At 62.6% G+C, this 112600-nt stretch carries 112 protein-coding genes, 1 tRNA gene, 1 other RNA gene, 2 pseudogenes and 1 riboswitch (2 of these 117 only partly in view); of the genes and pseudogenes, 65 read left to right on the top strand and 51 right to left on the bottom strand.

All coding sequences use genetic code 11. The annotated features are described in order from the left end of the window. Positions 1 to 488, top strand: the 3' portion of a protein-coding gene (locus M9924_09695; GenBank protein MCO5064679.1) for a phosphoglycerate kinase. Its footprint begins 709 nt before the window's first position; only the last 488 of its 1197 coding nucleotides appear in the window; its start codon lies beyond the left edge, outside the window; its stop codon occupies positions 486 to 488. 266 nt (positions 489 to 754) lie between these two features. Here the strand turns inward: M9924_09695 and M9924_09690 are convergent, their stop codons facing one another. After that, positions 755 to 916, bottom strand: coding sequence for a hypothetical protein (locus M9924_09690; GenBank protein MCO5064678.1), 162 nt, complete (start codon positions 914 to 916; stop codon positions 755 to 757). A gap of 122 nt (positions 917 to 1038) precedes the next feature. Here M9924_09690 and M9924_09685 point away from each other — a divergent pair, with 122 nt between their 5' ends. Further along, a complete protein-coding gene (locus tag M9924_09685) occupies positions 1039 to 2946 on the top strand; it encodes a propionyl-CoA synthetase (protein MCO5064677.1) in 1908 nt (635 codons plus the stop codon). Here M9924_09685 and M9924_09680 read toward each other — a convergent pair whose 3' ends face one another. Continuing rightward, positions 2947 to 3768, bottom strand: a complete 822-nt coding sequence (locus tag M9924_09680; GenBank protein ID MCO5064676.1) for an alpha/beta hydrolase — start codon at positions 3766 to 3768, stop codon at positions 2947 to 2949. 131 nt (positions 3769 to 3899) lie between these two features. On the opposite strand from M9924_09680, the gene M9924_09675 reads away from it, so the two are divergent. From M9924_09675 to M9924_09665, 3 genes are all read left to right on the top strand, one after another. Next, positions 3900 to 4361: a MarR family transcriptional regulator gene (locus M9924_09675; protein MCO5064675.1), complete on the top strand. Its 462-nt coding sequence runs from the start codon at positions 3900 to 3902 to the stop codon at positions 4359 to 4361. A gap of 84 nt (positions 4362 to 4445) precedes the next feature. Continuing rightward, positions 4446 to 4682: a hypothetical protein gene (locus M9924_09670; GenBank protein ID MCO5064674.1), complete on the top strand. Its 237-nt coding sequence runs from the start codon at positions 4446 to 4448 to the stop codon at positions 4680 to 4682. Positions 4683 to 4796: 114 nt separating this feature from the next. Then, the gene (locus M9924_09665; GenBank protein ID MCO5064673.1) at positions 4797 to 5516 is read left to right on the top strand and encodes a YafY family transcriptional regulator; all 720 of its coding nucleotides are present in this window, start codon (positions 4797 to 4799) and stop codon (positions 5514 to 5516) included. A gap of 4 nt (positions 5517 to 5520) precedes the next feature. Here the strand turns inward: M9924_09665 and M9924_09660 are convergent, their stop codons facing one another. From M9924_09660 to M9924_09650, 3 genes are all read right to left on the bottom strand, one after another. Continuing rightward, positions 5521 to 6219, bottom strand: coding sequence for a DUF1013 domain-containing protein (locus M9924_09660; GenBank protein ID MCO5064672.1), 699 nt, complete (start codon positions 6217 to 6219; stop codon positions 5521 to 5523). A gap of 121 nt (positions 6220 to 6340) precedes the next feature. Beyond that, entirely contained in the window at positions 6341 to 7540 is a 1200-nt protein-coding gene (locus M9924_09655; GenBank protein ID MCO5064671.1) for an MFS transporter, read from the bottom strand. Between the two features lie 101 nt (positions 7541 to 7641). Further along, a complete protein-coding gene (locus M9924_09650) occupies positions 7642 to 8652 on the bottom strand; it encodes an NAD(P)H-quinone oxidoreductase (GenBank protein ID MCO5064670.1) in 1011 nt (336 codons plus the stop codon). Between the two features lie 76 nt (positions 8653 to 8728). Between M9924_09650 and M9924_09645 the strand changes: the two genes are divergently transcribed. The 3 genes from M9924_09645 to M9924_09635 all read left to right on the top strand — a co-directional run bounded on the left by M9924_09645 (position 8729) and on the right by M9924_09635 (position 10552). After that, positions 8729 to 8920 (top strand): DUF1192 domain-containing protein, encoded by a 192-nt coding sequence (locus M9924_09645; GenBank protein MCO5064669.1) that lies wholly within the window; start codon positions 8729 to 8731, stop codon positions 8918 to 8920. An 88-nt stretch (positions 8921 to 9008) separates the two neighbouring features. Further along, positions 9009 to 10244, top strand: a complete 1236-nt coding sequence (locus tag M9924_09640; protein ID MCO5064668.1) for an MFS transporter — start codon at positions 9009 to 9011, stop codon at positions 10242 to 10244. A 38-nt stretch (positions 10245 to 10282) separates the two neighbouring features. Next, positions 10283 to 10552 carry a metalloregulator ArsR/SmtB family transcription factor gene (locus M9924_09635; protein MCO5064667.1) on the top strand — a complete coding sequence of 90 codons (270 nt, stop codon included), beginning with the start codon at positions 10283 to 10285 and terminating at the stop codon, positions 10550 to 10552. A gap of 91 nt (positions 10553 to 10643) precedes the next feature. On the opposite strand, the gene M9924_09630 is transcribed toward M9924_09635, so the two are convergent. Continuing rightward, a complete protein-coding gene (locus M9924_09630) occupies positions 10644 to 10820 on the bottom strand; it encodes a DUF465 domain-containing protein (GenBank protein ID MCO5064666.1) in 177 nt (58 codons plus the stop codon). Positions 10821 to 11061: 241 nt separating this feature from the next. Between M9924_09630 and M9924_09625 the strand changes: the two genes are divergently transcribed. The 5 genes from M9924_09625 to M9924_09605 all read left to right on the top strand — a co-directional run bounded on the left by M9924_09625 (position 11062) and on the right by M9924_09605 (position 13819). Then, a complete protein-coding gene (locus M9924_09625) occupies positions 11062 to 11265 on the top strand; it encodes a DUF465 domain-containing protein (GenBank protein MCO5064665.1) in 204 nt (67 codons plus the stop codon). Between the two features lie 112 nt (positions 11266 to 11377). After that, positions 11378 to 11842 carry a 5-(carboxyamino)imidazole ribonucleotide mutase gene (gene purE / locus M9924_09620; GenBank protein ID MCO5064664.1) on the top strand — a complete coding sequence of 155 codons (465 nt, stop codon included), beginning with the start codon at positions 11378 to 11380 and terminating at the stop codon, positions 11840 to 11842. Next, positions 11842 to 12924: a 5-(carboxyamino)imidazole ribonucleotide synthase gene (locus tag M9924_09615; protein MCO5064663.1), complete on the top strand. Its 1083-nt coding sequence runs from the start codon at positions 11842 to 11844 to the stop codon at positions 12922 to 12924. Before purE ends, M9924_09615 begins: the two co-directional genes overlap by 1 nt. A gap of 115 nt (positions 12925 to 13039) precedes the next feature. Then, positions 13040 to 13165 (top strand): type B 50S ribosomal protein L36, encoded by a 126-nt coding sequence (ykgO, locus tag M9924_09610; GenBank protein MCO5064662.1) that lies wholly within the window; start codon positions 13040 to 13042, stop codon positions 13163 to 13165. Positions 13166 to 13234: 69 nt separating this feature from the next. Next, a complete protein-coding gene (locus M9924_09605) occupies positions 13235 to 13819 on the top strand; it encodes a hypothetical protein (protein ID MCO5064661.1) in 585 nt (194 codons plus the stop codon). Position 13820: 1 nt separating this feature from the next. Here M9924_09605 and pyk read toward each other — a convergent pair whose 3' ends face one another. Continuing rightward, a complete protein-coding gene (gene pyk / locus M9924_09600; GenBank protein MCO5064660.1) occupies positions 13821 to 15239 on the bottom strand; it encodes a pyruvate kinase in 1419 nt (472 codons plus the stop codon). Further along, a pseudogene (locus M9924_09595) lies at positions 15236 to 15664 on the bottom strand (DUF1036 domain-containing protein). Before M9924_09595 ends, pyk begins: the two are co-directional and overlap by 4 nt. Positions 15665 to 16188: 524 nt before the next feature. Here M9924_09595 and M9924_09590 point away from each other — a divergent pair. From M9924_09590 to M9924_09580, 3 genes are all read left to right on the top strand, one after another. Next, positions 16189 to 16986, top strand: coding sequence for an N-formylglutamate amidohydrolase (locus tag M9924_09590; protein ID MCO5064659.1), 798 nt, complete (start codon positions 16189 to 16191; stop codon positions 16984 to 16986). 11 nt (positions 16987 to 16997) lie between these two features. Continuing rightward, positions 16998 to 17303 carry a DUF1244 domain-containing protein gene (locus tag M9924_09585; protein ID MCO5064658.1) on the top strand — a complete coding sequence of 102 codons (306 nt, stop codon included), beginning with the start codon at positions 16998 to 17000 and terminating at the stop codon, positions 17301 to 17303. Between the two features lie 94 nt (positions 17304 to 17397). Continuing rightward, positions 17398 to 17658: a DUF2312 domain-containing protein gene (locus M9924_09580; GenBank protein ID MCO5064657.1), complete on the top strand. Its 261-nt coding sequence runs from the start codon at positions 17398 to 17400 to the stop codon at positions 17656 to 17658. A 42-nt stretch (positions 17659 to 17700) separates the two neighbouring features. Here the strand turns inward: M9924_09580 and M9924_09575 are convergent, their stop codons facing one another. The 3 genes from M9924_09575 to msrB all read right to left on the bottom strand — a co-directional run bounded on the left by M9924_09575 (position 17701) and on the right by msrB (position 20076). Further along, positions 17701 to 19095: a PepSY domain-containing protein gene (locus M9924_09575; protein ID MCO5064656.1), complete on the bottom strand. Its 1395-nt coding sequence runs from the start codon at positions 19093 to 19095 to the stop codon at positions 17701 to 17703. Between the two features lie 105 nt (positions 19096 to 19200). Then, complete coding sequence (locus tag M9924_09570; GenBank protein MCO5064655.1) at positions 19201 to 19572, bottom strand: hypothetical protein; 372 nt, start codon at positions 19570 to 19572, stop codon at positions 19201 to 19203. Positions 19573 to 19674: 102 nt separating this feature from the next. Further along, positions 19675 to 20076 carry a peptide-methionine (R)-S-oxide reductase MsrB gene (msrB, locus tag M9924_09565; protein MCO5064654.1) on the bottom strand — a complete coding sequence of 134 codons (402 nt, stop codon included), beginning with the start codon at positions 20074 to 20076 and terminating at the stop codon, positions 19675 to 19677. A 141-nt stretch (positions 20077 to 20217) separates the two neighbouring features. Between msrB and ssrS the strand changes: the two genes are divergently transcribed. From ssrS to M9924_09545, 4 genes are all read left to right on the top strand, one after another. Next, a non-coding RNA gene (ssrS, locus tag M9924_09560) (6S RNA) lies at positions 20218 to 20373 on the top strand. 56 nt (positions 20374 to 20429) lie between these two features. Next, positions 20430 to 21005: a 5-formyltetrahydrofolate cyclo-ligase gene (locus M9924_09555; protein ID MCO5064653.1), complete on the top strand. Its 576-nt coding sequence runs from the start codon at positions 20430 to 20432 to the stop codon at positions 21003 to 21005. A gap of 42 nt (positions 21006 to 21047) precedes the next feature. Further along, the gene (locus M9924_09550) at positions 21048 to 21872 is read left to right on the top strand and encodes a TIGR00282 family metallophosphoesterase (protein MCO5064652.1); all 825 of its coding nucleotides are present in this window, start codon (positions 21048 to 21050) and stop codon (positions 21870 to 21872) included. A 68-nt stretch (positions 21873 to 21940) separates the two neighbouring features. Continuing rightward, positions 21941 to 22699 carry a TerC family protein gene (locus M9924_09545; GenBank protein MCO5064651.1) on the top strand — a complete coding sequence of 253 codons (759 nt, stop codon included), beginning with the start codon at positions 21941 to 21943 and terminating at the stop codon, positions 22697 to 22699. A 30-nt stretch (positions 22700 to 22729) separates the two neighbouring features. Here the strand turns inward: M9924_09545 and M9924_09540 are convergent, their stop codons facing one another. Next, on the bottom strand, positions 22730 to 23536 hold the full coding sequence (locus M9924_09540; protein ID MCO5064650.1) for an MBL fold metallo-hydrolase: 807 nt from the start codon (positions 23534 to 23536) through the stop codon (positions 22730 to 22732). A gap of 169 nt (positions 23537 to 23705) precedes the next feature. Here M9924_09540 and M9924_09535 point away from each other — a divergent pair, with 169 nt between their 5' ends. Together M9924_09535 and M9924_09530 are read left to right on the top strand one after the other, a co-directional pair. Next, entirely contained in the window at positions 23706 to 24455 is a 750-nt protein-coding gene (locus M9924_09535) for a YebC/PmpR family DNA-binding transcriptional regulator (protein ID MCO5064649.1), read from the top strand. Beyond that, positions 24452 to 24739 carry a SelT/SelW/SelH family protein gene (locus tag M9924_09530; protein ID MCO5064648.1) on the top strand — a complete coding sequence of 96 codons (288 nt, stop codon included), beginning with the start codon at positions 24452 to 24454 and terminating at the stop codon, positions 24737 to 24739. Before M9924_09535 ends, M9924_09530 begins: the two co-directional genes overlap by 4 nt. Before the next feature lie 57 nt (positions 24740 to 24796). Here M9924_09530 and rpmE read toward each other — a convergent pair whose 3' ends face one another. Beyond that, entirely contained in the window at positions 24797 to 25018 is a 222-nt protein-coding gene (gene rpmE / locus M9924_09525; protein ID MCO5064647.1) for a 50S ribosomal protein L31, read from the bottom strand. A gap of 191 nt (positions 25019 to 25209) precedes the next feature. Between rpmE and M9924_09520 the strand changes: the two genes are divergently transcribed. Then, entirely contained in the window at positions 25210 to 27015 is a 1806-nt protein-coding gene (locus M9924_09520; protein ID MCO5064646.1) for an ABC transporter transmembrane domain-containing protein, read from the top strand. 3 nt (positions 27016 to 27018) lie between these two features. On the opposite strand, the gene M9924_09515 is transcribed toward M9924_09520, so the two are convergent. Further along, positions 27019 to 28821 carry an ABC-F family ATP-binding cassette domain-containing protein gene (locus tag M9924_09515; protein MCO5064645.1) on the bottom strand — a complete coding sequence of 601 codons (1803 nt, stop codon included), beginning with the start codon at positions 28819 to 28821 and terminating at the stop codon, positions 27019 to 27021. Then, the gene (locus M9924_09510; GenBank protein ID MCO5064644.1) at positions 28821 to 29465 is read right to left on the bottom strand and encodes a thiamine diphosphokinase; all 645 of its coding nucleotides are present in this window, start codon (positions 29463 to 29465) and stop codon (positions 28821 to 28823) included. Before M9924_09510 ends, M9924_09515 begins: the two co-directional genes overlap by 1 nt. 89 nt (positions 29466 to 29554) lie before the next feature. Next, positions 29555 to 29657: riboswitch (TPP riboswitch) on the top strand. A gap of 38 nt (positions 29658 to 29695) precedes the next feature. On the opposite strand from M9924_09510, the gene thiB reads away from it, so the two are divergent. From thiB to M9924_09470, 8 genes and pseudogenes are all read left to right on the top strand, one after another. After that, entirely contained in the window at positions 29696 to 30691 is a 996-nt protein-coding gene (gene thiB / locus M9924_09505) for a thiamine ABC transporter substrate binding subunit (GenBank protein ID MCO5064643.1), read from the top strand. Between the two features lie 13 nt (positions 30692 to 30704). Then, positions 30705 to 32297, top strand: coding sequence for a thiamine/thiamine pyrophosphate ABC transporter permease (thiP, locus tag M9924_09500; GenBank protein ID MCO5064642.1), 1593 nt, complete (start codon positions 30705 to 30707; stop codon positions 32295 to 32297). Further along, positions 32294 to 33037, top strand: a complete 744-nt coding sequence (gene thiQ, locus M9924_09495; GenBank protein ID MCO5064641.1) for a thiamine ABC transporter ATP-binding protein — start codon at positions 32294 to 32296, stop codon at positions 33035 to 33037. Before thiP ends, thiQ begins: the two co-directional genes overlap by 4 nt. 162 nt (positions 33038 to 33199) lie before the next feature. Continuing rightward, positions 33200 to 34627, top strand: coding sequence for a M48 family metalloprotease (locus M9924_09490; protein ID MCO5064640.1), 1428 nt, complete (start codon positions 33200 to 33202; stop codon positions 34625 to 34627). Between the two features lie 690 nt (positions 34628 to 35317). After that, entirely contained in the window at positions 35318 to 38356 is a 3039-nt protein-coding gene (locus M9924_09485) for a helicase (GenBank protein MCO5064639.1), read from the top strand. A 9-nt stretch (positions 38357 to 38365) separates the two neighbouring features. Then, positions 38366 to 38632 (top strand): annotated as a pseudogene (locus M9924_09480) (RNA-binding S4 domain-containing protein). A 157-nt stretch (positions 38633 to 38789) separates the two neighbouring features. After that, positions 38790 to 39125 (top strand): ferredoxin family protein, encoded by a 336-nt coding sequence (locus M9924_09475; protein ID MCO5064638.1) that lies wholly within the window; start codon positions 38790 to 38792, stop codon positions 39123 to 39125. Between the two features lie 327 nt (positions 39126 to 39452). Beyond that, on the top strand, positions 39453 to 40034 hold the full coding sequence (locus tag M9924_09470; protein ID MCO5064637.1) for a CarD family transcriptional regulator: 582 nt from the start codon (positions 39453 to 39455) through the stop codon (positions 40032 to 40034). Between the two features lie 75 nt (positions 40035 to 40109). On the opposite strand, the gene phbB is transcribed toward M9924_09470, so the two are convergent. Then, the gene (gene phbB, locus M9924_09465) at positions 40110 to 40835 is read right to left on the bottom strand and encodes an acetoacetyl-CoA reductase (GenBank protein ID MCO5064636.1); all 726 of its coding nucleotides are present in this window, start codon (positions 40833 to 40835) and stop codon (positions 40110 to 40112) included. A gap of 47 nt (positions 40836 to 40882) precedes the next feature. Beyond that, positions 40883 to 42067, bottom strand: a complete 1185-nt coding sequence (locus M9924_09460) for an acetyl-CoA C-acetyltransferase (protein MCO5064635.1) — start codon at positions 42065 to 42067, stop codon at positions 40883 to 40885. 278 nt (positions 42068 to 42345) lie between these two features. Here M9924_09460 and phaR point away from each other — a divergent pair, with 278 nt between their 5' ends. The 6 genes from phaR (at position 42346) to M9924_09430 (ending at position 46511) form a co-directional block, all read left to right on the top strand. Next, a complete protein-coding gene (gene phaR / locus M9924_09455) occupies positions 42346 to 42954 on the top strand; it encodes a polyhydroxyalkanoate synthesis repressor PhaR (GenBank protein ID MCO5064634.1) in 609 nt (202 codons plus the stop codon). 64 nt (positions 42955 to 43018) lie between these two features. After that, positions 43019 to 43585, top strand: a complete 567-nt coding sequence (locus tag M9924_09450) for a TetR/AcrR family transcriptional regulator (protein ID MCO5064633.1) — start codon at positions 43019 to 43021, stop codon at positions 43583 to 43585. 97 nt (positions 43586 to 43682) lie between these two features. Next, positions 43683 to 43925: an AbrB/MazE/SpoVT family DNA-binding domain-containing protein gene (locus tag M9924_09445; GenBank protein ID MCO5064632.1), complete on the top strand. Its 243-nt coding sequence runs from the start codon at positions 43683 to 43685 to the stop codon at positions 43923 to 43925. A gap of 64 nt (positions 43926 to 43989) precedes the next feature. Continuing rightward, the gene (locus M9924_09440) at positions 43990 to 44256 is read left to right on the top strand and encodes a type II toxin-antitoxin system PemK/MazF family toxin (protein MCO5064631.1); all 267 of its coding nucleotides are present in this window, start codon (positions 43990 to 43992) and stop codon (positions 44254 to 44256) included. 96 nt (positions 44257 to 44352) lie between these two features. Beyond that, positions 44353 to 45603 carry a flavodoxin-dependent (E)-4-hydroxy-3-methylbut-2-enyl-diphosphate synthase gene (gene ispG, locus M9924_09435; GenBank protein MCO5064630.1) on the top strand — a complete coding sequence of 417 codons (1251 nt, stop codon included), beginning with the start codon at positions 44353 to 44355 and terminating at the stop codon, positions 45601 to 45603. A 14-nt stretch (positions 45604 to 45617) separates the two neighbouring features. After that, the gene (locus M9924_09430; GenBank protein MCO5064629.1) at positions 45618 to 46511 is read left to right on the top strand and encodes a lytic transglycosylase domain-containing protein; all 894 of its coding nucleotides are present in this window, start codon (positions 45618 to 45620) and stop codon (positions 46509 to 46511) included. Between the two features lie 4 nt (positions 46512 to 46515). Here M9924_09430 and M9924_09425 read toward each other — a convergent pair whose 3' ends face one another. Beyond that, positions 46516 to 47433, bottom strand: a complete 918-nt coding sequence (locus M9924_09425; protein ID MCO5064628.1) for a polyprenyl synthetase family protein — start codon at positions 47431 to 47433, stop codon at positions 46516 to 46518. 145 nt (positions 47434 to 47578) lie between these two features. On the opposite strand from M9924_09425, the gene mtgA reads away from it, so the two are divergent. After that, positions 47579 to 48286 (top strand): monofunctional biosynthetic peptidoglycan transglycosylase, encoded by a 708-nt coding sequence (gene mtgA, locus M9924_09420; protein MCO5064627.1) that lies wholly within the window; start codon positions 47579 to 47581, stop codon positions 48284 to 48286. Positions 48287 to 48429: 143 nt separating this feature from the next. After that, the gene (gene rpmF / locus M9924_09415; protein MCO5064626.1) at positions 48430 to 48612 is read left to right on the top strand and encodes a 50S ribosomal protein L32; all 183 of its coding nucleotides are present in this window, start codon (positions 48430 to 48432) and stop codon (positions 48610 to 48612) included. A 135-nt stretch (positions 48613 to 48747) separates the two neighbouring features. Here the strand turns inward: rpmF and M9924_09410 are convergent, their stop codons facing one another. After that, a complete protein-coding gene (locus M9924_09410; protein MCO5064625.1) occupies positions 48748 to 50388 on the bottom strand; it encodes an MFS transporter in 1641 nt (546 codons plus the stop codon). 94 nt (positions 50389 to 50482) lie between these two features. Continuing rightward, positions 50483 to 51091, bottom strand: coding sequence for a TetR/AcrR family transcriptional regulator (locus M9924_09405; GenBank protein MCO5064624.1), 609 nt, complete (start codon positions 51089 to 51091; stop codon positions 50483 to 50485). A 103-nt stretch (positions 51092 to 51194) separates the two neighbouring features. Here M9924_09405 and M9924_09400 point away from each other — a divergent pair, with 103 nt between their 5' ends. The 5 genes from M9924_09400 to M9924_09380 all read left to right on the top strand — a co-directional run bounded on the left by M9924_09400 (position 51195) and on the right by M9924_09380 (position 58644). Then, entirely contained in the window at positions 51195 to 51656 is a 462-nt protein-coding gene (locus tag M9924_09400; GenBank protein MCO5064623.1) for a (2Fe-2S)-binding protein, read from the top strand. Between the two features lie 2 nt (positions 51657 to 51658). Next, on the top strand, positions 51659 to 53935 hold the full coding sequence (locus M9924_09395; GenBank protein MCO5064622.1) for a molybdopterin-dependent oxidoreductase: 2277 nt from the start codon (positions 51659 to 51661) through the stop codon (positions 53933 to 53935). A 193-nt stretch (positions 53936 to 54128) separates the two neighbouring features. Next, a complete protein-coding gene (locus tag M9924_09390) occupies positions 54129 to 55277 on the top strand; it encodes an efflux RND transporter periplasmic adaptor subunit (protein ID MCO5064621.1) in 1149 nt (382 codons plus the stop codon). Then, positions 55277 to 58423, top strand: coding sequence for an efflux RND transporter permease subunit (locus M9924_09385; GenBank protein MCO5064620.1), 3147 nt, complete (start codon positions 55277 to 55279; stop codon positions 58421 to 58423). Before M9924_09390 ends, M9924_09385 begins: the two co-directional genes overlap by 1 nt. Before the next feature lie 62 nt (positions 58424 to 58485). Continuing rightward, positions 58486 to 58644 carry a DUF3309 domain-containing protein gene (locus tag M9924_09380; protein ID MCO5064619.1) on the top strand — a complete coding sequence of 53 codons (159 nt, stop codon included), beginning with the start codon at positions 58486 to 58488 and terminating at the stop codon, positions 58642 to 58644. A gap of 1 nt (position 58645) precedes the next feature. On the opposite strand, the gene M9924_09375 is transcribed toward M9924_09380, so the two are convergent. After that, positions 58646 to 59842: an MFS transporter gene (locus M9924_09375; protein ID MCO5064618.1), complete on the bottom strand. Its 1197-nt coding sequence runs from the start codon at positions 59840 to 59842 to the stop codon at positions 58646 to 58648. Between the two features lie 238 nt (positions 59843 to 60080). Here M9924_09375 and hemP point away from each other — a divergent pair, with 238 nt between their 5' ends. The 3 genes from hemP (at position 60081) to M9924_09360 (ending at position 64121) form a co-directional block, all read left to right on the top strand. Next, entirely contained in the window at positions 60081 to 60290 is a 210-nt protein-coding gene (gene hemP, locus M9924_09370; GenBank protein MCO5064617.1) for a hemin uptake protein HemP, read from the top strand. A 173-nt stretch (positions 60291 to 60463) separates the two neighbouring features. Beyond that, positions 60464 to 63931 (top strand): pyruvate carboxylase, encoded by a 3468-nt coding sequence (gene pyc, locus M9924_09365; GenBank protein MCO5064616.1) that lies wholly within the window; start codon positions 60464 to 60466, stop codon positions 63929 to 63931. A gap of 113 nt (positions 63932 to 64044) precedes the next feature. After that, positions 64045 to 64121, top strand: a tRNA-Met gene (locus M9924_09360). A gap of 216 nt (positions 64122 to 64337) precedes the next feature. Here M9924_09360 and M9924_09355 read toward each other — a convergent pair. From M9924_09355 to M9924_09345, 3 genes are all read right to left on the bottom strand, one after another. Then, the gene (locus M9924_09355; protein ID MCO5064615.1) at positions 64338 to 64517 is read right to left on the bottom strand and encodes a hypothetical protein; all 180 of its coding nucleotides are present in this window, start codon (positions 64515 to 64517) and stop codon (positions 64338 to 64340) included. A 179-nt stretch (positions 64518 to 64696) separates the two neighbouring features. Further along, a complete protein-coding gene (locus M9924_09350) occupies positions 64697 to 64906 on the bottom strand; it encodes a cold-shock protein (protein MCO5064614.1) in 210 nt (69 codons plus the stop codon). Positions 64907 to 65246: 340 nt separating this feature from the next. Continuing rightward, the gene (locus M9924_09345; GenBank protein MCO5064613.1) at positions 65247 to 65846 is read right to left on the bottom strand and encodes a glutathione S-transferase family protein; all 600 of its coding nucleotides are present in this window, start codon (positions 65844 to 65846) and stop codon (positions 65247 to 65249) included. Between the two features lie 207 nt (positions 65847 to 66053). Between M9924_09345 and M9924_09340 the strand changes: the two genes are divergently transcribed. Next, positions 66054 to 66842, top strand: a complete 789-nt coding sequence (locus tag M9924_09340) for an SDR family oxidoreductase (protein ID MCO5064612.1) — start codon at positions 66054 to 66056, stop codon at positions 66840 to 66842. 35 nt (positions 66843 to 66877) lie between these two features. Here M9924_09340 and M9924_09335 read toward each other — a convergent pair whose 3' ends face one another. Continuing rightward, positions 66878 to 67543 (bottom strand): glutathione S-transferase family protein, encoded by a 666-nt coding sequence (locus M9924_09335; GenBank protein ID MCO5064611.1) that lies wholly within the window; start codon positions 67541 to 67543, stop codon positions 66878 to 66880. 275 nt (positions 67544 to 67818) lie between these two features. Here M9924_09335 and M9924_09330 point away from each other — a divergent pair, with 275 nt between their 5' ends. From M9924_09330 to M9924_09295, 8 genes are all read left to right on the top strand, one after another. Then, on the top strand, positions 67819 to 68112 hold the full coding sequence (locus tag M9924_09330; protein MCO5064610.1) for a DUF1330 domain-containing protein: 294 nt from the start codon (positions 67819 to 67821) through the stop codon (positions 68110 to 68112). Further along, on the top strand, positions 68105 to 68968 hold the full coding sequence (locus M9924_09325) for a hypothetical protein (protein ID MCO5064609.1): 864 nt from the start codon (positions 68105 to 68107) through the stop codon (positions 68966 to 68968). Before M9924_09330 ends, M9924_09325 begins: the two co-directional genes overlap by 8 nt. After that, positions 68965 to 69834 carry an NAD(P)-dependent oxidoreductase gene (locus tag M9924_09320; GenBank protein MCO5064608.1) on the top strand — a complete coding sequence of 290 codons (870 nt, stop codon included), beginning with the start codon at positions 68965 to 68967 and terminating at the stop codon, positions 69832 to 69834. The genes M9924_09325 and M9924_09320 overlap by 4 nt, the downstream gene beginning before the upstream one ends. A gap of 119 nt (positions 69835 to 69953) precedes the next feature. Next, positions 69954 to 71579, top strand: coding sequence for an NAD(P)/FAD-dependent oxidoreductase (locus tag M9924_09315; protein MCO5064607.1), 1626 nt, complete (start codon positions 69954 to 69956; stop codon positions 71577 to 71579). 180 nt (positions 71580 to 71759) lie between these two features. Further along, entirely contained in the window at positions 71760 to 72851 is a 1092-nt protein-coding gene (locus M9924_09310; GenBank protein MCO5064606.1) for an ABC transporter ATP-binding protein, read from the top strand. Beyond that, entirely contained in the window at positions 72851 to 73723 is an 873-nt protein-coding gene (locus tag M9924_09305) for an ABC transporter permease (GenBank protein ID MCO5064605.1), read from the top strand. The genes M9924_09310 and M9924_09305 overlap by 1 nt, the downstream gene beginning before the upstream one ends. Next, the gene (locus tag M9924_09300) at positions 73723 to 74523 is read left to right on the top strand and encodes an ABC transporter permease (GenBank protein ID MCO5064604.1); all 801 of its coding nucleotides are present in this window, start codon (positions 73723 to 73725) and stop codon (positions 74521 to 74523) included. The genes M9924_09305 and M9924_09300 overlap by 1 nt, the downstream gene beginning before the upstream one ends. 230 nt (positions 74524 to 74753) lie before the next feature. Beyond that, positions 74754 to 75560, top strand: a complete 807-nt coding sequence (locus M9924_09295; GenBank protein MCO5064603.1) for a GntR family transcriptional regulator — start codon at positions 74754 to 74756, stop codon at positions 75558 to 75560. A gap of 8 nt (positions 75561 to 75568) precedes the next feature. Here M9924_09295 and M9924_09290 read toward each other — a convergent pair whose 3' ends face one another. Both M9924_09290 and M9924_09285 read right to left on the bottom strand, forming a co-directional pair. Beyond that, positions 75569 to 76294 (bottom strand): ribonuclease activity regulator RraA, encoded by a 726-nt coding sequence (locus M9924_09290; GenBank protein ID MCO5064602.1) that lies wholly within the window; start codon positions 76292 to 76294, stop codon positions 75569 to 75571. Between the two features lie 55 nt (positions 76295 to 76349). Beyond that, positions 76350 to 76826 carry a cupin domain-containing protein gene (locus tag M9924_09285; protein ID MCO5064601.1) on the bottom strand — a complete coding sequence of 159 codons (477 nt, stop codon included), beginning with the start codon at positions 76824 to 76826 and terminating at the stop codon, positions 76350 to 76352. Between the two features lie 120 nt (positions 76827 to 76946). On the opposite strand from M9924_09285, the gene M9924_09280 reads away from it, so the two are divergent. From M9924_09280 to M9924_09260, 5 genes are all read left to right on the top strand, one after another. Beyond that, on the top strand, positions 76947 to 77729 hold the full coding sequence (locus tag M9924_09280; protein ID MCO5064600.1) for a fumarylacetoacetate hydrolase family protein: 783 nt from the start codon (positions 76947 to 76949) through the stop codon (positions 77727 to 77729). Positions 77730 to 77816: 87 nt separating this feature from the next. Further along, complete coding sequence (locus M9924_09275) at positions 77817 to 78620, top strand: 2-keto-4-pentenoate hydratase (protein MCO5064599.1); 804 nt, start codon at positions 77817 to 77819, stop codon at positions 78618 to 78620. Positions 78621 to 78622: 2 nt separating this feature from the next. Then, entirely contained in the window at positions 78623 to 79567 is a 945-nt protein-coding gene (locus M9924_09270) for an acetaldehyde dehydrogenase (acetylating) (GenBank protein MCO5064598.1), read from the top strand. Then, complete coding sequence (gene dmpG / locus M9924_09265; GenBank protein MCO5064597.1) at positions 79564 to 80601, top strand: 4-hydroxy-2-oxovalerate aldolase; 1038 nt, start codon at positions 79564 to 79566, stop codon at positions 80599 to 80601. The genes M9924_09270 and dmpG overlap by 4 nt, the downstream gene beginning before the upstream one ends. Next, a complete protein-coding gene (locus M9924_09260; protein ID MCO5064596.1) occupies positions 80598 to 81365 on the top strand; it encodes a fumarylacetoacetate hydrolase family protein in 768 nt (255 codons plus the stop codon). The genes dmpG and M9924_09260 overlap by 4 nt, the downstream gene beginning before the upstream one ends. 15 nt (positions 81366 to 81380) lie before the next feature. Here M9924_09260 and M9924_09255 read toward each other — a convergent pair whose 3' ends face one another. Further along, positions 81381 to 82112 carry an SDR family oxidoreductase gene (locus M9924_09255; protein MCO5064595.1) on the bottom strand — a complete coding sequence of 244 codons (732 nt, stop codon included), beginning with the start codon at positions 82110 to 82112 and terminating at the stop codon, positions 81381 to 81383. An 85-nt stretch (positions 82113 to 82197) separates the two neighbouring features. After that, complete coding sequence (locus tag M9924_09250) at positions 82198 to 83241, bottom strand: ABC transporter substrate-binding protein (GenBank protein ID MCO5064594.1); 1044 nt, start codon at positions 83239 to 83241, stop codon at positions 82198 to 82200. A 447-nt stretch (positions 83242 to 83688) separates the two neighbouring features. On the opposite strand from M9924_09250, the gene M9924_09245 reads away from it, so the two are divergent. Beyond that, positions 83689 to 84729, top strand: coding sequence for an ABC transporter substrate-binding protein (locus M9924_09245; protein MCO5064593.1), 1041 nt, complete (start codon positions 83689 to 83691; stop codon positions 84727 to 84729). Between the two features lie 88 nt (positions 84730 to 84817). Here the strand turns inward: M9924_09245 and M9924_09240 are convergent, their stop codons facing one another. Continuing rightward, positions 84818 to 86809, bottom strand: a complete 1992-nt coding sequence (locus tag M9924_09240; GenBank protein MCO5064592.1) for a GGDEF and EAL domain-containing protein — start codon at positions 86807 to 86809, stop codon at positions 84818 to 84820. 579 nt (positions 86810 to 87388) lie between these two features. Here M9924_09240 and M9924_09235 point away from each other — a divergent pair. Continuing rightward, positions 87389 to 88423: a class I SAM-dependent methyltransferase gene (locus tag M9924_09235; protein MCO5064591.1), complete on the top strand. Its 1035-nt coding sequence runs from the start codon at positions 87389 to 87391 to the stop codon at positions 88421 to 88423. A gap of 75 nt (positions 88424 to 88498) precedes the next feature. On the opposite strand, the gene M9924_09230 is transcribed toward M9924_09235, so the two are convergent. From M9924_09230 to M9924_09190, 9 genes are all read right to left on the bottom strand, one after another. After that, positions 88499 to 89617, bottom strand: coding sequence for a branched-chain amino acid ABC transporter substrate-binding protein (locus M9924_09230; GenBank protein MCO5064590.1), 1119 nt, complete (start codon positions 89615 to 89617; stop codon positions 88499 to 88501). A gap of 135 nt (positions 89618 to 89752) precedes the next feature. Further along, complete coding sequence (locus tag M9924_09225; GenBank protein ID MCO5064589.1) at positions 89753 to 90100, bottom strand: hypothetical protein; 348 nt, start codon at positions 90098 to 90100, stop codon at positions 89753 to 89755. A 43-nt stretch (positions 90101 to 90143) separates the two neighbouring features. Continuing rightward, entirely contained in the window at positions 90144 to 90872 is a 729-nt protein-coding gene (locus M9924_09220) for an ABC transporter ATP-binding protein (GenBank protein ID MCO5064588.1), read from the bottom strand. Further along, positions 90872 to 92413, bottom strand: coding sequence for an ATP-binding cassette domain-containing protein (locus M9924_09215; GenBank protein MCO5064587.1), 1542 nt, complete (start codon positions 92411 to 92413; stop codon positions 90872 to 90874). Before M9924_09215 ends, M9924_09220 begins: the two co-directional genes overlap by 1 nt. Continuing rightward, a complete protein-coding gene (livM, locus tag M9924_09210) occupies positions 92413 to 93792 on the bottom strand; it encodes a high-affinity branched-chain amino acid ABC transporter permease LivM (GenBank protein MCO5064586.1) in 1380 nt (459 codons plus the stop codon). The genes M9924_09215 and livM overlap by 1 nt, the downstream gene beginning before the upstream one ends. A gap of 3 nt (positions 93793 to 93795) precedes the next feature. Beyond that, the gene (locus M9924_09205; protein ID MCO5064585.1) at positions 93796 to 94698 is read right to left on the bottom strand and encodes a branched-chain amino acid ABC transporter permease LivH; all 903 of its coding nucleotides are present in this window, start codon (positions 94696 to 94698) and stop codon (positions 93796 to 93798) included. Positions 94699 to 94974: 276 nt separating this feature from the next. Beyond that, the gene (locus tag M9924_09200) at positions 94975 to 95976 is read right to left on the bottom strand and encodes a 4-hydroxyproline epimerase (GenBank protein MCO5064584.1); all 1002 of its coding nucleotides are present in this window, start codon (positions 95974 to 95976) and stop codon (positions 94975 to 94977) included. A 10-nt stretch (positions 95977 to 95986) separates the two neighbouring features. Then, positions 95987 to 97234, bottom strand: coding sequence for an FAD-binding oxidoreductase (locus M9924_09195; GenBank protein ID MCO5064583.1), 1248 nt, complete (start codon positions 97232 to 97234; stop codon positions 95987 to 95989). A gap of 25 nt (positions 97235 to 97259) precedes the next feature. After that, on the bottom strand, positions 97260 to 98153 hold the full coding sequence (locus M9924_09190; GenBank protein ID MCO5064582.1) for a dihydrodipicolinate synthase family protein: 894 nt from the start codon (positions 98151 to 98153) through the stop codon (positions 97260 to 97262). Positions 98154 to 98238: 85 nt separating this feature from the next. On the opposite strand from M9924_09190, the gene M9924_09185 reads away from it, so the two are divergent. Beyond that, positions 98239 to 98895, top strand: coding sequence for a GntR family transcriptional regulator (locus M9924_09185; GenBank protein ID MCO5064581.1), 657 nt, complete (start codon positions 98239 to 98241; stop codon positions 98893 to 98895). Between the two features lie 62 nt (positions 98896 to 98957). Here the strand turns inward: M9924_09185 and M9924_09180 are convergent, their stop codons facing one another. After that, the gene (locus tag M9924_09180; protein MCO5064580.1) at positions 98958 to 100454 is read right to left on the bottom strand and encodes a CoA-acylating methylmalonate-semialdehyde dehydrogenase; all 1497 of its coding nucleotides are present in this window, start codon (positions 100452 to 100454) and stop codon (positions 98958 to 98960) included. Positions 100455 to 100594: 140 nt separating this feature from the next. Between M9924_09180 and M9924_09175 the strand changes: the two genes are divergently transcribed. Continuing rightward, positions 100595 to 101476: a LysR family transcriptional regulator gene (locus M9924_09175; GenBank protein MCO5064579.1), complete on the top strand. Its 882-nt coding sequence runs from the start codon at positions 100595 to 100597 to the stop codon at positions 101474 to 101476. Here the strand turns inward: M9924_09175 and M9924_09170 are convergent. From M9924_09170 to proB, 11 genes are all read right to left on the bottom strand, one after another. Continuing rightward, positions 101473 to 102726, bottom strand: a complete 1254-nt coding sequence (locus M9924_09170; GenBank protein ID MCO5064578.1) for a D-amino acid dehydrogenase — start codon at positions 102724 to 102726, stop codon at positions 101473 to 101475. The two genes, M9924_09175 and M9924_09170, sit on opposite strands and share 4 nt — an antisense overlap. 10 nt (positions 102727 to 102736) lie before the next feature. After that, a complete protein-coding gene (gene alr / locus M9924_09165; protein MCO5064577.1) occupies positions 102737 to 103882 on the bottom strand; it encodes an alanine racemase in 1146 nt (381 codons plus the stop codon). A gap of 79 nt (positions 103883 to 103961) precedes the next feature. Further along, positions 103962 to 104474, bottom strand: coding sequence for an RNA pyrophosphohydrolase (locus tag M9924_09160; GenBank protein ID MCO5064576.1), 513 nt, complete (start codon positions 104472 to 104474; stop codon positions 103962 to 103964). Positions 104475 to 104477: 3 nt separating this feature from the next. After that, complete coding sequence (locus tag M9924_09155; GenBank protein MCO5064575.1) at positions 104478 to 105641, bottom strand: divergent polysaccharide deacetylase family protein; 1164 nt, start codon at positions 105639 to 105641, stop codon at positions 104478 to 104480. A gap of 135 nt (positions 105642 to 105776) precedes the next feature. Continuing rightward, positions 105777 to 107102 carry a S41 family peptidase gene (locus M9924_09150; protein MCO5064574.1) on the bottom strand — a complete coding sequence of 442 codons (1326 nt, stop codon included), beginning with the start codon at positions 107100 to 107102 and terminating at the stop codon, positions 105777 to 105779. Position 107103: 1 nt separating this feature from the next. Next, positions 107104 to 108357: a murein hydrolase activator EnvC gene (locus M9924_09145; protein MCO5064573.1), complete on the bottom strand. Its 1254-nt coding sequence runs from the start codon at positions 108355 to 108357 to the stop codon at positions 107104 to 107106. 223 nt (positions 108358 to 108580) lie between these two features. After that, positions 108581 to 109063 (bottom strand): 23S rRNA (pseudouridine(1915)-N(3))-methyltransferase RlmH, encoded by a 483-nt coding sequence (gene rlmH / locus M9924_09140; protein ID MCO5064572.1) that lies wholly within the window; start codon positions 109061 to 109063, stop codon positions 108581 to 108583. Between the two features lie 39 nt (positions 109064 to 109102). Continuing rightward, positions 109103 to 109501: a ribosome silencing factor gene (gene rsfS / locus M9924_09135; protein ID MCO5064571.1), complete on the bottom strand. Its 399-nt coding sequence runs from the start codon at positions 109499 to 109501 to the stop codon at positions 109103 to 109105. Positions 109502 to 109626: 125 nt separating this feature from the next. Continuing rightward, positions 109627 to 110220 carry a nicotinate-nucleotide adenylyltransferase gene (locus tag M9924_09130; GenBank protein ID MCO5064570.1) on the bottom strand — a complete coding sequence of 198 codons (594 nt, stop codon included), beginning with the start codon at positions 110218 to 110220 and terminating at the stop codon, positions 109627 to 109629. A gap of 54 nt (positions 110221 to 110274) precedes the next feature. Continuing rightward, a complete protein-coding gene (locus M9924_09125; GenBank protein MCO5064569.1) occupies positions 110275 to 111555 on the bottom strand; it encodes a glutamate-5-semialdehyde dehydrogenase in 1281 nt (426 codons plus the stop codon). Positions 111556 to 111558: 3 nt separating this feature from the next. Next, positions 111559 to 112600 carry the 3' portion of a glutamate 5-kinase gene (gene proB / locus M9924_09120; protein MCO5064568.1) on the bottom strand. The gene runs 95 nt beyond the window's last position, so only the last 1042 of its 1137 coding nucleotides appear in the window; its start codon lies beyond the right edge, outside the window — the gene reads right to left on this strand; it ends in the stop codon at positions 111559 to 111561.

The raw sequence follows: 112600 nt of genomic DNA, 5'->3' as shown, positions 1-112600 counted from the left end.
AGTCGCTGTGCGAGCACGACCTTGCGGATACGGCCAGGCAGATCATGATCGAAGCGGCGAGTTCGGGCTGCGCGATCATACTTCCATCCGATGCGGTGGTGGCGCGCGAGTTCAAGGCCGGCGCAGCGAGTGACGTCGTTCCGGTCGGCGAAGTCCCCGCCGATGCGATGATCCTCGACGTTGGACCCAAGACAGTGAAGGCAGTCAATGACTGGATCGATCGCGCGAATACGCTCGTCTGGAACGGACCGCTCGGCGCGTTCGAAATAGAGCCTTTCGACAAGGCGACGGTTTCGGCGGCCAAACATGCGGCCGGGCGCACGAAGGCGGGGAAACTCGTTTCGGTGGCGGGCGGCGGCGACACCGTCGCGGCGCTCAACCATGCAGGCGTCGCCGACGATTTCACCTATGTTTCGACGGCCGGCGGCGCATTCCTCGAATGGATGGAAGGCAAGGCGCTTCCCGGCGTGGAAGTGCTGAAGGTTTAGAGCGTTTCGCAGTTAGTTTGAAGCATTCTGCCGGCGACGGTTTGCGGCAAGGCCAAGGGGTTTGTCGAAGGTCGGGCTGGTGGCCCGGACAAGACAAAGACCGAAGGATTTGGCGCAAACCGGCCCGGCCCTTCGGGTTTGCGTTTGGCGGGCACCCACTTCGTCATGCCGCTCGACCGGGCAACCAGCCCGTTCTTCGCGCCCTTCCTTGTGGACCGCCGCGCCAAAACGACAAACAGAATGATTCAAACTAACTGTGAACCGCTCTAAGACCAATGGCCGAGCGCGGCGGTCAGCGAGATCGCCGCCATCGCCAGAAGCGCCAGTTTCCAGAAATCGCCGCGCCGCTTCAGTCCCGGCAAGCCAAGCGGCTTGATGATCTGGACGGCCATCAGGGCGAGCATCAAAAGGGCGAAGGCTTTGGACATGCCGCCTTTGAGCAGCAACGAGGGCGGCTGTCAAAGCCTGACGCCATGTGACGAATGGCTGATAGACGGCTCGCTCAGGCGGGTCTAATTACCGCCTCACAAATTTGAGGGAGGATCGAGCCATGGCTTCTCGCTACCATGATGTCTACTCCGAGTGGACCAAGGACCCGGAAGCGTTCTGGGCAAAGGCTGCCGCCGACATCGACTGGTTCAAGCCGTGGGACAAGGTTTTCGATCCCGACGCCGGCATCTATGGCCGCTGGTTTGCCGGCGCGGATTGCAACACCTGCTACAACGCCGTGGACCGCCATGTGGCAGGTGGCCGCGCCGACCAGCCCGCCCTCGTCTACGACAGCGCGATGACGGGCACGCAGCAGACATTCACCTATGCCGAGCTCAAGCAACAGGTCGTCGCCTTGGCCTCGGTGCTCAAGAACCAGGGCGTGCGCAAGGGCGACCGTGTCATCATCTACATGCCCATGGTGCCCGAAGCCGTGTTCGCCATGCTCGCATGCGCGCGGCTGGGAGCAATCCATTCGGTCGTGTTCGGCGGTTTCGCTGCCCGCGAACTGGCCACCCGCATCGACGACGCAAAGCCGGACCTGATCGTCTCGGCTTCCTGCGGCCTCGAACCCGGTCGCGTCGTGGCCTACAAGCCGCTGCTGGACGGCGCAATCGAGATGGCCAAACACAAGGTCAAGCGCTGCCTCATCGTGCAGCGTCCGCAACTTGCCTGCGAGCTTATCGAGGGGCGCGATCTCGACTATGCCGATCAGGTCGCACGCGAGCGCGCCGCCGGAGCCAATGTCGATTGCGTCCCGGTAGCAGCAACCGATCCGCTCTATGTCCTCTACACATCCGGCACGACCGGCCAGCCCAAGGGCGTGGTGCGCGACAATGGCGGCCACATGGTCATGCTGAAATGGACGATGCAGAACGAGTTCGGCATTTCGCCGGGTGAAGTTTTCTGGGCCGCTTCCGACGTCGGCTGGGTCGTCGGCCATTCCTATATCGTTTATGCCCCGCTCCTGCACGGCTGCACGACAATCCTGTTCGAAGGAAAGCCCGTAGGCACGCCCGATGCCGGAACCTTCTGGCGGGTCATCGAGCAGCACGAGGTGGTGGCGCTGTTCACTGCACCGACGGCCTTTCGCGCCATCCGCAAGGATGACCCGGATGGGGAGTTCATTCCCCGATACGATCTATCGAAGTTTCGCACGCTGTTTCTCGCGGGCGAGCGCGCCGACCCCGATACGATCAAATGGGCGGAACAGCATCTCAAACGGCCCGTCATCGACCATTGGTGGCAGACAGAGACCGGGGCGCCGATCAGCCAGAACCCGGTGGGTCTCGGGCAGTTGCCTGTGAAATACGGTTCACCCTGCGTGCCCATGCCCGGCTTCGACGTGCAGGTTCTGGACGATGCAGGCCATCCGGTTCCGCATGGCACACTCGGCAATGTCGTCATCAAGCTGCCGCTTCCGCCGGGCTGCCTGCCCACGCTCTGGAATGCGGACGAGCGCTTCTACAACGCATATCTCGCCGAGTTCCCGGGCTACTACAAGACCGCCGACGCGGGGATCGTCGACGATGACGGCTACCTGTTCATCATGGCGCGCACCGACGACATCATCAATGTGGCCGGCCACCGACTGTCGACCGGCGGCATGGAGGAAGTGCTGGCCGAGCATCCCGATGTCGCCGAATGCGCGGTGATCGGCGTGGCCGACGCCATGAAGGGCCAGCTTCCGCTCGGCTTTGTGGTGTTGAACGGCAAGGTCACGCGGGAATTCGCGGAAATCGAAAAGGAGATCGTTCAGTTGGTACGCGAGCGCATCGGACCCGTCGCCGCCCTGAAGACCGTGGTTTCGATCAAGCGGCTGCCAAAGACCCGCTCCGGCAAGATCCTGCGCGCGACCATGCAGAAGATCGCCGACAGCGAGGAATGGAAGATGCCCGCGACAATCGATGATCCCGTCATTCTGGACGAGATCACCGTGGCGTTGAAGGATCGCGGCATCGGCGGATAGCTATCCTTTGATGAAGTCGAGGACGTCCTTGTTGAAGCGATCGGACTCGACCTGCGCAAGCCCGTGCGAGCTTCCCGGATAGACCTTGAGCGTGCCGTTCTTCACAAGCTTCACCGCCTTCTTGGCGGCGGCGGCGAACGGCACGATCTGGTCGTCGTCGCCATGAATGAATAGCGTGGGAACGTCGATCTTCTTCAGGTCGTCGGTGTAGTCGACCTCGGAAAATTCGTGGATGCAGTCGTACTGGCCCTTGATGCCGCCCTGCATGCCTTGGAGCCAGAAAGCTTCCCGCACACCCTCGTTCACCTTGGCGCCCTTCCGGTTGAAGCCGTAGAACGGCATCGTCAGGTCGCGGAAGAATTGCGAGCGGTCGCCCGCCGTCCCCTTGCGAATGTTGTCGAATGCGTCGATGGGCGTACCTTCCGGATTGTCTTTCGTCTTGAGCATCAGCGGTGGAACCGCGCCGACAAGAACCACCTTGCTCAACCGCTTCGTACCATGCCGCCCGATATAGTGCGCGACCTCGCCACCGCCGGTCGAATGACCGATCGTCAAGAGATCCTTGAGGTCGAGCGCCTCGATCAGTTCGTCAAGGTCGTCGGCATACTGGTCCATATTGTTGCCGTCCCAGGTCTGCGAAGAGTGGCCATGGCTGCGCCTGTCATGCGCGATCACACGGAAACCCTGCTGCCCGAAGAACAGCATCTGGTTGTCCCACGCATCCGATGAGAGCGGCCAGCCATGCGAGAACAGTATGGGCCTGCCCTTGCCCCAATCCTTGTAGAAAAGCTTTGCGCCGTCTTTCAGTTTGATCTTGCTCATTGCCTTGCTCCATTAGATCGCTTACGATTTAACCGCACGCAATATAAATGCCTGCGATCTTCGTGTATGTCAATCGCTTGAGATTTGATCGCGCACGAATTATTATGCGCCTGCATACCGGGAGATTCCACATGACTGACCAACAGGCCCCCGAAAATCCGGACTTTCCGAGGCTCGATGATTTCCTATGCTTCTCGATCTATTCAACTGGTCTTGCCCTCAACCAGCTCTATCGGCCATTGCTGGACGAGATCGGCCTGACCTATCCGCAATATCTGGTGATGGTATCTCTCTGGAACGGCGATGGACAGACGGTCAAAGAGCTGGGGTCGAAGATTTCGCTCGATTCCAGCACATTGACCCCGCTCCTCAAGCGGCTTGAAACAAGGGGCTATATAAGGCGCAGGCGGGATACCGAGGACGAACGACAGGTGCGGCTTGACCTGACCGAGACGGGCCGCGCATTGAAGGAAAAGGCGCGGAGCATCCCGGCCTGCGTTGCCCGCGAAATAGGGCTTTCACAGGCAGAATATCGGACCCTGCATGGACTTCTCGCGGGCATTCGCACGCGGCTTTCCAAAAGCTCGGCCTGATCGGTTCTATTTCTGTTCACCCTCCTGACTCAGGGCTGTCAGGAGGTGTGTGCGATAGTGTTTTCCCAACAAGGAGGCACTGTCATGTTCGCTTTCATCAACAGGCCCATTGCCGCTTTGGCCCGCGCGGCGCACCATATGCGCAAGCGCCATGAACAAATTCGGGCGCAGAGAGTTCTGGATAGCCTGCCCGAATATCTGCGCAAGGATATTGGCTGGCCGGATCGGGAATTTGAACGGGAAACGCGGATTCCGGCGAGAAAGTCCAAGGTGTGGGACGCGGAAGCCATGCTGGCGCGTACCGGGTATCCGTCCACGTGAGGCGGCCCGCTCCATGCTGAAGCATCCTGACACAATGATGTCAGTAGCCTTGTGACATTGTGCATTGCCTGCTGGCAGGAGCCGGGCGGCAGAGGGACGAGTGGGGAGGAAAAGATGCGACGGGCTGACAGGTTGTTTCAGATCGTTCAGCATTTTCGCGGAGGCCGCCTGGTGACGGCCCAGAAACTTGGCCAATGGCTCGAAGTGTCCGAGCGCACGATCTACCGCGATATCGCCGATCTGCAGGCGAGCGGCGTGCCGATCGATGGTGAGGCGGGCGTCGGCTACATGATGAGAGAAGGGTTCGATCTTCCCCCGCTGATGTTTACGCGAGACGAAATCGTTGCATTGGTCGCTGGTGCCCGGATGGTGCGCGCGTTCGGAGGAGCAACCATGGCGCGTGCGGCGGAAGAAGCGCTGGTGAAGATCGGCTCGGTGCTGCCCGACAACGAAAAGGCGCGCATCGAGCGCACCGAAATCCATTCGCCCATGTGGGTGGTGACCGACGCCGACCGCAAGGTGATCGATGCGCTGGAGCGATCGGTCGAGGAGCGCAAGGTGCTCACCCTCGAATATCGCGACGAATCCGGACAGGCCTCGTCCCGCGACGTGCGCCCGCTAGGCCTCTGGTTCTGGGGCCGTGTCTGGACGCTTGTCGCATGGTGCGAGATGCGCGAGGACTTCCGCACATTCCGCATCGACAGGGTCATCTCGCTCGCCTGTCCCGGCCGGACCTTCAAGCCCGAGCGCGGCCGTCTCCTCGCCGATTTCTATCGTGCGATGGAGCGCGAGGAAGCGCGCGACGGCATGGGCCGCCGCAACTACTACGCCTGACCGATCATTCCTCGTCGTCCGCAGGCGTATCGGACTTCAACGCCGACAGTTTCGCGAACACGGCGTTCGCATCCAACTCGTCATCCTCGCCACGCGGCTTCGGCGTCTCGTCGGCAGCCGGCAGCCGCTCCGTGAGCGATGCGGGGAGGAGCGTATCGCCGACAGGAGCCGCTGCGGGACGGTTTGCCGACGCGCGCTGCACTTCGATATCGAGGTCGATCTGCGAGCAAAGGCCGAGCGTCACCGGGTCCATCGGCTGGAGATTGGCAGCGTTCCAGTGACGGCGCTCGCGGATTTGCTCGATGGTCGATTTGGTCGTGCCGACAAGGCGCGAAATCGCGGCGTCCTTCAATTCGGGATGGTTGCGCACCAGCCAGAGAATCGCGTTCGGACGATCCTGACGCTTGGACAGCGGCGTATAGCGAGCGCCTCGGCGCTTGGTCTCGGGAACACGCACCTTCGGCTCGGAGAGCTTGATCTTGTGACCAGGGTCGCCCTCCCCGCGCTTGATCTCGTCACGCGAAAGCTGGCCGGTCATGATCGGGTCCATGCCCTTGATGCCCTGCGCGGCCTCACCATCGGCTATGGCCTTCACCTCAAGCGGATGCAGCCCGCAAAACTGCGCGATCTGGTCGAAGGACAGGGCGGTGTTGTCGACCAGCCAGACAGCGGTCGCCTTGGGCATGAGAAGCGTATTGGCCATTGCAAGAATATCCTCTCGTTCGCCCGCGTCCCTCACGCGGGCGGTGGGCAAAGCCACCATTTTGGGAAAATCACGGTTGCATATAGTCGCAATCGACGTCCGGCGCAACGGCAATGGCGCATCATGCGCGACGGCGCACAAGTGCCGCGAGCAGGATCGCCAGTCCGACATTGCAGATCATTGCCAGCGCAAGAATTCCAATTGTGCGACTTGGCCCCGCGGTTTCGATAAGCACCGCGCCGACCGATGGCGCCAGCGCATAGGCGATATAGCCGGGGCGCGCCAGCAGGCCGACGATGGTCGGGAATTTTTCCGGGCCGAACAGCACGAGCGGCAGCGCGCCGCGCACGATGGAATAGATCCCGTTCCCGGCGGAAAACATGATGATTGCCACCGACAGATAGGGAAAATCGAGCGCGAACAGGACGAGGCCGATCGCGCATCCGAACATCGCCCCGAGAAAGGTCCACACCGGATGGTGCCTCCCCCCGAACAGGAGGTCGAGCGAACGGGCGGCCACCTGGCTCGGTCCGATCAGCGCACCGAGGGCCACGGCTCCCGCAAGTTCGAGCCCGCGTGCCTGGAGCAGTTCGATCAGGTGGATATAGATCACCGACATGGACAGCCCGATAACCACGAAGGTCGCCATCAACAGGTAGTAGATGGGTTTGTCGCGAGGCTCCAGCAGGGCTTCCCGCGCGTTGACGGGCGGTGCCGCACGGACCGGGCCGCGCAGGCCCCACAGCACTAGCGGGATGCAGAAAAGAAACTGGATCAGGGCGTAGGTGACGCAGATGCCGCGCCAGCCGACGACCGGCAGCAATGCAGCCGACAATGGCCAGCAAACGGTGCTGGCAAACCCTCCCCAAAGTGTCACCGTTGCGATCGGGGAGCGCGCCGTTGCGCCGAAAAGCTTTCCCAGCGATGCGAATGCCGCGTCGTAGAGGCAACCGCCCATGCCGAGCCCCATCAGCAGCCAGCCAAGAAGGAATATCGCCTTGTGCGTCGCAATAGACAGGATCAGCAGGCCGACGCCAAGGATCCCGAAGCTGACCGCCATGACGCGACGTCCGCCGTTCCTGCCGATCGTCCGACCCACCCAGGGCGATGCAAGGCCGGCGAGCAGCATTCCCGCTGATTGCGCGCCCGACAGGAAGGTCAGCGGCCAGCCCGTTTCGGCCTGGATTGGCGCGCCCAGCACGCCGAGCAGGTAATAGGTCGAGCCGAAAGCGAATATCTGCGATGCGCCGAGCGCCGACGCTACCGTCCAGGGCCGCCCCGGCGCCGGGTGTGTGACGGGTTCTGTGGTCTGTGGCTGCAAGGCGATCTCCGGGCCGAATTGCCCGCATAGCAGATCGCCTTGGCGGCGGGGAGGTTGTTTAGCCGACTGTAAATAAAAGAACGGATGTGGCCCAACAACCGTCAGGCCACGTCCAGCATGATCTTGCCGATATGCTCGCCTTCCTCCATGCGCTCGTGCGCACGCCAGGCTTCCTTCAGCGGATAGATCATGTCGAGGACTGGCGCGATGCAGCGGGCGGCGAGCAGCGGCCAGACCTGCGTTTCGAGTGCGGCGGCGATTGCCGCCTTGAACTCGACGGAGCGTGGCCGCAGCGTCGAGCCTGTGTGCACCAGCCGCTTGGACATCAGCCTTGCGATGTCCACGTTCGCTTTCGCGCCTGCCTGCACCGCGATCTGCACGATGCGCCCCTCGACCGCCGCAGCATGATAGTTCCTACTCACATAGTCGCCGCCCACCATGTCGAGGATGACATTTGCGCCGCGCCCTTTGGTGGCTTCCTCAACCGCCTTGACGAAATCTTCTTCACGGTAGTTGACAGCGCGCACTGCGCCGAGCCCCATGCAGGTTTCGCATTTTTCCGCCGATCCGGCGGTCGCGATGACGCGGCTGCCAAGCGCGGTCGCAATCTGTATGGCGGTCGTACCGATGCCGGATGTTCCGCCATGCACGAGCAGCGTCTCCCCCGGCTTCAACGCGCCGCGCTCAAAGACATTGTGCCACACGGTGAAATAGTTTTCCGGCAGGGCGGCGGCCTCGGTGAAGGTGAAGCCTGCGGGAACCGGCAACGCGCTGCCCGCGTCGCATATGACATATTCGGCATAGCCGCCGCCGGGCGTCAGCGCGCAGACCGCATCGCCGACCCGCCAGCGCGCCACCTCGTCGCCCACCGCCGCGACCGTGCCCGAAACCTCCAGTCCGGGAAGGTCGGATGCATCGGGCGGCGGCGGGTACACGCCCTTGCGCTGGGACACGTCCGGCCGATTCACGCCGGCAGCCTTGACCTTGATAAGCACGTCGCGCGGTCCCGGTTCGGGCAGCTCCCGTTTTTCAGGGCGCAGCACCATCGGGCCGCCTGGTGCGGTGATCGCGATTGCCGTCATTTTTTCCGGCAATCTCGGCGCTTTTGCCATTGTCGTCTCCGTGCATTTGAAGCCAATGAAGGTTCTTTGTATTCTGTCGGCAGCGAAAGACAAACCGGAGCAAGCCATGGCCCTCTTCGATGACGAGCCGCAGCAGGTGGTGCGCACCCACCAGATCGGGCAGGACCTCGCACAATTGTCTGTCGGCGAATTGCGCGATCGCATTGCGCAATTGCAGGCGGAAATCGACCGGCTGGAAACCGAACTGACAGCGAAAGGTGCGACAAAGGCGGCTGCCGAGGCATTGTTCAAAAGCTGAAGCCACAATTGATACGTCATCTTTTCGCAGAGACGTCTTCGTAAGCACGCACTGTCAAATCTGCTGATTCGCAATACGAGGTTCGCGTATGTTTGCCGCCTATCGTCCCATTCTGGCGCTCTTGCGCGGCACGGCCTTCCTGCTGGCCGCGTCCGGGCTTCACGGCCTGCTTCTGCCGCTGAGGGGACAGGCCGAGGGATTTTCGACGGGTGTACTCGGCCTTCTCGGAACGGCCTGGGCGGGCGGATTCATCGCCGGCTGCTTTATCGCCCCGCGCCTCGTGCGCAGGGCGGGCCATGTCCGAGCGTTCGGCACCTTCGCGGCGGTGGGCGCCATCGTCGCGTTGCTGACCGGCCTGTTCATCGATCCTGCGATCTGGGTGGTGCTGCGCGCCTTCACCGGTTTCACCATGGCAGGCTGCTTCATGATTATCGAAAGCTGGCTCAACGAGCGGGCCAACAACGAGAATCGCGGAACCGTGTTCGGCCTCTACATGATGGTGACCTATGCCTCGATCATGGCCGGGCAGATGGCGGTCGCGGCGGGCGATGTCCGCAACGAATCGCTGTTCATGGTCACGGGCATCCTGTTCTGCTGCTCGCTCATTCCGACCGCCGTCTCCTCGCAGGCCAGCCCGCGACCGCTTCAGGACGTTTCGCTCGATCTAAAGGGACTCTATCGAAACTCGCCCGTTTCGTTCGGCGCCTGCATGCTGATCGGCATCGCCAACGGCGCATGGGGAACGCTCGGAGCAGTCTACGGCGCGCGCATCGACCTCACGACCCCCGAGATCGCCCTGATGATGAGCCTCGTGGTCGTCGCCGGGGCTGCGCTGCAAATGCCTATCGGGCGCGTATCCGACCGCATGGACCGGCGCTACGTCCTCGCCGCCACGGGCTTCGGGGCAGCCCTTGTCGGGCTGGCCGTGTTCCTGTTCCAGCCACGCACCGGCAATCATGTCATCGCCATGACGGCCTGTTACGGCGCGCTCGCCTATGCGCTCTATTCCATCGCAGTCGCCCATGCCAACGACCACGCGCGCGGCGAGGATTTCGTCAAGATTTCGGGCGGCCTGCTGCTGCTTTACGGGTTCGGCACCATGGTCGGCCCGGTTGTCGGCGCTGGCCTGATGAGCGTTTTGCGACCGGAGGGGCTGTTCCTGGCAACAGCCTTCGCGCATGCAGCGCTCGGCTGCTACACGCTGCTGCGCATCAGTCGCCGCGCGCCCGTCCCCGTGGAGGACCGCGAAGCGTTCCAGACCCTGCCGGCGGATCGCGCAGTCACGCCGGAGGCGGTGCGCCTCGATCCGCGTGTGCAGGAATAGAGTTGAGATTTTCCTTCGCTTGAGCCACAAAAGTAGGCATGACTGCTTCTGATGCATTTGTGGCGATTGCGGACCCGCATCGCAGACATATTCTGGAGGAGTTGCGGCGCGGGCCGAAATCGGTCAACGAGATCGCGTCGGGCTTGCCCGTCTCCCGCCCGGCGGTTTCCCAGCATCTGAAGGTCCTGCTCGATTCGGGGCTGGTCAACTCCTCTTCCTCCGGCACGAGGCGCATATATGCCCTGTCCACGACGGGTTTCCTCAAGCTCAACCTGTGGCTGGACCAGTTCTGGTCGGACAGAAGCTGACGCTTCGCCAAGAATAAAGCCGACGACCAATGGCCGTCGGCTCCCCTCAATTTCGCGTATTTTCGCGCATTTGCTGCGCGGGTAAAACCAATCAGTGGGTCGTCTGAACTTTCAGCTTCTCGATTTCGTCCTTGAGCGCAAGCTTGCGTCGTTTCAGCGACACGATCTCCAGATCGTCGACTGAAGGATGCATCATCGCTTCATCGAGCTGGCGCTCGATGTCGCCGTGCTTGCGCTGCAATTCTTCGAGGTGGCTGGCAAGAGACATGAATAGCTTCTCCCTTCATGGTGTCTACGCACGGTGCCGTCACCACCGCCTCGATCACCCGCCGAGGCGATGTGACGAAACCATGACAGTCTGCCACTACTGCTTTCCTTTGTCGAACATGACGTAGTAGGATTTCACGGCAAACAAAAATGTGGTAAAGGCGCTCGCGCTGGTCGGGGGACTGGCAAGATTGCCCTTCAGAACGGCGCTGCAATGCAGCGCGGAATTTCAGACGGTGACTATGTCGGATCAGGATCAGGCGGAAATTCGTCTCGAATTTGCGCGACTGAAGCAGGAACACGCCGATTTCGACGCGGCGATCAACGCGATGATCGCGACGGGGTGCGACCCGCTGCAGATACAGCGGATGAAAAAGAAAAAGCTGCTGCTGAAAGACCGCCTCAAGGCATTGGAAAACAGCATCATTCCCGACATCATCGCCTAGGCGAAGCTGCCTTGCGGACGCCCGGCGCGCTTGCGGTGGGAGGCGATATCCGCTAATCGGCCCGCACCGAGCGGAGGCTGATGTGCCAGTAAAATCCGATGTCGCCATCATCATGGGAAGCCAGACCGACTGGGCGACCATGCGCCACGCAGCCGAAATGCTGGAGGTGCTCGGCATAGGTCACGAAGCTTTGATCGTGTCGGCCCATCGCACCCCGGACAGGCTCTATGAATTCGCCAAGGGCGCGAAAAGCGCTGGCTTCAAGGTCATTATTGCCGGGGCGGGTGGCGCGGCGCACCTGCCGGGCATGACGGCGGCCATGACCCCACTGCCCGTTTTTGGCGTTCCCGTCGAATCGAAGGCGCTTTCGGGGCAGGATTCCCTGCTTTCGATCGTGCAGATGCCGGCGGGCGTCCCCGTGGGCACGCTGGCCATCGGCAGGGCGGGCGCGGTCAACGCCGCGCTTCTGGCTGCATCGGTGCTGGCGCTCAGCGACGCGAATATTGCCGAAAGGCTGGACGCATGGCGGTCCGCGCAGACCGGCAAGGTCGCGCTCAAGCCCACGGATGAAGCCTGATGAGTGCCTTGCCTGTCGGGTCCACCATCGGCATCATCGGTGGCGGCCAGCTTGGACGCATGCTGGCGATGGCTGCCGGGCGGCTCGGCTACAGGACGGTCGTGCTGGAGCCGCAGGCGAACTGCCCCGCCGCCCAGATGGCGAACCGGCAGATCGTCGCGCCATATGACGACACGCAGGCGCTGGCCGAGCTGGCGCGCGAATGCGCTGTCGTGACCTATGAGTTTGAAAACGTGCCGGTGGCCTCAGCCACCCAGATTGCCACCAGCATCCCCGTTTTTCCGTCGGCGCGCGCGCTCGAGGTTTCACAGGACCGCCTCACGGAGAAGATTTTCCTCAACTCCATCGCGCTCAAGACGGCTGCCTATCGGCCGGTCGATTCTGACGCCGACCTCGCCGGGGGGCTGGCCTCGTTTGGCGGCAACGGTGTGCTGAAGACGCGTCGGCTCGGTTATGACGGCAAGGGCCAGGCCATGTTCCGCCAAGGCGCACGCACCGCCGTCGAGGGAACCTATGCGGCGCTCGGGTCGGTTCCGCTCATCCTCGAATCCCTTGTCGATTTCGAGCGCGAAATATCGGTGATCGCCGCCCGTTCGGCGGATGGCGGGCTGGCGGCCTATGAACCGTCGGAAAACATCCACAGAAACGGCATCCTGCACAGTTCCACCGTTCCGGCGATGATTTCGGACCGGACTGCCGCTGCGGCGCGCAGCGCGGCTTTCGCGATCCTGCGTGCGCTTTCCTATGTCGGCGTCATCGGCGTCGAGTTCTTCGTGCTGCGCGACGGCGGTCTTGCGGTCAACGAGATTGCGCCGCGCGTCCACAATTCCGGCCACTGGACCGAGGCGGCCTGCGCGATCTCCCAGTTCGAGCAGCACATAAGGGCAATCGCCGGATTGCCGCTCGGCGATTGCGCCCGGCATTCCGATTGCATCATGGAAAACCTGATTGGCTCCGATATCGAACGCGCGCCGGAATTGCTTGCCGAACCCGGCCTCGTATTGCACCTCTACGGCAAGGAAGAGGCCCGTCCCGGGCGCAAAATGGGCCATTTCACACGTCTGACCCGACGCTCCGGATAGTATCCGGTATTGACAGGGACAGCGGCGCTCGTTTATGAGCCAGCACGATTTCGGGCGCGCTGCGAGGCGCGCCTTTCCGTTAGGCCCGCAGGGCCAAACCCGACAGGCCAGACCAATGAAGATCAAGAATTCGCTCAAAGCGCTGAAGGCCCGCCATCGTGACAACCGTCTGGTTCGTCGCAAAGGCCGCATCTACGTCATCAACAAGTCGGCTCCGCGCTACAAGGCGCGCCAGGGCTGAGCCAAGGGGTCACGCGCCCTTCACGTCCTTTTTCGTTGACGTACCGCATGGCAGGAATAAGCTCCTGCCATGCGGTACGCTTTCGTCGTCTTGTCTTTTTGCCTGGCGCTTATCCCGCCGACTCACGCCGCCGAGCAGGACGGCAGGCCAGTCCTCAAGGGCGGCCAGACGCACCAGCAGAAGCTCGATCAGCTTTTCAATGAACTGAAACGCGCCCAGAACGAGCGCACCGCCAACCGTGTCGCCTCGCACATCTGGCAGGAGTGGGCGAATTCAGGCAGCGCCAATATCGACCTGATGATGGACTGGTCGAAGAAGGCGATGGACGAAAAGAAGTTCGACATTGCGCTCGATTTCCTCGACCAGGTCGTAACGATGCGGCCCGACTTCGCGGAAGGCTGGAACCGCCGCGCAACCGTTCATTTCATGATGCACAATTTCTCGAAGTCGATGGCCGATATCAGCCAGACGCTCGAACTGGAGCCACGGCATTTCGGCGCGCTTTCGGGCATGGCGCAGATATTCAAGATGCGCGGCAGCAAGCAGATGGCATTCAACGCCTATCAGCGTGTGCTGGAGGTCTATCCGATGATGCGTGACGCGCAGAATGAAGTGGCGACGCTGTCCGAGGAACTGGCCGGAGAAGCGATCTGACCTAACCCGCAATCGTGGCGATGCGCAGCATGTTCGTTGCGCCGGGCGTCCGCAGCGGCACACCCGCCATGATGATGATTCGGTCGCCGGACGTGCCGAATCCTTCCGTCCGCGCAATCAGGCAGGCCCGGTCCACCATGTCGTCGAGATCCGTCGCATCGGGCGACACCACGCAATGGGTCCCCCACAGCAGCGACAGACGCCGCGCCGTCTCCACAATGGGCGAAAGCGCAATAATGGGCACCTGCGGGCGCTCGCGCGCCGCGCGGAACCCGGTGTTGCCTGACGCGGTGTAGGTCACGATGGCGGACAGTTTCAGCGTCTCCGCGATTTCGCGCGCCGCAAGCGAGATGGCATCGGGGCCGGTTGCCTCGGGCTGCGAACGCTGAGCGTTGATGATGCCGGGATAGGTCGGATCCTCTTCGACGCGCTCGGCGATGCGATTCATCATCGCGACCGCCTCCACCGGGTATTCGCCCGCGGCGGATTCCGCCGAGAGCATGATGGCGTCGGCGCCCTCGAATACCGCAATCGAGACGTCCGACACTTCGGCGCGGGTCGGCACCGGCGCGGTGATCATGGATTCCAGCATCTGCGTGGCAACGACCACCGGCTTGCCCGCGCGGCGCGCGGCGCGCGTAATCTGCTTCTGGATGCCGGGAACGGCCTCGATCGGCATTTCGACGCCAAGATCGCCGCGCGCCACCATGAGCGCGTCGGAAAGCTCTATGATCTCCTTGAGCCGCTGCACGGCCTGCGGCTTCTCGATCTTGGAAAGCAGCAGCGCACGGCCACCCACCAGCTTGCGCGCCTCCGAAAGGTCCTCCGGTCGCTGGATGAAGGACAGCGCGATCCAGTCCACGCCCGCATGCACGGCGGCATCGAGATCGGCGCGATCCTTGTCGGTCAGCGCGCCGACCGGCAAATCTGTGTCAGGCAGGCTCACGCCTTTCCTGTCCGAAATCCGGGTGCCCGCAATCACCTTCGAAACGATCTTCCTGCCGTCGACTGTCACCGCCTTGAGCTGCAATTTGCCGTCGTCGATGAGCAGCCTGTCGCCCGGCTGGACCGAGGTGAGTATTTCGGGATGCGGAAGCTGGACGCGTTCGGACGTTCCTGGCGTCGGGTCGTCGTCCAGAATGAAGGTCTGGCCCACCGCCAGTTCCTCCTTGCCGTTGGCGAACTTGCCGACGCGCAGCTTCGGTCCCTGAAGATCGGCGAGAATGCCGATGGGCCGGCCCACTTCGTCCTCGATCGCCCTGATGCGCCCGACCAGCGTGCGCATCGTCTCATGGTCGGTATGGCTCATATTGATCCGGAACGTGTCGGCGCCTGCGTCGAACAGCTTGCGGATCATGACTGTTTCCGAGGACGCCGGTCCAAGCGTCGCCAGAATCTTCACTTTGCGGCTGCGTCTCATTGTTCGCCTTCATCTGTCTCGTCAGTGCCCGTGACGGGCGGAGCAGGCGTTGCGCCGGGAAGCGGAGTCGTCGGACCCGGCTCGTCGGTCAGTTGAACCATCCAACTCGACTGCTCGCCGGTGTCGTATTCGCGAAAGCCCGCGCGCTGGTATCCTCGCGCCAGACAATCGGTCACGCCTGCAATCTTGAATTCCTTGTCGGTGACGCACATGTTCACCGGGCCGTCCCACCTGCCCCCGCGCTCGGCATCTTCCGCGTAGAGATAGTAGAAACGCGAGGAAAGAGCGCCCTCTATCAGAGTCTTGCAGGTCGATCCCTCGATGTGCCACCAGCCTTCCGACTTCCAGCCGTCGGCGGCACGATAGCCGATTGCAACGCCGACCAGGCTCTGCGTTGCATTGCAGACCCGGAAATCCGCATGGGCAACATCGGGCATCATCGCGCCCGCTGCCAGCACGAGACCGAACAACGCCACTGAAGGCCCAACGCGAAACCGCCAGCCTCCGGCAAAACACATATCCTCGCCCCTTCGCGCAAATCGTCCTTCGGTTCTTTTCGGCAATGTCCAATGCCGTGTCAACGCGCCCGAAGATCGACCCCAATCGATTTAGAGCGTTTCACGGTTAGTTTGAAGCATTCTATTTGTCGTTTGGCGAGGCGATCCACAAGGAAGGGCGCGAAGGCCGGGCTGGTTGCCCGGTCGAGTGGCATGACGACGTGGGCGCCCGCCAAACGCAAACCCGAAGGGCCGGGCCGGCAGAATGCGTCAAACTAGCTGCGAAACGCTCCAAGTCGCTTCCGCCGACATTCGCATGGCGAAACGATTTCTGCCAGAGTCAGACTGCAAAAAGCTGCGAGGCCGTGGCCGACGCCCGGAACCCTTGCCGGATCGCTTGTTTCTCCCCTTATGTTGTGGTTGACCTCAACCGATCATCGTCAGGAATCGGAATGGCGCGTTCGGAATTCTTTCGTCCCTTCGAAATCATCGATGGAGACCGCGGCAAGGGCCTTGTCATCATCGCGGATCATGCGGGTCGCTCGCTGCCGGACGAATATGGCACGCTCGGGCTGCCGGAACGCGAGTTCGACCGCCACATCGCCTATGATATCGGCATAGAACCGCTGACGTGCGAACTTGCCGCAATGACCGGCGCGCCTGCCGTGCTTGCCAACTTCTCACGCCTGCTGATCGATCCGAACCGTGGCGAGGACGATCCGACGATGATCCGCCAGCTTTACGACGGCACCGTCATCGGCTCGAACTACCCGATGACGGATGGGGAACGCGAGAAGCGGCTGGAGGATTTCTACAGGCCCTATCATGATGCGGTCGGCTCGGTGATCGCCTCCGTCGCGAAACAGACCGGGAAGGCGCCATTCGTCGTTTCGCTTCATTCCTTCACGCCGGTCATGCAGGGACGTCAGCGGCCGTGGCATGTCGGCATTCTCTGGGACATGGACGATCGCGCGCCGAAGCCGATGATCGACATGCTTTCCGCCGACCCCGGCATCGTGGTGGGCGACAACGAGCCTTACGACGGCGCGTTGCGCGGCGACACCATGTACCGGCACGCCATCGTCAACGGCTATGCCCACGCGCTGATCGAGGTGCGGCAGGATCTCATTGCCGACGCGAACGGCGTCGGGTCCTGGGCGGCGCGGCTGCATCCCATTATTGAAGAATTGAACCGCAGGCCCGATATGCACGAGGTGAAGCAATACGGCTCGCGAACCGGCCCGATTTGAGGAGGTGTGCCATGGCTGACCTGACCGACGACCAGAAGCGGGATTTCGAGGCGGCGGCGTTCCGCAGGCTGCTGGAGCATCTTTCCGCGCGCAGCGATGTCCAGAACATCGACCTGATGAACCTTGCCGGATTCTGCCGCAACTGCCTCGCCAACTGGTACCGGGATGCGGCCGAGGCTTCCGGCATGGAACTGAGCAAGGAAAAAGCGCGGGAGATCGTCTACGGCATGCCCTATGCCGAATGGCAGGCCGCGCACCAGCGACCGGCCAGCGATGAACAAAAAGCCGCATTCGAGCGCAACCGCCCCGAACATTAGCAGTCGCGGCTTGACCCTGCGGGTCGCCTGAGGCATCGAACGCGCCCATCTTCCGGGCCGCGACTCAGCCGGCCCGACTTTCCAGGAGCGAACCATGGCCGACGACGTAACGGACAATGCACAGACCTTTGCCGCCGGGCAATTGCGCGCCCTGATTGAGCGTATAGAGCGCCTCGAAGAAGAAAAAAAGACGATTGCCGACGACATCAAGGATGTCTACGCGGAGGCCAAGGGCAACGGTTTCGACACCAAGGCGATCCGCGCCATCGTGCGCCTGCGAAAGATCGACCAGGCCGAGCGCGAAGAGGCGGAAACGATCCTCGACCTCTACAAGGCCGCACTCGGCATGGCCTGACCGAAAATGGCGGCGGCCCGACAGGCCGCCGCTTTGCATGCATCAGGCGGCCTGCACGGACACTTCCTTGAAGCGCTTCGGCAAGATGAAGTCTATCAACGCGAACAGCAGGATCGCGGTGCCCGTCAGCGGAAAGAGAACGCAGACTGCGAGCGTTATTGCCGCGATCGCGGCGGGCATGCGAAACCCGCGAGGATAGAGAGGCGCGCCGAAATGCTTCGCGGGCCGGCGTCGCCACCACATTACGATGCCAGACAGGCACATAAGGATCACGGCACAGCAGAACAGCAGGTTCAGCGCCGTGTTCAGCACGCCCAGATTGCCCTGATGGAGCGCCACGCCGACCGCCATCGCCTTGCCCGCGAGGGAATAGTCGGCAAAGCCGATATCTGCCAGAACCTTGCCCGTATACTGATCGATATGGACGGTACGGTCTCCTGTTGCGTTGGTGGTATCGCCATCCATTGAATCGGCGGAAATCGTGTACACCCCTTCCTCGTCCTGCGGGACATTGATGCGGAACTGCCCGTCAAAGCCGATGGTTCTTGCAAATGCAGCCACCGAATCGAGATTGACCGGCAATGCCGCCGCAGGCCCTTCACGCCCCGCTTCGGATCCGGATGCCGGCATCGGCGTCTGTTCGAGCGCCCATGGAACCTCTTTCAGCGCCCCGTGGTTCATCGAAGCATGCGTTTTGTCAGACAACGGCACGTTGTCCCATTTCTCCGCAGGAAATGTGCTCCATGCCTGGGTCATGCGCTCGCCCCAGATGCCTGCCCATGACAGGCCGGAAATGAGGAAAAAGATCAGCACGATGGAAACATGGAACCCGAGCGACAGGTGCAGTTCCTTCCAGATGGTTCTTCCGCGCGTTGTCAGGTCCGGCACGAGCGCTTTCGCAAGGCTCCTGCCATTGCGCGGCCACCACATGTAGAGACCGCTCAGGACGAGCACGATTCCCAAACCCGCAACCGTTTCGATGATCCGGTCGCCGATCGTTCCCATGAGCAAGGTTCCATGGATCGCATTCGCCCAGTAGAACCACGTGTCGTCCTTGACCACGGTATCGATCACCTGCGCATCGTGGGGGTCGACGCTCACGACAATATTCTGTCCTTTGGAATCGACCACGAACACGCTTGCACGGTCTGACGAGGCTGGTTGCACCGCCAGCTTGAGCTTGCTTTCCGGCACCGCACGCAAGGCGGCGTCGGCTTGCTCTACAAGCGCGACGCGCTCTCCCCCTGGTTGGACGTAGTGCTTTGCGCCGAGAAATGTCTCGATCGAGTTGCCGTAGAGCATGATCAGACCGGTGAACGCCAGCACGACCAGGAACGGGACGACGATTATTCCGGCATAGAAATGCCAGCGCCACACCGAACGATACAGGCGTGCGCTGTTGACCTGTCCGGAGACAGGCACATTGACAGTGGACATTGTTGAACTCCGAATGCGCGGTCATCCGCGTCTTGGCGCGTGCCGCGATGAATTGCATTTACGGACGAAGGGTGCGTCGGCGTTCAGGCCGCGCAACACGAATCTTCAGGCCGATGCTGGCGGGGCGCGGGGATCGCCCGGTCGTATATCCGGCTCGGGTTGCCATGCCTCATCGTGGCTGCGCCAGACGATGAGCAAATTGTCCCTCGGGCGCTCAACTACGCCCGCGACGCGATCGGGCGGCTCGAGCACGCTCGAACCCATCGTACACCCGAATGTGCAGCAATTGGGAAGGGTGCCGTGACCGCCGTTCTGCCCACCCTGATCGGGAAGGCAAAGCACATTGCCGAAAGCGTCCAGATTGGGGGAAGCGGCCGCGGCAGCCGATGACCATGCACTGGCGAATGCGTTCAGTAGCAGGATGCACGCGGCAACCGCGGCAATTCCCATCGATGAACGGCGCGTCAGCTTGAACACGGTCCCGATATCCCCTCTCGCGCAAAGCGTAGCAGCTATGCGCGAAGTTATGAAGAGACGGGAAGGCGCGCGCCTGAATTTGTCGCAGGCGCGCAGTCGAAGTCAGGCGGGCGTGAAATCCAGCGCCACGCCGTTGATACAATAACGCAGGCCGGTCGGCGGCGGGCCGTCGTTGAAGACATGCCCCAGATGGCTGCCGCAATTCGCACAATGCACCTCGGTGCGAACCATCCCGTGCGACCTGTCCGTTGTCGTCTCGACCGAACCCGGCACCGGATCGTTGAAACTCGGCCAGCCCGTGCCGCTCTCGAATTTCAGCTTCGATTCGAACAGCGGCTGGTCGCAACCCGCGCAGGAAAAGGTCCCGGCACGCTTTTCATACAGCAGCGCACAGCTTCCGGGGCGCTCAGTGCCATGCTGGCGCATGATATAATATTGTTCAGGGGTCAGGCGCGACCGCCACTCGGCATCGGTGCGCACCATAGGAAATGTGTGTTCTTCCATCCTTGTCTCCGTGCCGGCTCTCGTTCGACCGGCCTCGCTCTCTATTCGGCGGGCATGGCCCGATGTTACTCCAACGCGCACAGGCTGCAAAAGCTTCCTGAACCAGTGGCGCGGCACGCGCCAGAGTTCTATATAGGTATTGGCGCTCTGGGCTTCCCGGCAGGAGTAACACTTCCCCGGGGCCTTATTGATCTCGAAGGGAGCTGTCCCTGATTGGACCCGTGGGTTCTTTCATATGGCGCCCACCTACTTTGTAGGTTCCCGGGATCAACCTCTCCACCGGTTGTCTGGACGCCGCTTCCAATGTCGCAGACCGGATGGCCACGCAGCCGTATTCTTTCTAGCATCTCCCCATGGACATCCCGAAAAGTCAGAAACGCGAATTGCGACGACAGGCGCTGGCCCGCCGCGACGAACTCGACACGACATGGCGCATCGAGGCTTCGCTCGCCATGGCCGAAACGGCGCGCGCGCAGCTCGACGTCGCGCCGGGCAGCATTGTGTCGGGCTTCTGGCCGATGCGCTCGGAGGTCGATGTCCGCCCGATGATGTTCGCTCTGCGGGAAAAAGGCGCGCGCCTGTGCATCCCCGCTATCCTCGACAAGACGACAATGATCTTCCGCGAACTGGTGCGCGGCGCCCCGCTTGTCGACATGGGCTTCGGCACATTCGGGCCGGGCGAGGAAGCGGAAGTCCTCGACCCAGCAACCATGCTGGTTCCGATTGCCGCGTTCGATGGTCGGGGTCATCGCATCGGCTATGGCGCGGGCTACTATGATCGGGCGATCAAGAGGCTGCGGGACAAGGGCATCCGGCCCCGCCTCGTGGGCATTGCGTTCGACTGCCAGGAAGTCGAGCGGGTACCGGACGAGCCGCACGATGTGGTCATTCCAGAGTTGCTGACGGAAAGCGGACTGCGCCGTTTCTGAGACCCGCTTGCCATCCGGCGCTCCAAAGCTCTAGAAGCGGCTATGAGGCTTCTTTTTCTTGGCGATATGGTGGGACGCACCGGCCGCACCGCGGTCTGGGAGAAGCTTCCCGGCCTGATATCAGATTTCAAGCTCGATTTCGTCGTTGTGAATGGTGAAAACGCTGCCGGCGGCTTCGGCATTACCGAGGACATTTTCCTGAACACCCTCGCGGCGGGCGCCGACGTGGTGACGACCGGCAACCATGTCTGGGACCAGCGCGAGGCGCTGGATTTCGCAAAACGCCAGGACCGCTTCCTGCGCCCGGTCAATTTTCCGTCCGGGACACCGGGCAAGGGATCGGGCCTCTACGTCGCCCGCAACGGCGCGCGCATCCTCGTGTCGAACATCATGGGGCGCGTGTTCATGCATCCCGAACTCGACGACCCTTTCCAGGCGGTCGAGCGCGAGCTGGACGCCTGTCCGCTCGGCGAGCAGGCGGACGCCGTGCTGATCGATTTCCATGCCGAAGCAACCAGTGAGAAGATGTGTTTCGGGCATTTCGTCGACGGACGCGCCAGCCTTGTCGTCGGCACCCACACCCACCAGCCGACCGCCGATCACCAAATCTTGAACGGCGGCACGGCCTATCTCACGGATGCGGGAATGTGCGGCGACTATGACTCCTCACTGGGCATGGAAAAGGAGGAGCCGCTCAACAGATTCCTTTCAAAAGTGCCGAAAGGCCGCTTTGAAGCGGCAGGCGGCCCGGCCACCCTGTGCGGCGTGGGCGTGGACATTTCTGACCGGACGGGGCTTGCCGAACGCATCGCGCCACTCCGCATCGGCCCGCGCCTTGAAGAAACCGTCCCATCTTTCTGGACCTGATGTTGAACGCGCTTGACGCGCTCCCTACCTCTGCCAGACTTTTCGCTGCTTTTTGGGATTGGGGACACATGGATTTTCTGCTGCCGTTTTTCGACTGGACGTCCGACCCGACGGCCTGGATCGCCCTGCTGACACTCATCGTGCTTGAAGTCGTCCTCGGCATCGACAATCTGATCTTCATCTCCATCCTCACCAACAAGCTGCCGGAAGGCCAGCGCGTGCAGGCGCGACGGCTGGGCATCGGCGCAGCACTCGTGATGCGTCTGGTGCTGCTCGCTACCATCTCTGTCATCGTACGCCTCACCGAGCCCTTGTTCACCGCGTTCGGCCATGGCTTTTCGTGGCGCGACCTTATCCTGATCGCGGGCGGCCTGTTCCTCGTGTGGAAGGCGACGAAGGAAATTCACCACACCGTCGATCCCTCCGACCACAAGGATTCCATCGTCGGGCAAACATTGCAGCTGAGTCTGGGCGGCGCGATCTTCCAGATCCTGCTGCTGGACCTCGTGTTCTCCATCGATTCGATCATCACGGCGGTGGGCATGACCGACCATATCGCGATCATGTATATCGCGGTGATCGTCGCCGTTTCGGTGATGCTGGCGGCTGCCACGCCGCTGGCCAACTTCATCGAAAAGAACCCGACCATCGTCATGCTGGCGCTTGGCTTCCTGCTGATGATCGGCATGACGCTGATCGCCGACGGCATGGGCTACCATGTGCCCAAGGGCTATATCTACGCGGCGATGGGCTTCTCGGCGCTGGTCGAAGGGCTGAACATGCTGGCCCGCCGCCGTAAGGAGAACGCGCGAAAAAGCGGCCATTGACGGCAACGGGGCCGGCCCTGCCGGCCCTTCTCACACGCCGGAAAGAACCACGATGGTCGGTCGGTCGGGCAGCGACTTCAGCGACACGGTGAGCGTGTCGCTGCTGCGGTAATCCACGGCGAAGCCGTCGCCCATCAGCCCGGTAAACTCGCCAAGCGGCGTCGCATGCCGGTGCATCGGCAGGATCATCGAGGAATAAAGCCGCGTCGCGATCTCGCTCATCGCCTCGACCGAAAGCGTCATACCTCCATCGATGGGTACCATGACGATGTCCAGCCTGCCGATTGCACCGTAATGCGCGTTTTCCAGCCTGTGGTGAAGATGGCCGAGATGGCCGATGCACAGGCCCGCCACCTCGAAAATGAAGATCGAATTGCCGTCCGGCTCCATCGACACGCCATGCCGGATGTCCGTGGGGACGTTGCGGATCGTGACGTCATCGACCACCAGCGCATGGTGGGCGGGGCCGCCATCCGGGTTCCAGCCGCGCAGCACATATTCGACATCGGCGGGCGGATTGTTGGTGTAGTGGGTGCGGTGCGCCTTGTTCATGGTGATGACACGCGGGTGGAACTCGCTGCCGTAGGCGCCGCTGAAATCGGTCGCGATGCGCACACCTGCCGGTGTCTCGATCAGATAGGTCGAGTGTCCCGCATAGGTGATGGTGACGGCCTCTTCCTCTGTCGCGACAGGCTGCCAGCCCGGCGTGAAATTGGCGTAGGTGATGCCGGGCACTGACTGGGCGATCGCCATGCATTTTGAAACGACCGGCTTGTCCTGCGCGAACGCGGGCACCGTGATAAGCAGGGTCGCGAGAAAAAGCAGCGGACGGATCATCGGCACGTCTCCCTGTTGCTCCGCCCTCTCGCCGACTATCGCGAGGCGGGGCCTGTCTGCGAAGTCAATTCTGCGCGAGCAAAGCTGCCTTGTGCTGCTGGACGTTCGTCGGCAATTTATCTATAAGCCCGCGAAATCCGCATAGAACTAGGCATCCGCAGAGGGCGCAATGGCCGGCCATTCCCAATTTAAGAACATCATGCACCGCAAGGGCCGCCAGGATGCGGTCCGCTCCAAGATTTTCTCGAAGCTGGCGCGTGAGATCACGGTCGCCGCCAAGCAGGGCCTGCCGGACCCCGACATGAACCCGCGCCTGCGCCTGGCGATCCAGAACGCCAAGGCCGAATCCATGCCGAAGGACAACATCGCCCGTGCGATCAACAAGGCGAGCGGCGGCGACACGGAAAACTACGAGGAAGTGCGCTACGAAGGCTATGGCCCGGGCGGCGTGGCGGTCATCGTCGAGGCGCTGACCGACAACCGCAACCGCACCGCATCCAATGTCCGCGCCGCCTTCACCAAGGCCGGCGGTGCACTGGGCGAAACCGGCTCTGTCTCTTTCATGTGGGACCGGGCGGGCGAAATTTACTACCCCGCCAAAGCCGCAGATGCCGACAAGGTCATGGAAGCCGCAATCGAGGCGGGCGCGGAGGACGTTGAATCCGACGAGGAAGGCCACACGATCCTGTGCGGCTTCGAGGATGTGAATGAAGTCTCCAAGGCGCTGGAAGCCGCGCTGGGCGAAGCCGAAAGCGTAAAAATCATCTGGAAGCCGCAGAACAGCGTTCCCGTGGACGAGGACCGCGCCCAATCGCTGATGAAGCTGGTCGCGACGCTCGAGGACGACGACGACGTGCAGAACGTCTACGCCAATTTCGAGGTGGACGACGCCACGCTGGCCAAGCTGAGCGCTGCGTGAGCGAATCCAGGCCCACAATCCGCATAACCTATTGCACGCAGTGCCAGTGGCTTCTGCGTGCTGCGTGGATGGCGCAGGAACTGCTCTCGACCTTCAGCCTCGAACTCGGCGAAGTCGTTCTGGTCCCGGGTACCGGCGGCGTCTTCACCATCACCTGCGACGACCAGCTCATCTGGGAGCGCAAGCGCGACGGAGGTTTTCCCGACGCCGCGAAGCTCAAGCAGCTCGTCCGCGACATCATCGACCCGGAACGCGATCTCGGTCATTCGGAGCGCAAAAGCTAAACGCCACAAATGCAAAAGGGGCCCGAAGGCCCCTTGCAACAGACAATGCGCCCCGGCTCAGATGCCGAGATTGGCGAACTTGTTCTTGAACTTCGACAGGCGGCCGCCACGGTCGAGCAGCGTCTGCTGGCCGCCGGTCCACGCCGGATGGGTGGAGGGGTCGATGTCGAGGTTGAGCGTGTCGCCTTCCTTGCCATAAGTGGAACGCGTCACATATTCGGTGCCGTCGGTCATGACGACCTTGATCGTATGATAATCGGGATGGATGCTGGCTTTCATCGGTCTGTCCTGGCTATTCGGGGTTGAGCGGCCACGACATGCCCTGCGGCGATGTCACCCACTCGGAAATCTTGAAGCGCGCGTCATGGGAATGTACGGCTTCAGACGGTCGGGCTGGCCTATACAACAGCCTCAATGCAAGCACAAGGCCGTGAAAGAGCCATTTGGCCGGCCTTCGGGGATGAAACGTCATGGCGCGCGATACGTCCAGCGAAACGCAGGCAAGGCGGCGTTCACTCAGGCCGCTGGCAAGGCTGGTTCCCTTTGTGATGCGCTACAAGGGCCATGTCGCGGCGGCGCTCTTTTTCCTGACGCTGGCCGGCGTCACCACGCTGACGCTGCCCCTGGCGGTCCGGCGCATGATCGACCACGGATTTTCCTCCTCCGACGGCACCTTCATCGCCAATTATTTCTCCATGCTGGTGGTGATCGCGGCTGTGCTCGCGCTCGCTTCCGCCTGCCGCTATTATTTCGTGGTCACGCTCGGCGAGCGCGTCGTGGCCGACATAAGAAGCGCGGTCTTTGCGCATATCACCACGCTGTCGCCCGCCTTCTTCGACCGCTCGCAGTCCGGCGAGATCATTTCGCGGCTGGCCGCCGACGCCACGCAGATCAAGTCCGCCGTGGGGGCAACGGCCTCCGTCGCGCTGCGCAACCTCATCCTCGGGCTGGGCGCAGTGGCAATGATGGTGGTCACCAGCCCCAAGCTTTCCGGCCTCGTGCTTGCCGCCATACCCGTGGTCGTGCTGCCTCTGGTGGCGTTCGGGCGATCCGTGCGCGCCAAGTCGCGGCTGGCGCAGGACACGCTGGCCGACGCCACCGCCTATGCGAGCGAACAGATCGGGGCGATCCGCACGCTGCAATCCTTCACCAACGAGCCGCTTGTCACAGGCCGCTTCCGCAAGGCGGTCGAAACGGCGTTCGCCGCCGCCCGCAGCTCGGTTCTGGCGCGCGCGTTGCTCACCTTCGTGGCGATCTTCACAGTTTTCGCCTCCGTGGTCGCGGTGCTCTGGTTCGGCTCACACGATGTGCTGTCGGGAACGCTGTCTCCCGGCACGCTCGGGCAGTTCCTTCTCTATTCGGTGTTCGCCGCGGGCGCGCTGGGCGCTCTCTCCGAGGTGTGGGGCGAGTTGAGCCAGGCGGCAGGCGCGGCGGAACGCCTTGCCGAGCTTCTGGATGAAACGCCGACCATTGCCGCGCCCGCCAGTCCCGTGCCGCTTCCCCGGCCTGCCAAAGGCGAGGTGTCTTTCCACGACGTCGATTTCGCCTATCCGATGCGCCCGCACCGGTCTGCGGTCCACGACCTCACCTTCGAGGTGAAGCCCGGCGAGACCGTGGCCATTGTCGGGCCGTCGGGCGCGGGCAAAACGACCGTGTTTGCATTGCTCCAGCGCTTCTATGATCCCGACAGGGGCACAATACTGGTCGACGGGGTGGACATTCGCGGCACCGATCCGAGGGAACTGCGCAAGGCAATCGCCACCGTTCCGCAGGATGTGACGGTGTTCGCCGCAAGCATCCGCGATAACATCGCCTTCGGCCGCCCCGACGCCGGGGAAAGCGAGATCATCGCCGCCGCAAGGGCCGCGCGGGTCGACGAGTTCACCGAGAAGCTGCCGCAGGGCTATGATACGGTCGTGGGCGAGCGCGGCGTGACGCTGTCGGGCGGCCAGCGGCAGCGGCTTGCCATTGCGCGCGCCATATTGCGCGACGCACCCATCCTGCTGTTGGACGAAGCAACATCGGCGCTGGATGCGGAGAGCGAGCAGTTCGTCCAGCGCGCGCTGGAAGATTTGATGGGTGGCCGCACCACGCTGGCCATCGCGCACCGGCTCGCCACCGTGCTCAAGGCGGATCGCATCATCGTCATGGACGATGGCCGCATCGTCGAGCAGGGAACCCATGCCGCGCTGGTCAAGAAGAACGGCATCTACGCCCGGCTTGCCCGCCTGCAATTCGATACCGGCGGCGAGGCTTTCGGTCGCGCGGCGGAATAGGGCTTACCCTTCCAGTTCCTCGCGCAGCATTTCGAGTTCAAGCCATTCTTCTTCCATCGCGGCGAGCGAGGCCCTTTCCTTGTCGAGCATGGCGATGGCCTGCGCGAATCCCTTCGGATCGCGCTCGTAGAAGGCCGGGTCGGCAAGCCGGTCCTCAAGCGAGGATATCGCCGTGGACACGGCCTCCATCCGTGCGGGCAAATTGTCCAGCGCGAATTTCTGCTTGAAGGACAGCTTGCGCGCGGCCTGCTTCTGCGGCTCCGCACGCGTTTCGGTTGATGCAGACTGCTTCTTTGCGGGGCGGTCATCGAGCCGCCTGCCGCCACGCTGAGCCAGCATGTCGGAATATCCGCCCGCATACTCCACCCACCGGCCGTTGCCTTCCGGCGCAATCACGCTGGTGACGGTGCGGTCGAGGAAATCGCGGTCATGGCTGACGAGCAGCACGGTGCCGGGAAATCCCGCCACGAGTTCCTGCAGTAGGTCGAGCGTCTCCATGTCGAGATCGTTGGTCGGCTCGTCCAGCACCAGCAGGTTTGCCGGTCTGGCCAGCATGCGCGCCAGTAAGAGCCGCGCCCTTTCCCCGCCCGAAAGCTCGCGCACCGGCGTGCGCGCCTGTTCGGGCCGGAACAGGAAGTCCTTCATGTAGGAAACGACGTGACGGACTTCGCCATTGACGATGAGGTTTTCGCCGCGCCCGTCGGTGAGGAAATGCGCAAGCGTCTCCTCGGGATCGACCGCATCGCGCTTCTGATCGAGCGTCGCGATTTCGAGGTTGACGCCAAGCCGCACCGAGCCGGAATCCGGCGCCAGTGCGCCGGTCAGCATCTTGAGAAGCGTCGTCTTGCCCGCGCCGTTCGGACCCACGAAGCCGACCCGGTCGCCTCGCTGGATGCGTGTCGAAAAGCGGTCCACGATGAGGTTTTCGCCGAAGCGTTTGCCGATTTCCTTCGCTTCGACGACAAGCTTACCGGATTCGGCGGCGTCGCTGGCGGCAAGCACGGCGGACCCTTCCGCGCCCCGGTGCGACCGGAAGCGCTGGCGCATCGTCTGCAATTCGCCGAGGCGGCGCATGTTGCGCTTGCGGCGCGCCGTCACGCCAAAGCGCAGCCAGTGCTCTTCGCGCACGATCTGGCGGCCAAGCTTGTGCTGTTCGCGCTCTTCCTCTTCCAAAATCTGGTCGCGCCATTCCTCGAAATGCGCAAAACCTCGGTCCATGCGTCTGGTCTGTCCGCGATCCAGCCACACCGTCGCTTTGGAGACCCGCTCCAGGAACCGCCTGTCATGTGAGATGACGATCACCGCCGACGGGCTTCGCGTCAATTCTTCCTCAAGCCACTCGATGGTCGACAGGTCGAGATGATTGGTCGGCTCGTCGAGCAGCAATATATCCGGCTGCGGGGCCATCACGCGCGCAAGTGCAGCGCGCCTCGCCTCGCCGCCGGACAGGTTCGCGGGGCTTTCGTCTCCCGTCAGCCCGAGATGATCGAGCAGATAGGTGGCGCGGTGCGGATCGTCCGCCGGACCGAGACCGGCTTCCACATAGTCCCGCACCGTCACGAAACCGTCCATGTCGGGCAGTTGCGGCAGATAGCGGATCGTCGCAGTCGGCTGGCGAAACACCATGCCGTCCTGAGGCTCGACCATCCCCGCGGCAATCTTGAGCAGGGTCGATTTGCCGGAACCGTTGCGCCCGACAAGGGCCACCCTGTCACCGGCTTCGACCGACAACGAGGCTCCGTCGAGCAGCGGCGTTCCGCCGAAGGTCAGCCTGATTCCATCGAGGTTGAGGAGCGGCGGCGCCATCAGAAATCCTCGCCGGGAAAGGGATGCGCCAGAAGCAATGCACGACCGGACGCAAGGCTGACGGTCAGCGCGCCGCGCACTTCATTGGAAATTGTCCGCGACGAGCCGAACGAAACGCGGGCCGCATGAAGCGGCCAATGCGCGCCTTCGACCGTCAGGCCTTCAAGATCGGTGAAGGCCATGACGCTGAAGACCGTCCCGTCATCATAGTCGAACCGCCTCGCCTGCGGCCCGAGCGGCGTCGCCTCCTGTGCGCCGCTGGTCAGCAGGACCGGAGTTCCCTGCTCCAGCATCCGAACGGCCAGCGCTGAATGGAAAAAGCTGTGATCGAAGCGCGGGCCGCCAAAGGCTCCCGCAAGGACAAGGTCCGTGGCGCCGCGCTCGATTGCCTTGGCAACCGCCAGTTCGCCGTCCGTCTGGTCCTTTTCCTTGGGGAAGGAACGCCTCTCCACGCCCGCCAGCGCCCTTTCCAGAACCGGCGGCACGGAATCGAAATCGCCGACCCAAAGCTCCGGTACGACCTCGAGCGCCGACGCATGGCGGATGCCGGAATCGGCGGCAATAACGCGCGACCCGGCGATCTGGGCAAGCAGGCGTGGGGTCAAAACAAGATCGCCCCCGAGAAGGATAGTGAAACGGCTCATCGGCGCGCGTCTATCAGGCGACGCGCTTCGAGGCCAGTGGGACTTCGCAATCAGGGTTGCTTACGCGGGGGAACCGGCCTATGTGTTTTCGCGCTCTAACGGGGTGCCGCATGAACGCGGCTGAGAGGCACAGGCCAACCCGCTGAACCTGATCCGGTTTGTACCGGCGGAGGGATTAGATGCTTCGGTCAAACGACGCACATTCACTCCGAAACAGAAGGAAAGAATGAATGCGCCGATTGACAACCTCTGTTTCGCTTGCCTGCCTTCTCGGTATCGTTCCGGCCCACGCGGCAGACAAGCTGACTGTCTACACATATGAAAGCTTCACCGCCGAATGGGGTCCCGGCCCACAGGTCGAAAAGGCGTTCGAGGCCGAATGCAAATGCGATCTGGAGTTCGTATCCGTCGCCGATGGCGTGGCGCTTCTCAACCGCGTCAAGCTGGAAGGCGCGGCAACAAAGGCCGATGTCGTGCTGGGCCTCGACACCAACCTGACCGCCGAGGCAAAGGCCACCGGCCTGTTCGCCCCGCATGGCGAGATCGGCGAACTCACCGTTCCCGGCGGCTGGGACGACGAGGTGTTCGTGCCCTATGACTATGGCTATTTCTCCGTCGTCTACAACAAGGACAAGGTGCCAAACCCGCCGAAGAGCCTCAAGGAACTGGTCGAGGGCAACCCGGAGGAAAAGATCGTTCTCCAGGACCCCCGCACCTCCACGCCGGGCCTCGGTTTCGTGCTCTGGATGCGTGCGGTCTATGGCGATAAGGCAGGCGAGGCGTGGGACAGGCTCAAGCACCGTGTGCTGACCGTCACCCCCGGCTGGAGCGAGTCCTACGGCCTGTTCACCAAGGGCGAGGCGCCGATGGTGCTCTCCTACACCACCTCCCCGGCCTATCATCTCATCGCGGAGAAGGTGGACACCTATAGAGCGACCGCCTTCGAGGAAGGCAATTATATGCAGATCGAAGTCGCGGGCATCACCACGACGGGTGCGCAGAACCCGCTCGCCGCGCAGTTCATCGCCTTCATGACCAGCCCGGCCTTTCAGGACATCATTCCCGAAACAAACTGGATGTTCCCCGCCGCCAAGACGTCCACGCCGTTGAACCCCGCATTCGACACGCTGCCGCAGCCCGTCAAACCCCTTGTGTTCGCGCCCGAGATCGTTGAGCGCAACCGCAAGGCATGGGTCGATGAATGGCTGGCGATCATGAGCGAATAGGCTGATCGGGGACATGGGATCGCTCAGGGCAATCGGTCCGGGCCTGCTGGCGCTCGGCGCAATCGCGCTGCTGATCGGCGGCGCGTTTGCAGGGCTGCTCGCCGAGGGCCTGTCCAATCCCGACGGCGCGCTCGCCGCCTTCGATCCCTATCTCCTGCGCGTCGCCCGCTTCACCTTGTGGCAGGCCGCGCTCTCCACCCTGTTGTCGGTCGCTCCTGCGATCCTCGTGGCGCGCGCCCTGTCGCGCCACCCCTCCTTTCCCGGGCGCGGCCTGATCCTGAAGCTGTTCGCGGTGCCGCTTGCGCTGCCCGCAATCGTCGCCGCGCTCGGCGTGCTTGCGCTCTACGGGCGCGCGGGCCTGTTCAGTTCGCTGTGGGGACCGGGCTGGCCGGGCATATACGGCCTGTCGGGAATTCTCGTCGCGCATGTGTTTTTCAACCTGCCGCTGGCGACACGCCTGTTGCTCGAAGCGCTCGACACGATCCCTCCCGATCAGTTGCGGCTTGCCGCGCAGCTCGGCATGGGCGCCCGCCCCGCTTTCACCCTCATCGAGTGGCCGACGATCCGCCGCGCCCTGCCCTCCGTCGCGGGCCTTGTCTTCATGCTGTGCATCACCTCCTTTACCATCGTGCTGACGCTTGGCGGCGGCCCGCGCGCGACGACGCTCGAAGTGGCGATCTATCAGGCGCTGCGCTTCGACTTCGACCCCGCCCGCGCCGTCGCCGTGACCCTGCTGCAGATTCTATTGACGGCCATCGTGCTTGCCGCGTTGGCGCGCCTCGGCGCAAATGTGGCGGGCGACGCAAATCTCTCGGTTTCGCGCCGTTCGCCGCTACGCCCGGAGCGGTTTGAGACAGCCTTCAACGCCGCGGTGCTGTTTGTTGCGGCGCTGTTCGTGCTGTCGCCCATGGCGGCGACCGTGATCGCCGGACTGCGCGCCGACCTCGCCCGGCTTGCCTCGGAGCAGGCGGTGCAGACCGCCGCGCTGACGAGCCTTGTCCTGGCAAGCCTTTCGGCGATCCTGTGCCTCGCTCTTTCGTTGTCGCTGGTCGCCACGCGCCAGAAGATTGCGGCTGAGCGACGCAAAACCCGGCCGGGACTTCTGGAAAGATTGCTCGACACCGGCGCGGGCTTTGTCCTCGTCGTGCCACCCATCGTCATCGGCTCGGGTTGGTTCCTGCTGCTGCGCACCCGTATCGATGTTTTTGGGGCCGCGCCCGTTATGGTCGTCGCAGTCAACGCCGTCATGGCGATGCCCTTCGCCATCCGCGCCATCCGCCCCGCCTATGACGCCGCCGCCACCCGCCACGACCGGATCGCCGCGCAGCTTGGCATCACGGGATGGAACCGCCTGCGCCTCATCGACTGGCCCGTGCTGCGCCGCCCGCTGCTCACCGGTCTTGCCTTTGCAATGGCCCTGTCGCTGGGCGATCTTGGCGTCATCGCCCTGTTCGGATCTGACGCCGTGCAAACCCTTCCCTATCTTCTGCTCGGCCGCATGGGCAGCTACCGCACCGAGGACGCGGCAGGCGTCGCGCTCCTCCTCGGCCTGCTCTGCCTTGCGCTGATGCTGATTGCCGACCGGCTTGGGAGAGAGGCCCGATGAGCGCCGCATCGATCCGGCTAGAACAGGTCGCGTTCGGCTATGACGAGACGCGCGTCAGCTTCGACCTCTCGGTGGAAGCCGGTTCGGTGACAGCGGTGATGGGTCCGAGCGGAGCGGGCAAGACGACGCTCCTCAATCTGATTGCCGGGTTCGAAGTGCCCGAGTCAGGCCGGGTGCTGATCGGCGGCAGCGACGTCACCGGCCTTGGCCCCGCCGAGCGGCCCGTTTCGATGGTGTTTCAGGAAAACAACCTGTTTGCGCACCTCAGCGTCGAGAAGAATGTCGGGCTGGGACGCTCGCCCTCGCTCCGGCTCGACGACCGGGACCGCGCAGCTATCGGCGAGGCGCTGGCGCGCACCGGGCTGGCGGGCAAGGAGAAGCGCCTGCCCTCAGAACTGTCGGGCGGAGAGCGTCAACGCGTGGCGCTGGCGCGCGCGCTGGTGCGAGACCGTCCGGTGCTGCTGCTGGACGAACCTTTCGCCTCGCTCGGCCCCGCGTTGCGTGAAGACATGATCGACCTCTTGGCCGACATTCACGCCGAGCGCGGGATGACCGTGCTCTTCGTCACCCACCAGCCTGAAGACGCCCGCCGCATCGCGCAGGATGTGCTCTTTCTCGAGGAAGGCAGGCTTGCCGCTGCTGGTCCGGCAAAACTTTTCTTCGAAGGCAATGCACCCGCACCGTTCAAACGCTATATAGGATTAGACGAATCGGCGCGGTTTGCCCGGAAGCGGACATAATTTGTCGCCACAGCGTCAGCGGCAGAAGGCATCCGCGTGCAGGGTGCGCGAGACCAGTTGGAAGGGACCATCGTGACGGGTTCGACCCGAACGACCGGGAAGAGGCTGAAAGGCTTCGGCGCGGTGCGCCGAGGCGTGGTGCTGCTCGCGCTTTCGACACTGCTGGCCGCCTGCCAGAATCTCGACGTCTATCCTTCCCGCGTGGACGAACAGGCATTCCAGCCGTCGAACAATCCCGTCACCGTCGATACGGTCCAGAAGAACAACAAGCTCGCAGCGCTCGCCCGCGCCCAGCATCCGCGCATCCTCGCGACCTATGGCGGCGAATATGCCGATCCCAAGCTGGAGCGCATGGTCGCCAAGGTCGTCGGCAACCTCACCACGGTCGCCGGCAATCCGGGGCAAGCATACCGTATCACCATTCTCAACTCGCCCAATGTGAACGCCTTTGCGCTGCCGGGCGGCTATCTGTACGTCACGCGCGGCCTGCTGGCGCTGGCGAACGATTCCGCCGAACTGGCGGCAGTTCTGGCGCATGAAATGGGCCACGTCACCGCCAATCACGGCATTGCCCGCCAGCAGGCCGAGGCGGAGGCCGAGCTGGCCACCAAGGCGGCTGCCGAGATTTTCGGCACGAGCCCGGTCGCGGAAGTCACCGCGCTGCGCGGCAAGCTGAAGCTCGCCCAGTTTTCGCGCAACCAGGAGCTTGAAGCGGACGCGATTGGCATCAAATCGAGCGGTCAGGCCGGATTTGACCCTTATGCCGCCGGGCGCTTCCTGAAGACCATGGCGGATTACAGCAATCTGCGCAGCGTGTCCGGCGCGACCGACGCCAGCCTCGACTTTCTCGCCAGCCATCCCAATACCCCTCAGCGCATCGAGCTTGCGCAACGCCACGCCCGGAACTTCGGCCCGCCCGGCTCGGGCATCGTCGATCGCGACGCCTATCTGGCGGGCATCGATGGCCTGCTGTTCGGCGACACGCCCGAAGAGGGCTATGTGCGCGGCCACACATTCCTGCATCCCGGCCTCGGCATCTCCTTCTCGGTGCCCCAGGGCTTCATCATCGACAACAGTTCCGCCGCGGTCACCGCGAACGGCCCCGGCAACATGGCAATCCGTTTCGACGGCGTGACCCTGCAACCTAGTGTCTCGCTGCCGGATTATCTTCGCAGCGGCTGGGTCACGGGCCTCGATCCGGCGAGCATCCGCCCGGTCAGGATCAACGGCAATGACGCGGCGATCGCCCGTGCGCGCGCAGACAACTGGCAGTTCGACATCGCCGTCATTCGCGCCGGGGGGCAGGTGTACCGGCTGCTCACGGCGGCGCCCGCCGCCGCGACGAACCTCGATTCGGTCGCGCGGACGGTCAGCGACAGCTTCCGCATCCTGAGCGCGGGAGAAAAGGCGGCGCTCCGGCCATTGAGGATCCGCATCGTCACCGCAAAGCCGGGCGATACGGTTGCCTCCCTCTCGGCGCGGATGGTCGGCGTGGACCGCCGTGAAGAACTCTTCCGCGTGCTGAACGAAATCCCCACCGGCAACACTGTGCCCGCCGGTTACAAGGTCAAGATCGTCACTGATCGCTAGGCCGCGCTTTCATCCGCCTGCCGGCACCTTCTTCCCGCGACAGTCTCCGGCGCTGACGCCCCCTCGCCCCATTTTACCGGGAGAGGGTAAGGGTGAGGGGCAGCGCCAAACTTGCCGCGCTCACGCTGGCACTTACCCCGGCAAAATTAACCTCTTGCGCCCGCAAACCCGCCCCCGCCTGTGGATAAGCTGTGCACATTGGTAGGAAAATCAATGTATGGCACAACATGTTGTGGAGAACAAAACGGGAAAAACAGCCGATCACCGATTCGTCGCCGATTCGTTCCACCTTGGTTCGAAGTGTTAACGCAAACGGGCCGAGGAGCTTCAGAAACAGTTAATATGAATTAACAATGTGCTTATTTTTCAGACATTTGAGGAGAGGACTATACCCGCTCAAAAACCGCTTGCGTCAAAAGTTAACGCCGCAGCCCCATGCATCAGCTTTCGCAGAAACGCGATTCAGCATCTGGTGGGAGTTCACCTCCGGGGAACCACATCTAGCGGTGAACAAAGACAGAATTCAGCTGAGTCAGCGATTCGTCGCCGATTCGTTCCAGACTCGTTCCAGATGTTAATTGCGGCATGCAATCGGTCGAAGAATAAGCTTCCTTGAACGCCGATGAATGCCTATGTGTGGAAAAACATCAGGATGGCGCAGCGCCGCAGGAGTCCGGCAAACCTCTCCCAATGAACGTTCAGCCAAGAAACAACCAGCCGCTCATCCTTTCCGGGCGTGACGTGACAGCCGTGCTCGGGCCGACCAACACGGGCAAGACGCATCTGGCCATCGAACGCATGGTGGCGCATGAGAGCGGCGTGATCGGCCTGCCGCTGCGCCTTCTTGCGCGCGAGGTCTACCAGCGCGTTTGCGAAAAGGTCGGCGCAAACAAGGTCGCGCTCGTTACGGGCGAGGAAAAGATTCAGCCGGTCGGTGCGAAATATTCTGTGTGCACGGTCGAAGCCATGCCGCGCGAATCGGACGCGGCCTTCGTCGCCATCGACGAGGTGCAACTGGCGGGCGACCTCGAGCGCGGCCACATTTTCACTGACCGCATCCTGCACCTGCGCGGACGCCAGGAGACGCTGCTGCTTGGCGCACCGACCATGCGCATCATTCTGGAACGATTGCTGAAGGGCGTATCCGTGTTGACGCGCCCCCGCCTGTCGCACCTTGCCTATGCGGGATCGAAGAAGCTGACGCGCCTGCCCCGGCGGTCCGCGGTCGTCGCCTTTTCCGCCGACGAAGTCTACGGCATTGCCGAACTGATCCGCCGCCAACAGGGCGGCGCGGCGGTGGTGCTGGGCGCTCTCAGCCCGCGCACGCGCAATGCGCAGGTAGCGCTCTACCAGTCGGGCGATGTCGACTACCTCATTGCGACAGACGCCATCGGCATGGGCCTCAATCTCGACGTGGACCACGTCGCCTTTGCCCAGAACCGCAAATTCGACGGCTACCAGTACCGCCAGCTCACCCCCTCCGAACTGGGGCAGATCGCGGGTCGGGCGGGCCGCCACATGCGTGACGGAACCTTTGGCGTCACCGGACGAGTGGACCCTTTCGACGAGGAACTGGTCCAGAAGCTGGAATCGCATGATTTCGAGCCGGTGAAGGTGCTCCAGTGGCGCACCGCGCAATTCAATTTCGCGAGCCTCGATGAACTCAAGCGTTCCATCGAAACCAACGCGCCGATCGAGGGCCTGACGCGCGCGCCGCCCGCGGTCGATGCCCAGGCGCTGGAGCATCTGTCGAAGGACGGCGCGATCAGGGCGCTGGCGACCTCGCGCGAACGGGTCGCGCTTTTATGGGAAGTTTGCGCGCTGCCCGACTACCGCAAGATCGCGCCCGCCCAACACGCCGACATCATTGCGAGCATCTATCTCGACCTCGCGCGGCGCGGCCATGTGGACGAGGACTACATGGCCGAACAGGTCAGGCGCGCGGACACGACCGAAGGCGACATCGACACGCTGTCGCACCGCATCGCCCAGATCAGGACATGGACATTCGTGTCCAATCGTCCGGGCTGGCTCGCCGATCCCCTCCATTGGCAAGAAAGAACGCGTGAAATAGAGGATCGTCTCTCCGATGCATTGCATGAGCGGTTGACGAAACGCTTCGTAGACCGCAGGACTTCCGTCCTCATGCGCCGCCTGAGAGAGAACACGATGCTTGAAGCTGAAATCAACGCTGCGGGAACCGTCACGGTGGAAGGCCACCATGTCGGCGAATTGCAGGGCTTTCGTTTCACCGCCGACCAGAGCGCGGGCGGCGAGGACGGCAAGGCCGTGCGCACTGCCGCGCAGAAAGCGCTCGCCGCCGAGTTCGAGGCGAGGGCCGAACGCTTCGCGGCCGGGCCGAACGGCGATATTGCGCTGGCCTCCGACGGCACGGTGCGCTGGATCGGCGCGCCGATCGCCACGCTGACCGACGGCGAAGATGTCCTGAAGCCGCGCTTCGTGCTGCTGGCCGACGAGCAACTGACCGGCCCTGCCCGCGACAAGGTCGCGGCGCGCGTCGAGCGCTTCATCAATTTCCAGATCGAATCGCTGCTGAAGCCTCTGGTCGACCTGCGCAGCGCAGAGCAGGTTTCAGGCATTGCACGGGGCATCGCCTTCCGGCTGGTCGAAAACCTCGGAATGCTCAACCGGCGCGACATCGCGGACGATATGAAGGCGCTGGACCAGGAAGGCCGCGCCGCGCTGCGGCGACTGGGCGTGCGCTTCGGGGCGTACCATATTTTCGTGCCTTCGCTTCTCAAGCCCGCACCGGCGGGCCTCGTGACCCTGCTCTGGGCACTCAAGAACGACGGCAAGGGCAGGAACGGCTTTGGCGACGTGGTGAACGCGCTTGCGACCGGGCGCACCTCGCTCGCCGTCGATCCCGAATTTGACACCGCCTTCTACAAGCTCGCCGGCTATCGCGTGCTGGGCAAGCGCGCGGTTCGCGTCGACATTCTCGAACGTCTGGCGGACCTGATCCGGCCCGCGCTGGCGTGGAGAGCAGGTGCGGGGGCACGCCCCGACGGCGCGTTCGACGGCCACGCCTTCATGGTGACGCCCGCCATGATGTCCATTCTCGGGGCGACCGCCGACGACATGGACCAGATATTGAAGGGACTCGGCTATCGCGGCGATGCCCGGCCCGCCGATGATATCAGGGCAAAGCTGGACTCGCTTGACGCTGCCGCAGCGGCAGCCGCCGCTCAGCCCGCCCCCGAAGCCGGCGTTGAGCCGACCTCCGAAGCCGAACCGACCCCCGAACCGCAAGTCGTCGTCGAGGCGGAGACCGCCACACCGGAAGCGCCGGCTGTGGAAGTACTCCCCACAGACACGCCCGCCGCGGACGTGCCTATCGCGGAAATGCCCGTCGCGGAAGCAGCGGCCACGGATCAGGCCGCCGAGCCGCCGAAGCCGGTCATGCTGTGGCGCCCGCAACGCTTCGACCACCGCCCGCGCGACGGTGGCGCGCAGCGCCATGAGGGCCAGAACCGCCACAAACGGCACGGCCAGCCGCATCGCAATACAGACACGGATCAAGGCGGCGAGAACAGGAAGCCGCGCTTCAAGGGCAAGCCGCCTCGGCCCGATCACGCCGGCAAGCGCCCGGAGGGCGGCAAGGGAGAGCAACCGTTCCAGCAGAAGCCGCGCGAGGAGCGTCCCGTCCGCGTCGATCCGGACTCGCCTTTCGCCAAGCTCGCCGCATTGCGCGAGCAGCTCCGCAAATAGGCGACACAGGTGATCGCAAGCGGAAGGCAGCGCATCGACAAATGGCTGTTCTTTTCACGCGCGCTAAAGTCGCGTTCACTGGCTGCGAAGCTGGTCGAAGCCGGAAGGGTGCGCATCAACCGCGAAAAGGCGACGCAGTCCTCCGACGGCGTCAAGCAGGGCGACGTGCTGACGATAACCCTCGACCGGCGCATTCTGGTCTATCGCGTGCTTTTTCTTGGCGAGCGGCGAGGCCCCGCCACCGAGGCGAAACTGCTCTACGAAGACCTTTCTCCTGATAGCGCCACAGGCCCGGAAAAGGACACCACACAAGAGTAGCAACCAGAGCAAAATCGTTCCGCAACAGCGACATTTTGGAGTGTTTGCTGCCCTTGCATGCACAGTGCAAAGGGTCTACGTCACCGGCACGAGCAGAACCGGACTGTCCGAAAGCATGACCTATATCGTCACCGACAACTGCATCAAGTGCAAGTACACCGATTGCGTGGAGGTCTGTCCGGTCGATTGCTTCTATGAAGGCGAGAACATGCTCGTCATCCATCCGGACGAGTGCATCGATTGCGGCGTGTGCGAGCCGGAATGCCCTGCCGACGCGATCAAGCCCGACACCGAGGCCGGACTTGACGACTGGCTGGCGCTCAACACCGAATATGCGGCAAAATGGCCCAACATCACGCAGAAGAAACCGGAACTGCCCGAAGCCAAGGAATTTGACGGCGTTCCGGACAAGTTGAAGTATTTTTCTTCGGAACCGGGCACCGGCGATTAACCTGCTTTAACTTCTGCTCACAAAATAAGCACTTGACGCCGCTTTGTTCGCGTATGCAGCAAAAACCTTGATTCTTGGCAGGTTTTATGTTACCTGTCTAAGAAATGCCGTCGGCATATCGTCACTCTTGGCGCTCAGGTCCACTCGCTGAAAGGTCGTTTCCAATATTTGCACGCCAGGGGACTGGTGATGTTGAACTGGATGCTGTGGCCTGTATTTGGCCAGCGCCGGTGGAAGCAATCTTTTTCGTCTGCTGGGGAAAGTGTGGCGGCGGTGCCGATTGGCCCTTGTTTTCGCAGATAGTACCCAAAAGGAGTCAATAAGCGAATGGCAACGACCACCCAGCAGAAGAAGCCCTCGCCTGCCCGCCACGGCTTCAAGACCGGCGAGTTCATTGTCTATCCGGCGCATGGCGTCGGGCAGATCGTGTCCATCGACGAGCAGGAAGTTGCGGGGCACAAGCTGGAACTGTTCGTGATCGACTTCCAGAAAGATAAGATGCGGCTCAAGGTTCCGGTCGCAAAGGCGCAGTCCATCGGCATGCGCAAACTGTCCGAAACCGATTATGTCGACCGTGCGCTCAAGGTTGTGCAGGGCCGCGCCCGCATCAAGCGCACCATGTGGTCGCGCCGCGCGCAGGAATATGATGCAAAGATCAATTCCGGCGACCTTATCTCGATCTCGGAAGTCGTGCGCGACCTGTTCCGTGCCGAAACCCAGCCCGAGCAGTCTTATTCCGAGCGCCAGCTCTATGAAGCCGCGCTCGACCGCATGGCTCGTGAGATCGCCGCCGTGAACAAGATGTCGGACACCGAAGCCGTCCGCCTTATCGAGGCCAACCTCGCCAAGGGCCCGAAGCGCGGCGCCAAGGCCGATAATGAGGAAGCCGAGCAGGAAGAAGCCGCCTGACTGGCCTCTCCTCCTAAAGGACAATAAAAACCCGGCCATTGAGCCGGGTTTTTCTTTGCGTTTCTCCGACCGCCGTCAGGTGAAATACTGGCCGCCATTGGCGGAGACCGTCGAGCCGGTGATGAAGCCCGCATCGTCGGAGGCGAGGAACACAACGCAGCGCGCAATCTCCTCGGGCTCACCCAGCCTGCCGACCGGAATCTGCGGAATGATGCGCTCGTTCAGCACCTTCTCGTCGATGGCCTTGACCATTTCGGTCGCGATATAGCCCGGCGCGATCACGTTGACGGTTATGCCTGCCCGCGCGCCTTCCTGCGCCAGCGCCCGGGTGAAGCCGATGTCGCCGGCCTTTGCCGCCGAGTAGTTGGCCTGCCCTGCCTGGCCCTTCTGGCCATTGATGGAGGAAATGGTGATCACCCGCCCGAACTTGCGGTCGCGCATGCCGTTCCAGACCGGATGCGTCATGTTGAAAACGCCGGAAAGATTGGTGTCTATGACCTCTTTCCACTGCTGCGGGGTCATCCTGTGGAACATGGCGTCACGGGTGATGCCCGCATTGTTGACAAGAATGTCGACCGGCCCGATCTCGGCTTCGACCTGCTTCACGCCCGCCACGCAGGCGTCATAGTCGGCTACCGACCATTTATAGGTCTTGATGCCCGTTTCGGCGGTGAATTTCTTCGCCGCTTCGTCATTGCCGGCATAGTTGGCGGCAACATTGTAGCCTGCCGCCTTAAGCGCAATTGAAATCGCCGCGCCTATGCCGCGCGAGCCGCCGGTCACGATTGCTGTTCTTGCCATTTGGCCCTGCTCCTCCCTGTTATTCGTTGTGGCCCGTCAAGCCCTGTTCATTTCATGGATTCGACGCACATCGCAACACCCATGCCGCCTCCGATGCAGAGCGTTGCGAGACCCTTCTTCGCGCCACGGCGACCCATCTCATAGACCAGCGTATTGAAGATGCGCGCGCCGGAGGCACCGACGGGGTGGCCAATGGCAATCGCCCCGCCATTGACGTTCACGATGTCGGTGTTCCAGCCCATGTCCTTGTTGACGGCGCAGGCCTGTGCCGCGAAGGCTTCGTTCGCCTCGATGAGGTCGAGGTCATCCACCTTCCAGCCTGCCTTTTCCAGCGCCTTGCGCGAAGCCGGGATCGGTCCTGTGCCCATGATCTGCGGATCGACGCCGGCTGTCGCCCATGACACGATGCGCACGAGCGGCGTGATCCCGCGCCGCGCAGCTTCCGCCTCGCTCATCAGCACCACGGCGGCCGCGCCATCGTTGATGCCGGACGCATTGCCTGCAGTCACCGAGCCTTCCTTGTCAAAGGCCGGGCGCAGCTTCGCCATGGCGTCAAGCGTCGCCCCATGCCGGATATACTCGTCCGCATCGACAACGATGTCCTCCTTGCGACCCTTGACGGTCACCGGCACGATCTCGTCCTTGAATTTGCCGGCCTTCTGCGCGGCCTCGGCCTTGTTCTGCGAAGCAACAGCGAACGTGTCCTGGTCCTCACGCGTAAGCTGCCACTGACGCGCGACGTTTTCGGCAGTGTTTCCCATATGGTAGCCATAGAAGGCGTCTGTCAGGCCATCCTTGATCATCGTGTCGATCATCTTGAAGTCGCCCATTTTGACGCCGTTGCGCAGGTGCTGGCAGTGCGGCGCCATCGACATGGATTCCTGGCCGCCGGCCACGATGATCTTCGCATCGCCGGACGAAATCTGCTGCATGCCGATTGCGATGGTGCGCAGGCCCGATCCGCAAAGCTGGTTCAGCCCCCAGGCCGTCGCCTCGTTGGGTATTCCGGACTTGATCGCGGCCTGCCGGGCCGGATTCTGGCCCTGCCCCGCCGTCAGGATCTGACCGAGAATGACCTCATCGACTTCCTTCGGATCGACCCCGGCGCGGGAAAGCGCGCCTTTGATCGCGACGGTGCCAAGCTCATGCGCGGGGGTGTTGGCGAAAGCCCCGTTGAAGGAACCGACAGGCGTGCGCGCGGCACTCGCAACGACAATTGAAGATGCGGACATTTTATCCTCCGGGTTGTGTGCTTGGCGGCAATGTAGGATCGCCGGCAGCGTGAGATACGGCAATTGTTGTGGATTTCTTCACCCTTTCTGCGCGGCAAGTCAAATTCCAAATGAGCTTGCCGCCTTGCTCTCTGCCGCCCCTCGTCCGCGCTGCGTAAGTCGCCGATTTCTTTCGCAGGTTTCGCACTGCACAAAATGCTTGGATTCGTAGCGACTTTACGCATATCCTGCCGGCTAAGAGCCAAAATCGTCGACCAACCGGCTCGGGAGGCAGGGTAATGGCAGCAAAAGACGAACCGGTAGTGATAAAAAAATACGCCAACCGCCGTCTGTACAATACCGGAACCAGCACATACGTCACGCTCGAAGACCTTGCGGAAATGGTCAAGCGGGACGAGGAATTCGTCGTGCACGACGCCAAGACCGGCGAGGACATCACCCACCCCGTGCTCACCCAGATCATCTTTGAACTGGAGAACAAGGATGGGCAGAACATGCTGCCCGTCCCTTTCCTGCGCCAGCTCATCGCCTTCTACGGCGACCAGATGCAGATGGTGGTGCCGAGCTTCCTCGAACAATCGATGATCGCGTTCGCCAAGGAGCAGGAACGCTTCCGGGAGCAGATGAAGGCGAGCTTCGGCAAGTCCCCTCTCGGCATGATGGAAAACCTTCCGACCTCGATGAAAGCGCTGGAGGAGCAGACGCGGCGCAATGTGGAGCTTTTCCAGAACGCCATGCGCATGTTCACACCCTTCCCCGCCGGGACGGGTGCGGCACCCGCAGCCGAGGAGCCGGAGAAGAAGGCCGCGCCGGACAAATCCGACGACCTGAAGGAACTCAAGGAACAGATCGCCGCGATGCAGCGCAAGATCGATTCCCTTTCCTGAACGCGCTTTTGCGCTTTGACGCCAATTGTCATATGATCCGCGCTGCTTCATATGGGGCAGGTATATGCGCGTAAGTCGTGCCAAGGCTGCGGAAAATCGCGCGCGCGTTGTCGAGACCGCAGGCAGGCTTTTCCGCGAAAAGGGTTTCAACGGCATCGGTGTGGCGGACTTGATGAAGGCCGCCGGCATGACGCATGGCGGCTTCTACGGTCATTTTCGCTCCAAGGACGACCTTGCCGCCGAGGCCGTTGCGAAGGCGCTGGAAACCAGCCAGGAGCGCTGGCGGCGACGCATCGCCAAAAATCCCGGCAATCCCGCCGGCGCGATCATCGAACGCTATCTGTCTGAAAAGCATCGCGAAGACCTTGCGCAAGGCTGCCCGATCGCAGCGCTGGCATCCGATACGGCGCGGCAGGTGGACGATGTGCGCCAGGCCTATGAGGACGGCGTGAAGGGGCTGCTCGAAATTCTGGCCGACGCCATGCCCGGCGAGAACGCGCGGGATCGCCGCGCCGACGCGCTGGCGGCGTTTTCCACGCTTGTCGGGGCCTTGCTGCTGTCTCGCGCCGTCCTCAGCGACGACTTCGCGAGGGAAGTACTGGAGGCGGCGCACGAGGCGCTAAGCCCGTGACGCGGTGAATGAAGCCATTTGCATTGCTTTTGAAATTGGAACCCACTATGTGTCTCCGTTGTAGATACAATGCGGGAACGACCGCAGGAGCATTCCGATGATTGCCACCGTTGCAAAATGGGGAAACAGCCTCGCGCTACGCATCCCGAACACATACGCGCGCGAAATCTCCGTCCGCGAAGGCGTTTCGGTCGATATCTCGGTGGCGGATGGCGCACTTCTGGTGCGGCCTGTTGAAGACCCGCATGTCTATGAGCTAGATGCGCTTCTGTGCCAAATCACGGAAGACAATCGTCATGGCGAGATCGCCACTGGTCAGTCGGTCGGCAACGAGTTTTAGTCCATACTGTCCCAGGCAGTATGACATAATCCATATCCAGTTTAATCCGCAGGTGGGCCGCGAGATGGCGGACAAGCACTACGCGCTGGTGCTGTCGCCGGAGAGGTACAATTCGATCGCGCGCCTGTGCATTCTTTGTCCAATTACATCCAAGGCAAAGGGCTATCCTTTCGAGGTTGAAATTCCCGTTGGCGGCAAGATCACCGGGGTCGTCCTGTCAGATCAGATCAAGAGCCTCGATTGGTCCCAGAGAAACTCGGAATTTGTCGAAAGCCGTCCAGAACTTGCCGGTCCCGTATTGGGCAGGGTCAAGGCGATCCTGACCATCTAGGGGTCAACTGGAACAGCAGTGATCGCGCTGATCCATTGACATCCGCCGCACGATCCGCCACCTGATCGGCAAATTCCGAAACGGAGCAGGCCGGCTATGTCCGGATATTTCTCATCACCATTTCCGCGCCGCAGGTCGGTCGCCGTCGATGTCGGCGGCATCCTTGTCGGCGGCGACGCGCCTGTCGTCGTGCAGTCCATGACCAATACGGACACCGCCGATGTGGACCAGACGGTGGCGCAGGTCGCCGCACTGCATCGGGCAGGCTCCGAACTCGTCCGCATCACGGTCGACCGTGACGAAAGCGCGGCAGCCGTACCGGCCATCCGCGAACGCCTCGACCGGCTCAACATCAACGTGCCGCTGATCGGTGATTTCCATTACATCGGCCACAAGCTTCTGGCCGATCACCCGGCCTGCGCCGAAGCGCTCGCGAAATACCGTATCAATCCCGGCAATGTCGGCTTCAAGGACAAGAGGGACCGGCAGTTCGCCGAGATCGTCGAAATGGCGATCCGCTACGACAAGCCCGTCCGCATCGGCGTCAACTGGGGCTCGCTCGACCAGGAATTGCTGACGCGATTGATGGACGAGAACAATGCGAACGGTTCGCCTCTGACCGCGCAACAGGTGACGCGCGAGGCAATCGTGCAGTCGGCGCTGTTGTCAGCCGAAGCAGCCGAGCAAATCGGGCTTGGGCGCGACAAGATCATTCTCTCGGCTAAGGTCAGCCAGGTCCAGGATCTCATCTCGGTCTATGCGGAGCTTGCCAGCCGCTCCGACCATGCACTGCATCTCGGGTTGACCGAGGCGGGGATGGGCTCGAAGGGCATCGTCGCGTCGTCGGCGGCAATGGGCATCCTGCTGCAGCAGGGCATCGGCGACACGATCCGCATTTCTCTGACGCCGGAGCCGAACGGCGACCGCACGCGCGAAGTGCAGGTTGCGCAGGAACTGCTCCAGACCATGGGCTTTCGCCAGTTCATCCCGATCGTCGCAGCCTGCCCCGGCTGCGGGCGCACCACCTCGACGGTCTTCCAGGAACTGGCGCAGACCATACAGGAGGACATCCGCCGCAACATGCCCGTCTGGCGGGAGCGCTATCCGGGCGTCGAGGAACTGAAAGTCGCGGTGATGGGCTGCATTGTCAACGGGCCGGGCGAATCCAAGCATGCCGACATCGGCATCTCGCTTCCGGGCACGGGTGAGACACCGACCGCCCCGGTCTATATTGACGGACAGAAGGCCGCCACCTTGCGCGGCCCCGACATCGCCCGCGATTTCGAACGCATGGTTGCAGACTATATCGAGCGGCGCTTTGGCCGCGGACGCCAGGCTGCGGAATAAAAGCATTTCGCAAAATGGACTCGATGCAAATGCCGGTCACTTCCTGGAACAGGCGCATTGCATGCTGCCTCGCGGCGGCGCTGGCCTTTGCCTGCCTCCGAACACCCGCGCTCGGCGCCGAAACGGATGACCGCGTCGGCGGGCCGGAGCCGGTTCACCGCATCTGCAAGCTGATCCAGCACCACGCCGAGTTGAACGACATCCCCCGCGAATTTTTTGCGCGGCTGATATGGAAGGAAAGCCGCTTCGATGCCAATGCGGTCAGTCCTGCCGGGGCGGAGGGCATTGCGCAGTTCATGCCCGGAACGGCGAGACTTCGCGGATTGCAGAACCCATTCGACGCGCCAACGGCGATTGCGGCCTCAGCAAAATATCTTGGCGAGATGAAGCGCAGCTACGGCAATCTCGGATTGGCCGCCGCTGCCTATAATGCAGGCGAAAATCGCGTCGCGCGATGGCTTTCGGTCGGCGGTTTCCTGCCGGTCGAAACGGAAAACTACGTCCTCGACATCATGGGCGAGCCTGCCGACAATTTCGCGGATTCCGCGCACACGGGCACCAACCGCCCGCTGGAAGAAAAGCGCAGCTTCGCGGAAGCCTGTCGTCGCCTTCCGGTCATCCAGACCGCGACCATCCCGATGGCGAGCGTGCATACGAAGCCATGGGGCGTGCAGCTTGCCGGAAACTTCCGCCGCTCCGCCGCCTTGCAGCAATGGGAGCGCATCAGGGGCCGCTACCCAAGCCTTCTTAACGACTATGAGCCTGTGGTCAGCCGCAAGCGCATGGCTTTCGGGCCGCGCGCCTTCTACATCGTCAGGATCGGCATTGATAACCGCACCACCGCCTATAAGGTCTGCGCCCAGTTGCGCAGCGTCGGCGGCTCCTGCGCGGTGCTGCGCAACCGCTGAAAAATCAGTGGCTTCTTTCGGCCACGAACCGCGCCGCCGCACGCAACAGGCTGCCGCTTTCTCCATAGGGCGCAAGCAACTCCTCGGCCTGGCTGACAAGGCCGCGCAACTGGGTGCGCGCCCAATCCTCGCCGTGCAGCGACGCAAGGGTCGCCTTGCCCGCCTGCCGATCCTTGCCGGTCGCCTTGCCCATGGTCTTGACGTCAGAGGTCAGGTCCAGCAGGTCGTCGGCAAGCTGGAAGGCAAGGCCGATGGCCGCGCCGAATTCCGCCATGCGCTCGCGGTCGGCGGTTCCGGCGTTTCCGGCAATGGCCCCGGCTTCGCAGGCGAAGCGGATCAGCGCGCCGGTTTTCATGGCCTGCAACCGTATGATCCCGGCTTCGTCAGGAACATCCCGCTCCGCCGCCAGGTCGAGCGCTTGCCCGCCCGCCATGCCGCCCAGTCCGGCAGCCCGCGACAGCGACAGCACCAGCGACAGCCGCACGTCGGCCGAAAGTTCGGTCGCCGGGTCGGCCAGCACGTCAAAGCCAAGCGTCAGCAGCGAGTCCCCCGCGAGGATCGCCGTTGCTTCATCGAACGCCCGATGCACCGTCGGCTGACCACGCCGTAAATCGTCATCGTCCATTGCCGGCAGGTCGTCATGAACCAGCGAGTAGCAATGGACGCACTCCAGCGCCGCAGCAACGCGAAGCGCGGCATCCTGCCGGACGCCGAACAGGGCCGAACTCTCCAGCACGAGGAACGGGCGCAGCCGCTTGCCGCCGTTCAACACACCGTGACGCATCGCGGCGAGAAGGCCGTCCGGCCTCGCGATTTCTCCCGTTTGCGGAGCCGAAGCGAGGATAGCGTCAAGCTCGGCTTCTACCGCGCGGGCGCGTCGGGCCAGCGCCTTTTCAAAATCATCATGAGCGGTCTGCAACATGGCGCAACCGATGACGGCAAAGTCGCCGACGGTCAAGCGCCCGAAAGGCTCATCCGTTGCACAATGGCTTGCCTGCCGCTATGCGATTGGAATGGAGACAGGGATTGCCGGAACTGGTGCGGAGCCCGATCCGGCAAAGCCGGACATGGCAGCAATTCGCAAGCTTCTCGGCACGAGCCGAAAGAGGATATGGCTGCGCCGCCTGGCAAAGGCGGCGATTGCCATTGCGCTTGTGCCGGTCGTGCTGACCATTCTCTATATACCCTTCTTCGTGCATCCCGTTTCCACGTTGATGATCGCGGACCTCCTGATGTTGCGCGGCTACGACCGCCAGTGGGTGGCGCTGGAGGATGTCGCCCCGGTCATGCGCAGATCAGTCATCATGTCGGAGGATGGCCAGTTCTGCTCCCATATGGGCGTCGACCTTGGCGAACTCAAAGGCGAGGTCGAGGACCTTTTCGCTGGCCGCCCGACGCGGGGCGCATCCACCATTCCCATGCAGACTGTCAAGAATTTATACTTGTGGAACGGCAGGTCTTTCGTGCGCAAGGCAGTTGAACTGCCGCTTGCCGTCTATTTCGACCTAGTTACGCCGAAGCATCGCATCCTTGAAATTTATCTCAACATCGCCGAATGGGGCCCGAATATCTATGGCATCGAAGCGGCTGCCCAACATTATTTCGGTGTTTCAGCTAAAAATCTTTCGGCACAGCAGGCAGCACTTCTGACCGCCGCCCTGCCCAATCCAATCGCCCGCAATCCGGCAAAGCCGCAGGCCGGCATGCGCGGCGTTGCCCGCGTCATCCAGCGCCGCGCCAGCCGGGCGGGCGGTTATGTGGGCTGCGTGGAATAGCAATCGCGCAAAAATATTCGGGCCAAGTGCTGGTCAAAGGCTCGCAAGCCGTGTATAGGCACGCGCGATTTCCCGGATTTCAGCCTCAAGCTCGGCTCTATGCAAGGGCTGGTGGGGCTTTGACGAATTGAGTGGAGCATAAAATGGCAGTTCCTAAAAAGAAAACCTCGCCGGCCAAGCGCGGAATGCGCCGCTCGGCGGACGCCCTCAAGGCTCCGGCCTATGTCGAGGACAAGAACTCGGGCGAGATGCGCCGCCCGCACCACATCGACCTGAAGAGCGGCATGTATCGCGGTCGCCAGGTTCTGGAACCGAAGGGCAACTGAGCGCGCAACCGCTCTTATTTGCTGCGAATTGGCCGGCAAATGCCGGCCATTTTTGTCTGAAACGCCGAAAACGCGCCCGCAAAAATCGCGTTTTGCGCGCAAACGCCGCATTCTTTCGGAAATATTGCGGCGCGTTCAGTGAATATCCAGCGAAGGCTTGACCTGCTGGAGCGCTTCGGTCCAGTCCGTCGGCCGCACGATCATCCGTTGCACACGAGGCGGGTTGGGTCCCGCATGCAGGGCGCGCAGCGTCTCGCCGATGACCGCATCGGCATGGGTGGCGCGCTGGTTGTGGCGGACATATTCGACCCATGTCGGCGCATGGTAGGTCTCGCGCCAGATTTCCGGGTTTTCAAGATCACGCATCAACTCCCACTGGCGGGCGCCGTCGCGCAGCCGGATGCGGCGGCGCTCCGACATGGCCTCCATGAAGGCAGGCAGATCGGTCTCGCGGATGATGTATTCGATCACGATGAAGATGGGGCCGCTTTGCGGACGCAGGTCGAGCGCGACATCGGGCTGCTGCCAGCGGTTCAGCGGATCGAGATTGAGCACCTGCTGGGTGGGCATCGGAAAGCGCAGTCCGGCAAGCACCCCTACCATCATGGTGGCGGCGGCATAGAGCAGGGCGATGGCAACGCCTTGCGATTCTGCGACCACGCCCCATATCCATGAGCCGAGCGCCATGCCGCCGAAGACGGCTGTCTGGTAGAGGGCGAGCGCCCGCCCGACCACCCAGCGCGGGGTGGAAAGCTGGACGGTCACATTGAACAGCGAAAGCGCCAGCACCCAGCACGCCCCACCGACCAGCAGCCCGATGCCAGTCTGCCAGATTGAGGTGCTGTAGGCGCAGACCACGGCGCAAAGGGCGAAGCCCGCGAATGAAATACTGACGACCAGCTCGTTGGAGAGGTGATGGCGGGCGCGGCCTCCGATGAACGCGCCGCAGACGGCACCGACGCCGAAACAGCCAAGCAGCACGCCGTAGGTCAGCGCGCCGCCGCCCAGAAGGTCGCGCGCGACGAGAGGCAAGAGCGCCAGAATCACGATGGCCGTGAAACCGAACAGCAGCGCGCGGAACAGCACGATCTCGATGTGCGGCGACATTCCGACATAGCGCAGCCCCGCCGTCATGGCGCGGCCCATGGTCTCGCGCGGCAGGCTGCTCTTGGCGATATTGGGACGCCAGCGCGCGATGACGATCAGCAGGGCGATATAGCTGAAAGCATTGACAACGAAGGCGGCCGCCGCTCCGAAGGCGGCGACGATGGCGCCGCCGATGGCCGGGCCGACGCTGCGGGTGAGGTTGAAGCCGACGCTGTTAAGCGCGACGGCTGCGGGCAAATGATCGCGCGGAACCATATCCCCGACGGAAGCCTGCCAGGACGGGTTGTTGAGGGCAGTGCCGCAACCGATCAGAAAGGTGAAGGCAAGCAGCAGCCAGGGCGTAATCAGTCCGAACCAGGCGCAGGCTGCAAGAGCGATGGACACGACGAGCATGAAGCCCTGCGCGATCAGGATGACGCGCCTGCGGTCGAAATTGTCGGCAATCGCGCCGGACGCCAGCGAAAACAGCATGATCGGCAAGGTGGTGGACGCCTGAACCAGCGCCACCATGTCGCTTGAGGTGGTGATCGAGGTCATCAGCCATGCCGATCCGACCGACTGGATCAGACCGCCGAAATTGGACAGCAGGCTCGCGAACCAGACCGCCCGGAAGGTCGCATGCGAAAGCGGCGAGAGAGCGGACGGACGTGACTGGACGTGCTCGTTCATGGGTCGGGAATCGCCGTGCCTCGCCTCGGTTCGGGCACATGCTTATGCCCTGCGCCGCCGCGCAAGGTCAAATCGGCGCAGCCAGGGGCAGGACCTATTTTTTCAATGCAAGTTCGATGACGCGGATAAGCTGGCGGAGCGCGGTGCGCTGGGTCTCGATATCCGAGACACGATGCTTGACGCCCTCAAGTCCGTCGACCAGCAACTCGGCAAGCACCTGCGCGGTCAGGCCCCGCGCGGCAAGGTCGACGCCGGTCGACGCGGCCTCGGCCTCGATGGCCTCCTTGAACAGCCCGACAGACCTTTCATGCCAGTCATGCATGAAACCGCCGGAAAGCTCATGCTTCATGTCGATCAGTTCGGACCCGTGCGGCGAAGCATTCACCTTGGCCATGATCGAGATCATGCCCTGATCGATCGATTGAAACAGGCGTTCCGAAAGCGAGCCCGGACCGTTGAGAACATTTTCAAGACGCATGGCCGAGCGCTCGAAAACGCGCACCGCGCCCTCCTGGAATATGTCCGCCTTGTTGCGGAAGAGCAGGTAGAGCGCCGGACGCGACATACCCGCCGCCTTCGCGATGTCGTCCATCGACGTGCGCTGGTAGCCATAGGAGAAGAATGCCTTCATCGCGCCTTCGAGCGCGCGCAGCTTCTTGGCATCGTCCGGTCCGTCACTGGGCAGTGAAATATCGAAAGGCATGATTCAGAACAGTTTTATTCTTTACCACCATATGCTTGACAAATTATACCAAAATTGTCAATCTGTCATCGCCGTATCGCTGGACGAGAGTGAAGGTATCCCCATGCGCCTGATTGTAAACGGTAATTCCCTCGAAATCGACGTTGATCCTGAAATGCCCCTGCTGTGGGCGCTGCGCGACATTGCCGGCATCACGGGGCCGAAGTTCGGATGCGGAATTGCCGCATGCGGTGCCTGCACGGTCCATATCGACGGTGTCCCGGTGCGTTCCTGTTCAATGCCGGTCGGCGGCGTCGAAGGCGAGATCACCACCATCGAGGGGCTTTCTCAGGATGGCAAACTGCACCCTGTGCAACAGGCATGGCTGGAGACACAGGTGGCGCAATGCGGATACTGCCAGGCAGGCCAGATCATGACGGCAGTTGCCTTGCTCGATGAAATCGAAAACCCGACGGATGCGGATATCGACAATGCAATGGGCGGCAACCTCTGCCGCTGCGGTACCTATCCACGCATCCGCGCGGCGGTGAAGCGCGCCGCAGCCCTCAAGACCGCGGGGATCTGACCATGGCCAGCCTTGGGAAAATCGCTCGGCGAACCTTCCTGCTCGGCGCGGCCGCAATGGCGGGCGGCGTCGCGGTCGGATACTGGTATGTCAATCGGCCCTACCCCAATCCGCTCGACGGCGAGTTGGAGGAAGGCGAAGCGAGTTTCAATCCCTTCGTGAAGATCGGGTCCGACGATACGATCACGATCATCGCGCCGCGTGCCGAGATGGGACAGGGGATTTCCACTACGCTCGCGGCCTTCGTGGCCGAAGAACTCGATGTGACGCTGGACAAGATCAGGGTCGAGCATGGCCCGGCATCCTATGCCTACTACAATTCGGAAATTATGGCCGAGGGCGGGCCGTTCAATTTCTTCGACGACAGTTTTTTGGCCGAACTGACCCGCAGCGCTTTGGGATCGGTCGGCAAGGTGCTCGGCTTGCAGGCGACCGGAGGATCATCTTCGACGCGTGACGGGTTCGATAGGATGCGGCAGGCGGGCGCGGCGACGCGCGCCGTGCTGATGCAGGCCGCCGCGAAGCGCTTGTCCGTGCCGCAGGCGGAACTGGCCACCGAAAATGCCCGCATCGTGCACAAAGGCTCGGGCCGCAGCGTGAGCTATGGCGAGGTGGCGCTCGATGCAGCGCGCATCGGACCGCCGAACTCGGTTCGGCTTCGCGACCGCAAGGACTGGAAGCTGCTCGGCAAGCCGCAACCGCGCGTGGACATGATGGACAAGGTGACAGGCGCGCCGATCTTCGGGATCGATGTGCGCCTGCCCGACATGCTCTACGCCACCGTCCGCATCAGCCCCGTATTTGGCGCGAAAGCAGTGAAAGCTGACCTTTCAAAGGCCGAGGCGCTTCCCGGCGTGGTCAAGGTGATGCCGCTGGAAACGGTCTATGGTTCGGGTTTCGGCGTGATCGCGGAAAATACATGGGTCGCATTCAAGGCAGCCGAAGCCATTGAAGTCGAGTGGGGCGCTCCGAACAATTCCCCCGACACCGACGGCCTGATGCAGGCCATTGCCGAGGCTGCCGCAAAAGGTGAAGGCGACGTGATGCGGGACGACGGCGATGTGGATGTCGCCTTCGCCGACGCGCCGCAGGCGCAGCTTGTCGAGGCCGAATACCGGGTGCCCTATCTGTCGCACGCGCCCATGGAGCCGATGAACTGCACGGCGCAACTCAAGGACGGCCACCTGACGATCTGGGCGCCGAACCAGATGCCGACGCTGATCCGCTGGCTGTGCGCGGACCTTGCCGGGGTGTCGCAGGAGCAGACCACGGTGCACACGACCTCGATGGGCGGTGGGTTCGGGCGGCGCGGCGAACTCGACTATGCGCTCTTTGCCACCCTGATCGCAAAGGAGGCCGGCGGACGCCCGGTCAAGATGACATGGACACGCGAGGAGGACATGCAGCACGACTGCTACCGACCCGCCTATGTGGCGAGGATGCGGGCGCGGCTCGGCGCGGACGGCATGCCCGAAGCGCTCGACCTGAGGATCGCGGGACAGTCGATCATGGCAAGCCTCGTGGGCCGGATATTCCCGGGCCGCTCGGCCCCCGGCCCGGACCGGATGACCACGGACGGAGCGCACAACCAGCCCTATACGATCCCGAACTATCGCGTGACCGGGATAACCGCTCCGCTCACCCTGCCGGTGAGTTTCTGGCGTTCGGTCGGCAATTCGCAGAACGGCTTTTTCCATGAGAGCGCGATAGACGAAATCGCCCATGCAGGAAAAATCGACCCCGTCGAATTGCGGCGCAAGCTGATGGCGAACTATCCGGCGGCGGTCGCTGTGGTCGACAAGGTGGCGGCCATGTCGAACTGGGGCGAGACGCTGTCTGAAGGAAAGGCGAAGGGGTTTGCCTTCTCCTTGTCCTTCGGAAGCTGGTGTGGGCAGGTGATCCAGATCGCACAGACCCCGGAAGGAATCAGGCTGGAAAAAATGTGGATTGCGGTGGATGTCGGAACGGCGCTCGATCCGGGCATCATCGACCAGCAGATGGTCTCCGGTGCGATCTTCGGCCTGTCCGCTGCGATGAACCAGAAGATCACTTTCGCCGAGGGCCGCGTGGAGCAATCGAATTTCCACGATTTCGACGCGATGCGCATGTTCCAGTGCCCGCAATTCGAGGTCGCCGTGCTGGAAAACTTCCATCGCATGGGCGGCGTCGGCGAAGTGGGAACGCCGCCTGCCGCACCCGCGCTGGCGAACGCCGTGTTCGCGCTGACCGGCAAGCGTGTCCGCTCGCTCCCGCTGTCGGACGAGGTGACATTTGTGTAACAGCGCTCGCGACCATCTGGCTTCCACGGTGCGGTGTGATCTTTTGGCTGCTGTATTGAGGCGACAAACTCGTATATGAAACGCGGAAACTTCGGACATGTACGAAATTCGATTGAAGACATGTCGGCTCCGCCCCATATCAGGCGTCCTTGAGACGCTCGGGCACCGCAGACACAACGGACAGTGAACGGCAATGGCCAGGTACAGATTCCACAAGATCGCGGCGGTCGCCGTGCTGGTCGCCTTCGCGGCATGGATGGGGACAGGAAAGTTCTCTTCGGTCGGCAGCGCATCCGCCGAAGGCGACGGCGCCGAAAAGGCGGAACAGGCCAAGCCGGCTGACGCCGAGGCAAAGGCGGAGCTGCGCACCGTCGCTGTGATGAAACCGCCGAGGATCGAGCACGCGCGCGCCATCCGCATTTCCGGCCAGACACAGGCCGACAAGCGCGCAGTGCTGGCCACGCGGGCCGGGGGTGTGATCGCCGAACTGCCGGTCAAGGAAGGCGACCGGGTCAAGGCGGGCGACCTGATTTTGCGGCTGGAAGCCGAGGAAAAGCCCGCGGCCATCGAGACGGCCACGCAACTCGTGAACCAGCGAGAGGCCGAACTGGAAGCCGCCCGGCAGCTTTCGAAGACCGGAAACCTTGCCAAGTTGCAGCTTGCAACCGCGGTTTCGGCGGTTGCGGCGGCGCGCTCGCAACTTGAGACGGCGCGCGCCGATCTCGAGCGCACCCGCATCGTTGCGCCCTTCGCGGGCACCGTGGACGACGTGATCGTCGAGCTTGGCGCATCGGTGAGGGACGGCGGCGAGGTCGCCACCATGCTCAACCTCGATCCGGTGATCGTCAAAGGCGAAATCAGCGAACGCGACCTCGCGCATATCAGGATCGGCGACAAGGCCGAGGCCGCGCTGGTCAATGGCGACAAGGTCGAAGGCACGGTGCGCTATATCAGCCGCGAGGCGACGGCGGCGACCCGCACCTATCGCGTGGAAATCGCGATCCCAAATCCCGACGACAGGATATCGGCGGGCATGACGGCGGAACTGACGCTGCGCAGTACGCCGGTCGACGCGGTCGCGCTGCCGCGCTCGGTGGTGACGCTTTCGTCAACGGGCGACCTCGGCATCCGCGCCGTTGATGATGCCGGCAAGGTCGTGTTCTTTTCCATCGACCTCGTGGACGACACGCCGAACGGCCTGTTGCTGGCGGGCATCCCGGACGATGCGCGCGTCATCATGGCCGGCCAGGACCTCGTCAAGGAAGGCGACCAGGTCAAGCCGGTCGAGGCCGACCCTGCCCTGATCCAGAAGCTTGCGCAGGACGCAACCGGTACGCAGTGATGGATATCGTCAAACTCGCGATCCGCAATGCGCGGCTGACCCTTTCCGTTCTCCTGTTCCTCGTCATCGCGGGGGCGCTGGCCTATCGCGCCGTGCCGAAGGAAGCGGAACCGGACGTCGCCATCCCGATCATGTATGTCAGCCTGATCTATCAGGGCATTTCGCCGGAAGATTCCGAGCGCCTGCTGCTGCGGCCCGTCGAGGCGCAGTTGAAGAACCTCAAGGGCCTGAAGGAAATGCGGTCCGCCGCCTATGAGGGCGGCGGCTATGTGCTGGTCGAGTTCGACCCCTCGACCGATCTCGGCGACGCACTGATCGACACGCGCAACAAGGTGCAGGACGCCAAGCGCGACCTGCCGCAGGGTGTCGAGGAGCCGACCGTCAACGAGGTCAACCTCTCCGAATTCCCGGTGCTGGTGGTGACGCTTTCCGGCGACGTGCCGGAACGCGTGCTGACGGCGGCGGCGAAGGAATTGCGCGACCGGATCGAGGAAGTGCCGGGCGTTCTGGAAGGCACGCTGCAAGGCTCGCGCGACGAACTGGTCGAGGCGATCATCGACCCGATGCGGCTGTCTTCCTACGGACTAAGGCTCGAACAGCTCATCCAGGGCATGGCGCAGTCGAACAATCTCGTCGCGGCGGGCGCGATGGAAGGCTCGGAAGGCAAATACGCCATCAAGGTTCCGGCCCTGATCGAGACCCCTGAGGACGTGGCGACGCTGCCGGTGGTGGCCGGACCGAACGCAGTGGTGCGCGTGCAGGACATCGCGACCGTGCGCTCCACATTCGAGGACGCCGAGACGATCACGCGGCTGGACGGCAGGAACGCCATCGCCATCGAGGTCAAGAAGCGCATCGGCGCGAACATCGTCGAGACCATCGAGGGCGCGAAGAAGGTCGCCGACGAGTTCGTCAAGACCGCGCCCGAAGGCATGGTGGTGACCTACACGCAGGACAAGTCCGTCTTCGTAAACCAGCTCCTGTCCGATCTTCAGAACCATGTGCTGATCGCGGTCATCCTCGTCTTCATCGTCATTCTCTATGCGCTTTCGGGCCGCGCCTCGATGCTGATCGGCATCGCGATACCCGCCTCCTTCCTGATGGGCATACTGGCGCTGGCGCTGATGGGCTACACGATCAACATGATCGTGCTGTTCAGCCTCATCCTCGCGGTGGGCATGCTGGTGGACGATGCGATCATCGTCACGGAATTCGCCGAGCGGCGCATGTCCGAAGGCATGCCGCGCGAGCAGGCCTTCGAGCTTGCCGCCAAGCGTATGGCAGGGCCGGTGATCGCCGCCACGATGACACGCATCGCGGCTTTCTCGCCGCTCTTGTTCTGGCCGGGCATCATCGGCGATTTCATGAAATATCTGCCGATCACGCTGATCGTGACGCTGGCGGCTTCTATGGCCTATGCGCTGATCTTCGCACCGACGCTGGGAGCGATGTTCGCGAAAGCGCCGGAACATGAGGAAGAGCACAAGGACGGCCTCTACATGGCCGTGGTCAAGAAGGCCGTGCACTATCCGAAGACGGTGCTGGTGCTGACGGTCGCGCTTTTGGTGGCGGTGCCTTATGCCTATTCGCATTTCGGGCGCGGCGTCGAGTTCTTCCCTAATGTCGAGCCGGACTACGGCCTGCTCTACGTGCATGCGCGCGGCAATCTCTCGCTTGAGGAGATGGATGCCGCGACACGGCAGGCCGAGCGCCGGATGCTCGGCTGGCCGGGCATCAAGTCGGTCTATACGCGCGTCGGCAAGTCGCGCGGCGGCAACGAGATCCCGGAAGATGTCGTCGGCGTGATCCAGTACGAATTCGTCGACTGGCGCGAGCGCAAATCCGCGCATGAAATCCTCGACGAGTTGCGGCGCGAGATGGCGGGCATTCCCGGCGTCGATGTCGAGGTGCGCGTGCCGGAAGCGGGACCGCCCACTGGCAAGGCCGTCCAAGTGCAGCTATCCGCGACCAATCCGGAGGGGCTGAACGACAAGGCGCGTGAAGTCGCCGCAGTGGTCGCACAGGTTCCCGGCGTGATCGACCTCGATGACGGCCTGCCGCCGCCCGGCGTCGACTGGGCGCTGGAAGTCGACCGCTCGAAGGCCGCGCAGTATGGCGTGTCGCCCACTTCGGTCGGCACGGCGGTGCAGCTTGTCACCACCGGACTGAAGCTTACCGACTACCGGCCCGCCGGAGCCGACGATGCGGTCGATATTCGCCTTCGCCTGCCCGAACAGCGGCGCACGCTGACCGAGCTGGACCAGTTGCGCATCGAGACCGCGAACGGCTCGGTGCCGATCTCGAACTTCGTCTCGCGCAAGCCGGAACACACAGTCGGCATCCTGAACCGCATCGACGGAAAGCGCACCATCACCGTGCAGGCCAACGTCGCCTCGGGCTATCAGGTCAGCGCCGTACAGACCGAGGTCCGCGATGCGGTCGACAAGCTCGATCTTGCCGGCATCGACTGGAAGATGGCGGGGTCCGACGAGGACAGCGCGGAGGCGCAGGCCTTTCTCGGCAATGCGTTCGGAGCGGCGATCTTCCTGATCTTCATCGTGCTTCTGGCGCAGTTCAACAAATTCACGAGCGTCATCCTCGTTCTGTCCTGCGTGGTCATGGCGACCATTGGCGCGCTGCTCGGCATGATGCTCACCGGACAGTCCTTCGTGATCGTCATGTCGGGCATCGGCATCATCGCGCTGGCAGGCGTGGTGGTGAACAACAACATCGTGCTGATCGACACCTACGACCGGCTGCGTGAAGAGGGCTGGAACCGGCTCGACGCCGTGCTGCAGACCTGCCGCGAACGTGCGCGCCCGGTGGTGCTGACCGCGCTTTCGGCCATTCTCGGCGTGCTGCCCATCGCCTTCGGGCTCGGGCTCGAAATCTTCCATCACGAGACGACGATGAGCGCACCGTCCACGCAGTGGTGGATCGCGCTGTCCTCGGCAATCGTTTTCGGGCTGTCCTTTGCGACGGGCCTGACGCTCATCGTCACGCCCGCAATGCTGATGGTGTTTACCCGCGAAAAGCGCACTCCCGGCGAAAAGGGCTTGGTCGGACGATTGAAGGACCGGCTGTTTCGGCGCGGCGGGAAAGCCGCTCGCGCTGGGGACGACGCTCACGCGGCCCCGGCGGAATAAGGGAACCACAAGCCCGCCTCGCGCATTTCCTTCCCGGCCATACCATTTGGAGGGAATGAAATATGACGTTAGGCACACTTCTTCTCATCATATTGATTTTGATCCTGATCGGCGCGGTTCCGAGTTGGCCCTATTCGCGCGGATGGGGATACGGACCTTCCGGCATCGTCGGCGTGCTGTTGATCGTGGTGCTCGTGCTGCTGCTGATGGGCAGGATATGATTCAGATCATCTCGGGACCGGCGATCTGCCGGTCCGGCTGGAAATCGGCGGCCCGGACAAGCTCGGCGTAGGCGCACACCACGACGAGCGGTATCGACAGCGCAATATAAACCCACGAAAAGCCGACATGCTCGGCGGCAAAGCCGATGGCCGAAGGCGCCAGCAGGATGCCGGAATAGCCGATTGTCGTGACGACGCTCATGCCGGTGCTGGCGGAAATGCCGGGCTGGTTGCCGGCAGCCGAGAATGCGATGGGAACGATGTTGGCGATGCCGATGCCCGCGAACGCGAACGCGGCGATGACCAGCCACGCCCATGGCGACAGCCCCGCCACAAGAATGCCCGCAGCCGCAATGAGGCATGAGACGCGCATCGTCCTCACGGCTCCGAAGCGGTTTCGGACGCGGTCGCCCGCAAATCGCAGCGCCGCCATCGCTCCGGCAAAGAAGGCAAAGCCAAGACCGGCGGTCGCAATCGATGCTCCAAGCTCCTGCCGGAGATAGAGCGCGCCCCAGTCGAGCACCGCGCCCTCGGGTATCATGGCAAACAGCGCCACCGCTCCGACGAGATAGACCGCCGCAATGCGGGGCAGCCGCATCGGCTGCTTCGCCTCGCCCGTCGGCGGCTGCCTGTCCTCGATGACGAAGGGTGCGGCGGCGGCCAGCATCAGCGCCATCGCCAGCGTGACGCCGACGGCATGTGCGAAATAGCCGAAATTCTGGATCACCACGCCACCCAGACCACCACCGACGAAACCGCCAAGGCTCCAAAAGCCGTGCGACGACGACATGATGGCCTTCGACAGCTTTCGTTCGACGGCGACGGCATTGGAATTCATCGCGACATCCATCGCACCGACGACGCCCCCGAAGAAGAACATCGCAGCACCCGCAAGCGCGACATTGGGCGCGGAAACGACCGTCAGCAAAGACACCACGCAGGCGACGCCGAAGCCGCAGCCCACGCGCCGCGACCCGTATCGAGACATCAGCACGCCCGACAACGGCATGAACAGCATCGCCCCAAGGCCGAAGACGAGGATCAGGATGCCGAGCGTCGATTCCCGAATATCGAGCCGAGTAACAAGTTCCGGGATTTGCGGCGCCCAGCTGCCCACCAGAAAGCCATTCATGAAAAACAGGCCGGCCACCGCCCAGCGGCCACGCTCCTGCAACGCAAGACCACGCCCAGCACTCATGCGGATTCATTCCTTTCAAAAGCGCGCCACTCTTAAATCGGTTAGAATGGCGGTCAAGGATCATTCGACTGGTCCAGAAACCTCTCCTGCCTCAGGGCAGAAACGTCGACGCCAACGCACGCCCCTGAAATGCCGCCTGCAAATCCTATCTTGCATTCCACAATAAACTTGATATTTTTAGTCAAGAAATTTCAGGGTTCGCGTCGCGGGCCGGATTTCCATTAGCAAGGGGTCACCGATGAACACATACAATCCCCATTTCCATCGCTCGCTCAACACCGAGCGGACCGACACCCACCGCCCGCAGGAGGCCACGCGGCTTGGCGTTCGCACGGTAACCAGCAGCAGCCTGTTCGAACGGGGAGAACACGAAATCGGGATAGCGCATGGGGAGTCGCTTTACCGGCTGAAGATCACCCGTCAGGGAAAGCTGATCCTCAACAAATAGGGCGAGCGCGCAGCGCCCCCGATCTGTTCCGCAACAATCGATTCCGCCCGGCGGCAGAGACCCGTTGGCCTGAACCCGGATTGCACGGGACAATCCGTGCCAAATTTGTTTGCACTGCACAATTTTTCAGCTAATCAAAGAGGGTCAGTCTCACTGTCCCTCGGAGCGAGTGCGTGGCAATCAGAAAAATTCTCGTCGCCAACAGGTCGGAAATCGCCATACGCGTGTTTCGCGCGGCCAACGAATTGGGACTGAAAACAGTCGCCATCTGGGCCGAGGAAGACAAATATTCGCTGCATCGCTTCAAGGCGGATGAAAGCTACCAGGTCGGTCGTGGTCCATGGCTCGCGAAGGACATGGGGCCGATCGAAAGCTACCTGTCGATCGACGAGGTGCTGCGCGTCGCCAGATATTCCGGCGCGGATGCAATCCACCCCGGATATGGCCTGCTTTCGGAAAGCCCGGAATTCGCGGAAGCCTGCGCGGAAGCGGGGATTACCTTCATCGGGCCGAAGCCGGAGACCATGCGGCGGCTGGGCAACAAGGTCGCCGCCCGCAACCTCGCCATAGAGGTGGGCGTGCCGGTCGTGCCCGCCACCGACCCGCTGCCCGACGACATGGAGGAAGTGAAGCGGCTGGCCGCGAAGATGGGCTATCCGGTGATGCTGAAGGCATCCTGGGGCGGCGGCGGACGCGGCATGCGTGCAATCAGGGCCGAGGCCGACCTGCTGCGTGAGGTGACCGAAGGCAAGCGCGAGGCCAAGGCCGCCTTCGGCAAGGACGAGGTCTATCTGGAAAAGCTCGTCGAGCGCGCCCGCCATGTCGAGGTTCAGATCCTGGGCGACACGCACGGCAACGCCGTTCATCTGTTCGAGCGCGACTGCTCGATCCAGCGGCGCAACCAGAAGGTGGTCGAGCGCGCACCCGCGCCCTATCTCAATGACGCGCAGCGCAACGAACTGTGCGGACACGCGCTCAAGATCGCAAAGGAAACGAGCTATATCGGGGCCGGGACGGTCGAATTCCTGCAGGACGCGGACACCGGCCAGTTCTATTTCATCGAGGTCAATCCGCGCATCCAGGTGGAACACACCGTCACCGAGGCGGTGACCGGCATCGACATCGTCAAGGCGCAGATTCACATTCTCGACGGCTTCGCCATCGGCACGCCGGAATCGGGCGTGCCGAAGCAGCAGGACATCAGACTGAACGGCCATGCACTGCAATGCCGGATCACCACGGAAGATCCCGAGCAGAATTTCATCCCCGACTATGGCCGCATCACCGCATACAGGGGCGCGACCGGCTTCGGCATCCGGCTGGACGGCGGCACAGCCTATTCCGGCGCGGTCATCACGCGGTTCTACGATCCGCTCCTGGAAAAGGTGACGGCCTGGGCGCCGACTTCGGAAGAGGCGATTGCCCGCATGAACCGTGCGCTGCGCGAGTTCCGCATTCGCGGCGTGGCGACCAACCTGACATTTCTGGAAGCGATCATTTCCCATCCGAGCTTCCACGACAATTCGTATACCACGAAGTTCATCGACACGACGCCGGAGCTTTTCTCGCAGGTGAAGCGGCAGGACCGCGCCACCAAGCTCCTGAACTATCTGGCCGACGTGACGGTTAACGGCCATCCGGAAACGCGGGGGCGCCCCGCGCCCAACCCGGAAGCGGCCGCGCCAGTGGTTCCCTGGTACACGGGATCGGTGCCGGACGGCACAAAGCAGAAGCTGGACGCGCTCGGACCGGACGGTTTCGCGCGCTGGATGCGCGAGCAGCCGCAGGTCCTCATCACCGACACGACGATGCGCGACGGCCACCAGTCGCTGCTGGCGACGCGCATGCGCACCTACGACATAGCGCGCATAGCAGGCACCTATGCGCGCGCCCTGCCCCAGTTGCTTTCGCTGGAATGCTGGGGCGGCGCGACATTCGACGTCGCCATGCGCTTCCTGACCGAGGACCCGTGGGAGCGGCTCGCGAATGTGCGCGAGGCAGCCCCAAACCTGCTGCTCCAGATGCTGCTGCGCGGCGCAAACGGGGTCGGCTACACCAACTATCCCGACAATGTCGTCCAGCATTTCGTGAAGCAGGCCGCCAGTGGCGGCATCGACCTGTTCCGCGTGTTCGACTGCCTGAACTGGGTGGAAAACATGCGCGTGGCGATGGACGCCGTTCGCACCGAAGGCAAGCTCTGCGAGGCGGCCATGTGCTACACGGGCGACATACTCGACCCGGAGCGCGCGAAATACGATCTGCGCTATTATGTCGAGCTGGCGACCGATCTGGAAAAGGCGGGCGCCAACATCATCGCCGTCAAGGACATGGCGGGCCTGCTGAAACCGGGCGCGGCGCGCGTGCTGTTCAAGGCGCTGCGCGAGGCGACCGACCTGCCGATCCATTTCCACACCCATGACACGTCGGGCCTCTCCGCCGCGACCGTGCTGGCGGCGGTGGAGAGCGGCGTCGATGCGGTCGACGCGGCGATGGATTCCTTCTCGGGCAATACCTCGCAGCCCTGCCTCGGGTCGATTGTCGAGGCGCTGCGCGGCACGCCCTACGATCCGGGCCTTGATCCGCAATGGATCCGGCGCATCTCCTTCTACTGGGAGGCGGTCCGCAACCAGTACACCGCATTCGAAAGCGACCTGAAAGGTCCTGCCTCCGAGGTCTACCTGCACGAGATGCCGGGCGGGCAGTTCACCAATCTCAAGGAGCAGGCGCGCTCGCTCGGGCTGGAAACGCGCTGGCACGAGGTCGCGCAGGCCTATCACGACGTGAACCTGATGTTCGGTGACATCGTCAAGGTGACGCCATCGTCCAAGGTCGTCGGCGACATGGCGCTGATGATGGTGAGCCAGGACCTCAGCGTCGCCGATGTGGAGAACCCGGCGAAGGACATCGCCTTTCCCGATTCGGTCGTGTCCATGCTGCGCGGCGATCTCGGGCAATCGCCCGGCGGATGGCCGAAAGACCTGCAGAAAAAAGCGCTCAAGGGCGACAAGCCATATACCGAGCGGCCGGGCTCGCTGCTCAAGCCCGCCGATCTGAAGGCAAGCCGCGCCGACATCGAGGCGAAGCTTGGCCGCAAGCTCAGCGAATATGAGTTTGCGTCCTGGCTGATGTATCCGAAGGTGTTCACGGATTTCGCGGCGGCGCAGGAGGCCTACGGCCCGGTGAGCGTGCTGCCGACCTTGACCTATTTCTACGGCATGGGGGCGGAAGACGAAGTATTCGTCGACATCGAGCGCGGCAAGACGCTCGTGATCCGCTGCCTCGCCATCGGCGACACCGACGAGAAGGGCATGGTGACGGTGTTCTTCGAGCTGAACGGGCAGCCGCGCCGCATCAAGGTGCCGGATCGCGCACATGGCGCTTCCAACGGCAAGGCGCGCCGCAAGGCCGAGGCAGGCAACGAACTGCATGTCGGCGCCCCCATGCCGGGCGTTGTCTCGACGCTTGCGGTCGGCGCGGGCCAGGCCGTCAAGGCGGGCGACGTGCTGCTCTCGATCGAGGCAATGAAGATGGAGACGGCGCTGCATGCCGAGCGCGACGGGACAATCGCGGAGGTGCTGGTGCACAGCGGCGACCAGATCGACGCCAAGGATTTGCTGGTGGTTTTCGCGGCGGACGCCTGAGCGGCATTTTTGGACGGTTCGGACCAATCCGAAACTTGACAGGCCGCGCCGGGCAATCCTATATCCGCGCGTCTTCAGGACAGCGCCGCGCGGAAACGCAAGGCAAACCTTGAGGCGGAGTAGCTCAGTTGGTTAGAGCAGAGGAATCATAATCCTTGTGTCGGGGGTTCAAATCCCTCCTCCGCTACCAAGCAAAAGTCAAATGAAATCAATATAATAGAATTTTCGGACTGCTCGAACGATTGCCGGTCGATGGCACGAGTCGGGTTGTATAACGGGGATATCCCGCCGGCGGCCGCTGGCCGGGCGCGCTCCAACAATTCGGACCAAATGGGCGCAGCGCGACAAAGCCGGGCGACTCGTGCTCTTCCAATTCCTGCAATTCGCGGAATATGACGGGCAATGCTTACCGGTTGCCTTCGGCAGCCTCCGCCTTCAGTCGGGCCGCGCGCAGACGCTTGGTCTTGGCCTCGCGTTTCGCCGCTTCTGCGTCAGAGATGGCGCGAGCCGCAGCGTTTGTCACATCCGCCTTCAAAGCATTTCGGCCGGTTCTCGTTAGATGGGACGCTTCGATTTTTCGGGGCAAGACGTTCTCCGTGTCAAAAAAAGCAAAAGGCCGGGCACCAACCCGACCTTCCTCGCCACTCACAGTTCCCTGCAGTTGTGCGGCACTCAAATAGCTATCTGCCATTTCATGCGCAGCCGCGTGCAGTTACCTTCATGGCTCGCCGCAGTACATCCGTGCAAGCGAGCCTTTCGGAGTGCTTATGCCGCCTGAAGATTTTCAGCGGCAGACTTGCCGGAACGGCGATCCGCAACCACGTCGAACGACAATTTCTGTCCCTCGACAATCGATCGCATGCCCGCCCGTTCCACGGCGGAAATATGGACGAACACGTCCGCACCACCATTATCGGGGGCAATGAAGCCAAAACCCTTGGTGGCATTGAAGAACTTAACTGTACCAGTATTCATGACGATCACCTTTCAATCGCTCATAGTTTCAGTTGCGATCGGCGGCCGCCAATCGCATGAAAAAATCGAAGTTGAAAGAAGAAGATCGCCAGATGCGCCACAGCGCGGTAACAAAGTTCAACGGCAAGTTCGATGAACACTATATAGAGGCTTCAATCCCGGAAATCAAGCCTCGTAGTACTTCAATAAATCCTGCCTCAGCCGCCGTCCGTCCCGCTCGTCAGATGGCCGAACGCCGAATATGCGCCTTCCTCGCGTATGCGGACGAGTTCTTGCAAGAGACCGGGCGAATTCGAGTGCCCGACACTGTGAGGACGCCGCGTCCTGACCACGCTGCCGCTCAGTCCGGATCGAAATGATTCTGCTCGGGAATGATGTGCTTTTGGAAGGGTGCGCGCTCGCATAGCCGGGCGTACCATTCCTCGACATGCGGGAATCTGGGGCGGTCCGGGTCGAACAACACCCAGCGGTGAATCGCCGGCCCGACCGAAATATCGGCAATCGTGAAGCTGTCGCCCGCAAGATAGGACTGCTTCGCCAGCTGGTCGTCCAGCGTCTTGACCTGCTTCGGCATTTCCGCCTTGCCTTTTTCGGCGAGCGCCGGGTCGCGCAGGTGACTGGCCAGCCGCGTGATGTGCAGCACCAGATAGGTGGTGATCGGATCGAGATGCTCGTTCGCCCACGACCCCCAGCCTATCGCCCGGCCAAATGTCTCGACATCGTTCCCATAAAGGTCGGGCGCGTATTTCAGCGCGATATAGGCAAGGATCGCATTGGACTCCCAAAGCACGTAGTCGCCGTCCTTGATCGTCGGAAGCGTTCCGTTCGGGTTCATCGCCCGATATTCCGGCGTGTTGACGATACCGAAGGGCTCGCCGCCCTTGGAGATGTGCCCGCCCGGTCCCATGAACGCGCTGGCGAGCGTCAGTTCGAAGGGCAACCCCGCCTCCTCCAGACACCATAGAGCGCGCTGGGTGCAACCGGAGGTTGGCCTTCCCCAAATTCTTATCATCTTGATGTCTCCGATGGCCGCGTGGCCGCATTGGTGCTTGGAATCGACGCCAAAGTTGTATTATCTATAAAACAACATTTCAAGCGGTCTGCGCAGAGCCGGCGCAACCCCGCACGAGCTCCTGGAGCATTGACCTTGTCCGATATCGCAACACAAGACCTGCTTTCGCTGAATGGAAAGGTCGCACTGGTAACCGGGGCAGGCCGGGGCATTGGGCAAGCCACTGCTGTCAGGCTGGCGAGCGCCGGAGCCGCCGTTGCGCTGTGCGACCGCAGCCCGGACCAATGCGAGGAGACGGCGGCCCTGTTGTCGGCGATGGGCGCGCAGCATGCATCTGTTTGCGGTGACCTGTGTTTAACATCAGACATATCGAAGATTGCGGAGGATACATTCCGGGCGCTTGGCCGCCTCGACATACTCGTCAACAACGCCGCGCTGCGCGGCGTTTCAAGCTGGGATGGTCTCCGCGAATCCGATTGGGACCGGTATATGGCGGTGAACTCCAAGGCGCCCTTCTTCATGTCGCAAGCCGCGGCGAAGATCATGGCGAAACAGGGTGGCGGGTCGATCGTCAGCATCGCATCGACCGCCGCCATTCGGCCCGTATCGCAGAAGGTCGACTATAACATGGCGAAAGCCGCCGTGGTGGCGATGACGCGCTCGCTCGCGGTGGAACTCGGCAAGCTGAACATCCGCGTCAACGCCGTGGGGCCGGGCGCGACCAACACGCGCGGCGGACAGGAGCAGCAGGACAGCGACAGCAACCGCAAGCAGGCCGAAGCCTGGATCAGTCGGCTCGCATTGCCGGTCGGCTTCGCAGAACCGGACGACATCGCCCGTGCGGTGCTCTATTTCGCAAGCCCCGCCTCTAATTATGTCACCGGGCAGGTGCTGTACGTCGATGCCGGCTATCTTGCCGGCTAATAAACGTAGTTTCCCGAGCGCCCGAAGGTGCGAAATCAACCCAGGTGCAGCTCGCGCGGCGCGATGTGCTTCTGAAACGCCGGGCGTTCGGCAAGCCGGGCATGCCACGCTTCCAGCACGGGCATCGCGGGACGCTCAAGGTCGAACAGGAACCAGCGATGAACGGACGGGGCGACCAGAATATCGGCGATGCTGAATGTGTCGCCAAGCAGATAGTCGGATTTGGCGAGTTCGGTTTCGAGAATGCGCAGCTTCTTGATGAAGGTCTTGCGCGCCTCCTCGACCAGCACAGGATCGCGCTGTTCTTCAGCCAACCGCACGAGATGGAACACGAAAACATACATCGAAGGGTCGAAATGCTGGTTCGACCACGCGCCCCACTGAACCGCGCGCGTGAAGCGGGACAGGTCGTTGCCGTACAGGTCCGGGGCATGGTTCAGGGCCACATAGGAGACCACGGCAAGCGATTCCCAGAGCGTGAAATCGCCCTCCTTGATCGTCGGCACCACGCCGTTGGGGTTCATCGCCAGATATTCGGGCGTGTCCACGACGCCATACGGCTTCGCGCCGGTCGAAATGTGCCCTTCAGGACCCATGATGCCGCTCGCGAGGATGAGGTTGTACGGCACCTTCGCTTCCTCGAGCGACCACAACACGCGCTGCGTGCAGCCGGAATTCGGACGTCCCCAAAGCGTCAGCATGTTCTTTCTCCGGAATATGGAAGACGATAATGTATTAACTTTCATACTTATGCGACAGCCGAAGTCAACATGCCCGTTTCAGGCGCTGCTTTCATTTCGATCCGGCCCCAGGCACTTTTTATTCCACGAAAGCGGCAATTTCCAGATTTGCAAGCGTTGAACCAATCCGGTGCAACCCTAGCCTATTGACATCGGATATCGCAGCGGCCAATTGTCGAAATGTAGCATACTTAATGCATATAGACGTCGCGACGCGACGGCAGGAGGAGATGCAGGTGCCAAGCGCATATATCATTTCTCAAGTCGAACTCTTCGATGAAGAAGCGTTCGCCGAATACAAGGCCGCCGCACCGGCATCCGTCGAGAAATTTGGCGGCGAGTATCTCGTGCGCGGGGGGCGCTATCAATCCCTGGAAGGCAGGGAGCCGCACTCGCGCATCGTCGTGATGAAATTCGAAAGCTATGAAAAGGCGCTCGCCTGGTACAATTCCGAAGAATATACGCGCCTGAAAGCCATTCGTTCGAAGGCCGCGCGGGGCGACATCCTGTTGGTGGAAGGCCTTGACTGACGAGCAGGCTCCATCGCGATTGCGCATGATGTCGAACACGACGGATTCGGGCGACGGCAAGGTGGCCGCGGCAGCTGACCTGCTGGCTTCGGCCTATCGCAATCGCAAGCAGGTGGTCCTGCCCGAAAGCCTGATGCCGCTCGACCTTGACGAGGCCACGCTGATGCAGGACGCCGTGGCCGACCTCATCGGGCGGCGCTGCGTCGGCTGGAAACTCGGCCTGACCAACACATATTCGCAGAACGCGCTTGGATTTCCGCATCCGTTCACCGGCAGGCTGTATTCAGATATGGTCCAGCGCACGCCCGCCCGTTTCTCGATGGGTCAGTTCATCCAGCCCCTCATGGAGACCGAAATCGCATTTCGCATGGCGCGCGACCTGCCTTGCCGGATCGAAACCTATGGCGAACAGGAAGTGCTGGATGCGGTGGAAACCGCGCTGGTCGGCGTGGAGATCGCCGATAGCCGCAGCCTTGGCACATGGCCGTTTCCGATCCCGCTTCTCGCGGCAGACAACGGCGCCACGGGAGGCTTCGTGATCGGACCCGACATAGAAGACTGGCGGTCGCGGGCGCTTGAGGAAATCCCGGCCACGCTGGAGTTCGATGGCGTCGAGGTCTCGGGACCTGTCGAGCAGGCGGCGCGCACATTTCCGATCCCTGTCCTGGTTTGGGGCATCAATGCGCTTTCGCGCCGGAACATAGACGTGAAAGCGGGCGACATCATCGCCACCGGGTCGACCTGCGTCCCGAAAACATTCAATACGCCGGTTCATGCAATTGCCCGATTTGAAGGAATAGGCGACATAAGCATTCTCATAGAGCCGCTGCACAACGCGTCCGGGAGGTCCGGTTGAACGCCGTCGGTTTCGTCGGACTGGGGAACATCGGGGCCCCGATCGCCAATTGCATCGCAAAGGCGGGTGCACGCCTCCACGTCTACGACATCTCTCCGACGCCGGATCGCGTGCCGCAGGACGCCATTTCGGAAGCCTCGCCGCGCGCGCTCGGCGCAAACACGGAGATCGTATTCCTCTGCCTTCCCTCCGCCGAGGCTGGACATTCCTTTGCAGCCGAAGTCGCAACCCTCGAATCCCGACCGAAGATCGTCGTCGACACCTCGACCATTGGGCCGAGCGGCGCGGCATCGCTTTCCAGGGCGCTCGCCGCAAGCGGCATCGCCTACATCGATGCCCCGGTCTCGGGCGGAGTGGCACGCGCCGTCCGCGCGGACCTGACCTCGATGGTGGCAGGCGACCCCGCCGCCGTGGAGGCAGCAGCACCATGGATCCGGGCCTACAGCTCGAAGATCGTCAACATGGGCGCAAAGCCCGGCCTCGCGCAGGCCATGAAACTCGTGAACAACTACGCGTCCGTCGCCTGCATGCTCAGCACCAGCGAGGCGATCAGCTACGGCCTGCGGCAGGGCCTCGGCATGGATGCCATGCTGGAGGTGATGAACACGTCATCGGGGCAGAGCTTCGTTTCCTCGGTGCTGTTTCCGAAGCATATCGCAAACGGCGCGTTCGACAGCGCCGCACCCGCGCGGATCGTGGCCAAGGACCTGGCGCTGTTCCTGCGCGAGGCCGATCTTGCGGGCACCTCGCACACCATCGGCGATGAAGCGCTCTCGCTGTTTACGGGCTACAGCCCGGAAAACCCGGAAGAGGACTGGCTCCACATTTTCGAGTTCATCCGCGACAGGGGCAACCGTCCGGGATGAGACAGTCGGCAATCGTCGTCCGCCTCGATGCTTGACATTAAATGTATTAAGAATAATACCTTTCTCCTTTCAGAATGGTCCGAGCGGTGTCTACGGAAAGTTCAGGGAGGAAGCAGTCGGTGGTCAATTCTCTTCAATCGGATGTGGTCGTCATCGGTGCCGGGCACAACAGCCTGACCGCAGCGGCCTATCTCGCAAAGGCGGGTCTTTCGGTGACTGTGCTGGAAGCGCGCGAGCGCATCGGCGGCGGCACGGTGACCGAGGAACTCACCCTGCCCGGCTTCCGGCATGACACGTTTTCGACGGGCCACCCATGGCTGCTCACCAATCCGATGCTCGCCGACAACGAGCTTGGAATCGTCAATTCGACGCTGTCCTATATCGGTCACGATCCGGTCGTGGTGTTTTCTTTCCCGGACGGCCAGTCGCTCACCATGTGGCGCGACAAGCATCGCACTTCGAAGGAGATTGCCCGGTTTTCAAAGCATGATGCCGAAGCATGGCTCGACCTCTATGAGTTCTGGGAGCGCATTTCGCCACGACATCTGGCGCGCGTGCGCAACGCGCCGGGGCAGGCTCCCGAATGCCCGGCGGACGAAGCCGGGGCAGAGGCGGATTATGTTGCGCTCGTTGCCGCCAGCGCCGCCGAAACCGTCAACACGCGCTTCGAGACCGACTATGTGCGGGCAATGATGCTGTGGTTCGCATCCGCCGCGACGCAGCCGCTGGGCCGCAGGGGAACCGGCCTGCTGCCTGTCTCGGTGCCCATCGACTGGTCGAAGCATGGATGGATCAATGCCCGTGGCGGCTCGTCAAGCCTGCCGGAAGCGCTGGCCGGCGTCGTGCGCAACCGGGGCGGGCAGGTGCTGACATCCGCGCCGGTGAAGGAAATCATTGTCGACGGAGGCAGGGCGACGGGCGTCAGGACAAGCGACGGACGCCATTTCACTGCACGCAAGGCGGTGCTTTCGAGCATGCATTTCACACGGCTGGAAGGCACCCTGCCACGCGGCCAGCTTCCGGCGGAATTCGTTGAAAAATCCCGCAACTGGCGCTCGGGGGCGTCCCTGTTCGTGGTCCAGATCGCGCTCGCGAAACCACATAAGATCAGGACGGTGCAAGGCTCGGTGGCAGCCGTTCTTACCGGTCGCGCTTCCGTCGACGGCCTGCTCAATCAGTTCGAATCGATTGGCCGCAACGAGCTTGCCATGTCGGATCCTTACATATTCGGGGCCTGTTCGACCTGGATCGACCCGTCACGTGCGCCGACAGGTGCGGCCACGCTGAAGCTGGTCACGCTGGCGCCCTATGACCTGAACGGGGACCGTGGCAATTGGGAAGGCGCCAAGGCCGACTATGCGCAATGGCTGCTCGATCAATATGCGGACCTGACCGAAGGATTCGACCGCGCCGACGAGTTGGGTCGGTTCGTGCAGTCACCGGTCGACATCGAGGCAACGAATTCGTCCTATCAGCGCGGCAATCCGCAAGGCGGCGACATGCTGCCCGACCAGGCGGGCCTCAACAGGCCGGTCAAGGGCTGGGCCAACTACCGCATGCCGGTGCCGGGGCTGTACCAGACAGGCTTCACCACGCATCCCGGCGGTCCTGTGAGCGGCTGGCCGGGCCGCCATGCCGCCCGCGCCGTGCTCGAAGACTTGCAGATCGATGCCGACAAGGCGTTCAATGCGGGCCGCCAGCCGGATTCCTTCTCCTGCGAGATTGTCGAACTGGCCAGACTGTAACGGCTAGGCACGGCTGCTTTATTTTGGAATCAATCGCGACGCCGCCCCGCCGGCAAGGATGATGCGGGCTGCGCAAACTTGACATGAAAGGTATTATACATAATACCTTTTGAAGGGTCTGTGTTCGCAAGAAGAACATGACCCCAATCGACCTGATCTACCGAGGGAGGAAGGGATTTCATGGCCGAGCTAAAACTGGAGGCTCTGACCAAGACCTACGACAGTTCGCGCAATGTGCTCGACGGGATCGATCTCGTCGTGCGCTCGGGAGAATTCATATCCCTGCTCGGGCCGTCCGGTTGCGGAAAATCGACCGCCCTGCGCATCATCGCCGGTCTGATCGAGCCCAGTTCCGGGCGGGTGCTCGTGGGCGACCGCGACATCACCGACCTCCCCGCGCACGCCCGAAACGCCGGTCTGGTGTTTCAAAGCTACGCCCTGTTCCCGCATATGACGGTCGCGGACAATATCTCGTTCGGCCTGGAGATGCGGGGCGCGGCCCGGCGGAACACGCGCAAGCAGGTTGAGGAGGCGCTGGCCATGGTGCGGCTCGAAGGGCTTGGCGGGCGCATGCCCAAGCAGCTTTCGGGCGGCCAGCAGCAGCGCGTCGCACTGGCGCGCGCCCTGGTCATCAGGCCGGACATATTGCTGCTCGACGAGCCGCTGTCGAACCTTGACGCCAAGCTGCGCGAGGAGATGCGCTCGGAAATCCGCGACCTTCAGCTGCGCTCCAAAATCACCACCGTGTTCGTCACGCACGACCAGGAGGAAGCGCTGACGATGTCGGACCGCGTCGCGGTCATGCAGCGCGGGCAGATCATCCAGAGCGCCATTCCGACAGAACTCTACGAGCAACCCGCGACGGCTGAAGTCGCCGCCTTCATCGGGCGTGTGAACCGGCTCGACGGCGTGGCCCTTCGCAGGCAAGGCGATCGCACGCTGGTCGGCGTCGAGGGCACTGGCGAGATCTGGGTTCCGCGCGCCTTCAAGGATGGAGAGCGCGTCACCGTGATGTTCCGCCCGCACAAACTGCATTTTGGTGCAAAGGGTGGGGGAGCAAAAGGGGACGCAACGCGTCTCGACGGCGAAGTTTCGAAAGTCGTCTATTCGGGCGGCTACGCGCAGGTCTACGCGAAGATCGCGGGCAAGACGATCCTCGCCGAATGCCCGAGCCATCACCCTGAATGGAAAAATCTCTCTCCCGGCGACCGGATTTCGCTGTGGTGCGACGTCGCCGACACGCTGGCCTATGCCGAAAGCGAGGCGAACTGATGGAGAAGCGAGCGATCACCGACCGCAAGGCGCTGAGGAAAAGCGGCGAGGCCGTCCTTCTGACGCTGCCCATGATGCTGCTCATCGGTCTCGGCTTTCTCGTGCCGCTTATCTGGATCGGGCGGATTTCCTTCCAGCCCGTGATCGAGGGCAGCACGCTGCTCGAAGGCTTCACCTTCGATAGCTATGCCCAGTTCTTCGGCGACCCCTTCTATCGCAGCGCCGCCCTGCGCTCGATCCAGCTTGCCGTTACGGTGACCATACTCGCACTGCTGGTGACCTATCCGATCGCGCTCTTCCTGCACCGCACGGAGAGCCGCTGGCGGTCGGTGCTGGTCGTCATCACCATCGCGCCGTTGCTGGTCAGCGCGGTTGTGCGCACCTATGGCTGGATGGTCATTCTGGGCGATGCGGGCTGGGTAAATTCCGTCCTGCGCATGCTCGACCTGCCGACCCTGCGCCTGTTCAACAACTATACCGGCACGGTGATCGGCCTGACCGAGATCATGATGCCCTATATGGCGCTCGGGCTTATCGCGGGGTTCAACAGGATCGACCCGACGCTCGAGGAGGCCGCCGCCTCGCTGGGGGCGACGCCGATGCGCAGGTTCCTGCGCGTCACGCTGCCGCTGAGCCTGCCCGGCGTCGGGCTGGGCTGCCTCCTGTCCTTCGTGCTGACCATGAGCGCCTTCGTGACGCCGAGCCTGCTCGGGGGCGGCCGGGTTTTCGTGGTCGCGACCGAGATCTACAATCAGGCGATTGCCGTTCTCAACTGGCCGCTCGCGGCGGCCATGTCGGTGGTGACGCTGGTGTTCTTCGTGGTGGTGCTGGTTTTCTACAACCGGATCAGCCGTCGCTGGGAGGTCCTGTGATGCGCCCTTCCCCGCTCGCCGTCTGGCTGAACCGCATTCTCATCACGCTGCTGTTCATCTTCCTCCTGGCCCCGGTGTTTCCGGTCATCATGATGTCGTTCACCAACGACCCCTACATCATGTTCCCGCCGCAGACATGGGGCGTGGAAGCCTATTGGAACATTCTCCAGAACAGGGCTTTCGTGGCGGGCGCGCAAAACAGCCTCATCATCGGCGTCATCGTCACCGTGCTGGCGCTGGCGGTCGGCATTCCCGCTGCCTATGCCATTGCACGGCTGCCGCTGCCGGGCCGCGACACGCTGCTGGCGCTGTTCACCTCGCCGCTGATCGTGCCAAACATCGTGTTTGCGCTCGGCCTTCTGCTGGTGCTGGTCTATTTCGGCCTTCTGGGCAGCTATTTCGGCCTGATCGTCGCGCACACCGTGCTGGTGGTCCCATTCGTCATCCGCATACTCCTGACCGCGCTGAACACCATGCCCGCCGAAGTGGAAGCCGCGGCGTCGACGCTCGGCGCGACGCCGGTCAGGGTCTTTATGCGCATCACGCTGCCATTGCTGCGACCGGCCATTCTCGCGGCGGCGGGCCTCAGCTTCCTGTTGTCCTTCGACGAGGTGACCGTATCGCTGTTCATCGTGGGCACCAGCGTGAACACGCTGCCGGTGGCGCTGTTCAGGTACACGCAGAGCCATACCGACGCGCAGATTGCCGCCTTGTCGGTGGTCCTCATCCTGATCACCATCGTCATCGTCCTTGCGGTCGAACGGACGGTGGGATTGATGAAAGGACTGGGCCGGCATTGAATTGTTCGGGGGCGGCGACAAGTTGCGCCCTCTCGGGAGATCAAAAAATGTTGGATAAATCAACGGGTTCCAACTTCACCATTGTTCCAATTTCCGGGAACACGAATATAGAGCGTTTCATAGACTTTTCATTGAGCAAGCACGCGACGCTTTTTCTTTGACGAGGGACCATCGCCGGGAGCAGCAACGGAATTTTGGGGCACGCATTTGTGCACGGGAAGGACTTTGAAATGACGCGCAAAGGGCCGATGCCGCTCGCTCTCTATCACCAGATCTACATGGTGCTGCGCGAAAAGCTGCTCGGTGGCGAGTTTCCCGTCAATCAGGCGATCCCGAGCGAAGTCGCCCTTGCCGAGCAGTATGGCGTGTCCCGGGTCACGATCCGTGCCACGCTTGAAAAGCTGGAGAGCGACGGGCTGATCTCGCGCGAAAAGGGGCGGGGTACGTTTCCGATACCGCCGAAGCCGCTCGTCTCGAAAGCGGCCCCGGCGGATATGAGGGGTTTCCTCGACAGCCTCGTGCAACTCGGCCTGCGAACCAAGGCCAAGGTGCTGGAGTTCGAATACACCGTGCCGTCGCCTGAAATAGCCGACCGGCTGGGCATCGGACCCGGCGGCGTGGTGCTGCGCACGACGCGCCTCTACACGTCGAAGGGCGCGCCCTTCTCCTATGTCACCGGCTATCTGCGCGAAGAGATCGGCAGGACCTTCACCAAGGCGGACCTGGACAAGGGACCCATGCTGCCATTGCTCGAAAAGACCGGCGTGAGGGTCGCGCGCGTCGAGCAGGTCGTGACCTCGCGGCTGGCGGACCCGAATGTGGCAAAGTACCTCGACGTTCCGATCGGCTCCGCCGTCACGCTGATGGAACGTGTCATCTTCGACGAAACGGGCCGCGCGCTCGACGTCAATATCGGCCTTTACAGGCCCGACCGCTACACATTCCAGCTCGATCTTGAGCGCCCGGCAGACGGCAGCGCGGCGTCATGGACAAGCGCCGCCCAGCTCGAAAGCCCGGCCAACTCCGAAGCCCCATAAGGCATCGCTTATTTTTTCGTGTCGCGCTCGCGCCGATACGCCGCGAGAATTTCCTCGCTCGGCGGATAGACGCCGACGATGGAGTTGCCCTCCGCGATCCGGCTCTTGAGATAAACCTCAAGATCCTCCTGCTCGCGGCTGTCGCGCGCAACTTCATCGGCAAGATCACGCGGCACGACCACCACGCCATCCTCGTCGCCGGCGAGCACGTCGCCCTGCATCACCGCCACACCGCCGCAACCGATGGCGCAGCCGAGATCCGCCCCGAAATGCGCAGTCAGCGTGGGCGGGGCAGCAGCCCCATTGCAGTAGATGGGCAGGTCCATTTCCCGCAGTTCGCGCACGTCGCGCATCGGCCCGTCGCTGACGACGGCGGCGACCCCGCGCACCTGAAGGCGAAGCGCGAGAATATCGCCGAGCACGCCCGCCCGGACATCGCCCCGGCAATCGACGACGAGGACGTGCCCCGGCGGGACGGTCTCGATTGCCTTGCGGGGCGGATAGTCCGGGTTCGACAGAACGTCGCCCTGGCTGAGGTCCTCGCGCATCGGGATGAAGCGAAGCGTAAAGGCTTCTCCGGCGAACGTGCGCGGCGTGCTGTTCAGCGGCTTCGCACCGACGATAAGGACGTTGCGAATGCCGCGCTTGCGCAGTTGCGATGTGATCGTCGCGGTGCTGACCGATTTGAGGACATCAATGGTGTTTTCGGCAAGCGGCTTGAGCGTACGCTGCACGGGCCGTCCCCCAGCTTGGTATCAGGGCCTGTCAATCTGGACGAAAAGCGCGGTGCTATTCCAGAGAAACTTCGTCGGTCTTGCCCGGAATCTTGTCGATCGTGTTGGTGTCGTACTCGGCGGGCGACAGGATTTCGAAGGTTTCGAGGTCGTCGGAATAGTCAAGCACGCCATGATAGATGTGCGGCGGGAGATAGAGGAAATCGCCGGGGTGAAGCACATATTCGCCATGGTCCTCGATCTCGAACCGCACCCATCCCCGCAGGACGAGCACGCACTGGAAATCGACCGTATGCTGGTGCGGTCCGGTGCCGCCGCCAAAGGGCAGCTTCACGCGTTCTTCCTTGGGAATCTTGGGATGCACGATATGCGCGAAATACTTTCCTCCGGTCGCCTCCTTCAACCCGAGATCGCGATACTCGTTGAAAACGCGGGACCCATGCGTGCCCTCGATGTAGGTGGGCTGCGACGCCTGATGAAAAACCGCGCCCTTTGCGCGGCTGACATAGAAATTCTTCGAACGTTCGGACATTCCGGTTTCACTCCCTGATCATGTGCCGCAGCTTCGCTTGCAGCTCAAAAATAAGTATTATAGATAAGACTTCTACAGTCAATGTGCGCGCTTGACGCATGCTTGCAGGGGAGGCTTCGGATGCGATGGTTGCGGTATGTTTCGGATGGCGAGAGCCATTGCGGCATTCTCGAAGGGGATGAGATCGCCGAGATTTCGGGCGACATGTTCGCACACTACAGCCGTACCGGACGGAAGCTGCCGCTCGGCTCGGTGACGATCGACATCCCGCTCATTCCCCGCACCTTCTACACAGCGGGGATCAACTATCTCGTCCATGCGCGACAGCAGGCGGAACTGGCGGGGACGGCCTTCAAGCTGCCGGAGAAGCCGGACGTGAACTATCGCGGCGTCAGCGCGCTCACCGCGCACGACACGCAGATCGTGATACCGAAGGATTCATCCGGAAAGGTCCAGTTCGAAGGCGAGCTTGTGGTGGTGATCGGCAGGCAGGCGCGCAACCTCACGAAGGAAAATGCGCTGTCCTGTGTATTTGGCTACACGATCGGCAATGATGTGAGCGAGCGTCGCTGGCAGGGTATCGACCGCACGCTGTGGCGGGCCAAGAACAGCGACACTTTCAAGCCGATGGGGCCGTGGATCGAAACCGATGTCGAGCTGGATCGGCTGCACACGACGGTGCGCCTCAACGGCCAGGAAGCGGCCTCGTTCAGGACAAACGACATGCTGTTCGGCGTCGCCGACCATCTCAGCCTGATGAGCCGCTACATGACGCTTTATCCGGGAGACGTGCTCTGGATGGGAACTGACCTCATGCCGGGCGACATGGTGCCGGGCGATTCGGTCGAAGTCGAGATCGCAGGCATAGGCACGCTTCGGAACAGGGTCGGCGGCGAGGATTGACGCCGACGCGCGGCGCGCTCGCTTGACACAACATGTATCACACGTAATACATTTCATATGGATGTAGACACCGGGAGGAGTGGGAACATGCCGCAGAACGCGACCCCTGAGGCAATCGCCGCAGCCGCTGACCGCCTTGCGGCGGCGGTGCGCGACGGTGTGCCCTGCGAGCCGGTGCGCGACCTTATCGACCTTGCCGACGTGGCGGCGGCCTATGCCGTTCAGGAAAGGTTGACGGAAGCGCGGCTGGCGTCGGGCCGCCGCATTGTCGGGCGCAAGATCGGGTTGACCGCGCAGGCGATCCAGAAGCAACTCGGCGTCGACCAGCCGGACTATGGCATGCTGTTCGACGACATGGACGTGCCGAGCGGCAGCGACATTCCCTTCGGCGCGGTGTTGCAGCCGCGATGCGAGGCAGAAGTCGCCTTCGTCATGGGCGACGATCTCGACGACGAACGCCTGACCACGGCGGACATCATCCGGGCCACCGACTTCGTGCTGGCCTCCATCGAGATCGTGGGCAGCCGCATCGCGGGCTGGAACATCCGCATCGCCGACACCATTGCGGACAATGCCTCGTCCGGCATGTTCGCGCTCGGCCACGAGCCGCGACGCCTGAGCGAGATCGATATTCGCGGCTGCGGCATGGTGATGGAGCGGCGCGGCGAGCCGGTATCGGTCGGCGCGGGCGTCGCCTGCCTCGGCTCCCCCGTCAATTCGACGCTCTGGCTGGCCCGCGTCATGGCCAAGGCCGGACGACCCCTGAGGCGGGGAGACGTCGTGCTTTCCGGCGCGCTTGGGCCGATGATACCGGCGGAGCCGGGCGACTTCTTCGAGGCGCGCATCGAGGGCCTTGGAAGTGTGTCCGTCGGCTTTGCAAACGGAGCATGATGATGAGCGCAAGCAAGATCGGGTGTGCGATTGTCGGTTCGGGCAATATCGGCACCGACCTCATGATCAAGATCAGCAGGCTTTCCAAAAGGCTGCGAGTGGTGGCCATGGTGGGCATCGACCCGGATTCGGACGGGCTGGCGCGCGCCCGCCGCCTCGGCATCGCGACCACGCACAAGGGCGTCGAGGGATTGATCGCGATGCCCGAGTTCAAGGATGTGGCGATTGTTTTCGACGCCACCAGCGCTGCCGCCCATATCGCCAACGATGCGATGCTGCGCCCGCTCGGACGACGCCTGATCGATCTGACGCCCGCGGCGGTCGGGCCTTATGTCGTGCCGGCGGTCAACATGAATGTCGAGCGGCATGCGCCCAACATCAACATGGTCACATGCGGCGGGCAGGCCACGATCCCGATCGTTCACGCGGTCAGCCGGGTCGCTCCGGTCGCCTATGCGGAAATCGTCGCCTCCATCGCGTCGAAATCGGCGGGTCCGGGCACACGCGCGAACATCGACGAGTTCACCGTGACGACCGCCCGCGCCATCGAGAGCGTCGGAGGCGCAAAGCGCGGCAAGGCGATCATCGTCCTCAACCCGGCGGAACCGCCCATGGTCATGCGCGACACGATTTTTTGCCTCGTCCGCGAAGGCGACCGCGACAGCATACGGTCCTCGATTGAAGAGATGGTCGCCGAGGTCGCGGCCTATGTGCCCGGCTACAGGCTGAAGCAGGAGGTGCAGTTCGAAACGATCAGCCACAACAGCCCCCTGCCCTCGCCTGACGGCGAGGAGCCGTTCTCCGGCCTCAAGGTTTCCGTGTTCCTCGAGGTCGAGGGCGCCGCGCACTATTTGCCCGCCTATGCGGGCAACCTCGACATCATGACCTCCGCCGCGCTCAGGACCGGAGACACGCTTGCGGGGCTGTTGCAGGAGGAAGCGGCATGAAAAGTTGCGCCAACAAGCGTCTCTATGTGCAGGACGTGACTCTGCGGGACGGCATGCATGCAATCCGCCATCGCTATGAGGTCGGCCATGTGCGCGAGATCGCACAGGCGCTGGATGAAGCAGGCGTGGACGCCATCGAAATCTCGCATGGTGACGGGCTTGCCGGATCGAGCTTGAACTACGGCTTCGGCGTGCACACCGACTGGGCCTGGATCGAGGCCGCCGCGAAAGTGGTGAAGCGGGCGCGGCTGACCACGCTGCTGATCCCCGGCATCGGCACGGTGGAGGATTTGCGCAGGGCCGTCGATCTCGGCATTGCGTCGGTTCGCGTTGCCACGCATTGCACGGAAGCCGACATTGCGCTCCAGCACATCGGGGCCGCGCGCAAGCTCGGCATCGACGCCTCGGGCTTCCTGATGATGTCCCACATGTCGGAGCCGGCGGCGCTGGCCGCGCAGGCCAGGCTGATGGAAAGCTATGGCGCGCACTGCGTCTATGTGACGGATTCAGGCGGCGCGCTGACGATGGCCGGGGTAACGGCGCGGATCGACGCCTACAGGCAGGTGCTGGACGAGGCGACCGAGATCGGCATCCACGCCCACCACAATCTCACCCTCGGCGTTGCCAACACCATCGTCGCCGCCGAACATGGCGCGAAGCGGGTGGACGCCTCGCTCACCGGCATGGGCGCGGGCGCGGGCAACGCGCCGCTCGAACCCTTGATCGCCGTTGCCGACCGGTATGGCTTCGAGCATTCCTGCGATCTCAACAGGCTGATCGATGCAGCGGAGCGACTTGTCAGGCCGTTGCAGGACAGGCCCGTGCGCGTCGACGGACAATCGCTGATGCTGGGCTATGCGGGCGTCTATTCGAGCTTCCTGCGCCACGCCGAATCGGCATCCGCGCAAACCGGGATCGATGTAGGACGCATCCTCATGGAGCTTGGACGGCGCAAGATGGTTGGTGGCCAGGAGGACATGATCCTCGACGTCGCGCTGGACCTCAGGAAAGACATGGAAGGAGCCGGGACATGAGCGTTCACGCCTCTCTCGCTGCAATCGTCGACGACGCCGCCCTCAAGGCGACGGCGGTCGAGCAGCTTACCCTTTCAAACCCCGATCTCGACGGAACGGACGGATACACGATACAGGCGCAATCGATCCGCCGCAGGCTCGAACGCGGCGAACGCCCGGTCGGGCTGAAGCTCGGACTGACGAGCCGCGCAAAAATGCAGCAGGTAAACGTCAACGAGGTGATCGTCGGGCGGTTGACCGACGCCATGCAGATTTCCGACGGCGGCGAAGTTTCGATCGACAGATTCATCCATCCGCGCATCGAGCCCGAGATTGCGTTCCTGCTCAGGCGGCGTCTCGAAGGGAAGGTCAGCCTTGCCGAAGCCGCCGCTGCGGTCGAGGCCGTGATGCCGGGGCTGGAGATCATCGACAGCCGCTATATCGACTTCAAGTTCACCCTGCCCGATGTCGTGGCCGACAACACCTCGGCCGCCGGGTTCGTGCTCGGCCCGCCGTCACCGCTCGACAGGGATATCGGAAACCTTGCGATGACGCTTAATTTCAACGGCAGGCCGGTGCAGATCGGCTCGTCGGCGGCTATCCTCGGCCACCCGCTGCGGGCGCTGGTCGAGGCGGCGAGGCTGGCCGAAATGATCGGCGCTTCGCTGGAGGCAGGCTCCATCGTCCTCGCGGGCGCCGCCACGGCGGCGGTTGAACTGAAGGCGGGCGTTCATGTGACCGCTCAGGTTTCGGGCCTTGGTCGCGCGGCGGTGACAGCCGTCTAGGGTCCCGACCCTAGCCTATTCGACCGCAACGGTCGAAAGGCCGCCCGGCACCTGTCCGACGGGGAGGATTTCCAGCCGCGTCACATTCACATGCGCGGGCGCTTCAATGACGTAGCGGATTGCATCCGCCACGTCGGAAGGTTCGAGCGGCTGTATGCCGTCAAAGAAGCGCCGCCTCGCTTCGTCGGCGTCGCCGACCGCATCGTTGAAGATATTGGTTCGCGTCCTTCCGGGGATGATCTCCGTCACCCGGACGGGGGTGCCGAGCAGTTCGAGCCGCAATTGACTGACGAGCATCGCCAGCGCCGCCTTTGTCGTCGCATAGACCGTCTGGTTGGCGGAGGGATAGTGACCGGACTGGGATGACAATATGACCAGATGGCCGCGCTTTCTCGTCCTCATGCCCGGCAGTGCGAGACGCACGAGGTCCATCACGGCAACCAGATTGGTCTGAACCTGATCGTCTATGTCCGATACGGGCGCGCCGCCGAGCGGCCCGAAACGTGCGATTGCCGCATTGCAGACGAGTACGTCCGGCTGCACGCTTTCGACCAGCGCCTCCAGCGACGGGCGGTCTCGGATGTCGAGGCTGCGCACGTCGACGCCGTTCGCTGCGAGCGCGTTGAGCGTTTTGACATGGCGGGCGACCGCGACGACGCGATAGCCGAGGCCGTGCAGCATGGTGGCAAGCGCAAGGCCGACGCCCGAGGATGCGCCGCTTATCAGGACGGTTGTCTGCCGCGCCATGTCGAATTGTCCCTGCTGGCGAAGTGAAATGAGGGGTCTCGGGACCCTGCGATCCCGAAACCCCGCACGTCTGGCCGACGCCCGCCTATTGGCTCATTGCCCGGCGGCGGATTTCGTTGTTCCACCCCTCGCGCTTGGAGGCGAGGTAGGTCCAGTCCAGCGGGATCGTCTTTTCGAGGATGTCCGGGCGCACGGCCGTGCGTTCCAGGATCTCCGGTGGAAGCTCCGCCTTGGTGTTGGTCGGCGCATAGGCCATGAGCGCACTGAACCGCGCCTGCACGTCCGGCCGCAACGCGTAGTTCATGAACTCCTGCGCTTCCTTCGGATTGGGCCCGCCCTTGACGAGGTTGAGCGTGTTGATCTGGAAAACCGTGCCTTCCTTGGGCGCGACGATGCCGAGCTTGCCCTTCGAAAGATCGGCGTAATATTGCGCGAACGAGTTCCAGCCGAAGCCGACCTTCGCGGTGCCGTTCATGACCACGGTGTAGACGTCGGGCGCGGGCGCGAATGTCTGCACACTGGGGGCAAGTTCGGCGAGCTTGTCGATGGCGAGATCGATGTTTTGCATATAGTCGCCACCGAGCGACTTGTTGTAGGCGATCAACGGCATCAGCATGTCCATCGTGCCGGCCGCCCATGCGATCTCACCCTTGTAGTCCGGACCCCAGAGGTCGGCGATCGCCGTCGGCGGAGTCGGAACCCGGTCCGTATTGTAGAGCATGCCGACATAGTCGAAGGTCACGCCCGGACCATATGGTTTGTTCGCAAGGGCGACGGGATTGAGGTCCGCCATGTTCGTCACGATGCTGGGATCGACTTCGGCGAAAATGCCTTCCTGGTTGCCGCTGCGGGCGACGCTGACATCGATGATTGAAAGATCGACCTGCGGGTTGTCTTTCTGCGAACGAAGAATGGCGATCTGCTCCGCCGAGTTCCCAGCGGCGATATAGTTCACCTTGATACCGGTCTCCTGCTCGAAAGGTTCGATCACCGCCTTCTTATAGTTGTCCTCGAAGCGGGCGATGTAGCCCATGAAATTGACCTCTGCCGCTGATGCCGGCGCCGCAATCACCGAAGCACCTGCCAAGCCAAGGACCAGAGACGCCCAAATACCAGACCTGAAGTCCATGCGATTTCCTCCCTAACATTCAAAAACATGACGGCGTTGGACCGCGTCCACGTGGTTGACGAATGCCCATGCCCTCCTGCCAGGCGCCAGCCGTCCATAAAAGTATTATTTTTAATACATCTATTGTCAAGCGTCGTTAAGCCCGCCTTCATGCTGCAATCGATGCGGAACTTGCCCTGAGGACAGTTTGTCGGGAACTGACAAGCTATAGTGATGGCTCCGCGCCGGATGCAAAGTCTCCCCGGATTGTGCCGGAGTCGGGCCGGAGCGCGGACCCAGTTCAATATTGACACAGCCTGTCTTATAGATGATACCTATTTTCGGCTGCTTCAGGCTAAAGCTTTCATTGGACGGACAGTTGTGCGTCATCGCTTGATCAGCCGCCTGGTTGGAGTGTCATCCGCTCTTGGAGGAGAAAGGATGGCAGATAAGTGGAGGAGCACATTGATGAAAATGAAACTGGCGCTCCCGGCGCTCGCGGCCCTGTTGGCCGCATCGACGGCAATCGGGTCTGCGATGGCAGCCGAAGTCAATCTGATGGCGTATGACGCCCGGTTCGAGACCAACTACAGGAAAGCTGTGATCGAACCGTTCGAACAAGAGACAGGCATCAAGGTGAATTACACCCCTGCCAGCACCTCTGCGGAACAGATCGGAATCCTGCGCGCGCAGAAGGGCAATCCGACAATCGATCTTTCGATCATGGATACAAGCACGGGCCGCAGCGGAAACAAGGAAGGAATATTCACCGAGGTGGATGCTTCGGTCGTGACCAATATCAATGACCTGTACGAGGCGGCGCACGTCAACAAGCCGTTCGGCCCCGGCCTCACCTTCGACTATATCGGCATCATCTACAATACGGAGCGGGTCCCGCAGGCCCCCACCGCGCTGGCCGATCTGTGGAAGCCGGAGTTCAAGGGCGAGATTGCCTGGCCGGGACGCTCGATGGACGCGCTGATGCCGACCGTCGTGCTGAACAAATCGCTTGGCGGCGACTACAAGCAGAACGTCGATCTTGCGATTGCCAAACTTGTCGAGCTGGCTCCATCGGTACAGACATGGGCGCCTGCCCCTGACGTCTATACCGTCGTGATGAACGGCACAGCCAAGATCGGCATCGGCTGGAATTCGTTCGCGCAATATTATGCCGATCTTTCGGGCGGCAAGCTGGCCATCGTTCCTCCTGCGGAGGGCACCGTGTTCCAGATCAACACAATCAATCAGGTTGCAAACGGCCCCAACCCGAAGGAAGCCCAGCAGTTCATGAACTATGCACTGCGGCCTGATGTGCAGGCGCGTTTCAGCTCGCTGATGGCCTATGCGCCGACCAACTCAAAGGCGGAGCTTCCACCGGAAATCCTGAAGCGGACTGCTTCGCGTCCCGACGTGATGGAAAAGGCGATACCCATGGATTGGGATTATTTCGCTTCCAAGCGCGATGAGTGGCTGGACCTCTGGCGCAAGGATATCATGACCACCCAATGAGCGGCTGAGCCCCTGGCGGGCGCGCCGATGCTTTTCAGGATTTGAGCCGCCGCGGACAAGACCGCGGCGGTTCGCTTTTGGTGAACCTCTATGCGAGCCTGCGCGCCGGGACTTCCGGCTGGACAGGGTTGCGCGCCGGGAATGTGCGCGCCGGAGCCGGCCTTCCAACCAGAAAGCCTTGCGCCTTGTCGATGCCGAGCTTGCGCAGCAACGTCATCTGCTCCTCGGTCTCGACGCCTTCGATGAGAATATTGTGCCCGTGATTGCGGACCAGACTGATCATGTCCTGGAACATGGCCCGGCCGCGTGGCAGCGCCGCGTCATGCAGGAATGAGCGGTCGATCTTGACCGTATCGAAATCGATCAGCCTCAGCCACGACAGGCTGGCAAAGCCGGTGCCGAAATCGTCCAGCCAGATATTGATGCCGAGCGCACGCAGGTCGCTGATGCATTCGGCGATTTCCGGCTGGCGTTCCAGATCGAGGCCCTCCGTGATTTCGAAGGCGAGCCGTTTGCCCGACACGCCGGTCTCGGACAGAATCGTCGCCACCGACTGGGCAAAACCGGCAGCTTTCAACTGGATGGGCGAGACATTGACCGTCACCAGATCGATCCGGTCTTCCACAAGCATTTCGTTGCAGGCCTGTTCGATTGCCCATCGTCCAAGCTCGATGATCGCTCCCGTTCGTTCCGCAATGGGCACGAAAAGATTGGGCGAGATCGAGCTGCCGTCCGGCGCCTTGAGCCGCATCAGAGCTTCCGCCGCCTCGATCCTGCCGGTTCGGATGTCCAGGATCGGTTGATAGACGAGCGAGACGAGGTCCTGCGAAAGGGCAATCTTGAGCCACAGCGCAATGTCCTCGCTCTCCTCCCCGAATTCCAGGTCATTGGGGTCGAACAGCCGCGCGCAATTGCGGCCATGCGCCTTTGCAAGATAAAGCGCTCGATCGGCCTCATGGATGATCTTCTCGAATTTCGTTCCGATCTGCTTGCGCGTGAACGCGGCACCGATGCTCACGGTCACCACGGAAGAGCCGTCATGGCGCTTTTCATGCACGAGGCCCATGTCCTCGACCGCACGGCGCATGATTTCGCAAAGGTCCGCGATCTGCTTGCGGCTTCGGGCACGCGCGAGGACAAGGAATTCCTCGCCGCCATACCTGCCGATCGTTGCCTCATGGCCCTTGAGCGCATTGCTCAGCGCATCCGCGACAAACACCAGGCAGCCATCGCCTTCCTGATGCCCGTAATAGTCGTTGAATTTCTTGAAGTGATCCACATCGATGAGGATCGCGGCAAAGTTCCTGCCCGACTGTTTCCATGCCCGCCAGTAGTCGCGCAGGCTCTCGTCGATGGCGCGGCGGTTCTTCAGCCCCGTCAGGGAATCCGTCCTTGACAGGCGAAGGAGCGCCTTGCCGCGTTCGATGGCCTCGTTCTGCCGGGCCTCTGCTTCAAGCGCCTTCAGGAACACATTGTAGCGCTCCCGGTTCAACTTCAGGTTTACGTGCGATGTGAATGTGTAGCAGGAGACATAGAAGATCACCATGGTCAGCCGATAAGTCCAGTCGTTGGAGAAATCGAACATGGCCACGAGGAATATCAGCAGGATGACGCCGGACGACACGACCGAGATCAGGAACTGAAGGCTGAAAAAGAGATTCGCTCCCATCATGAATATCGATCCGAAGATCATGTAGTAGGAGAACGTATAGGTGTAGGTCGTGCCCATCGCCGGCAGCAACCAGACGAGATAGCCCGAAACCAGCGCGAGCGCACATGTAAGATCAAGCCATGAGGTCTGGATCTTCCAGCGGAACTGCAGCTCCATGACCGCGAGAACCAGCGTCCCGATGGCGAAGCGTGCGGCAATCGTATATTTGGCCACGTCCGGTATGAGCAGCATGTCGGGGAAGGCAAACAGCAAATAAACGGTAACGGCGATCCAAAGGCCCTTGCGGGCCTCGCTGCGGCGGGTCTCGTCGTCGCGGGCGCGATAGCGCGCCCGCAATTCCTCGGGCGAAAGGGATACACGCGCTTCGTTGAGTTCAAGATCGCTGAATTCAGAGGGAATAGGATTCATCGGCCGCGCCCCCCGGCAGGAATCCGGGCGTAAGCCGTCCTTGTTCTGGATCCGCAAACGTCACGGGTATCTAGCAACGAGCTCCCCTCGAAAAAGCCTTTGATGCCTACCCGTGAATCTTGCCGGAATGATGTGAAGCAACCGACCCCCGCATGCGAAAGAATGGCGCAGGTTATATGGTTCGCGTTTAAATATTTCCCAATATTCAGCCCGAGCCGAAGCGCGGCACCTGAAAGACGTGCAAACGGCCGCAGCCTTTCGTGCCGAACCGTTCGGACGATCGAACCCCATCGGCCTTCGCTCCGCTCCTCGCATCTCATTGCCGTTTCAGGCGCCATTCCCGTCAAGATCTATGGGTCCCCATCCTAGCTAATGACCCGTTGGCGCTGCACGAACTTCTAGAGGGTCAGGTCTTAAGGAATGCTAGTGCAACAAAGCAAATTTTAGCTAAATTAACCATGAAGTGTCATGGTAAAAGGTGGGACACGAATTTTCGGCCAGCTTTGGCATCGATTGGCCAATCGCGACTGAACATAAGTGCCCGTCCCGATACAGCATTTTATGAAAAGGTTACCTCAATTGGCTGAATTTGCATTCGATGGCAAAAGCCTGATCACTCCCGAGGCATTTCTGCGAGAGTTCGCACATCCGCGCCCGGTCTCCGTGGATGCGCAGTTTGAAGAAGCTTCGGCGCATCTTGCCCTGATACTGAACTTTGCCCACCAGCAATTTCTGGGAGAGGCAGCGCCGGCTTCGATCATCGAGCGGGTGGCGCTGGAGCTTCACAAGATTCGCCTCAAATATCCAGCCGTTGTCTGGCAGGCGCTGATTCCTCTCGCGCAACAGCATGCCGTTGCGCAGTTTTTCCTTCAGGACCCATTCACGCATTGGTCGTTCACCAAGCCGCGCGGCTATTCCGGAGATGCCTCGCTGCTGGATTTCATCTACGGCCATCCAAGCATCGAACCCAGGATAGCGGAGGCGAGCGATGTCGGGCGCGCGCTTTACGACTATACAAAGGATGCGTCTTCTTCGGTGGCGGTGCGCGAGCGGCGCGACATTCTCACCGCGCGGGTCGACGAGATTGCGGACGCGGCCGGAAAGCAGACCGAGATATTCACCATCGCAGCCGGCCATCTTCGAGAAGCGGAGCATTCGGTAGCCCTGCGCGAAAAGCGCATAAAGCGCTGGGTTGCGCTGGATCAGGACCCCCGCAGCATCGAATCGATCCGCAACGAATATAGCGGGACGGCGGTGATGCCGATGGATGGATCGGTGCGGGCATTGCTCGGCGACAGTTCCAAGCTTGGGACCTTTGATTTCGTCTATGCCGCAGGGCTGTACGACTACCTCGCCCAGAACGTGGCGCTGAAGCTGACGCAGCGGTGCCTGCGGCTGCTAAAGCCGAACGGCGTATTTCTCTTTGCGAATTTCGCCCAGGGAATCGGCGTGGACGGCTATATGGAGACCTTTATGAACTGGCCGCTGTTGCTTCGATCGGAAAAGCAGATCTGGAACATCATCGAAGGAAGCGTGGACAACTCGATCATTGACGCGAATGTCTTCTTCGGCGCAAACCACAACATTGTTTACGGCGTGATCGTCAAAGGCTGATACGCCCTTTCCTTTTGTCCAATAGAAAAGGCCCGGCGGATCGCTCCGCCGGGCCTTTTCTTACGTCCTGAAAGATCAATCAGCCTTCGGCTTGTAGGTGTACTTGCCGTCGTCGCCCTTGACCCATTCATACATGATGTAGCCGGGGAGCTTCGGGTCACCCTTTTCGTCGAAGCCCATGTCGCCGAGCACGGTCGGGAAGGTGTTCGCCTTCATCGCCTTCGCAACTTCCTGCGGATCGGTCGAGTTGGCGGCCTTCGCGGCCTCGGCAATCACCTGCATCGCGGCATAGGAATACAGCGTGTAGGCTTCCGGATTGAATCCGGCGGCCTTGAACTTCTCGACGAGTTCCTTGTTGGCCGGGTTCAGTGTCGGATCGGGGCCGAAGGTGTTCAGCGTGCCGGCAACCGCGTCACCCGCGATCGAGGCCAGCTCGTTGGAGACGATGCCGTCGCCCGAGATGAGCGTGGCCTTGAGGCCCTGATCCGCCGCCTGGCGAATGATCAGACCGGCTTCGGTGTGCAGGCCGCCCCAGTAGATGATCGTGACGCCAGCGTCCTTCATCTTGCCGATCAGCGCGGAGAAATCCTTGTCGCCGATGTTGACGCCTTCATACATCACCTCGTTGAGGCCGCCGGCGTTCATTGCCTTCTTGGTTTCGTCCGCAAGGCCCTGGCCATAGGGCGTCTTGTCGTGGACGACGGCGATCTTCGCGTCCTTGAAATGATCGACAAGATAGGCGCCCGCAACGCCGCCCTGCTGGTCGTCACGTCCGCAGGTGCGGAAGACGTTCCAGAGGCCACGCTCGGTGAAGACCGGGTTGGTCGCAGCCGGGGTGATTTCGAGGATGCCGTTCTCGGCGTAGACTTCGGACGCAGGGATCGAGACACCGGAGTTGAAGTGACCGACAACGAACTTCACGCCGTCAGCGACGAACTTGTTGGCGACCGAAATGCCCTGCTTCGGATCAGACACGTCGTCACCGACGACGACCTTGACCTGCTCGCCATTGATGCCGCCGGCTGCATTGATGTCAGCGGCTGCCTGTTCGGCACCCTTCTGCAGCTGTGCCCCGAAAGCGGCGTTCGGACCGGTGATCGGGCCAGCGACACCGATCGTGATATCCGCCCAGGCGCTGCCGGAGAACGCGACGAGCGCGGTCATGGCAACAGCGGACAACAGAGATTTCTTCATAGAGAGACTCCCATTAAATGAGTGGGCGTTAGGTTTCATTTCGGCGATGCCCACCCAATCGCAGAAAAGGTACAATGCTGATTTTGCAGCACTTGTCACGCCAATTTCCCGTCAGCAGGTTGTATTGGCAAAAAGTCAGTTCCTGTTCTTCCAGCTGAGCGGCGAAGCACGCTCATACAACCAGTGGTATTGAGTAACCATTTGGTTGGTCCGGGTATACTTATAGCCGAGGATGCCGAAGACCATGAGGACGATGGTATCGACAATATAGTACTGTGCCGAGAACATCGTTCCATTGAAAAGCGCGTGATGGATGAACCTCACGCCGAGCCCCAAAGCAAGCAGGTAAAGGACAAGCGTCATGTATGGACGCCATGTCTGCGCACAGGCTTTGCCTGTCATCCAGGCCGCGCCACCGCCAAGCAGGATGGTGACGAAAAAAAACTGCCAGATGGAAGGTTCTTCGTGAAGGATGCCTTGCATGGTTTCGTTTCCTAATCTGCCTGCGCGCGTGCCGGTCCGGCCATCAATGCCGTCCGCCTTCCAGATAGGCCGCGCGCACCTCCGGATTTGCGAGAAGTTCCTGTCCGGTCCCGCTCATCGTCACATTGCCGTTGACCATCACATAGCCGCGATGCGCCAGTTTCAACGCGCCGAACGCGTTCTGTTCTACGAGAAATACCGTGAGCTTCTCGCTGCGATTCAGCTCGCGGATGGCGTCGAAGATCTGCTTGACGATCAGCGGAGCAAGACCGAGCGACGGCTCGTCAAGCAGCAGCAGCTTCGGCCGCGCCATCAGCGCGCGCCCGATGGACAGCATCTGCTGCTCACCGCCGGAAAGCGTTCCGCCGCGTTGCGCGACGCGTTCCTTGAGGCGAGGGAAAAGCGTGAAAACCCGCTCCACATCCTCTTCGAAATATTTCAGACCGTCGAGGCTGGCGCCCATCTGGAGATTTTCCAACACCGTCATGCGCGGGAAAATCCGACGGCCTTCCGGTGACTGGGCAATGCGCAGCCGGGCGATTTCATGCGTCGGCAGACTGGTAATGTCGGTCCCGTTGAAAACGATCTGGCCGGAACGGGCGCGAGGGCTGCCGAAGATCGTCATCATCAGCGTCGACTTGCCCGCGCCATTGGCGCCGATCAGCGTAACGATCTCGCCTTCGCTGACCTCGACATTGACGCCGTTCAGCGCACGGATGTTGCCGTAATAGGTTTCAACGCCGCAAATGTTCAGAAGCGGTTCGTTCGACATTATTTGGAACTCCCGCGCTTCGTGGTCTTAGGCGTCCGGGCCGCAAGCTGCTTCGCCTGCCCGATCCAGTCCTCACGGGCGATCCTGCCGTCAAATTCGAGATAGGCTTCCGCCGCAGCGATATCCGCCCTCTTCCACGCGGCGATCTGGTCGAAGTGGAATATGCCATGCTCGTTGAGCTTGCGGTTGTTGATCGGCCCTATGCCCTTGATGAGCAGCAGATCGTCGGGCTTGCCGCCGCGCGGGGCCTGAAGCCTGTTCGAAACTCCCGATGCCGATGACCCGGCGCGCGATGCGGCTTTGGCCGCAGGTTCCTTGGGCGCGGCTTTCGCTACCGGTGCTTTCGGCGCCGACTTGGCTGCGGGCGCCTTTGCGGCAGATTTTGCTGGTGCCGCTGCCGCAGCGGTCCTGGCGACAGGCTTTTTCGCGGCACGCGTCGCCTTTGGCTTCGCGGCAGGGGCCTCGCCCGCCGCCGCGGCACTGGCCTTCGCAGCAGCCTCCGCAGCATGCAGGCGATTTAGCGCGTCGACCTGTTCGGCCTTCGACGCCCCACGCGCCACGCGTGTCACTTCGCCACCTGGATCGCTGTGGCCGATCGTATCCGACACCGGACCCGCGAGGAATGAGGACGAGGCTCCCGGACCGTGCGCCGCATCTGGCTCGGCGTCGAGTTGCTCAATCACATTGTCGTCGCCAACCGCGACAAGAACATCCTCGACCTCCTCGTCTTCGACGCCGAGATAAGCCGCGATGACGCGTGGATCGCTCTTCACGAACGTCGGATCGCCATCGGAAATCTTGCGACCATATTCAAGGACGACGACGTGATCGGAAATCTGCATCACCACCGACATGTCGTGCTCGATCAGCAATATCGATGTGCCCGTCGAATCCTTGATGTCGTTGAGCAAGGTGTTGAGCGCCAGCGACTCGCGCGGGTTGAGGCCGGCGGCGGGCTCGTCGAGGCAAAGCAGTTCGGGACCCGTGCACATGGCGCGCGCGATTTCCAGGCGGCGCTGGTCACCGTAAGGCAGCGACCCCGCAGGTTCGTCCGCGCGCCGGATCAGGTCGGCCTTCTCCAGCCAATGGCGGGCGAGGACGATCGACTCCTCCGAGGCAGCCTTGTAGCCGCCGAGGCCGAGCAGGCCCATCACGGTGAAACCGGACGCCTTCATGAGCTTGTTGTGCTGTGCGACGAGAAGGTTTTCCAGCACGGTCATGCCCGAAAAGAGCCGGATGTTCTGGAACGTCCGGGCGACCTTGGCGCGCTTGTTGATGTCATGGCCGGGCAGCCGTTCCAGCAGGAACTGGCTGCCGTCTTTGGCCGTCAGCGTAATCATGCCCTCAGTCGGCTTGTAGAAGCCGGTGATGCAATTGAACACCGTGGTCTTGCCGGCGCCGTTCGGTCCGATCAGCGCAGTGATCTCGCCGCGCCGCGCGTCGAAGGACAGGTCACCGATGGCGATCAGTCCGCCGAACTTCATCGACAGATGCTCAACCTTGAGAATGGGCTCATTCATGCCGGATACGCTCGCGTTCATCAGCCGTGTCCTTCCTTGGTGAAGGCGGCGGATACGGTTTTTCGCTCATGCAGGAAGGCTGTCGGTTCGCGGCTGCCCACGAAACCGCGCGGCTTCCAGAGCATCACGACGACCATCGCCAGACCGAAAAGGAGCATGCGGTAAAGCTCGGGCGTGAAATCCGGGCCGAAGATGACCTTCAGGAATTGCAGCTCGCGCAGCGCCTCCGTGCCGCCGATCATCACGGCAGCCGCTACGGCGATGCCGATCAGCGATCCCATGCCGCCCAGCACCACGATAGCGAGGATGATGGCTGACTCGATGAAGATGAACGATTCGGGGCTGACGAAACCCTGACGCGCGGCGAAGAACGATCCCGCGAAGCCGGCGAACATCGCACCGATGGCGAAAGCCGTGAGCTTCGTCGTCGTGGTGTTGATGCCGAGCGAACGGCAGGCGATTTCATCCTCGCGCAGCGCTTCCCAGGCGCGACCGATGGGCATGCGGCGCAGGCGAATGGTGACATAGGCCGTCAGCAGGCAAAGCCCGAGAATGAGGTAGTAGAGGAAGATCTTGTAGTAGACGCTCGATACCGGCAGGCTGAACACCTTGGCGATATAGTTGGGGTCAGACACATTGAAGGTGAACAGCCCGAAAAAGCTGACCTTCGGTATGCCGGAAATGCCGGCTGCGCCATTCGTCACCTCGCGCCAGTTGATCAGCACCAGACGGATGATTTCGCCGAATGCCAGCGTGACGATGGCAAGATAGTCCCCTCGCAGGCGCAGCACCGGAAAGCCGAGAATGACGCCCCAGAACGCGGCAAGAATGCCGGCGAGCGGCAGCAATATCCAGAACGACAGTCCGAACTGCTGGCCGAGCAGCGCATAGGAGTACGCGCCCACGGCATAGAACGCGACATAGCCGAGATCGAGCAGGCCCGCGAGGCCGACCACGATGTTGAGGCCCCATGCCAGCATCACGTAGATCAGGATCTGGATGCCGAAATTATCGACCCATTTCAGCGACCCCTGCAGTCCGGCAAACAGCAGGGAAAGGATGGGAAAAAGCAGAAGGAAGATAATGGCGAGCTTCGAGAAATTCCGCCGGATGTAGCCGGGTTCCTCTTCGGTGACGGTCGCGGCCTTCTGGGCCTTGCGCCGCGCGGCGGCCGGCAGGATGAACGCCACGAACACGAAGCGCACGACCATCACGAGCGCGACGACGACCGCGAGCAACCCCCAGCGCTGGACGAGGATCAGCTCATTGCTGATGTTCTGTGTGGTCTCGAGGCCGATGAGCAGGAAGAACAGCCCGAACGACAACAGGCCAGCGTACAACGCCTCTCGTATAGCGACGGCAAAATTGCTTTCCGGCTCGCTTTTTTCAACAGCCGCCATGGTTCAAACCTTTTCGACTTCAGGCCGGCCAAGAATGCCGGACGGCAGGAAGATCAGCACGATGGCAAGGATCGAGAACGCCGCGACGTCCTTGTAGTCGATCGAGAAATAGGCTGACCAAAGGGATTCGATGAGTCCGATCAGCACGCCGCCGATGACCGCGCCCGGAAGCGAGCCGATGCCGCCCAGCACCGCCGCGGTGAACGCCTTCACGCCGGGAACGAACCCGTCGGAAAAGGACACGACGCCGTAATACATTAGGTACAACGTGCCCGCGACTGCCGCGAGTGCCGCGCCCATGATGAAGGTGATGGAGATTGTCTTGTCCACGTCGATGCCGAGCAGCGCGGCCATCTTGCGGTCCTGCTCGCATGCACGCTGCGCGCGCCCGAGAGCGGTCTTGTTCACGAGATACCAGAACACCGCCAGCAGCAGCGCCGTAACCACGACGATCACGATCTGCTTGAGCGAGACCGAGATGCCGCCCACATTGTAAACCTGGCTTATGAGCGGCGGGATGGGCTTGTTTCGCGGCCCCTGCGTCACCTGCACGAAGTTCGACAGGAAGATCGACATACCGATCGCGGTGATCAGCGGCGCAAGCCGGAACGATCCCCTGAGCGGCCTGTAGGCCACCTTCTCGATCGTCCAGTTGTAGAGGCTGGTCATCAGCATCGCCACGATCATCATGATCAGCAGGAACAGCACCACGTGGATGCTTGCAAAGATCGATGTGAGGATGAGGAAGACGATCAGTGCGATGAAGGCGCCGACCATGAAGATGTCGCCGTGCGCGAAGTTGATCATGCCGACAATGCCGTAGACCATCGTGTAGCCGATTGCGATCAGCCCGTAGATAGCCCCCAGCGTCAGCCCGTTCACAAGCTGCTGGATGAAGTACTGCATAACTTCTTGCTCCCCAGGAGTGTCGCCGTCGCCGGTCGCGCTCCGTTATGTCATTCTCTCTAGTCCTAAGCGATTGGCTAAGGAATGCAACGCCCTTTATGGGGGTCGTTCTGCTTCCCATGAAGCCATCGATTCTTGCAGGACACCAGGAATTTCATTCCCGCCAGACAGAACAGCGCGCACCGCCTAGCGCAAAGCCAACGAAGAATCCAGTTATTTTAGCACATCCTCACATGACATCTCGCATCGCGTCAGCCAGCTTCCGCGCGCACGATTTTATTTGACGACAAAGCCTTTCGCGAACGGATCGCGATCGTCGATGAAGATCGTATTGTAGCCCGTCATCCGCGCCCAACCGCCGATCGACGGGATGATTCCGGTCCGGTTGGCGACCGGCACCTCACGCTCGACCCGACCCTTGAAGAGCGAGCTGATGATCGATTCATGATTGAATCTGTCGCCTGCCTTCAGCCTGCCCTTCGCGTGCAATTGCGCCATCCTTGCCGAGGTGCCTGTGCCGCAGGGCGAGCGATCGATGGCCTTGTCGCCATAGAACACGGCGTTGCGCGCGTCGCCTTCGGGCGTGACCGGAGCGCCGGTCCAGAGCATGTGGGTGAGTCGGTCGATCTCCGGTTTTTCCGGGTGCACGAAGCTGTATTTCTCGTTCAGCCGCTGCCGCACGACCGGGCTCCACGCGATCAGCTCGCCTGCGCTGTAGTCGGCCATGTCGCGATAGTTCGCCTGCGGTTCGACGATTGCGTAGAAATTGCCGCCATAGGCGACGTCGACAACAATCTCGCCGAGCACCGGGCAATCGACGGTCAGGCCCTCGGCATAGAGGAAGGATGGCACATTAGTGATTCGAACCTCTTCGACATGGTCGCCCTTCTGCACATATTCCGCCACGACCAGCCCCGCCGGAGTGTCCAGATTCAAACGCCCCGGCGTCTTCGGTTTGACGAGGCCGTTCTCCACGGCCATGGTCACGGTGCCGATGGTGCCATGGCCGCACATCGGCAGGCAGCCGGACGTTTCGATGAACAGGATGCCGATGTCGCAATCGTCGCGCGTCGGCGGATAGAGGATCGAGCCGGACATCATGTCGTGGCCGCGCGGCTCGAACATCAGGCCGGTGCGTATCCAGTCGAACTCGGCAAGGAAATGCGCCCGGCGCTCCATCATGGTGCTGCCTTCCAGCAGCGGCCCGCCGCCCGCAACAAGCCGGACGGGATTTCCGCAGGTGTGGCCGTCGATACAGGTGAAGGTGTGGCGGGCCATGGAAACTCCGTCAGAAGCGGCGCGCCGAAAACGGCGCAAGGTCGATGGGTGCAGGGTGCCCGAGAACGAGGTCGCGGATCAAGCGTCCGGTGGCCGCCGCCTGCGTCAGGCCGAGATGGCCGTGGCCGAACGCGTAGAAGATTGCCGGATCGTCGCGCGAGCGCCCGATGACGGGCAGCGAGTCCGGCAGCGACGGGCGATAGCCCATCCACTCCCTGCCCTCGCGATTGTCGAAGCCCGGCAGGAACGCCTTCACCTTTTCAACCATCGCGCGGGAACGGGCATAGTTCGGAGGCAGCGCAAGGCCACCAAGTTCGACCGCGCCGCCGACGCGTACCGCGTGTTCGAGCGGAGTGACCACGAAGCCATGGCCAGAAAAGATGAGCTGCCGCTTCAGCTCGAACGCCGTCGCCGGAAAGGTCGTGTTGTAGCCGCGTTCCGTTTCAAGCGGGATACGCTCGCCGACGTCCCGTGCCAGCAGATGCGACCATGCACCTGCGGCTACAACAAGCATGCCGACTTCGACGCGTTCGCCATTGTCCAGCACGACGACCGGACCGCCCGTTCCCAGCGCGATCCGGCTGACCGTTGCCCTGACAATGCGCGCGCCCGATGCTTCCGCATGGCGCCAGACCGCCCTGGCGAGGTCCAGCGGATTGCTGACGGTTTTCCAGCCGGGAACGAAGGTTCCCTTCACGAAACGCGGTGACAGGCCGGGCTGGAGTTCGGCCATCCCGTCGCCTTCGACATGCCGGAAGTCGATGCCGAACCTTTCGCGCGCGTTCCAGCCCGGAAGCGCCGCCGCAAACTCCGCCTCGTTTTCGTAAAGCTCCAGCGAACCATCCTCGCGCAACATCGAGCGGGTGCGGGAGCGCTCCATCAAGCCCATCCATTCGCTCTCGGCGAGCCGCATCAGCGCGACCTGCGCGGCCAGAGCGCGCTCGTGGTTCGACCGCGCGCCCGCGCGCCAGAAGCGGAACAGCCACGGCGCCAGTTTCGGCAGGTAGGATGGCGGAATCGACAGCGGGCCGAGCGGGTCGGCGAGCCAGCGCGGAAGGTTGCGCAGCATTCCCTTCTGCGCAAGCGGCAGCACATCCGAAAAGGCGAACGCCGCCGCATTGCCGGAACTCGTTTCCTCACAGACGCCGCTGCGGTCGAACACCGTAACCTTGCGCCCCGCTTCGGCAAGCAAGGTGGCCACGGCAATTCCGACAATGCCGCAACCTACGACGGCAATCTCGGGGCGACCTTCGGCCAACAATTTTTCGCGGCCCCTGCTGCGATCAGAATTTCGGCAGCCTGGGGCGCCTTGAAAGCGCGTCCTTGACGATCTTCTCGACCACCTTACGGCGCGCGCCCGAAAGCGGCTGTCGCGGCATGCGCACCCTGTCATTGGTGTCGATGGCAAAGACTTCCGCCAGCTTGATGTTCTGCACCAGATAGGTGGACACATCGAGGTCGAGCAAAGGCCGGAACCAGCGATAGATTGCAAGCGCCTCGTCACGGCGGCCCTGCTTCATGAGCTGGTAGATCGCGACCGTCTCGCGCGGGAAGGCCGTGACAAGCCCGGCCACCCAGCCGATGGCGCCCACTGAAAGCGCCTCGAAAGCGAGATTGTCGACACCCGTGAACAGGTCGAAGCGATTGCCGAAGCGATTGATGATTTCGGTCGAGCGCCGGATGTCGTCCGACGATTCCTTGATCGCCACGAAACGCTCGTCCTTCGCGAGCTTTTCCATATCGTCGCAGGTCACGTCCACCCGGTAGGCAAGGCGATTGGAGTAGATCATCACCGGCAGGTCGCCCGCCTTGGCGACGGCCTTGAGCGCGGCAACCGTTTCATCCGGATTGGTGTGATAGATCGGGCTCGGCACCACCATCAACCCGGATGCGCCTTCCTTCGCCGCGCGCTTCGCAAGCGAGGCGGCATCGCGTGTCGCGGCTTCGTTGATGGTCAACAGAACCGGCTTGCGGCCCGCCACCTTCTGCGCGGTCTTGAGGATCTCGATCTTCTCGTCATGGCTCAGCATCGGGCCCTCGCCCAGCGAACCGCAGACGATGATGCCGTCAACGCCTGCATCGATCTGCAACTGGAAGCACCGCTCCATCTCGGCATGGTCGAGTTTGTCGTTCTTGGTGAATTTCGTCGTGACTGCTGGAAAAACCCCGGTCCACATCGCATCCGCTCCTCTGATATATCAGATGTATATCTCATCAAATAATGGGTGTCAACAGGATTCGTGCTGTGATATATCAATTTCCATGTACGACACCCTTTCCCGGAACGAGCAGGTTCCCGCCGCCTCGCGCGCCTATCACGAGCTTGAACGGCAGATCGTGACGTTGGAACTTGCGCCCGGCTCTCTGGTGACGGAGGGGGCCTTGATCGAGCGGATCGGTCTCGGGCGCACGCCGGTGCGCGAGGCGATCCAGCGACTTGCGTGGGAGGGCCTGATGAGCGTGAGGCCGCGCGCGGGCCTACAGATCGCGCCGCTCGATCCTGCGGACTGGCCGCGCGTTCTGGAAACGCGCCGGGGCCCGGAAATCATTCTGGCGCGCTCCGCCGCGCGGCTGATGGCCGAACCGATGGCGGCACGCTTCGAAGCGGCGATGGACGCGATGCAGGACGCGGCGGCGGCGAACGACCTGGCGCATTTCCTCGAAGCGGACAAACTGCTCGACGATGCGCTGGGCGAGATCACGGACAATCCGTTCGCCGCACGTGTGGCAGGACCGTTGCAGGCGCACAGCCGCAGGTTCTGGTTCCGCTATCGCTCGCCGGGCGGGCTTGAGGAATCGGCCCGTCGCCACGTGGCCGTGATCCGCGCGATGCTGGCGAAGGACGAGCGGGTGGCGGGCGACGAGGCAAGCCGCCTCATCGACCTTCTGATGCGCCACGCCCTGCAACAGCGCGGCTGACCATCCGCCACTCAACCTATTTTAGGGCAGGGCAGTGAGGGGCATGCGCCCCCCAACCCGGATCAGTTCATCGTCGGGATGACGAATTCCGCGCCGTCCTTGATGCCCGAGGGCCAGCGGGACGTGACCGTCTTGGTCTTGGTGTAGAAGCGGAAGGCATCCGGACCGTGCTGGTTCAGATCGCCGAAGGACGACGCCTTCCAGCCGCCGAAGGTGTAGTAGGCAATCGGCACAGGGATCGGTACATTGACTCCGACCATGCCGACCTGAACGCGGCTGGCAAAATCGCGGGCGGCATCGCCGTCGCGCGTGAAGATGGCGACGCCATTGCCCATCTCGTGATCGTTGGCGAGCTTGATCGCGTTTTCATAGGTCGGCGCGCGGACCACGGAGAGCACGGGACCGAAGATCTCTTCCTTGTAGATGCGCATGTTGGGCGTCACATCGTCGAAAAGGCAGCCGCCCATATAGTAGCCGTTTTCATAGCCCTGCATCTTGAAGCCACGGCCATCGACGACGAGCTTCGCGCCTTCCTTGACGCCGATGTCCACATAGTTCTTGATCCGGTCCAGCGCCTGTTTCGTGACCACCGGGCCGAAATCGGCGGAGGAGTCCGTCGAGGGGCCGACCTTGAGGCTTTCCACGCGCGGGACGAGCTTTTCCATCAGGCGCTCGGCGGTGTCGTTTCCGACCGGTACGGCAACCGAGATCGCCATGCAGCGCTCGCCGGCGGATCCGTAGCCCGCGCCGATCAGCGCATCGACCGTCTGGTCCATGTCGGCGTCGGGCATGATGATCATGTGGTTCTTCGCACCGCCGAAGCACTGGACGCGCTTGCCCGCCGCACAGCCGCGCGCATAGATGTACTGCGCGATCGGCGTCGAGCCGACGAATCCGATGGCCTTGATGTCATGGTCGTCAAGGATGGCGTCCACGGCTTCCTTGTCGCCGTTCACGACGTTCAGGATGCCTGCGGGGAGGCCCGCCTCGATGAACAGTTCGGCGATGCGCAGCGGCACGCCGGGGTCGCGCTCTGACGGCTTGAGGATGAAGGCGTTGCCACAGGCAATGGCAGGCGCGATCTTCCACAGCGGGATCATGGCGGGGAAGTTGAAGGGCGTGATGCCGGCCACGACGCCAAGCGGCTGGCGCATGGAATAGACATCGATGCCGGGGCCAGCGCCATCGGTGAATTCGCCCTTCATCATGTGCGGCGCGCCGATGCAGACTTCCACGACTTCGAGGCCGCGCTGGATGTCGCCCTTGGCGTCGGCAATCGTCTTGCCGTGCTCACGCGCCAATATGTCGGCCAACGAGTCATATTCCCGCTGGGCAAGTTCCAGGAATTTCATCAGCACGCGGACCCGGCGCTGCGGGTTGGTGGCTGCCCATGCGGGCTGCGCGGCCTTGGCGTTCTCCACCGCTTCGCGCAGTTCGGCCTGCGAGGCGAGCGCAACCTTGCCGCGCACGGTGCCGTCCATCGGCTGCAGCACCTCGGCGGTGCGCCCGCTCTTTCCGGCAACACGCTTGCCGCCAATGAAATGGCCATATTCGATCATGGTTTCTCTCCCTGGATTTGTGTTGTTGCATTTTCTCCTTCCGGGCCGGAAATGCAACGCGAGCGAAATCCCAACCGTTGTGCGGAAAATAATGACCGACACCGGATTGAGCTTTGATTTTTGCAGGGTAATGTGCGCCCATGAACTGGGACGACGTTCGCATTTTCCTCGCGGTCGCGCGGGCCGGGCAGATACTCGGCGCGGCGCGACGGCTCGACCTCAACCATGCCACCGTATCGCGACGGGTCGCGGCGCTCGAAGAGGCGCTCAATGCAAAGCTGTTCCGGCGGCTGACCACAGGCAGCGAACTGACGCCTGCGGGCGAGCGCTTCCTTGTCGTGGCCGAGCGCATGGAAGCCGACATGATCGAAGCCCGCGCCGAAATCGCCGAAGAGGACCAGACCCTGACCGGCACGGTGCGCATCGGTGCGCCAGATGGCTTCGGCGTCGCCTTTCTCGCATCGCGGCTCGGCATGCTGACGGCGCAGCATCCGGAGTTGAAAATCCAGCTCGTGCCGGTGCCGCGCTCGTTCTCGCTGTCGCGCCGCGAGGCGGATATCGCGATCACCGTAGAGCGTCCTTCGGAAGGACGGCTGGTCGCGGCAAAGCTGGTCGATTATACACTCGGCCTCTTTGCCGCGCGCGCCTATGTCGAGCGTCACGGCGCGCCCGCCAGCCGTGACGCGCTGGCCGGTCATCGCCTGATCGGCTACGTACCGGACCTCGTGGTGAATCCTTCGCTCGACTATTCCGCCGAGTTCAGCCCGCAATGGGACGCGGCATTCGCCATTTCCTCAGCCATGGGCCAGACGGAAGCGGTGCGCTCCGGCGCGGGGATCGGCATTCTCCATTCCTTCATCGCGCATTCGATTCCGGAACTCGTGCCAATCGAATGCGTGCCGCCGATCCGGCGCTCCTACTGGCTGGTCTATCATGAAAGCGTGCGAACGCTGCGCCGCGTACAGGCTGTCGCCGCGTTCATTTCCAAGGCGGTCGAGAAAGAACGGACACTGTTCGTCTAACCGTAGCGGGTAAGATTCAACTCGGAAATGTCGATCTCCGGTTTACGCCCCGAAATGGTGTCGGCAAGCACCCGGCCCGAACCGCAGGCCATGGTCCAGCCAAGCGTTCCGTGGCCGGTCGAGAGGTAAAGATTATCGTATCGCGTCTTGCCGATGATCGGCGGGCCGTCGGGCGTCATGGGACGCAGGCCGCACCAGAAGCTCGCCTTGGAAATATCGCCGCCATTTTGAAACAGATCCGTCACGGAATGCACCAGCGTGGCGCGACGACCTTCGCGCAAAGCAAGGTCGTAGCCGGAAATCTCCGCCGTGCCGCCGACGCGGATGCGCTCGCCAAGCCGCGTGATCGCGACCTTGTAGGTTTCGTCCATGACGGTCGATTCGGGTGCGCAGGATGCATCGGCAATCGGAACGGTGATCGAATAGCCCTTGATCGGAAACACCGGTACGTTCAGCCCGAGCGGCTTGACGATCAACGGCGTGTAGCTTCCGAGCGCCGCGACATAGACATCCGCCTTCAGCAGGCCGGCGCTCGTATCCACGCCCGCGATCTTTCCGGCCTGCGTGGCGATGCCCTTGATGGCAGTGTCGAAGCGGAAGGTGACGCCCAGCTTGCGCGCATGTTCTGCAAGCCGTTCGGTGAACAGTTTGCAGTCGCCGGTCTCGTCGCCGGGCAACCGCAAGCCACCCTTGAACTTGTCGCGTACATTGGCGAGCGCAGGTTCGGCGCGAATGCAGCCTTCCGGGTCCAGTGTTTCAAAAGGCACGCCGAACTGCCTGAGCACTTCGATGTCGTCTCCGGTATGGTCGACCTGCGCCTGCGTGCGGAAAAGCTGGAGCGTGCCTTGCGCACGGTTGTCGTATTCGATGCCGATGTCTGCGCGCAATTGCTTGAGGCAATCGCGGCTGTATTCGGCAATCGGCACCATGCGCTTCTTGTTGACCGCGTAGCGGGCGGCAGTGCAGTTGCCGAGCATCTGCAGCACCCAGGTCGCCATTGCGAGATCGACCTTCGGCCGGATGACGAGCGGGCCGAAATGCATGAGCAGCCACTTGATGGCCTTGACCGGGACGCCCGGTCCCGCCCAAGGCGAGGAATAGCCGGGCGACACCTCGCCCGCATTGCCGAAGCTGGTTTCGAGCGCGGGGCCGGGCTGGCGGTCGACGACCTCCACCTCGTGCCCCTGCTCCGCGAGATAGTAGGCGGCGGTGACGCCAATGACACCGCTGCCCAGAACAAGAACCTTCATTTTCGCCCCCTCAAGCGTTTGGGCCTTGGCCCGTGTAGATGCGTTCGAACCGGCTACCAAGGCCGGTCAGGATTTCATAGCCGATCGTACCCGCCAGTTGCGCGACATCGTCGACGCTCTGGTCCGGCCCGATGAACTCGACAAGGTCGCCAGCTTTGAGCGTCCCCGGCGGCAGCGCGGTGATGTCGAGGATGATGCTGTCCATGGAGACGCGCCCCGCAAAGGGCAGCCGCGTGCCCTTGAACCAGGCAGCGCCTGCGGCGCTGCGATGCCAGCCATCCGCGTAGCCGAGCGAAACCGTCGCCAGCCGCATGTTCAGGCGCGCCCGCGCCGCATGGCCGTAGCCGATGCCGACGCCGTCGCCGATCTCGCGCGTCTGCACGACCTTTGCGTCGAGCCGCACGACGGGCTGCATCGGATTGGGACTGCCGGGCGTGGGGTTGACGCCATAAAGCGCGACGCCCGGACGCCCCAGATCGAAATGGAACGCCGCGCCGAGGAAAATGCCGGACGAATTGGCGAAGGAGGCAGGCGCATCCGGCAGCCGGCGGCGGAGCTTTTCGAAGCTCGCGCGCTGAAGCTCGTTGGCCGGGTGCTGCGGCTCGTCCGCGCAGGCAAGGTGGCTCATCACCAGCGCCACCTCTACGCCATCGAACGCGGCGGCGTCGGCGGCAAGCTGCTCCACCTCGGAAGGGGCCATGCCAAGCCTCGACATGCCGCTGTCGACCTGCACGGCGGCGGCCAGCTTGCGGCCCTTCCGGCCAGCGGCGGCACGCCACGCGGCAAGTTGTTCGAGACTGTTCAAAACGGGCCTCAGTCCCGCATGCGCGGCCTCCGCCTCGCTACCCGGCGGCAGGCCATTCAGCACGTAGATCGAAGGGTCGGCGCCGAGCGCCGTGCGCAGCGACAGCCCCTCGCCAACATGGGCGACGAAATAGTTGTTGCAGCCTTCGAGTTGCAGCGCCTGCGAGATCGCCGTCGCGCCGAGACCATAGCCGTTGGCCTTCACCACGGCGGCGCAGGGTGCGCCTCCCATCAATCCCTTGAGATGCCGATAGTTGCGGCGCACGGCGCCGAGATCGATCGTCAGCAGGGCGCCGACGCGAGCATAGCCGGCTGTTTCACAAAATAACGCTGCGCTCGGTCGTTCCGGCATTCTTTCCCACTCGTCATGACGACCGGACAATTGGTAATGGCTGAACTGGCGCACCGCAACAGATGCCTTTTGGGTCAGCCTATCGCGCAAGATGCGCGAAGACCGCGACGACCTGCTCGTAAACCTGCCGCTTGAACGGAACGACAAGCGAGGGCAGTTGCGCCAGCGGTTTCCATGCCCATTCGTCGAACTCGGCCTTGTGCCCGGCGGGCGGCGGATCGATGCGGATTTCGGTTTCTTCGCCCTCGAAGCGGAAGGCGAACCATTTCTGTTTCTGGCCCCTATATTTCCCGCCCCAGGTGATGCCGATGCGGTCGGATGGAAGGTCGTATTTGATCCAGCGCGGCGCCTCGGCCACCAGCGACAGGCTCTCCATCCCGGCTTCCTCGAAGATTTCCCGCCGAGCGGCCTCGAGCGGCGATTCGCCCTTGTCGATCCCTCCCTGCGGCATCTGCCAGAGCTGGCTGGAGCCCGTCATTTCGCTGTCGCGCTCCACCTTGCGGTGTCCGGTCCAGACAAGCCCTTCCGCGTTCAGCACCATGATGCCCACGCAGGGACGATAGGGAAGGTCCGTCGGCTTCGTCTTCGCCATGCGTCAGCCCTGCTCGGGGTCCTGCACGATTGCGGAGACAGGCACGATCTCGATGCCGCGGCGGCGGGCTTCCGCCGCCCACGACCGCACCGCCTCGACAGTCACGCCGAAGGCCGAGCCTGTACCAACCGCATATCCCTTGGCACGGGCGATGCGTTCGAGCTGGTCGAGCTTGTCGAGCACGGAACTGCGGTCCTGCACCGAATCGATTACCGCATCGGCGGCGGCGAAGGGCACGTCGTTCGCCGCCGCCAGATCGGCGGCGACGCTGCGCGACGACGTGCCGTCGTCAAGATAGAGCAGACCGCGCCTGCCCAGTTCTGCCATGACCGGCTGCATGGCCGCACTGTCGCTGGTAAAGCGCGCGCCCATATAGTTCATCACACCCGTGTAATTGGTGGTGCGCGCCAGCGTCCAGAGCAGGTTATCGATATTGGTGTCGGGGGATGCATCGACCGTCAGGGTGTGGCGTCCCGGATTGACGTTCGGATAGTCGAACGGCTCCAGCGGCACCTGCATGATGACCTCGTGGCCCGTGCGGCGGCCCTCCTGCATCCAGCGCCCGATGCTGTTGCCCTGCGAGGCGAAGGCAAGGGTCACTTCCGGCGGCAGGCCCGTGATGGCTTCCTGCGTGCCGGACTGCGAGACGCCCAGACCGCCGATCACGATGGCAACGCGCGCGCCACGCGCACCCGACCACGGGCGCGCATAGACATCGAAGGGCCTGCGGCCATCGGCGGCGCGGATCGGCAGCGGCCCCTTGTCGCTGTCTTCGAGCAGCGCGCGATCGGGAATATGCGCGACGCGCAGATCCTGATGCATGGCGCTCGGGTCGCTGATGACGATGGCCCCGGTGCTGGTGCCGTCTGTCGAGGGGTTGATCTTGATGATCGAAGGTCCGTCGCTGCCGCCCGACGTCACCGTGATCGAAGGCGATTTGGCTGCATTGCCGGAATTGTTTCCCGGCGCTGCCTTCTTGGGCTTGTCGGCGGAAGCGACCTGCGGGTCGACGGTGCGGAACGGACGCTCCCTGAGCGCAATGGCCGCCGAGGCGGCGAGGACCAGCAGGCCAAGCAAGGTGCCCCACGCCGCCACGCGGTTGATGCGGCGCGCGCGCGAAGGCCGGGTGCTTTGCCCCAAGGGCTTGTCGAGATCATCAGGCAGCAAGCATATGCTCCGCCGGCACAGGCCGAATCACTTTTGAGTTCCCCATAGCATGATGCAAAGGGGAAGTGTGTTGCTGCAAGCGAAAAGCAGCCACAACCGCCAAACGAAAAGGGCGGCCCGAAGGCCGCCCCGAAACTATTGGTTGAGAACCGCCTTTTGCGGATTCGGCGGGAAGGCCGGGTCGGTCTTCTGCCCGCGCAGCAATTCCAGCGCACGGTTGAGCTGGATGTCGTCCTTCGGCTCCGGCGGCACGTAGGCGGCCGAACCAGATCCGTCCTCGCCCTCCTCGACGCCCTTGATGTGGCCCTTGAGGTCGGACTCGCCGCGCGTGAGGTCGCGGCCCTTGAGTTCATCCGGCAGCGGCTGCTCGACCTTGATGTCGGGCGTGATGCCCTTGCCCTGGATCGATTTGCCCGACGGCGTGTAGTACAGCGCGGTCGTCAGCCTCAGCGCACCGTTCTCGCCGAGCGGGATGATCGTCTGCACCGAACCCTTGCCGAAGGATTGCGTACCGAGGATCGTCGCGCGGCGATGGTCCTGAAGTGCGCCGGCCACGATCTCCGAGGCGCTGGCCGAGCCGCCATTGACGAGCACGATCATCGGCTTGCCGCCGACATCGTCACCGGCGCGGGCGTCAAAGCGCGAAATGTCCTTCGGATCGCGGCCGCGGGTCGAGACGATCTCGCCACGGTCGAGGAAAGCATCCGAAACGCTGACGGCCTGGTCCAGAAGCCCGCCCGGATTGAGGCGAAGGTCGAGCACATAGCCCTTGAGCTTCTCGTCGGGCACCTGCGCCTTGATCTTGGCGATGGCGTCTTCGAGATCGTCATAGGTCTTTTCGGTGAAGGAGGTGATCTTCATGTAGCCGACATCATTGTCGACGCGATACTTCACGGCCTTGACCTTGATGATTGCGCGCATGACGGTCAGGTCGATCGGCTTGTCCGCGCCCTGCCGCAGGATGGTCAGCTTGATCGGCGTATCGACCTTGCCGCGCATCTTGTCCACGGCATCGTTGAGCGTCATGCCGCGCACTTCCTCGCCGTCGATCTTGGCAATGTAGTCGCCCGCCAGAACGCCCGCCTTGGAAGCAGGCGTGTCGTCTATCGGCGTGATGACCTTGACGAGATCGTTCTCCATCGTGACCTCGATGCCGAGGCCGCCGAACTCACCCTTGGTCTGCACGCGCATGTCCTGCGCGGCTTCCGCATTGAGGTATGAGGAGTGCGGGTCCAGCGAGGTCAGCATGCCGTTGATGGCATTCTCGACCAGCGATTTCTCATCCGGCGGCGTCACATACTGGCTGCGCACACGCTCGAAAATATCGCCGAAAATAGCGAGTTGCTTGTAGGTTTCAGACGCTGCGGCATTTGCGGGCGAACCCACGCCTCCCTGCACGATGGCCAGGGCGCTCGCGCCCATCAGCGCGCCGGCGGCCAGCAGAGAAAGTTTGCGTATCATCTCATGTCCTTCCAGAAATCCTGCTCGCCCACCACGGAGACGGATCTATCGATTTCCCGTCCTTGCGGAATTCGATGTAAAGTTCAGGATTCGCTCCCTCCGGCAAATCCGACGTCGCACTCACCATCTTGCTTTCGCTCATCGAACCCACTGGCTCGCCCGAAAGCACTGCCTGACCTTGCATTACGGCTATTCGGCCCAACCCTGCAAGCACGATATGATATCCATCGCCTGCATCAAGTATCAAGAGTTGACCATATGACCGGAACGGTCCCGCATAAAGGACGCTACCGTCAACCGGCGCGGTCACAATCGCGCCCGATTGTGTCGCAACCGTGTCACCAAGCATCACTGAGCCGTTACTGTTGCGCGAGCCGAATCGTTCGGTAATCTGCCCGAGCGCAGGCAACGCGACATGCCCTTTCAGCGATGCAAACGGAATCGCCCCGATCAGACTGTTGCTTTCGGGGATCGGCATGGCGGCAAGTTCTTCCTCCCGCTGCCGCTTCTTTTCGTCCTCGCGCCTTGCCCTTTCCTCTTCCGCCGCCTTGCGCTTCGCCTCGCGCTCGACCGATGCGATCAGGTCCTTCAGGCTGCGCGCCTTCTTCGCGAGTTCGGCTGCACGCTTGCGCTCCTGCTCGATCTCCGACTTGTTCTTTTCCTGCAGGCGCTGCTTCTCGTCCTGAAGCATGGCGAGTCGCTTGCGCTCCGTGGCCTGCTCTTCGACCGCGGCGGCAAGGCGCTTCCGTTCGGCTTCGATCTCGTCGCCGAGACGCGCCAGTTCGGTAAGCTTGGCGAGCAGGCTCTGTGTCTCGCCGCGCAGTTCCGGCACGACCGCGCCGAGAAGGATCGCGCTTCGCACCGAAGCGAGCGCGTCGTCCGGGCTGACCAGGATCGCGGGCGGCGGGTTGAGCCCCATGCGTTCGAGCGCGCCCAACACCTCCGCCAGCACGTCGCGGCGTTCGAGAAGCGACTGGCGCACGATCACCTGCTGCTCTTTAAGAGGTTCGAGCCGCGCGGAAATCGCCTCCACGTCCTCGCCGAGCTTGGTCTCCGTCTTGGCGGCCTGCACCAGCGCGGCAGTCAGCGTCGCGTCGTCCTTCCGAAGTTTGGCAATGTCGGCGCGCAGGCCAGCGACGCGTTCGTCCGACACGGTGATTTCATGAAGCACCCTGTCATATTCGAATCGCGCGCTGTCGGCGGATTTCGCAATTGAAGCCGTTTCCTGCGTGTAAGCAGGCGCGGCCCAAAGCATGAGCGCTGCGGCAAGGCACAGCACCAAGGGTTTCCTGCGGATAGTCGGCAAGCTCGCGGCAATCATTTCACGATGACATTAGCGCGGGCTTTCTTAACGAACCATCAACCATGATTCCGGAAACGGAAACCGACCCCTCATCCGGCTGCCGCCACCTTCTCCCACAAGGGGCGAAGGTGCCGGCAGGCGGATGAGGGGTAATGAACGCAATGCCCCCTGGCAATTACGCCCGATGATAGGGATGCCCGGAGAGGATCGTGGCGGCGCGGTAGAGCTGTTCGGCGAGCATGATGCGCGCAAGCTGATGCGGCCATGTCATGGCGCCGAAGGACAAGAGCAGCGAAGCCTCGTCGCGAATGGCGGAGTCGTGCCCGTCCGGCCCGCCGATCAAAAGGGCGCACGCCTTCTGGCCGCCGTCGCGCCACAGCGCCAGCTTCGATGCAAATGCCTCGGAGGAAATCGATTTGCCGCGCTCGTCGAGCACGACCAGCGCCGCACCCGCCGCAAGCCCGGGCCGCAGCCGGGCGGCCTCGTCGCGCCGTCGCTCGTCAACGCCAGCGAGGCGGCTTTCGGGAATCTCGAAAAGCCCGCCGAATTCCAGCCCGAGCGAAGGCCCGGCCTTGGCGAAACGGTCGAAATAGCGGTCGGCAAGTTCCTTCTCGGGGCCGGCCTTCATCCGGCCCACAGCGCAAATACCGATCTTCATCGCCGCCCCAGAGCGCCGCGCAGCTTTCGCCGCCGGTCGCTAATGGATGGTTTCTTCCTCGAGGTCGGGCGCCTGCCACATCTTTTCGATGTTGTAGAACTCGCGAACCTCGGGCCGGAAAATATGGACGATGATATCGCCTGCGTCGATCAGCACCCAATCCGCGCCGGGCAGCCCCTCGACACGGGCATTGCCATGGCCCTTGTCCTTGAGCGCCTTCAGCAGGTGATCCGCGACCGCCGCGACATGGCGATGCGAACGACCCGACGCGATGACCATATAGTCACCGAGGCTGGATTTCGTGTGGATGTCGATGGTGACGATATCTTCCGCCTTGGAATCTTCCAGACTGGCAAGGACGGTTTGAAGGGCCTGATCGGCGGCAAACTGTCCGCTGACCTCGGCCGGCGAAGGCGCGGGATCGGCCTTCTTCCGCAATGCTGTTCTCAGTGTCTTTCCTTTCGCATCAAGAACAACGCCGTAACCTCAATGAGTTACAACGCTAAGATAGGCAGAGTCGCATGAAGCTTTCAAGACGTGTCAGACGAATGTTGTAGCCTGCTTCACCCTGCCGGACGGTCGCCGTTGCGGATCGCCGTGGAGGACAGGAGCGAGCGCGGGCCGTGCACGAATGTCCATGCGGGCGGCTTCATCCGCGCCAGGCGCGGCGCGTCGGCCTCGTCGACGCGGGCGTAGTCGAAGGTCTTGGCCATGACCGACGACAGGAAGGACAACGTCGCGCCGGGCCGATCGATGACGGCAATCGGCATGGTCATGGCGATCTCGCGCCAGCGCTGCCAGCGGTGGAAGTCGCGCAGATTGTCGGCCCCCATGATCCAGACGAAATCGACGCCGGGATTGCGCGCCTTGACCAGCGCCAGCGTGTCGGCGGTGTAGCGGACGTGATAGTTTGCCTCGAAGGCGGTGAGCTTGATGCGCGGATTGGATGCGACTTCGGGCGGCAGCCGCAGCCGCGCGGAAAGCGGCGCAAGCTCGCGCGTGCTCTTGAGCGGATTGCCGGGCGTGACCATCCACCAGAGCTGGTCGAGCGCCAGCCGCCGCAGCGCGATTTCGGCCACCAGCGCATGACCGGCATGCGGCGGGTTGAACGAGCCGCCGAACAGCCCGACCTGCATGCCCTTTGCGGCAAAGGGCATGCGCAGGAAATGCGCGGGAACGTTCGCGTGCGGCATGGGATCAGGCGGGCGATGTCACGGACGCACCTGCCCGTTGCCGCGCACGCGGTATTTGAACGAGGTGAGCTGCTCGACGCCGACCGGACCACGCGCGTGCATGCGCCCGGTTGCGATGCCGATTTCAGCGCCCATGCCGAACTCGCCGCCGTCGGCGAACTGCGTCGAGGCGTTGTGCAGCAGGATGGCCGAATCCACCTCGTTGAAGAAACGCTCGACGACTGCCGCGTCCTCCGCAATGATCGCTTCGGTGTGGTGGGAGGAGTACGTCTCGATGTGGCGGATGGCGCCGCCGATGCCATCCACCAGCGCCACGGAAATGATCGCGTCCAGATATTCGGTGCGCCAGTCGGCTTCCGTCGCGGGCTTTGCGGCAGGATAGATCGCCCGCACCTCGTCGCTGCCGCGGATTTCGCAACCCGCTGCGGCGAGCGCGTCGAGGATGGGCGGCAGGAAAGCGGCGGCCACCGCGCGATCGACCAGCAGCGTTTCCGCAGCACCGCAAATGCCGGTGCGCCGCATCTTGGCGTTCAGCACCACCGGCACGGCCATGTCGAGCCTTGCCGACTTGTCCACATAAACATGGCAGATGCCTTCGAGATGGGCAAAGACGGGCACCCGCGCCTCGGTCTGCACGCGCTCGACGAGGCTGCGCCCGCCGCGCGGAATGATGACGTCGAGATTGCCGCCGAGGCCCTTCAGCATCTCGCCCACCGCCGCGCGGTCAGTGACCGGCACGAGCTGGATCGCGGTTTCAGGAAGGTTGGCTGCCTTCAACCCTTCGACCAGGCAGGCATGGATCGCAGCCGACGAATTGATCGAATCCGACCCGCCACGCAGGATCGCCGCATTGCCCGCCTTGAGGCAGAGCGCTCCGGCATCGGCGGTGACGTTGGGGCGGCTTTCGAATATCACGCCGACCACGCCGAGCGGGGTGCGCACGCGCTCGATATGAAGGCCGTTGGGCCGGTCCCATTCCGCAATGATTTCGCCGACCGGATCGCGCAGTTCGGCAATGGCGCGAATGCCGTCGGCCATTGCACGGATGCGCTCCGGCGTCAGCTTGAGGCGGTCCATCATCGCGGCGGACAGGCCGGCTTCCTCGCCATTCGCCATATCGAGCGCATTGGCGTTCAAGATATTGTCCCGGTTGCGCCGGATAGCGTCGGCCATGGCGACCAGCGCCGCATGCTTGCGCTCGGCGGTGGCGATGGAAAGCGGTCGCGCGGCTTCGCGCGCGGCGCGCCCGACCTCCGCCATGAGGGCAACCGTATCTCCGGATTCATGCTTGTTCAGCATGGCCTATCCTTCCTTCGCGAGCACGCGATGCATCACGAGATCGTCGCGATGCACCATCGCCGCCCGCGCATCGTAACCCAGAATGGTTTCGATTTCCGCCGTCTTGCGACCGGCAATCCTTACCGCGTCGGCGGCATCATAGGCAACAAGGCCGCGCGCCACCTCCCGCCCATCGGCATCGACGATGGCCACCGTGTCGCCCCGCGAGAAATTGCCGCTGACCATGCGCACGCCCGCCGGCAGAAGCGACTTGCCGGAAGCCAGCGCGCTCACCGCCCCGGCATCGACGATGAGTCGTCCCGCCGGTTCGAGATTGCCCGCGATCCAGGTCTTGAACCCCTTGACCGGCGTGCCGCTCGGCTTGAACACGGTGCAGCGCTCGCCGCGCTCGATGGCGAGCAGCGGCGAAAGGCGCGTGCCCGAGGTGATGATCATGGTCGTGCCCGCCGCATTGGCGATCTTGCCCGCATCGAGCTTGGTGCGCATGCCGCCGCGCGACAATTCGGAAGCGGCAGCTCCCGCCATCGCCTCGATCTCGGGCGTGATGCGTTCCACCACGGGCAGAAACACCGCGTTCGGGTCGCTGGCGGGCGGCGCGCTGTAGAGGCCGTCAATGTCGGAGAGCAGCACGAGCAGATCCGCGCCCATCATGGTGGCGACGCGGGCGGCGAGGCGGTCGTTGTCGCCATAGCGGATTTCGGAGGTCGCCACCGTATCGTTTTCGTTAATGACGGGAACGGCCTTCATCTTGAGCAAGGTCGAGATGGTCGCACGCGCGTTGAGATAGCGGCGGCGCTCCTCGGTGTCGCCGAGCGTCAGCAGCACCTGGCCGGACTTCAGCCCGCAGCGCGCCAGTTCGTTCGACCATGCGCCGGCAAGCTCAATCTGGCCGACGGCCGCGGCAGCCTGGCTTTCCTCCAGCTTCAGAGACTTGCCCTTCAGCCCGAGAATAGTGCGGCCTAGCGCAATGGCCCCGGACGAAACGACGAGCACGTCCGCCCCACGCGCCACGAGGCCCGCAATGTCGTCGGCGAGGGAGGCCAGC

This window comes from Rhizobiaceae bacterium (genome assembly GCA_023953835.1).
Classification (GTDB): domain Bacteria; phylum Pseudomonadota; class Alphaproteobacteria; order Rhizobiales; family Rhizobiaceae; genus Mesorhizobium_G.
The sequence above is the reverse complement of the archived record's forward strand: the minus strand, read 5'-3'. Positions and strand labels throughout refer to the sequence as shown.

Excerpts from the sequence above, each read along its gene's own strand:
- M9924_09690 (MCO5064678.1), bottom strand. The coding sequence starts at position 916 with ATGTCCAAAGCCTTCGCCCTTTTGATGCTCGCCCTGATGGCCGTCCAG.
- M9924_09685 (MCO5064677.1), top strand. The coding sequence starts at position 1,039 with ATGGCTTCTCGCTACCATGATGTCTACTCCGAGTGGACCAAGGACCCG.
- M9924_09680 (MCO5064676.1), bottom strand. The coding sequence starts at position 3,768 with ATGAGCAAGATCAAACTGAAAGACGGCGCAAAGCTTTTCTACAAGGAT.
- M9924_09675 (MCO5064675.1), top strand. The coding sequence starts at position 3,900 with ATGACTGACCAACAGGCCCCCGAAAATCCGGACTTTCCGAGGCTCGAT.
- M9924_09670 (MCO5064674.1), top strand. The coding sequence starts at position 4,446 with ATGTTCGCTTTCATCAACAGGCCCATTGCCGCTTTGGCCCGCGCGGCG.
- M9924_09665 (MCO5064673.1), top strand. The coding sequence starts at position 4,797 with ATGCGACGGGCTGACAGGTTGTTTCAGATCGTTCAGCATTTTCGCGGA.
- M9924_09660 (MCO5064672.1), bottom strand. The coding sequence starts at position 6,219 with ATGGCCAATACGCTTCTCATGCCCAAGGCGACCGCTGTCTGGCTGGTC.
- M9924_09650 (MCO5064670.1), bottom strand. The coding sequence starts at position 8,652 with ATGGCAAAAGCGCCGAGATTGCCGGAAAAAATGACGGCAATCGCGATC.
- M9924_09645 (MCO5064669.1), top strand. The coding sequence starts at position 8,729 with ATGGCCCTCTTCGATGACGAGCCGCAGCAGGTGGTGCGCACCCACCAG.
- M9924_09640 (MCO5064668.1), top strand. The coding sequence starts at position 9,009 with ATGTTTGCCGCCTATCGTCCCATTCTGGCGCTCTTGCGCGGCACGGCC.
- M9924_09635 (MCO5064667.1), top strand. The coding sequence starts at position 10,283 with ATGACTGCTTCTGATGCATTTGTGGCGATTGCGGACCCGCATCGCAGA.
- M9924_09630 (MCO5064666.1), bottom strand. The coding sequence starts at position 10,820 with ATGTCTCTTGCCAGCCACCTCGAAGAATTGCAGCGCAAGCACGGCGAC.
- M9924_09625 (MCO5064665.1), top strand. The coding sequence starts at position 11,062 with ATGTCGGATCAGGATCAGGCGGAAATTCGTCTCGAATTTGCGCGACTG.
- purE (MCO5064664.1), top strand. The coding sequence starts at position 11,378 with ATGGGAAGCCAGACCGACTGGGCGACCATGCGCCACGCAGCCGAAATG.
- M9924_09615 (MCO5064663.1), top strand. The coding sequence starts at position 11,842 with ATGAGTGCCTTGCCTGTCGGGTCCACCATCGGCATCATCGGTGGCGGC.
- ykgO (MCO5064662.1), top strand. The coding sequence starts at position 13,040 with ATGAAGATCAAGAATTCGCTCAAAGCGCTGAAGGCCCGCCATCGTGAC.
- M9924_09605 (MCO5064661.1), top strand. The coding sequence starts at position 13,235 with ATGCGGTACGCTTTCGTCGTCTTGTCTTTTTGCCTGGCGCTTATCCCG.
- pyk (MCO5064660.1), bottom strand. The coding sequence starts at position 15,239 with ATGAGACGCAGCCGCAAAGTGAAGATTCTGGCGACGCTTGGACCGGCG.
- M9924_09590 (MCO5064659.1), top strand. The coding sequence starts at position 16,189 with ATGGCGCGTTCGGAATTCTTTCGTCCCTTCGAAATCATCGATGGAGAC.
- M9924_09585 (MCO5064658.1), top strand. The coding sequence starts at position 16,998 with ATGGCTGACCTGACCGACGACCAGAAGCGGGATTTCGAGGCGGCGGCG.
- M9924_09580 (MCO5064657.1), top strand. The coding sequence starts at position 17,398 with ATGGCCGACGACGTAACGGACAATGCACAGACCTTTGCCGCCGGGCAA.
- M9924_09575 (MCO5064656.1), bottom strand. The coding sequence starts at position 19,095 with ATGTCCACTGTCAATGTGCCTGTCTCCGGACAGGTCAACAGCGCACGC.
- msrB (MCO5064654.1), bottom strand. The coding sequence starts at position 20,076 with ATGGAAGAACACACATTTCCTATGGTGCGCACCGATGCCGAGTGGCGG.
- M9924_09555 (MCO5064653.1), top strand. The coding sequence starts at position 20,430 with ATGGACATCCCGAAAAGTCAGAAACGCGAATTGCGACGACAGGCGCTG.
- M9924_09550 (MCO5064652.1), top strand. The coding sequence starts at position 21,048 with ATGAGGCTTCTTTTTCTTGGCGATATGGTGGGACGCACCGGCCGCACC.
- M9924_09545 (MCO5064651.1), top strand. The coding sequence starts at position 21,941 with ATGGATTTTCTGCTGCCGTTTTTCGACTGGACGTCCGACCCGACGGCC.
- M9924_09540 (MCO5064650.1), bottom strand. The coding sequence starts at position 23,536 with ATGATCCGTCCGCTGCTTTTTCTCGCGACCCTGCTTATCACGGTGCCC.
- M9924_09535 (MCO5064649.1), top strand. The coding sequence starts at position 23,706 with ATGGCCGGCCATTCCCAATTTAAGAACATCATGCACCGCAAGGGCCGC.
- rpmE (MCO5064647.1), bottom strand. The coding sequence starts at position 25,018 with ATGAAAGCCAGCATCCATCCCGATTATCATACGATCAAGGTCGTCATG.
- M9924_09520 (MCO5064646.1), top strand. The coding sequence starts at position 25,210 with ATGGCGCGCGATACGTCCAGCGAAACGCAGGCAAGGCGGCGTTCACTC.
- M9924_09515 (MCO5064645.1), bottom strand. The coding sequence starts at position 28,821 with ATGGCGCCGCCGCTCCTCAACCTCGATGGAATCAGGCTGACCTTCGGC.
- M9924_09510 (MCO5064644.1), bottom strand. The coding sequence starts at position 29,465 with ATGAGCCGTTTCACTATCCTTCTCGGGGGCGATCTTGTTTTGACCCCA.
- thiB (MCO5064643.1), top strand. The coding sequence starts at position 29,696 with ATGCGCCGATTGACAACCTCTGTTTCGCTTGCCTGCCTTCTCGGTATC.
- thiP (MCO5064642.1), top strand. The coding sequence starts at position 30,705 with ATGGGATCGCTCAGGGCAATCGGTCCGGGCCTGCTGGCGCTCGGCGCA.
- thiQ (MCO5064641.1), top strand. The coding sequence starts at position 32,294 with ATGAGCGCCGCATCGATCCGGCTAGAACAGGTCGCGTTCGGCTATGAC.
- M9924_09485 (MCO5064639.1), top strand. The coding sequence starts at position 35,318 with ATGAACGTTCAGCCAAGAAACAACCAGCCGCTCATCCTTTCCGGGCGT.
- M9924_09475 (MCO5064638.1), top strand. The coding sequence starts at position 38,790 with ATGACCTATATCGTCACCGACAACTGCATCAAGTGCAAGTACACCGAT.
- M9924_09470 (MCO5064637.1), top strand. The coding sequence starts at position 39,453 with ATGGCAACGACCACCCAGCAGAAGAAGCCCTCGCCTGCCCGCCACGGC.
- phbB (MCO5064636.1), bottom strand. The coding sequence starts at position 40,835 with ATGGCAAGAACAGCAATCGTGACCGGCGGCTCGCGCGGCATAGGCGCG.
- M9924_09460 (MCO5064635.1), bottom strand. The coding sequence starts at position 42,067 with ATGTCCGCATCTTCAATTGTCGTTGCGAGTGCCGCGCGCACGCCTGTC.
- phaR (MCO5064634.1), top strand. The coding sequence starts at position 42,346 with ATGGCAGCAAAAGACGAACCGGTAGTGATAAAAAAATACGCCAACCGC.
- M9924_09450 (MCO5064633.1), top strand. The coding sequence starts at position 43,019 with ATGCGCGTAAGTCGTGCCAAGGCTGCGGAAAATCGCGCGCGCGTTGTC.
- M9924_09445 (MCO5064632.1), top strand. The coding sequence starts at position 43,683 with ATGATTGCCACCGTTGCAAAATGGGGAAACAGCCTCGCGCTACGCATC.
- M9924_09440 (MCO5064631.1), top strand. The coding sequence starts at position 43,990 with ATGGCGGACAAGCACTACGCGCTGGTGCTGTCGCCGGAGAGGTACAAT.
- ispG (MCO5064630.1), top strand. The coding sequence starts at position 44,353 with ATGTCCGGATATTTCTCATCACCATTTCCGCGCCGCAGGTCGGTCGCC.
- M9924_09430 (MCO5064629.1), top strand. The coding sequence starts at position 45,618 with ATGGACTCGATGCAAATGCCGGTCACTTCCTGGAACAGGCGCATTGCA.
- M9924_09425 (MCO5064628.1), bottom strand. The coding sequence starts at position 47,433 with ATGTTGCAGACCGCTCATGATGATTTTGAAAAGGCGCTGGCCCGACGC.
- mtgA (MCO5064627.1), top strand. The coding sequence starts at position 47,579 with ATGGCAGCAATTCGCAAGCTTCTCGGCACGAGCCGAAAGAGGATATGG.
- rpmF (MCO5064626.1), top strand. The coding sequence starts at position 48,430 with ATGGCAGTTCCTAAAAAGAAAACCTCGCCGGCCAAGCGCGGAATGCGC.
- M9924_09410 (MCO5064625.1), bottom strand. The coding sequence starts at position 50,388 with ATGAACGAGCACGTCCAGTCACGTCCGTCCGCTCTCTCGCCGCTTTCG.
- M9924_09405 (MCO5064624.1), bottom strand. The coding sequence starts at position 51,091 with ATGCCTTTCGATATTTCACTGCCCAGTGACGGACCGGACGATGCCAAG.
- M9924_09400 (MCO5064623.1), top strand. The coding sequence starts at position 51,195 with ATGCGCCTGATTGTAAACGGTAATTCCCTCGAAATCGACGTTGATCCT.
- M9924_09395 (MCO5064622.1), top strand. The coding sequence starts at position 51,659 with ATGGCCAGCCTTGGGAAAATCGCTCGGCGAACCTTCCTGCTCGGCGCG.
- M9924_09390 (MCO5064621.1), top strand. The coding sequence starts at position 54,129 with ATGGCCAGGTACAGATTCCACAAGATCGCGGCGGTCGCCGTGCTGGTC.
- M9924_09385 (MCO5064620.1), top strand. The coding sequence starts at position 55,277 with ATGGATATCGTCAAACTCGCGATCCGCAATGCGCGGCTGACCCTTTCC.
- M9924_09380 (MCO5064619.1), top strand. The coding sequence starts at position 58,486 with ATGACGTTAGGCACACTTCTTCTCATCATATTGATTTTGATCCTGATC.
- M9924_09375 (MCO5064618.1), bottom strand. The coding sequence starts at position 59,842 with ATGAGTGCTGGGCGTGGTCTTGCGTTGCAGGAGCGTGGCCGCTGGGCG.
- hemP (MCO5064617.1), top strand. The coding sequence starts at position 60,081 with ATGAACACATACAATCCCCATTTCCATCGCTCGCTCAACACCGAGCGG.
- M9924_09350 (MCO5064614.1), bottom strand. The coding sequence starts at position 64,906 with ATGAATACTGGTACAGTTAAGTTCTTCAATGCCACCAAGGGTTTTGGC.
- M9924_09335 (MCO5064611.1), bottom strand. The coding sequence starts at position 67,543 with ATGCTGACGCTTTGGGGACGTCCGAATTCCGGCTGCACGCAGCGCGTG.
- M9924_09310 (MCO5064606.1), top strand. The coding sequence starts at position 71,760 with ATGGCCGAGCTAAAACTGGAGGCTCTGACCAAGACCTACGACAGTTCG.
- M9924_09305 (MCO5064605.1), top strand. The coding sequence starts at position 72,851 with ATGGAGAAGCGAGCGATCACCGACCGCAAGGCGCTGAGGAAAAGCGGC.
- M9924_09300 (MCO5064604.1), top strand. The coding sequence starts at position 73,723 with ATGCGCCCTTCCCCGCTCGCCGTCTGGCTGAACCGCATTCTCATCACG.
- M9924_09295 (MCO5064603.1), top strand. The coding sequence starts at position 74,754 with ATGACGCGCAAAGGGCCGATGCCGCTCGCTCTCTATCACCAGATCTAC.
- M9924_09285 (MCO5064601.1), bottom strand. The coding sequence starts at position 76,826 with ATGTCCGAACGTTCGAAGAATTTCTATGTCAGCCGCGCAAAGGGCGCG.
- M9924_09280 (MCO5064600.1), top strand. The coding sequence starts at position 76,947 with ATGCGATGGTTGCGGTATGTTTCGGATGGCGAGAGCCATTGCGGCATT.
- M9924_09275 (MCO5064599.1), top strand. The coding sequence starts at position 77,817 with ATGCCGCAGAACGCGACCCCTGAGGCAATCGCCGCAGCCGCTGACCGC.
- M9924_09270 (MCO5064598.1), top strand. The coding sequence starts at position 78,623 with ATGAGCGCAAGCAAGATCGGGTGTGCGATTGTCGGTTCGGGCAATATC.
- dmpG (MCO5064597.1), top strand. The coding sequence starts at position 79,564 with ATGAAAAGTTGCGCCAACAAGCGTCTCTATGTGCAGGACGTGACTCTG.
- M9924_09260 (MCO5064596.1), top strand. The coding sequence starts at position 80,598 with ATGAGCGTTCACGCCTCTCTCGCTGCAATCGTCGACGACGCCGCCCTC.
- M9924_09255 (MCO5064595.1), bottom strand. The coding sequence starts at position 82,112 with ATGGCGCGGCAGACAACCGTCCTGATAAGCGGCGCATCCTCGGGCGTC.
- M9924_09250 (MCO5064594.1), bottom strand. The coding sequence starts at position 83,241 with ATGGACTTCAGGTCTGGTATTTGGGCGTCTCTGGTCCTTGGCTTGGCA.
- M9924_09245 (MCO5064593.1), top strand. The coding sequence starts at position 83,689 with ATGAAAATGAAACTGGCGCTCCCGGCGCTCGCGGCCCTGTTGGCCGCA.
- M9924_09240 (MCO5064592.1), bottom strand. The coding sequence starts at position 86,809 with ATGAATCCTATTCCCTCTGAATTCAGCGATCTTGAACTCAACGAAGCG.
- M9924_09230 (MCO5064590.1), bottom strand. The coding sequence starts at position 89,617 with ATGAAGAAATCTCTGTTGTCCGCTGTTGCCATGACCGCGCTCGTCGCG.
- M9924_09225 (MCO5064589.1), bottom strand. The coding sequence starts at position 90,100 with ATGCAAGGCATCCTTCACGAAGAACCTTCCATCTGGCAGTTTTTTTTC.
- M9924_09220 (MCO5064588.1), bottom strand. The coding sequence starts at position 90,872 with ATGTCGAACGAACCGCTTCTGAACATTTGCGGCGTTGAAACCTATTAC.
- M9924_09215 (MCO5064587.1), bottom strand. The coding sequence starts at position 92,413 with ATGAACGCGAGCGTATCCGGCATGAATGAGCCCATTCTCAAGGTTGAG.
- livM (MCO5064586.1), bottom strand. The coding sequence starts at position 93,792 with ATGGCGGCTGTTGAAAAAAGCGAGCCGGAAAGCAATTTTGCCGTCGCT.
- M9924_09205 (MCO5064585.1), bottom strand. The coding sequence starts at position 94,698 with ATGCAGTACTTCATCCAGCAGCTTGTGAACGGGCTGACGCTGGGGGCT.
- M9924_09200 (MCO5064584.1), bottom strand. The coding sequence starts at position 95,976 with ATGGCCCGCCACACCTTCACCTGTATCGACGGCCACACCTGCGGAAAT.
- M9924_09190 (MCO5064582.1), bottom strand. The coding sequence starts at position 98,153 with ATGTGGACCGGGGTTTTTCCAGCAGTCACGACGAAATTCACCAAGAAC.
- M9924_09185 (MCO5064581.1), top strand. The coding sequence starts at position 98,239 with ATGTACGACACCCTTTCCCGGAACGAGCAGGTTCCCGCCGCCTCGCGC.
- M9924_09180 (MCO5064580.1), bottom strand. The coding sequence starts at position 100,454 with ATGATCGAATATGGCCATTTCATTGGCGGCAAGCGTGTTGCCGGAAAG.
- M9924_09175 (MCO5064579.1), top strand. The coding sequence starts at position 100,595 with ATGAACTGGGACGACGTTCGCATTTTCCTCGCGGTCGCGCGGGCCGGG.
- M9924_09170 (MCO5064578.1), bottom strand. The coding sequence starts at position 102,726 with ATGAAGGTTCTTGTTCTGGGCAGCGGTGTCATTGGCGTCACCGCCGCC.
- alr (MCO5064577.1), bottom strand. The coding sequence starts at position 103,882 with ATGCCGGAACGACCGAGCGCAGCGTTATTTTGTGAAACAGCCGGCTAT.
- M9924_09160 (MCO5064576.1), bottom strand. The coding sequence starts at position 104,474 with ATGGCGAAGACGAAGCCGACGGACCTTCCCTATCGTCCCTGCGTGGGC.
- M9924_09150 (MCO5064574.1), bottom strand. The coding sequence starts at position 107,102 with ATGATACGCAAACTTTCTCTGCTGGCCGCCGGCGCGCTGATGGGCGCG.
- M9924_09145 (MCO5064573.1), bottom strand. The coding sequence starts at position 108,357 with ATGCTTTGGGCCGCGCCTGCTTACACGCAGGAAACGGCTTCAATTGCG.
- rlmH (MCO5064572.1), bottom strand. The coding sequence starts at position 109,063 with ATGAAGATCGGTATTTGCGCTGTGGGCCGGATGAAGGCCGGCCCCGAG.
- M9924_09130 (MCO5064570.1), bottom strand. The coding sequence starts at position 110,220 with ATGCCCTTTGCCGCAAAGGGCATGCAGGTCGGGCTGTTCGGCGGCTCG.
- M9924_09125 (MCO5064569.1), bottom strand. The coding sequence starts at position 111,555 with ATGCTGAACAAGCATGAATCCGGAGATACGGTTGCCCTCATGGCGGAG.